Source organism: Mesorhizobium sp. B2-3-13 (assembly GCF_006442195.1).
GTDB classification, from domain to species: Bacteria; Pseudomonadota; Alphaproteobacteria; order Rhizobiales; family Rhizobiaceae; genus Mesorhizobium; species Mesorhizobium salmacidum.
In genome coordinates this window covers 173,015-272,649 of sequence record NZ_VFVQ01000005.1, presented here as the reverse complement: position 1 = coordinate 272,649, position 99,635 = coordinate 173,015, and the positions used below count along the sequence as shown (strand labels likewise).

The window sequence follows — 99,635 nt, the reverse complement described above, 5'->3', positions numbered from 1 at the left end:
ACTCCAAAACCCCTTCGGGCCAAAAGTGTTACCCATGTCTCCGGTATAAACCGTAACCTATGTGTCCGGAACGGACCGGGAGGGGATGGTGCCCAGAGGCGGATTCGAACCACCGACACGCGGATTTTCAGTCCGCTGCTCTACCAACTGAGCTATCTGGGCCTGTTCCGGCTAACGAAAACTCGTGCTCCGGATTTCATAAAGGCACCGTAGGCACCCCTTGAAAGCGCGTGGGTTATAGCATGGGAATCCGGCCTGTCCAGCGCCCAGATGTGGATTTCCTGCAGGAAAAGAAATGCCGCCCGATGGGCTGGTTTCCATGCCGTGCGCCCGCCTATCTGGCGCTTGCCAGTCCCTTGCGGAAGTCGGATGGCGTCATGCCGGCGAGCTTGCGGAAGGATTTGTTGAAGGCGCTGAGCGAGCCGAAGCCACTATCCATGGCCACGCGCAGCACATTGGCGTCCTGATGCATCAACAGCGCCTGCGCGTAGCTCAGCCGCAGAAGGTTGACATATTCGTTGAGCGTCATGCCGGTCGATTTCTTGAACAGGCTCATGGCGTATTTGGGGTGGATGTCGGCGGCCGCCGCTATGTTCACGCAATCGATGTCGTAGAGGAAATTCTCGGCGATGAAATCGCACATGCGCCCGACATTGCGCGACGACTGCTGATCGAAGGGGCTGCCCGCTTCCTGCCCGGCGGCGTTTCCCGGCACCAGCCGGTAGGGCTCGAACCGCACCCGCTCCAGCCGCAGCAGAAGTTCGTTGACGGCGTGCTCGGCCTTGGCCGGATCGCCTGAGCGGGCATAGCGGTTCCAGCGGGCGAAATTGTCGTTGTCGGATTGATCGGTGGCGCTGGTCACCAGCGTCGCGCCCGTCATCAGCCGATGGCGTATGTCCGCCGGTAGGTGCAGCCGAAAGAAATGCACCAGCGGCAGATGCGCGCCGGCATAGACGGCGTCCTCGCTCAAATCGTCCATCTGATGCGGCAGGCCGCCCCAGAACAGGCACATCTCGCCGGCCGAAAGCGATATTTCGTGCTCGTTCATGCGGTAGTGGACGGAGCCGCGGACGATGAAATTCACCTCGACCTGGGCATGCCAATGCGGCTTCAGCATCACCAGCGGGTTGGTGTGGAACATCTGCAGCGCCAGCGGAAAACCCTCAACGCTGCTGGCGCCGGGCTGGTAAAACGGCCTGTCAGGCATCTTACTTTCCGCCAATTCCATATTCCCTCTGTCAGGGACAGGCCCTTACCGGTGCCTAGTCTAGCCACGCTCACAGAGAGAGCAAATGAAATGGGAGGATTTCAATGCGCATCACACTGTCCTGCGCCGCGCTAGCGCTTGCCCTGGGCTCCGCCCCGGCCTTCGCGCAATCCGGCGAAATCACGATCTGGAGCTGGAACATTGCCGCTTCATCCCTGAAAGCAACGGTTGCCGGCTTCAACAAGCTGCATCCCGACATCAAGGTCACGGTCCAGGATCTCGGCAACCAGCCGACCTATGACAAGTCGATCGCAGGATGCGCGGCCGGCGGCGTCGGCTTGCCCGATATCGTCACCATCGAGAATGGCGAGGCCGAGAATTACTGGAGCCAGTTCCCCGACTGTTTCGTCGACCTGCATACGCTGGGCTATACGGCGGAGGACCAGAAGAAATTCCCCGATTTCAAGCGCACCGAACTCGAAGTCGGCGACAAGGCCTACGCGATGCCGTGGGATTCCGGCCCGGTCGCCGCCTTCTATCGCCGCGACTTCTATGAGAAGGCCGGCGTCGATCCGGCATCGATCAAGACCTGGGACGATTTCATCGCCGCCGGCAAGAAGATCCAGGCCGCCAATCCGGGGGTCTCGATGACCAATGCCGATTTCAACGGCGACAGTGAATTCTTCCGCATGATCTCCAACGAACAGGGCTGCGCCTATTTCGCCGAGGACGGCCAGTCGATCACGGTCAACCAGCCCAAATGCGTCGACGCCATGACCAAGGTCAAGGAGATGAAGGACGCTGGCATCGTCTCGTCCGCCGACTGGGGTACCAAGATCACCAACAACACCGCCGGAGCCGTCGCCACCCAGGTCTATGGCGGCTGGTACGAGGGCACTATCCGCACCGAATCGGCGGGCGAAAACGGCAAATGGGGCGTCTACCTGATGCCGAGCCTGACCGCGGACGGCCCGCGCGCCGCCAATCTCGGCGGCTCCTCGCTCGCCATCACTTCGGCGTCGAAGAACAAGGAAGCGGCCTACGAGTATTTGAAATACACGCTCGGCACCAATGAAGGCCAGATCACCATGCTGAAGGAGTTCGGTCTTGTCCCCTCGCTGGTCTCGGCCCTGAACGACCCCTATGTCAGCCAGGGCCTGCCCTACTGGGGTGGCCAGGCGGTGTGGAAGGATATTCTGGGCACCTTGCCCAAGGTTGTTCCGAGCCGCGGCACGCAGTTCCAGAGCGATGCCGAGATCATCGTCCGCGCGGTGCAGACCAAATATCTCGCCGGCGGCTACCCCGACGCCAAGGCGGCACTCGACGACGCCGCTAGCCAGATCGCCTCGGCGACTGGGCTGCCTGTCAAGTCCTGATCTCCCAGGACGGGGTCCGGGATGGCAAAAGTGCCGTCCTGGACCCGCCACTTGCTCGCTTGTCTTCAACACCAGGGATGAAGGAGGAAAAAAGATGCGCAACCGCAATGCCACGGCCTATCGCTTCCTCACGCCCTATCTCCTGATCTTCGCCATCTTCTGGGTGTGGCCGATCATCTCTTCGTTCCTGATCTCGTTCCAGGCGACGCGTACCGTGCCGTGGCGCTTCGCACCGGGCTTCAACTGGGGCCGGCTGATCGGCGACCCTGCCTTCTTCAACGCGCTGAAGAACACGCTGCTCATCCTCGTCATCCAGGTTCCGGTGATGATCGCCCTGGCCATGGTGATGGCGGTGTTGCTGAATTCGCCGCTGCTCAAGGCGCGCGGCCTCTATCGCTTTGCCTTCTTCGCACCGGTCGTCGTCGGCGAGGTCGCCTATTCCGCGGTGTTCCGGCTGATGTTCAGCCTCGATTTCGGCATCGTCAACAAGCTCTTGAACAGCATCGGCCTGCCGAAGGTCGACTGGTTCTCCAACGTCACGCCGGCCATGGCGCTGATCATGATCGCGGTCACCTGGCGCTGGGCCGGGTACAACGCCATTATCCTGCTGGCAGGCATGCAATCCATTCCCGATGATGTCTACGAGGCGGCGACGCTCGACCGGGTGAGCAAGCTCAAGCAATTCTTCTACATCACCCTGCCGCTGTTGAAGCCGGTCATCGTCTTCTGCGCCGTGCTGTCGATCATCGGCACCATGCAATTGTTCACCGAGCCGTTCCTGATCACCGAGCGCGGCGGGCCGGGCGGCGGCACAGAGACGCTCGGCCTGCTGCTTTACCGCCAGGGTTTCCGCTCGCTCAACTTCGGCTATGCCTCGGCCGTCGCCTACACCATGGCGGGGCTCGCCATCGCGATCACGCTGGTGCAGCTTTGGCTGACGAGGGAACCGAAATGAGTTCGCTCTCGTCGGCAAGACTGAAACGAAGCATCGCACTGCACCTCTTCCTGACGCCGCTGGCGCTGATCTGGCTGTTTCCGCTGTGGATGATGGTGGTGTTCTCGACCATGCCCGACAACGGCATCTTCAGCCCCGGCATCGAACTGTTGCCGCACGGCAACTTCATCGACAATTTCAACAATCTGCAGCGCGACACCGACTTCGTCGGCGCCATCATCATCTCCGTTTGCGTGGCGGTGACCTACACCGTCCTGTCGGTGCTTTTGACCTCGATGGCCGGATGGGCGCTGGCCCGCTACCAGTTCTTCGGCAAAAGCGTCGTCGTCGCCATCATCCTGGGCACCATCACGCTGCCCTATGCGGTGGTGCTGATCCCGCAATTCATCATGGTGGCGCGCGACTTCAAGCTCGCCAACACGTGGGTGGCGCTGATCGTGCCGCCGCTGTTCAATTCGCTTGGCGTGCTGTTCATGCGCCAGAGCTTTTCCATGATGCCGGACGATCTGTTCGATGCCGCCCGCGTCGAGGGCGTCAAGGAGTGGCGCATCTTCGTCTTCATCGCCTTGCCGTTGGCGCGGCCGATGCTGGCCGCACTCTGCATCATCCTGTTTCTCGCCTCCTGGAACAATTATCTCTGGCCGCTTTTGATCAACAGCCAGCCGGGTTCGATGACGGCACCCGTGGCGCTCGGCACGCTGATCGGCCTGACCAAAGTTTCGTGGGGCGGCATCATGGCGGGTGCGGTGATGCTGACCGTGCCGATGCTCATCGTCTTCGTGCTCCTGCAGCGTCATTTCATCGCCGGCATCGCCGCCGGCGCGGTCAAATAAGGAGCAGAATGGCAACCGTCACTCTCACCAATGTCGCCAAGCGCTTCGGCGCGTTCGAGGTCGTCCACGGCGCCAACATCGATATCGCCGATGGTGAGTTCGTCGTCTTCGTCGGCCCGTCGGGCTGCGGCAAGTCCACGCTGCTCAGAATGATCGCCGGGCTGGAGGACATCAGCGGCGGCGAGATCGCGATCGGTGGCAAGGTGGTCAATGATGTCGAGCCCGCCGACCGCGGCATCGCCATGGTGTTCCAGTCCTACGCGCTTTATCCGCATATGAGTGTCGAACAGAACCTCTCCTTCGGGTTGCGCATGACCGGCAACCCCAAGGCCGACACCGAGCGGCGGGTGAAGCGCGCGGCCGAGATCCTGCGCATCAGCGAATTGATGGAGCGCCGCCCGAAGAAACTTTCCGGTGGCCAGCGCCAGCGTGTCGCCATCGGCCGCGCCATCGTGCGCGAGCCGCAAGTGTTCCTGTTCGACGAGCCGCTTTCCAATCTCGATGCCGAACTGCGCGTCCAGATGCGGGTCGAGATCTCAAGGCTGCATAAGGAACTCGGCGCCACCATGGTCTATGTCACCCATGACCAGACCGAGGCAATGACGCTCGCCGACCGGATCGTCGTGCTGCGCGCCGGCCATATCGAGCAGATCGGCAGGCCGCTCGAACTCTATGACAATCCCGACAATATTTTCGTGGCCGGCTTTGTCGGTTCGCCGAAGATGAACTTCATCAAGGCCCACATTGTCGGCCGTGATGCAAAAGGCGTTGTGGTCGAATTGGCGGGCGAGGAGAAGGCCCGTGTCGTCCAGCCGTTGACAGGCGTCGCGCCCGAGCCGGGCAGCAAGGTCATCGTCGGCGTGCGGCCCGAACATTTCGGCGTTGCCGGTGAAGGCGACGCTGACCTTACGGTCGCCATCGACGTGGTCGAGCACCTGGGCGGCACGAGTTTTCTCTACGCCAGGACGGCCCATGGCGACGACGTGGTGATCCAGCGCGACGCGGCAAAGGTCCCCGAGACATCAAATGTCACCGTTTCCATCCGCAAATCCTACCTGTTCGACGAAAAAGGGATGCGGCTGCGCTGACCGGCCGCCCCTTTCCCAGCCCGCAAGGAGAATGACATGACTGCATCAACGCCCATTCGCTGGGGCATTCTTGGGCCGGGCGGCATCGCCAAGGCCTTTGCCGGCGGCGTCGCCGGTTCGCGCACCGGTAAACTGGTTGCCATCGGCGCGCGCAATCCCGGCAAGCCGGGACTGGCCGAGAGCTTTCCCGGCGCCCGCATCCTCGACGGTTATGACGCTCTTCTTGCCGATCCGGAGATCGACGCGATCTATATCGCGGTCCCGCATCCAGGCCATGCGCAATGGGCGATCAGGGCGGCGGAAGCCGGAAAGCATGTGCTCTGCGAAAAGCCGCTCGGGCTGACGGCCTTCGAGGCCGACGCCATGATGCATGCGGCGCGCAAGGCCGGCACCTTCCTCGGCGAAGCCTTCATGTACCGGCTGCATCCGCAGATGCTGCAACTGGTGGATCTGATCAAGTCGGGCGTCATCGGCGAGATCAGGATGATCAAGTCGAGCTTTGGCTTCGCCATGCCTGATTTCATGCCGCGGCACCGGCTCTACGCCAACGATCTCGCCGGCGGCGGCATCCTCGATGTCGGCGGTTATCCCGTTTCGATGGTGCGGCTGATTGCCGGTACCGCCATCGGAGCGCCCTTCGCCGAACCCGACAAGGTCGCCGGCACCGCCCATCTTGGTCAATCCGGTGTCGACGAATGGGCCTCCGCTGTCCTGCATTTTCCCGGCGCTATCGTTGCCGAGGTTTCCTGCAGCATCTCGCTCAACCAGGACAATGTCCTGCGCATCTTCGGCACTAAGGGGCGTGTCGAGGTGCCCGACTTCTGGTTCGCCGGCGGCGACCGCGATGTCGGCCCAGGCCGGATCGACGTGATCGGTGCCGACGGCGCGCAAGAGACCATCAGCGTCAACGAGAAGCGCCATGTCTATTCCTTCGAGGTCGATGCCGCCGGCGAGGCGATCCGCGCCGGGCGTCAGGAATTCGCCTGGCCGGGCATGGGTTGGGCCGACAGCCTCGGCACCTTGCGCGTGCTTGACAGATGGCGCGCGGCGGTCGGGCTGGAATATGAGATCGAGAAGGCCTCGCTGCGCACCAACACCATCTCCGGGCGACCCCTGCGCCCGGGCGGCACCGCGATCGGCAAGCGCACCATTCCGGGCCTGGCGAAGCCGGCCTCCGTGGTGGCGCTCGGCTTCGAGGATTTCCGCACCTTCTCCTCCGGGTCGATCCTGCTCGACGCCTTTTTCGAGGCCGGCGGCAATCTCTTCGACACTGGCTATGTCTATGGCGGCGGCTACACCGAGACGCTGCTCGGCCAATGGCTGAGGAACCGTAGCGTGCGCGAGCAATCGGTTGTTATCGCCAAGGGAGCGCATTCGCCGCTCTGCTATCCCGACGTGATCGGCAAGCAGCTTGCCCAGTCGCTCGACCGCCTGCAGACTGACCATGTCGATATCTATTTCATGCATCGCGACAATCCGGACGTGCCGGTCGGCGAATTCGTCGATGCCATGGACCGCGAGGTCAAAGCCGGGCGCATTCGCGGCCCCTTCGGCGGCTCGAACTGGACGATGCAGCGCATGGACGAGGCGATTGCTTATGCCGAGCGAACCGGCAAGCAGAAGCCCGGCGTGCTCTCCAACAATTTTTCGCTGGCCGAAATGCTGGAGCCGATCTGGGCTGGTTGTGTCACCTCTTCCACCGATGACTGGAAGGCCTGGCTGACATCCAGGCAGATGCCGAACTTTGCCTGGTCGAGCCAGGGACGCGGCTTCTTCACCGACCGCGCTGGGCGCGACAGGCTGGACAGCGAGGAACTGGTGCGGGTCTGGTACTCGGAGCGCAATTTCGGTCGTCGCGACCGCGCGATCGAGCTCGCCGCCCGGCTGCGCAAAAGCCCGATCCACATTGCGCTGGCCTATGTGCTCAACCAGCCTTTCCCATCGATCCCCTTGATCGGGCCGCGTACGCTTGGCGAACTGGACGACAGTCTGCGGGCGCTGGACATCGCGCTCTCGCCCGCCGAACTCGAGTGGCTGGACGGCGGCAGCCTGCACGCGGCCTGACAAAAAACGGCCCCAAGCGGCGTCAGGTCTCGTCGTCCGACGGTCTGACGCTGCGCCTGGCCGGGGTTCGCAAGCTGGCATACATGCCGGTCGTGCGGAATTGGCTGGGCGTCGTGCCGTAGAGTCGGCGGAAGACCTTCGAAAAATAATTCGCGTCCTCGAAACCGCACAGGATGGCGACCTCCTTTACCGGCAGGAAGTCCGCTTTCGTCAAAAGCTTCGCGGCCCGTTGCAGCCGCTGCTGCAGTACGAACTCGGCGGGCGGCAGGCCCTCGCTCTCGGCGAAACAGCGCGAGAAATGAGCCCGGCTGAGCCCGCTGATCTGGACGAGGTCCGCCACCGGCAGGGCTTTGTCGAGATTGGCGTTGATGTGATCGATGACTGGCTGCATGGCGCTCTGCTTTTCGGCAAAGGCATGCGAGCCGAACACATCGTCATAGAGCGCCATCGCCGCCTCGTAGGCGATCGCCGAAGCAGCACCTGGCGAAGCGGCCCCCTTGATGAGACGCAGGCTGCAATCGGCAAGATGGTCGATCGTCGCCGGCTGCAGCCGAAAGACCGGTCCCGACACGTCGAGGATCGACTTGTGGATGCGCAACGCCTCCTCGCCGTTCATCGAGATCCAGAAATATTCCCAGCGCTCGTCCCTGGCCAGCCAGTAGCGGTGGTTGTGCGGCACCAGCACCAGCAGCGTGTCGTTCGTCTGCAGGCGGTAATCGCGGTTCTCGTAGCGCAGCCGGCCGGTGCCGCTGATCGTATGCTGCAGTACGGTGAATGGTGTCTGGCCGCGCTTTCGCCCGTCCCAGTCATAGGTCACGTCCTCGCGCACCTCATAGCCCGTGCTTGTCGGCATGGCATGCAGGCGCTGGCGGCCGCGCGGCAGCGAGACCGTCCGCATTGACTGTCCGTTGGCGATCAAATCCCGCAGCACAAAATTACCCCTGAAAGCATAATCCTTCTCTGGCCGCGCCCGCGAATATGCGCATAATCCCGCCTCGAAGAACGCGAATAACCCGCGATCGAGGAGCAGGCGGGAGGAGAGAAAGCCGGATTCCGGCCTGAATGGCTTGCACGCCAAGGCGTGTAGCCGTCTTCCTCCCTTGCTGCTCCTTGCCTAGCATTCGAATGGATCGAGGTGAAGGTGATGAGTTTCAAAATCGCTATTATCGGCGCCGGCAGCGTCGGTTTCACCAAGAAGCTGTTCACCGATATTCTCTGCGTGCCTGAATTCAAGGACATCGAATTCGCGCTGACGGACCTCAGCGAGCACAATCTGGGGATGATCAAGGCGATCCTCGACAGGATCGTCGAGGCGAACGGATTGCCGACCAGGGTGACCGCGACAACCGACCGCCGCAAGGCAATCGAGGGCGCTCGCTATATCATCAGCTGCGTGCGGGTCGGCGGCCTCGAAGCCTATGCCGACGATATCCGCATTCCCTTGAAATACGGTATCGACCAGTGTGTCGGGGACACGATCTGCGCCGGCGGCATCCTCTACGGCCAGCGCAATATTCCGGTGATCCTCGATTTCTGCAAGGACATCCGCGAAGTCGCCGACACCAACGCCAAATTCCTCAACTACGCCAACCCGATGGCGATGAACACCTGGGCGGCGATCGAATACGGCAAGGTCGACACCGTCGGCCTCTGCCATGGTGTCCAGCACGGCGCCGAACAGATCGCCGCGGTGCTGGGCGCGAAATCGCCGCGGGAACTCGACTATGTCTGTTCCGGCATCAACCACCAGACCTGGTTCATCGATTTGCGGCTGAACGGCCGAAAGATCGACAAAGATGAGCTAGTCGCCGCCTTCGAGGCGCACCCGGTCTATTCCCAGCAGGAAAAGCTTCGCATCGATGTGCTCAAGCGTTTCGGCGTCTATTCGACTGAAAGCAACGGGCATCTTTCCGAATATCTGCCCTGGTACCGCAAGCGCCCCGACGAGATCACGCGCTGGATCGACATGTCGGACTGGATCCATGGCGAAACGGGCGGCTATCTCCGCTATTCCACGGAAACCCGCAATTGGTTCGAGACCGAATATCCGCAATTCCTCGAAGCGGCATCGAAGCCGATCGACGCCTCAAAGCGCTCCAACGAGCATGCCAGCCACATATTGGAGGCGCTGGAAACCAACCGCGTCTATCGCGGCCACTTCAACGTCAAGAATGACGGCGTGATCACCAATCTGCCACGCGACGCCATCATCGAATCGCCCGGTTTCGTCGACCGTTTCGGCATCAACATGGCCGCCGGCATCACGCTGCCGGAAGCCTGTGCCGTCACCTGCATGGCCTCTATCAACGTTCAGCGCATGTCGGTCCATGCCGCCATCTCTGGCGACATCGATCTTCTGAAGCTTGCCGTGCTGCACGACCCGCTGGTCGGCGCCGTGTCGACGCCGGAGGAGGTCTGGCAGATGGTGGACGAAATGGTCGTCGCCCAGGCGCAATGGTTGCCGCAATATGCCCACGCGGTTCCTGCGGCCAAAGAGCGGCTGTCGAAATCCACAGTCAAGACCCGGGAATGGGCGGGTGCCGCGCGGCGGAACGTGCGCTCGATCGAGGAACTGCGGGCAGAAAAGGCCGCGCTGAAACAGGCCGTCTGAAAACCGGGCGCGGCGGCGGACCCTCGGGAGGCAGGTCCACCGCAGTCAGCCGCCCGGAGAAATCACGGGAGAAGTGTGAAGCGGTTCTCCGTCCGGAATTGCATAGAGACATAGACAAGACGAGCAGCAGCAAACGTCTGAACACGAGGGAGGACACTAATGAGGAACCTACGCAGTATTGGCATTGCCGCTGGACTGGCGCTGAGCGTCTCCGTTCCAGCGCTCAACGCTTTCGCTTCCGAACCGACCGTCCCGCCGGTGCCGGCGACGTTTCCGGCGGAGGGCAAGATCAAATACGTGGCGCGCGACTCCATCCTGGAGTTCAAGGCGCTGCCCGAGTATCACGAGCCCGGCTGGGTGACGGAAAAATACGTCAAGGCCGGCAAGCTGCCGCCGGTCAAGGAAAGGCTGCCGAAGGAGCCGCTTGTCTTCAAGACGGGCAACATGCCGAACGGCGTCGGCGTCTACGGCGATACGATGCGCCATGTCATCGGCGGCCGGCCGGAAGGCTGGAACTACGGCGCCGGCCAGACCCAAGGCTGGGGCGGCATCGACATCGGCCTTTCCGAGTGCCTGACGCGCACCGCGCCGCTGTTCCAGGTCGAGGCGAAGGATACCGAGCCGCTGCCCAACCTCGCCAAAAGCTGGGATTGGTCAGCTGATGGCCACAAGCTGACCATGCATCTCGTCGAAGGTGCCAAATGGTCCGACGGCGTGCCATTCAACGCCGACGATGTCATGTTCTACTGGGACGACGAGGTCATGGATCCCAACGTCTCGCCGCTCAACGGCGCCACCCAGGAAACCTTCGGTGTCGGCACGACGCTCAAGAAGATCGACGACTACACCGTCGAGTGGACCTTCAAGGACGCCTTCCCGAAACAGCACCTCTACGCAATGGCCTATGGCACCTTCTGCCCCGGTCCCTCGCATATCTTGAAGCCGCAGCACCCGAAATATTCGAAGAACACCTACGACCAGTTCAAGAACGCCTTCCCGCCGGAGTATATGAACATGCCGGTCATGGGCGCCTGGGTGCCGGTCGAATATCGGGTCGACGACATCATCGTCATGCGCCGCAATCCCTATTATTGGAAGGTGGACGAGAAGGGCAACCAGCTGCCCTATCTCAACGAATTGCATTACAAGCTGTCGACCTGGGCCGACCGGGACGTTCAGGCGGTCGCCGGCGCAGGCGACTTCTCTAATCTCGAGCAGCCGGAAAACTTCGTTGCCTCTCTGAAGCGCGCGGCGGAAGCGAATGCGCCGGCGCGCCTTGCCTTCGGCCCGCGCCTCATCGGCTATAACCTGCGCATGAATTTTTCCGCCAATGGCTGGGGCAATCCGGACGAGCGCGGCCAGGCGATCCGCGAACTGAACCGCAACGAGGATTTCCGCAAGGCCGTCACCATGGCGCTTGACCGCAAGGCGCTGGGCGATTCCCTCGTCAAAGGGCCGTTCACCGCGATCTATCCTGGCGGCCTCTCCTCGGGCACCAGCTTCTACGACCGCAAATCCACCGTCTACTATCCTTTCGACCTCGAGGGCGCCAAAGCCGAACTCGCCAAGGCCGGCCTGAAGGACACTGACGGCGATGGTTTCGTCAACTTCCCGGCCGGTACCGCCGGCGGCAAGAATGTCGAGATCGTGATGCTGGTCAACAACGACTACACCACCGACAAAAGCCTCGCCGAAGGCGTGGTCGCGCAGATGGAGAAGCTTGGTCTGCGGATCGTGCTCAACGGGCTCAACGGTACCCAGCGCGATGCCACGCAATATTCAGGCCGTTTCGACTGGCTGATCCGGCGCAATGAGCAGGAGCTGACCTCAGTGGTGCAGAACACCGTGCAGCTCGCTCCAGTCGGCCCCAAGACCAGCTGGGATCACCGCGCGCCGGAAAGCGGGGAGGTCGATCTGATGCCTTTCGAGAAGGATCTCGTCGACATCGTCAACAAGTTCGTCTCGTCGGCGGATAATAACCAGCGCGCCAGTCTGATGCGGGACTTCCAGAAAATCTCGACCGAACACGTCTACAATATCGGCCTGACGGAATATCCCGGCGCGCTGATCATCAACAAGCGCTTCTCGAACATTCCGCAAGGCACGCCGATCTTCATGTTCAACTGGGCTGAGGATTCCATCATCCGCGAACGGGTCTTCGTCGCGGCCGACAAGCAGGCCAAATACGAATTGTTCCCGGAAGAGCTTCCCGGCAAGCCTGGAGACAAGGGTCCGATGTAAGTTTACCTCCCCTGACTGAGAGAGACCCGGCCGCGCCGCTGGCGCGGCCGGAACAAACCAACCCTCCGAGCGCCCCCAAGGAGCGTCCGGCGAGATGAGGAAGCGGACCGCCCATGCTGCGATTCCTGCTCACGCGTATAGCGTCGGCAATACCGGTTCTCGCTATTCTGAGCCTCGTCACCTTTGCCATCATCCAGGCGCCGCCTGGCGACTATGCCGATTACATCCGCTCGCAATTGATCAACCAGGGCGGAGCCTCCTTCGCCGAGGCTGATGCTCAGGCTCAGGCCTATCGCGTCGAGCACGGCCTCGATAAGCCGCTGCCCGTCCAGTATCTCAACTGGATCGGCGGCATCGTCACCCAGGGTGATTTCGGCTACAGCCTCTATTACAACAAGCCGGTGGCCGACGTCGTCGGCGAGCGCCTGCCGCGCACGCTGCTTCTGGCTTTGGTCTGCCATCTGCTCGCCTCGGTGCTGGGCATCACCTTCGGCATCTGGGCGGCGACCCGGCAATACACCTGGATCGACTCGACCCTGTCGGCGATTTCGTTCCTCGGCATGACGGTGCCGCGCTTCCTGATGGCGCTGATCATCGTCTATCTCCTGGTCTTCCAGTTCAATGTCTCGGAGATCGGCTCATTCTTCTCGCCGCAATATGGCGGCGCGCCATGGTCGTGGGCGAAGTTCGTCGACCTGGTCAAGCATGTCTGGCCGGTGGTGGCGATCGCCACCTTCGGCGGCCTTGCCTACAATATGCGCGTCATGCGCGGCAATCTGCTCGATACGCTCAACGCGCAATATGTCGAGACGGCCAAGGCCAAGGGCTTGACCGGTAGCGCCGTCGTGATGCGCCACGCCGTACCGAATGCGCTGCATCCGCTGGTCATGTATCAGGGCGTGGTGCTGCCCTATATGCTGACCGGCGAGATCGAGACGGCGATCATCTTCGCGCTGCCGACCGTCGGTCCGGCGATCGTCGGCTCGATGGCGGTCGGCGACGTCTATGTCACCGCCACCTTCATGATGGTGCTGTCGGCGACGCTGATCGTCGGCAACATCATCGCCGACATGCTGCTCGTCCTGCTCGATCCGCGCGTGCGCCAGTTCGGGGAGGGTTAGATGCTGGCACGAGATCCTTCACCACCGCCACTGCCGGCCGAGCGAGCCACAGTGGCGCCCGCACGCGGCAATGAGAGCTACATGGCGCTTGTCTGGCGCCGGCTGAAGCGCTCCTGGACCGGCATGGCCGGGCTTTGGCTGGTCGTGCTGCTCCTGGTCATGGCCGTATTCGCCGAATTCCTGGCGCCGATGGACCCGAAGGCGACCGATGTCGGCTTCGCCCCGCCGCAGCTGCCGTCCTTCCACGACAAGGATGGCAATTTCGTCGCGCGGCCGAGGGTCTATGCACTGTCCGATTCGGCCGACCTCGATCCGGTTACTTTCCAGCCCATCGTCGGCCCCGACTACGACCACCCGAGGCTGCTTGGCTTCTTCGTCGAAGGCGCACCGTACAAGCTCTTCGGACTGATACCGGCGAACCGGCATTTCTTCGCCTCGACGGATGGCCAGCCGGTGCATTTCCTCGGCACCGACAAATTCGGCCGCGACGTGCTGTCGCGCGCCATCCACGGCTCGCGCGTCTCACTGATGATCGCGCTGACGGTCGTCTTCATCATCACCGTCATCGGCACCACCGTCGGCATGGTCTCCGGCTATTTCGGCGGCCGGTTCGACGTCTGGATGCAGCGCTTCGTCGAACTGGTGCTCGCCTTCCCGCAACTGCCGCTCTACCTGGCGCTGACGACGTTGATCCCGGTCACCGCGCCGACCAATGTGTTCCTCGCCTTCGTCATCATCGTCATGTCGGCGCTGGGCTGGGCGCAGATGTCGCGCGAGGTGCGCGGCAAGACGCTGGCGCTGGCGCGCATAGAGTATGTGCGCGCCGCCATGGCGGTCGGCGCGACAGACCGGCGCATCATCCTGCAGCACATCTTTCCCAATGTGATGAGCCACGTGATTGTCGCCGTGACGCTGGCGATCCCGACGGTGGTGCTGCTCGAATCCTTCCTCGGGTTCCTCGGTTTTGCCGTCAAGCCGCCGCTGATCTCCTGGGGCCTGATGCTGCAGGACACCGCGACCTATTCGGTCATCGGAACTTATCCCTGGATCCTGTCGCCGGTGGGTTTCGTGCTCGTCACCGTCTTTGCCTTCAACGCGCTGGGCGACGGCCTGCGCGATGCCGTCGATCCGTATTGAGGGGACCGGGATGACCATTGTACTCGCCGAGCCCTTCGCACCAGCTTTCCGCCTTGACCATGATGGGCGCCAGGGAGAGCCCGTCATCGATGCCCGCAACATCGAGGTGGCCTTCAAGGTCGAACACGGTGTCGTCGAGGCGGTCAAGGACATCTCGTTTCAGCTCTATCGCGGCGAGACGATCGCGATCGTCGGCGAATCCGGTTCCGGCAAGTCGGTGACGGCGCGCACCGTCATGGGGCTGCTGTCGCGCCGCGCCACCGTGTCGCCGAAATCGAGCATCTGTTACGACGGGCGGGACATCCTGAAATTTTCCGAAAGCGCCCGGCGCAAGCTGCGCGGCAACCGCATCTCGATGATTTTCCAGGAGCCGATGAGCTCGCTCAATCCGATCTATACGGTCGGCAGCCAGATCGTCGAAGCAATCCGGGTGCATCGCAAGGTGAGCCGCAAGCAAGCCTGGGCGCGGGCGCTAGAGCTGCTGCGGCATGTGCAGATCCCCGAACCCGAAGCGCGGCTCAAACAATATCCGCACCAGCTCTCGGGCGGGCAGCGGCAGCGCGTGATGATCGCCATGGCGCTCGCCAACGATCCCGACGTGCTGATCGCCGATGAGCCGACGACCGCGCTTGATGTCACGGTCCAGGCGCAGATCCTCAACCTGATCCGCAATCTGCAGAAAGAGCTGCGGATGGCGGTGATCCTGATCACCCACGATCTCACCGTGGTGCGCAAGTTTTCGGACTACGTCTATGTGATGCAGCATGGCGAAATGTGCGAGCACAACGTCACCGAACGGCTCTTCGCCGCTCCGCGGCATCCCTACACCCAGCGGCTGCTTGCCTCCGAGCCACGCGGCCGGCCGCAACCGCTGCCCGAGGGCAGCGGCACCATCCTCGAGGCGAACGGCGTGCGCGTCTGCTTCATGCTGCGCCATGGAACGTTCCTGAAGCCGGACTGGCGCGAACTGGTTGCCGTCGACGACCTCGACCTCAAGCTTTGCCGCCACGAGACGCTGGGACTGGTCGGCGAATCCGGTTCTGGCAAGACCACATTCGGCCAGGCGCTGCTGAGGTTGGCCGACGCCAAACGCGGCGAGATCCGCTTCGATGGCCAGCCTATCCATGGCCTGTCGCGAGGCGAGATGCGCCCGCTGCGTTCGCGCATGCAGATCGTCTTCCAGGATCCGTTCTCCTCGCTCAACCCGCGCATGACGATCGGCCAGATCATCGAGGAAGGGCTGATCGTCAACAGCATCGGCGCGACACGGCGCGAGCGGGTCGAGCGGGTGCGCGAGGCACTGGTCAGTGCCGGCATGCCGGGCGATATCCTGTCGCGGTTTCCGCATGAGTTCTCCGGTGGCCAGCGCCAGCGTATCGCGATTGCGCGGGCCATCGCACTCGAACCCGAATTCATCCTGCTCGACGAGCCGACATCGGCGCTCGACCTCTCCGTCCAGGCGCAGATCATCGACCTGCTGCGCAAGCTGCAGGACGAGCGTGGTCTGAGCTATCTCTTCATCTCGCACGACCTCAAGGTGGTGCGCGCGCTGTGCCACCGCGTCATCGTCATGCAGCACGGCAAGATCGTCGAGCAGGGCCCTGTCGACGAGGTCCTCACCAATTCCAAGACCGCCTACACCGAACGGCTCGTCAGGGCCGCTTTCGACGTGGCCTGAACACATGCCGGAGGTTACATTGGCAAGACATCCCAGGATCACTTTCATCGGCGCCGGTTCGACGGTGTTCATGAAGAACATCGTCGGCGACGTGCTGCAGCGCCCGGCACTTTCGGGCGCCACGATCGCGCTGATGGACATCAATCCGCAGCGGCTGGAAGAAAGCGCCGTCGTCGTCAACAAGCTGATCGCCACACTCGGCGTCAAGGCGAAGGCCGAGACCTACACGGACCAGCGCAAGGCGCTGGCGGGCGCCGATTTCGTCGTCGTCGCCTTCCAGATCGGCGGCTATGAGCCCTGCACCGTCACGGATTTCGAGGTGCCGAAGAGATACGGGCTGCGCCAGACGATCGCCGATACGCTCGGTGTCGGCGGCATCATGCGGGGCCTGAGGACCGTGCCGCATCTGTGGAAGATCTGCGAGGACATGCTTGCAGTCTGCCCGCAGGCGATCATGCTGCAATACGTCAACCCGATGGCGATCAACACCTGGGCGATCTCAGAGAAATATCCCGAGATCAGGCAGGTCGGGCTGTGCCACTCGGTGCAAGGCACGGCGATGGAACTGGCGCACGACCTCGACCTTCCTTACGACGAGATTCGTTACCGCTCGGCTGGTATCAACCACATGGCCTTCTACCTGAAGTTCGAGCATCGCCAGCCGGACGGATCCTACCGCGACCTCTATCCCGATCTCGTGCGCGCCTATCGCGAAGGCCGCGCGCCGAAGCCCGGCTGGAACCCGCGCTGCCCCAACAAGGTGCGTTACGAGATGCTGACGCGGCTGGGCTATTTCGTCACCGAAAGCTCGGAGCATTTTGCCGAATACACGCCCTATTTCATCAAGGACGGCCGCCCCGATTTGATCGAGAAATACGGCATTCCGCTCGATGAATACCCCAAGCGCTGCATCGAGCAGATCGAGCGCTGGAAGGACCAGGCGCAGGCGTATAGCTCGGCCCAACGTATCGAGGTCGAGGAGTCCAAGGAGTATGCCTCCTCGATCATGAATTCGGTCTGGACCGGTGAGCCGTCGGTGATCTACGGCAATGTCCGCAACAATGGCTGCATCACCTCGCTGCCCCGCGATTGCGCGGCCGAAGTGCCGTGCCTGGTCGATGCGTCCGGCATCCAGCCGACCTATATAGGCGACCTGCCGCCGCAATTGACGGCGCTGATCCGTACCAACATCAACCTGCAGGAACTGACGGTGCGGGCGCTGATGACGGAAAACCGCGAACACATCTATCACGCGGCGATGATGGACCCGCACACGGCGGCCGAACTCGACCTCGACCAGATCTGGTCATTGGTCGACGATCTCCTGGCCGCCCACGGCGACTGGCTTCCGGCCTGGGCGCGTGGTGATCGCAAGAACCAGGCCGCCTGACCGGCGGCCCTGGCTTCATTTCGGCCCTGGCTTCATTTAGGCTCGTCGGCGTCCGGTTCTTCCTCGTCGTCGCGAGCGGAGATGACATAGGCGCCCTTCAGCCAGCGGTTGAGGTCGATGTCCTTGCAGCGCGTCGAGCAGAACGGATAAGTCTCGCGCGCCGACGGCTTGCCGCATTCGGGGCAAGGGCGCTTGGGCCGCAGTGGCGTGACTTTGTCGTCCGCGCTCATGGTCGCGCGGACAACCAGTTTTGATGGGTCTTGAAACCTTCGCCCGACAGCAGCGCCGCCGTCTCATAGAGCGGCAGGCCGACAATATTGGTGTAGGAGCCGACGAGCTTGACGACGAAGGAGCCGGCGAGACCCTGGACGGCATAGCCGCCGGCCTTGCCCCGCCATTCGCCCGAGGCGACATAGGCGTCGATTTCCTCGCGTGGCAGCCGCTTGAAACGCACCCGCGTCTCGACCAGCCGCTGGCGCATTTTGCCCCCCGGCGTGATCAGGCAGATGCCGGAATAAACCCGGTGCGAACGGCCGGACAACAGCCCGAGGCAGTTGGCGGCGTCATCCAGTGTCTCGGCTTTGGGCAGGATGCGTCGCCCGACGGCGACCACCGTGTCGGCCGCCAGCACAAAGCTTGGCGCATAGTCGGTCTCGGCCTTCAGCGATGCGAACGCCTTCTCGGCCTTTTCCTTCGACAGCCGTTTGGCCAGCGAGCGCGGATGCTCGGCACGCAGCGGCGTTTCGTCGATATCGGCTGGCAGGATGCGGTCCGGCTCGATGCCGGCCTGCTGCAAGAGTTCGATGCGACGCGGCGAACCCGAGGCAAGCACCAGCTTATGCAAAATGCTCATCGCGCTCGGGTCTTGATCTTATTTGAAACGGTAGGTGATGCGGCCCTTGGTCAGGTCGTATGGCGTCATCTCGACCAGAACCTTGTCGCCGGTCAGCACGCGGATGCGGTTCTTGCGCATGCGGCCGGCCGTATGGGCGATAATCTCGTGTTCGTTTTCGAGCTTTACCCTGAACATCGCGTTGGGCAACAATTCCGTGACGATACCCGGAAACTCGAGGACTTCTTCCTTCGGCATTCGATACCTTTGCTTGGATGACAGTTCCGGCGCCTAGAGCATGATGCCGAAAAGTGTGAAGCGGTTTTCCGACGACATCACGCTCTACTTCTTTGACCTAGAGTCGGATGATTTCAGGTCGGACAGACCTGAAATCATCCGACTCCAGCCGGAATTTCGGCGGAACCTATATGATAATCGTGCGCTTGTGAACACGCTTAATCCGTCGCGTTTTTTGCTTCGGGAAGCAAAAAACGTCGGCTTATGCGTAACTTCAGCCGCTCGCGCACGTCGCGATAGCTTGCCATGATCTGTTCACGCGTGCCGTCGGCACCGGTCGGGTCCGGCGTCGGCCAGTATTCCACCTCGACGGCAAGCGAGCGGGTGAGTTCGAGTGCCGCATGGTGCGCCTCCGGCGCCAGTGTCACGATCAGGTCGAAATAGTCGTCCTCGAGATCATCCAGCGTCCGTGGATGGCGTTCGCCCAGCGTCAGACCGTCTTCGGCAAGCACGGCATCGACGAACGGGTCGCGCTCGCCGGCGCGCACACCCGCCGAGGCGACGAAAATGGTAGCGGGAAGCATCCGGCGCGCCAGCTGCTCGGCCATTGGCGAGCGCACGGCATTCATGCCGCACAGGAACAGGACCGAGCGGGGCAGGGCGCCGGCGACCAGGATCAGCCCCGCCAGTGCAGCACGCAGACCAGCGTGAACAGCCGTCGCGCCGTGTCGAAGTCGATGTCGATCTTGCCGGAGAGCCGATCCATCAGCGTCTGCGAGCCCTCATTGTGCAGGCCACGGCGGCCCATGTCGATCGCCTCGATGTGGCTCGGCGTCGAGGAGCGGATGGCGTCGTAGTAGCTCTCGCAGATCATATAGTAGTCCTTGACGATGCGCCTGAGCGGCGTCAGCGACAGGATGTGGGTGACGACGGCGGCGCCGTCCTCGCGCGCCACGGCAAAGACCAGGCGGGACTCGGCCAGCGACAGCTTCAGCCGGTAAGGACCTGTACCGCTGTCGTTGACAGGCTTAAAACTGTTCTCCTCGATCAGGTCGAAGATCGCCACCGCCCGTTCATGCTCGACATCGGGCGTCGAACGGCCGATCGATTCATCGAGTTCGACATCGATCAGTTTTGCGCGGGTTTGATCGTGGCCCGTCATGCCGGCCTACATGTTCAGACGTATGGCGACAGAGCGGCCATGCGCGTCGAGCCCTTCCGCCTGAGCGAGTGCGATCGCCGCCGGTGCCAGCATGCGCAACTGCTCCGGCCCGAGCTTCAGGACCGAGGTGCGCTTGACGAAGTCGAGCACGGAAAGGCCCGACGAGAAGCGCGCCGAGCGCGCCGTCGGCAGCACATGGTTGGAGCCGCCGACATAGTCGCCGATGACCTCGGGCGTGTGGCGGCCGAGAAAAACCGCGCCGGCGTTGCGCATCCTTGCGAGGAAGCCCTCGGCATCGTCGATGGCCAGTTCGACATGTTCGGCGGCGATACGGTCGACCAGCGGCAGCGACGCCTCGATCGTTTCGACCTCGATCACCGCGCCGAAATCGCGCCAGCTCGCCGCCGCCGTTTCCGCGCGCGACAGGCTCTGCAACTGGCGTTCGACCGCTTGTTCAACCGCTTTGCCGAAAGCCGGGTTGTCGGTGATCAGGATCGACTGCGACGACACGTCATGCTCGGCCTGGGCAAGCAGGTCCGCCGCGATCCACTCCGGATCATTGCCGCCGTCGGCCACCACAAGCACCTCCGACGGCCCGGCGATCATGTCGATGCCGACAGTGCCGAACACCCGCCGCTTGGCCGCGGCGACATAGGCATTGCCGGGGCCGACGATCTTTGCCACCGGCTTGATCGTCTGCGTTCCATAGGCAAGTGCCGCGATCGCCTGCGCGCCGCCGACGCGGTAGATTTCGGAGACGCCTGATATATCCGCCGCCACCAGCACCAGCGGGTTGACGATGCCGTGCGGTGCCGGCACGACCATGACGATGCGCTCGACGCCGGCTACCTTGGCCGGCACGGCGTTCATAAGCACCGAGCTCGGATAGCTTGCCGTGCCGCCCGGCACATAGAGCCCGACCGCCTCGATCGCGGTCCAGCGCGAGCCGAGCTCGACGCCGGCGGCATCCGTGTAGCGTTCGTCCTGCGGCTTTTGCCGCTGGTGGTGGGACCGGATGCGGTCACGCGCGAATTTCAGCGCCTCGACCGTGGCCGGATCGGCCTCGGCATAGGCGCCGGCGATGTGTTCCGCCGAGACGGCAACGCCGAGTTCGGCGAGGTCGCCTCCGCCGAATTTCTTCGTGTAGTCGATCAGTGCCGCGTCGCCCTCGGCACGCACGCGCGCGATGATGTCGCGCACCACGGCGTCGACATCGGCCGATACCTCGCGCTTGGTCAGGAGAAACGCGGCGAAACGCTGCTCGAAATCGGCGTCGGACTGGCGAAGCGTGATGGCCATCGTATGCTCAAGCCCTGTGTATGGGGCGCGACGTGGCTTCCCACGCGCCGCCAATATCGGCAAGGCGGGCCTCGATGCATTCGACATCGAGCATGATCGTGCCGCCGCCCGAAAAGATCAGTTCGACGATGCCCGCGGGCTTGCTGATCTCGATGAAGCTGATCGCCAGCAGGGAGAGGATTTCGGCCGGCTTGTCGCGCGCGATGCCGTTGGTCTTGGCGCCCAGCACCCGGTCGAAATGCAGCACGGCCTGCCGTCGCTCATTATGTTGGCGAAACAGGCCGGATTTGGCTTCCCACACGAAACGGTTCATGGTCAGCACGAAACGCTTGGCTTTGGGCAGGAATTCGAGGTCCGAGACCTTCATCACGGCGTCCTGGAGATGGGCCGAGACGATGCTCAGATCCTGGTCGTCGAGCGCGATGAGTTTTAAGACCATGCGGATTTCATACCTAGAGGTTGGCAACCAGCCTTTCTGTTAGGCGGTCTTTCCGATCGGTGCAACCGCGCCAAGAATGCTGCCAGAGGCAATTGCCTCAGGTTTTGCACCCCTCATCGGCCCTGCCGGCACTTCTCCCCCGCATAGTGGCGGGAGAAGGACGCTTCGCAGATGATTTCGCCAAGCGACCGTGGATCGTTAAGCCGAAATACGCTCGATCACCGCGCCGCAATTGGAAAGCTTTTCCTCCAGCCGCTCGAAACCGCGGTCGAGGTGATAGACGCGATTGACCGTGGTCTCGCCTTCGGCCGCCAGGCCAGCGATGACCAGCGAGACGGATGCGCGAAGATCGGTCGCCATGACCGGCGCGCCTTTCAGCTTCGCCACGCCGTCGACGATCGCCGTCTGGCCCGAAAGCGTGATGTGGGCGCCGAGCCGAGCCAGTTCCTGGACGTGCATGAAGCGGTTTTCGAAGATCGTCTCGGTGATGCGCGACTTGCCCTTGGCCATGGTCATAAGACCCATGAACTGCGCCTGCAGGTCGGTCGGGAAGGCCGGGAAGGGCGCCGTCGTCACATCGACCGGCGAAATGCCGGCGCCATTGCGCCTCACGCGGATGCCGGAATTGGTCTGCGTGATCTCCGCGCCCGTCTGGGAAATCACGTCGAGCGCCGTCTGCAGCAGCTCCGGCCGCGCGCCTTCGAGCACAACGTCGCCGCCGGTCATCGCCACAGCCATGGCATAGGTGCCGGTCTCGATGCGGTCGGGGATGACGCGCACGCGCGCGCCCGACAGCGCTTCAACGCCGTCGATGGTGATGGTCGGCGTGCCGGCGCCGGAAATCCTGGCGCCCATGGCGTTGAGGCATTCGGCGAGGTTGACGATCTCGGGCTCGCAGGCGGCGTTTTCGAGCACCGTCTCGCCCTTGGCGAGCGATGCCGCCATCATCAGCACATGGGTGGCGCCGACCGAGACCTTGGGGAAGGCGTAACGGTTGCCGACGAGGCGGCCATTCCGGGTCTTGGCGATGACATAGCCGGTATCGACATCGATATCGGCGCCCAGCGCCTGCAGGCCTTCGAGGAACAGATCGACCGGACGCGTGCCGATGGCGCAGCCGCCGGGCAGCGAGACCTTGGCCTCGCCCATCCGGGCCAGCAGCGGCCCGATCACCCAGAACGAGGCGCGCATCTTGGACACCAGCTCGTAAGGGGCGGTGGTATCGACGATGTTGCGGGCGGAGAAGTTGATGGTGCGCGAATAGCCCTCATTCTGCTTCTCGCGGCGGCCATTGACCGAATAGTCGACGCCGTGATTGCCGAGGATGCGGATCAGTTGCTCGACATCGGCCAGATGCGGCACGTTTTCGAGTGTCAGCGTATCGTCGGTCAGAAGCGAGGCGATCATCAGCGGCAGAGCGGCGTTTTTGGCGCCCGAGATCGGAATGCTTCCGGCAAGCTTGTTGCCGCCGACAATTCTGATGCGATCCATTAGAGAATGTCCCTCTCAGCCAGAAAAGGCCGGTTCAATCGTTTGAGTGTATCGGCCCGTCTAGACCATTGACCAATGTGGTTCAAGAAATAGGATTCGCCCACCCCGGCCCAAGAGTGGCCGATTTGAGTTAATCTTTCTTCATTTCCTTGGCCGCGCCGAGCCCGTCGGGCCGTTGGTCGGCCTCACCTGTGCGGCGCGAGCGCGACTGCGCCTTGCGCTTCTGCAGATTGGCGCGCAACTGCTCGGCGAGCCGGCTCTTGCGGGTTGTTTCGCTGCTTTTCGGTGGATTTGTCTTGTCGTTCATCATCCCGCCCCGGTTGGCGACCAGCCAACCCGCCATTCAGGGATAGCCAACATTGTGGCGCCGCCATGTCATGGAAAGCTATCCGGCAAAGGCTTTCACAGAAGCGTTGTTCTTGGCCTTGCGCTTGCCGGTTCGATATGGCAGAAGCCCCGCCATCAGCGGCTGCGGTAGCTCAGTGGTAGAGCACTCCCTTGGTAAGGGAGAGGTCGAGAGTTCAATCCTCTCTCGCAGCACCAGATTTTCCCGAATCGACCACTCGTTGCGCTGGCGCTTCGAGGCTATTCGTCGCTAGCAGGCGAATGAAGGCATGCGCCGGAATCCGTGGATTGCCCATGGCGTTTGTTCTTTTGCCTTACCGGGATGATCAGCCTACGCCACCGACCAGCCGCCATCGTGAATTCCGGCATGCCCTGCCGGCCGAGTTGACGCCGGCATGTCCTGCGCTCGGCAGGTTTCATTGGCAAGGAGGGACCGTTCCCTGCTATTGCCCCAGGAATTCCGGGGCAACCGTCTGCCCCCCATGGAGCGTCAGATGGCCGTACTCACACGCCGCTCACTTCTGAAAACGGCAGCGTTTGCTGGCGCGAGCGGGCTCGGGCTTGCCGCCATGGGCAGGATTGGCGGCCGGGCGGCGTCCGCGCCTGAGCCGATGGTGCTGCGGACGGCGAAAACCCAGGCGAAGCTGATGGATGTCGGCCAGACCAACAACGTGCTGACTTACGGCAACGCCGGAATGCCGCCGGTGCTCAGGATGAAGAAAGGCGAACCCTTCGCCGCGCGCCTCGTCAACGCCATCGACGATCCGACGACCATCCACTGGCACGGCATTCGCCTGCCGAACAAGATGGATGGCGTGCCCTTCCTGGTGCAGCCTTACGTCTACACCGGCGATCATTTTGACTATGCCTTCACGCCGCCCGACGCCGGCACCTTCTGGTATCATCCGCATTGCAACACGCTGGAGCAGATGGGGCACGGCCTGACCGGTGTGATCGTGGTCGAAAACCCGAACGATCCGAAATTCGACGCCGAATTTGTCCTCAACCTGCGCGACTGGCGCCTTGGCGACGACGCTCAGTTTATCGACCAGTTCCGACCGCGCGATGCGGCCAGGACCGGCACTTACGGCACGGTGCGCACGGCGAACTGGCTCGACCAGCCACAATATGACGCGCCGGCCGGCGGGTTGGTGCGGCTGCGCGTTGCAATCACCGATGTCACCCGAATCTACGCCTTTCGCGTCGACGGCGCCGAAGCTGATGTCATCGCGCTGGACGGCAACCCGGTGCCGCGGCGTTTTGCACCCGACGCCCTATTGATCGGACCCGGTCAGCGTCTGGAACTCGCTGTCCGCATGCCCGACAACGAGGGCGCGCTTGTGACCTTGCGGGACGTCAGGGGCACCAAGCCGAAAGCCTTGGCGACGCTGCGCGCGGTTGGAGCTTCCCTCAAACGCGACAGCCGCGATCTCGCACCGCTGGAGGCCAATCCGGTGGCCGAGGTCGATCTCACCACTGCCCAGCATATTTCGCTGACGCTCAGCGCAACGGCGGAGAACGTTCCGAGCGACAGCATCTGCGGCTCGCTCGGCTACAGTTTCTGGGCCATCAACAAAGTGCCGTGGCCGGGCGATACGCCCGATCCGACCGCGCCCTTGGCCGAACTGAAGCTCGGCAAAAGCTACATCATCGACATGGAAAACCTGACGCCGCAATCGCATCCGATGCATTTGCATGGCATGAGCTTCAAAGTGTTGTCATCCTCGCCGCGTCCGGTGCAGCCGCTGATTTCGGACACTTATCTCATCCAACCCAATGAGAAGGTGAGCCTGGGCTTCGTCGCCGACAATCCCGGCGACTGGCTGCTGCACTGCCATATCATCGAGCATCAGAAATCAGGCATGACGAGCTACGTCAGGGTGGTTTGAAGCCGTCACGACAATGTCAATTCGCAACCCTGGGCCAATAATTCGCGGCGAAAGCGGATTTTCCCGGCGATTCCCTTGGAAATCGCCGGTCGCGAGTGGTTTCGTTGGCACAGGGGACCAGCCCCTGCTAATTCGGCCCCAAATCAAGAAGCTGTGGACATTCCCTGCATGACCAATGTCGCTTTGACGGGACTTGCCCGCGATCTCGCCAGACGCGCCGCCGAGGGCCGCCCCGTGCGCATCGGCGTCATCGGCTCGGGCGAAATGGGCACCGACCTGGTCACGCAAGGCATGCTGATGCCGGGCATTTCGGTCTGTGCCGTCTCGACCCGGCGCCCGCACACCGCGCGTGACGCCATCCGCATCGCCTATGGCGACGAGGCGATGGCGGTCGAAGCCGACACCGCATCGAAAGTCACAGACGCCATCGAAAGCGGCAGGATCGCCATCACCTCGAACGAGATGCTGGTGACCAATCCACTGATCGACGTGGTCATCGACGCCACGGGAAAACCCGGCGTTGCCGCCGATTTCGACCTGATGGCGATGGAGCATGGCAAGCATCTGGTGATGATGAATGTCGAGGCCGACGTCACCATCGGCTGCTATCTCAAGCAGCAGGCCGACCGGCTTGGCGTCGTCTATTCGGTCGGCGCCGGCGACGAGCCGTCAAGCTGCATGGAACTGATCGAGTTCGCGTCCGCACTCGGCCTGACCATCGTCTCGGCCGGCAAGGGCAAGAACAACCCGCTCAACCATGATGCCGTGCCCGACGATTATCGCGACGAGGCGGCCCGCCGCAACATGAACCCGCGCATGCTGGTCGAATTCGTCGATGGCTCCAAGACCATGGTCGAGATGTGCGCCATCGCCAATGCGACCGGACTGGTGCCCGACGTGCCTGGCATGCACGGCCCCAAGGCCGACCGCGACGACCTCGTCAAGGTGCTGATCCCGCGCGAGGACGGTGGCCTCCTGCTGAAAAAGGGCGTTGTCGATTACACGATCGGCAAGGGTGTGGCGCCTGGTGTCTTCGTCATCGTCGAGGCGACGCATCCGCGCATCATCGAGCGCATGGATGACCTGCATATCGGCCATGGCCCCTATTACAGCCTGTTTCGACCATATCACCTGACCTCGTTGGAAGTGCCTCTGACAGCGGCCCGCATCGTGCTGTTCGGCAAGCCCGACATGGTGCCGCTGCCGAGGCCGGTCGCCGAGGTCTGCGCCGTCGCCAAGCGCGATCTCGCCGCTGGCGAGACCTTCGATGCGATCGGCGAAACCTGCTATCGCTCCTGGACCATGACCGTCGGCGAAGCCCGCGCCCAACACGCCGTCCCGGTCGGCCTGCTCGAGGGCGGCAAGGTGCTGAAACCGGTCAGGAAAGGCGAGTTGCTGACCGCCGACAATGCAGCGCCCGACCAGACGACCAGGTTGTTTGCGCTGCGCCGGCTGCAAGATGAGATGCTGTGGGGACATCCCTGATGTTCGTCGACACCTCCGTAATCGTCGCAATTCTTTCGGGAGAAGGGGATGCCGGCGAGTGGAGCGATCGGATCGCGGCTGCACCTCACAAGATTACGTCCGCGCTGGTTGTGCTCGAAGCGTCGATGCGGCCTTCTACGATGCTTGCTGTCGAACCGGTGGTCGCGGAAATGGCGATTGAGGCGCTTCTGCGCGAGGCCGAAATCGAAATTGTGCCGATCGACGCCGGCGATGCCAAATTGGCGATCCGGACGTTTTCGGACTATGGAAAGGGACGTGGGCATCCCGCGCAGCTCAATCTTGCCGATTGCCTATCCTACGCCTGCGCAAAGAGCCACCGCTCGGCGTTGCTCTACAAGGGCAACGACTTTTCGCACACGGATCTCGCCTAGCGAGATGTTCGCTCTACTTGCCCAGTTCGATCGACCTTAGTCGCGCCGCTTCCACCGCTTGCGTGAGCAGATTGGTCAGCCGGTCCTCGCCCATCAGCACGCCAAGCGCGGCCGCCGTCGTGCCGTTGGGGCTGGTCACCTGCTGGCGCAGCACACCCGGATCCTCGCGGCTTTCGGCGGCGAGCGATGCGGCGCCGTAGACGGTCTGCATGGCAAGCAGCTTGGCGGTTGCCGTCGGGAGCCCGGCCTTCTCGGCGGCAACGGTCAGTGCTTCGATGAAATGGAAGATGTAGGCCGGACCCGATCCGGACACGGCGGTCACCGCATCCATCAGACTCTCGTCATCGATGGTGGTCACTTTGCCGCTGGCCGACAAGAGGTCGGCGACGAAACGCTTGATGTCTCCGGAAACCAGGGGATTGGAAAACACCACCATCATGCCCTTGCCGATGGCAGCCGGCGTGTTGGGCATGCAGCGCGCGATCGGCGCACGGTTGCCCAGGACCTGCTCGAAGGTAGCGACGGGCGTGCCGGCGGCGATGCTTACAAAAGTGGTGCGGCCGTCGCCGAAGCGCTTGTAGGCGGCGGTGACGTCACGGATCACCTGCGGCTTCACGGCGATGACGACGAGTTCAGGCACGGCATCCGCCGGAATACCTCCGGCTTCCGCCGCCGTGCCGCAGCCCAGAGTCGCCGCGCGCTGGCGCAGGTCTCCATTGGGCTCGACCACGAAAACCGCCGAGGGTGCAAGCTTGCCGGACTTCAGCCAGCCCGAGAGCATGGCATAACCCATATTGCCGCAGCCGGCGAGAACAAGCTTGATCGTCATCGAGAGCCCTCCTAGGAAAGGCCATGACATAGACGCTCGCGGATCGGTGGGGAAGCCCTCTCAGGACCGCTGGACGGGCATGCGCACCTCGATCGGCGTTGAGTGCGGTGAACAGCACCACCATCATGAAGCAATCGCCGAGATAGATGTTCTCCTTGCGCAGCGGAATGCGCATGTAGTCGCGCAACTGTGCGATGAGATAGGTCCGCCACGCAAAGGGCAGGGATGCCCATCAGCACGATTCTGAAGCTTTCAGATGTGTTGAAAGTCACCGCAACCATGGCGTGAATTCCTGCCATCATCCTCCGCAAATTAACCTTTTGTTTCCCATGCTTGTTTAGCGTGGCTTAATGAATGGCCGACCGCCGCCGCCAAGCGACTAAAGAGTAAAGCTCCACGACAATGGTCGACAGGAAAAACCGTGAGGACTGGAAGCGCGAGCGCTCCTTGCTGGCGCTTGGCGAGGCCTTGCGTGGCGAGGACGACGCGTCGCTGGTGTCGATAGGAGACCGCGCGGACCCCTCATGGCGCGAGGATGCCGCCACCCGACATCGCCTGGCCCGTTCCCGGCGCGAGACGAAGGCGAGCCCGCCGCAGTCTGTCGCCGGTGAGGCTTCGCGGTTCCCCCCTGACGAGGAGCAGCCGTTTGAAGCCGACGACGCCTGGCGTTCGCGGGGACAGATCGGCACCAGCGATCTGCCACCCGATTTGCCGCGCGCAAGGCTGGCGCCGGAAGAACCTCCAGCGGCGGGTCGCGCTCATGATGCAACCGGATCCCGCGCAACGGGCAGAGCCGGCCCGTCCTCCAATGGCGGTACGGACGAAAGCCCCGGGAGGATCGGCGCACTCATATCGAGATTGCGCAAGGCCATGTCCCGCAAGCCGTGGGCCGAAGCCGACGACCTGTCCAGCGAGTTCGGCCTACCCGCCTTCGCCGACAACGGACGGCCGCCCAACGTTCCGATATTCCCTACGTATCCGAAGCCTGGTTTCGGACCTCGGCAGGCGGCCGGCCTGGATTATTCGCAGTCGCCTTTCCAGCCAGGCCCCGAGGCCGGGTATGGGCGGCAAATGGCGTCGCCCTCGCGCTCGCCCCTGATGCCGCAATGGGGACTGCATCCAGCTCCGCCCTTGCCATCCTCCCCCTATGCGCAGCCGATGGGCTATCCTCCGGCGCAGCCCTGGTCGCAGGCGGGTCATACGCAAGCCACGGCGGGACCCTATGCGGCGCAGATGCCGTACCCGCCGTCGCCCGCTCCGACGCAGCCACCAGCCGCCCCGCATGCGAGGCCGATCCCGGTCAAGGAGGGTGGCGAACAACCATCGGTCGAAGAGATTCGCGCCAGCCTGCGCGAATTCCACGAAGCGGTCCGCGAACTCACGGAAAGCCGCACCCGTCGCCGCTACTTCTGAGCCACCAGATAGGTAGCGGAGGCCGAACAAAACCGTGCCGGTTTCGCGTAAACGGCATGGGAAGGCGCTTTGACGGGATTGCGAGCTTGTATTTTCGTGACAATGCCGCGCTGCAGATTGCCTGCGCCGCTGCATTATGTTCTCGAAAGCGGCGTTGGGCGGAACGACATTGAGGGTGGTCCATGGCCGAAGTGATTGACGGAAAGAGCGTTGCCGAAGACGTGGTGCGATCGGTCAAGGCGCTGACCGCCGAGCTGGTTGTCAAGGGCAAGGCAAAGCCAGGTCTGGCCGTGGTCATCGTCGGCGAGGATCCGGCGAGCCAGGTCTATGTCGCTTCCAAATCCCGCACCGCCAAGGAATGCGGCTTTCACTCGCTTCAGCACACGCTGCCGGCCGAGACGTCAGAGGCGGCACTGCTCAAGCTCATCGCCGAGCTCAACGCCGACCCGGCCATCAACGGTATCCTGGTCCAGCTTCCGCTGCCCGCCCATGTCGATGCCGGCAAGATCATCCAGGCCATCGCGCCGCAGAAAGATGTCGACGGCTTCCATTTCATCAATGTCGGCAAGCTCGGCACCGGCGAACTCGACACGGCGTTCGTTCCCTGCACGCCCGCCGGCTCTATGCTCCTGATCGAGCGCGTGCGCGGCAAGGACCTGTCCGGCCTCAACGCGGTCGTCGTCGGCCGCTCCAACATCGTCGGCAAGCCAATGGCCAATCTGCTGCTTGCCGCCAACTGCACCGTCACCATCGCCCACAGCCGCACCAAGGACCTGCCGGAGCTTGCCCGCACGGCCGACATCCTTGTCGCCGCCGTTGGCCGGCCGGAAATGATCAGGGGTGATTGGGTCAAGCCTGGCGCCACCGTCATTGATGTCGGCATCAACCGCATTCCCGCGCCCGAGAAGGGCAAAGGTAAGTCGCGTCTCGTCGGCGATGTCGCCTATGCCGAAGCGGCCAAGGCGGCGGGCGCGATTACCCCGGTGCCCGGCGGTGTCGGGCCGATGACCATTGCCATGCTGATGGCCAATACGTTAGCTTCGGCCTACCTTGCGGCCGGATTGAAGCGGCCTTCCTTCTGAGCCCGGGTTGACCCTGAAAGCCGCAGCTTTGCCGAATCCCACTATTTCCCCGGAACGGCCGGTCACGAATGATCCCGTTCAAGGAGGCCGGCAGTTCGCTTTCCTGCTGGTCGACAAGTTCTCTATGTTCTCACTGGCCGCCGCGATCGACACGTTCCGGTCGGCAAACCGCCTGCTCGGTCGCGATTTCTACGGTTGGACGACGGTGTCCGCCGATGGCGATCCGGTGATGGCCTCCAACGGCCTGCCGCTCAAGATCGACTACGCCGTCGCCGATCTGCCGCCGGTCGACATACTCTTCGTCTCGGTCGGCCTGACAACGGAATTTCCGGGCAAGAGCAAGGTTCTGGCGGCCTTGCGCAGCTGGGGCCGGCGCGGCAACGCGCTGGGTGCTTTGTCGGTCGGATCCTACCTGCTGGCCGAGGCCGGCCAGCTCGAAGGCTATCGCTGCACCATCCATTGGGAAAACCGCGCCGGCTTCGTCGAGCGCTTTCCCGACATCAACTGCACGGGCAATGTCTTCGAGATCGACCGCAAGCGCTACACCTGCGCCGGCGGCACCACCTCGATCGATCTGATGCTGGAGATCGTGCGCGGCGATTTCGGCTCCAACCTCGCCAATGGCGTCGCCAACCAGTTTCAGCACGAGCGCATCCGCTCCGCCGGAGACCGCCAGCGCGTCGGGCCGGAGCGTGACCTGACGGGCAAGTCGGAGAAGCTCAGGCGCATCGTCGAACTGATGGCCGACCATCTCGACGAGCCGCTGTCGGCGGTACAGCTCGCCAAGTCGGCGGGCCTTTCGGTGCGCCAGGTGGAGCGGCTGTTCCTGCGCCATCTCAACGTCACGCCCGGGCGCTACTATATGCGGCTTCGGCTGGAGCGGGCCCGCGAATTGCTGCGTCAGACCAACATGCCGATCCTCGACGTGGCGATCGCGACCGGCTTCACCTCGCATTCCTATTTTGCCCAGAGCTATCGGCTGCAATTTGGCCGCCCGCCCTCGGAAGAGCGCCGCACCACATACTGAATTAAGTACGCAGAGCCCATGCAAGCTTCGTTACAGCGGTGGCTTGTGTCCCGGCACGCGCTCAAATAGCTTCAGCCGGCGGACGGGTGGCTATTCAGGAGATTTCGATGGCGATACTTGCGCGGAGCTTCGCTGCGGCGATCCTCCTTTTGTCGACGACGACATTCGGCTTTGCCGCCAACAAGATCATCATCATCCTCGACGCGTCGGGATCGATGTGGGCGCAGATCGATGGCAAGCCCAAGCTCGAAATCGCCCGCGAATCGCTGAGGACCGTGCTTCAATCGGTTCCCGCCGCCGACGAGATCGGCTTCATGGCCTATGGCCATCGTGAGAAAGGCAGCTGCGACGACATCCAGCTTATCGTGCCGCCTCAGGCGGGCTCGGCAAGCGCCATCTCGGCGGCCGCCGACAGTATGAAGTTCCTCGGCAAGACGCCGCTGACGGCAGCCGTCAAGAAGGCGGCCGAAGCGCTGAGATACACCGAGGACAAGGCGACCGTCGTCCTCATTACCGATGGGCTCGAAACCTGCGGCGGCGATCCTTGTGCGCTTGGCAAGGAACTCGAAGCCTCCGGCGTCGATTTCACCGCCGATGTCGTCGGCTTCGGCCTGACCGCCGACGAAGGCAAGCAGATCGCCTGCCTCGCCGACAACACCGGCGGCAAATACATCCAGGCATCCGACGAGAAGGCGCTGCAGGAAGCGCTGGTCGAGACTGTGGCGGCCCCGGCACCAGCGCTCGAGCCAGCACCGGCACCAGCCCCTGAGCCGGCGAAGTCCGAGTTCAATTTCATGCCGACCGTTGTGCTGGCCGAGGGCGGCGATCCCGTCACCGACGGCAATGCCTGGGAAGTCTATAAGGCCAAATCGGACGGCACGCGCGGCGACAACATCACCACCGAATACGGCGACTACAAAGCCAATCTGGAACCGGGCGACTACATCATCGTCGCGCGCGACGGCGAAGCCAAGGTCGAGCGGAAGGTCAGGATCGAGGCAGGCCAAGTCTACAAGCCGCTGTTCACCTTGAATGCCGGCACGCTTATCCTGCATCCGCGTCCCAGCCAAGGTGCGGATGTCGTGAGCGGGGCGGCTGTCGTGATCGCCTATCCGGGCGTCGGCAACCCCCCGACCTATTATGGAGACACGAAAGTCGTGTTGCCGGCCGGCGACGAGAAAGTGACCGTCACGATCGGACAGGGCGTGGTCACGGAAACGATTCCGCTCGCTGCCGGCACGGTGATCGACAAGGACATTATCGTCGGCGTCGGCCATGTCCTTGCCAACGCATATTATGCGGCCGGAGGCGACAAGGCCGATGGTTCAGGCATCGGCTTCAAGGTGCTCAAGGCCAAGAAGAAGATCGATGGCACCCGCGACGAGGTCACGTATGCCTATGGCCCCGACAGCAAGTTCGACCTGCCGCCGGATGACTATGTGTTGATCGCGACGGTTGACCTCGCGGTCGTGGAACAGCCTTTCAGCGTCAAGGCCGGCGAGTTCCAGGACCTCAAGGTCGCCATGGATGCCGGCGTGCTGGCTATTACGGCCCCCGGCACCTCCAAGATCGAGATTTTCGAGACGAAGAAGGACATCAATGGCAATCGCAAGTCGATCGGCTACGCCTATGACGAGAAGTATCAGGCCGCGATAGCGGCGGGCGACTACGCGGTGGTCTCGGAGAAGCCGGACAACAGCAAGAAGGAAGGCACCGTGACCGTGAAGGCTGGCGAGCGGGTTGAATTGACGGTGCAATAAGGGTCGCGATTTCGACCAGCAAAAAGGGGCGGCCACGAGCCGCCCCTTTTTCATGCCGTACAGAATGCGTCAGGCGGTTCCGAACGCACCGGCGCCGTGGTCGGCACGCCCTACCAATTGGCGGAAACCGGCGAACAGCTCGCGGCCGAAGCCGAACTCGTTGCCGATCAGGTCGGCTTCGGCCGTGCGGCGCAGCGCGAGCTCGGTCCCTGGCACCAGCACCTCCAGCGTGCCGGCATCGGCGTCGAGGCGGATGACGTCGCCGTCATGGATCCGCGCGATCGGTCCCTCCTCGACCGCTTCCGGCGTCACATGGATCGCCGCCGGCACCTTGCCGGAGGCGCCCGACATGCGTCCGTCCGTGACCAGCGCGACACGCTGGCCGCGATCCTGCAGGATGCCAAGCACGGTGGTCAATTTGTGCAGTTCCGGCATGCCGTTGGCCTTCGGCCCCTGGAAGCGGATGACGGCGATGAAATCACCGGTGAGCGTGCCGGCCTTGAAGGCGTCGTTCAGCCCCTGCTGGCTGTCGAACACCTTGGCCGGCGCCTCGATGACGCGCCGCTCCGGCTTGACGGCCGAAGTCTTGATGACGGCATGGCCAAGGTTGCCTGAAAGCACCTTGAGGCCGCCGGTCGGCTGGAATGCCTTTTTGAACGGCGCCAGCACCTTTTCGTCGCCGCTTATGCGCGGCGAAGCCTCGCGCACCACGCCGCCGTCGGCGCCGAGCTTTGCCTCGACGGCATAAGGCCGCAGGCCTTCGCCCCACACCGTCTGCACATCCTCGTGCAGGACACCTTCGTCGAGCAGTTCGCGGATCAGGAAGCCGAGCCCGCCCGCCGCGTGGAAATGGTTCACGTCGGCAAGGCCGTTCGGATAGACGCGCGCGAGCAGCGGCACAGCTTCCGAGAGATCGGAAATGTCCTGCCAGGTCAGCGCGATGCCGGCGGCCGCCGCCATGGCGATCAGGTGGATGGTGTGGTTGGTCGAGCCGCCGGTGGCGTGCAGGCCGACGACGCCGTTGACGAACGAGCGTTCGTCGATCATCCGGCCGACAGGCGTATAGGCGTTGCCGAGTGCGGTGATCGCCAGCGCCCGCTTCGTCGCTTCGCGGGTCAAGGCGTCACGCAGCGGCGTGCCTGGATTGACGAAGGACGCGCCCGGCGTGTGCAGGCCCATGATCTCCATCAGCATCTGGTTGGAGTTCGCCGTGCCGTAGAAGGTGCAGGTGCCCGGCCCATGGTAAGACTTGGACTCGGCTTCCAAGAGTTCGGCGCGACCTGCCTTGCCCTCGGCATAGAGCTGGCGAACCTTGGCCTTCTCGTCATTGGGCAGGCCTGTCGTCATCGGCCCGGCCGGGATGAACACCGCCGGCAGATGGCCGAAGGTGAGTGCGGCGATCACCAGTCCCGGCACGATCTTGTCGCAGACGCCCAGATAGACGGCGGCGTCGAACATGTTGTGCGACAGGCCGATCGCGGCTGCCATGGCGATCACGTCGCGCGAAAACAGCGACAGCTCCATGCCGGGCTGGCCTTGTGTCACGCCATCGCACATCGCCGGCACGCCGCCTGCGACCTGGGCGATGCCTCCGGCCTCGTGCGCGGCCTGCTTGATCAGGGCGGGGAAGGTCTCGAAGGGCTGATGCGCCGACAGCATGTCGTTATAGGAGGTGATGATGCCGAGATTGGGCACCTTGTCGGCGCCGAGCGCCAGCTTTTCCGAGGGGCTGCACACCGCGAAGCCGTGGGCAAGATTGCCGCAGGACAGCACCGACCGGTTGGCGGTCTGGTTCGACGCTTCGGCGATACGGCTCAGGTAGCGCTCTCGGCCCGGTTTGGAGCGCTGGCGTATCCGCTCGGTGATGGCTTCGATATCGCGTCTTGCGGTCATGGCATCAGGTCCTTTCAGCCGAGGTCCCGGAAACATCCTCCCGCCGTTGCCGGGACCATTTGTAAACTTGAAATCAGGGCGCCCAGAAAACCTCCACGGGTTTGGGCGATGCGTCGAGCACGGCGCGGATCGGCTTGCGCGGTCCGGGCGCGACAGCGTTGTCGAAGGCGACGCGCTTGTCCTCGCCCTCTATGTGCAAGGCGAGGAAATCCGCATCGATGATGCGGGCGAGCGTCAGGGTCAGCCGCGGCTCTCCGGCGCTTTTGGCGTGGACCGGCAGGATCATCCTGTCGGAGGCCGGGTCGAGCAGCTTCGGCAGATCGTCGGCGTCAGGAAAGAACGAGGCGGTGTGGCCGTCTGGTCCCATGCCGAGCACCACGACGTCGAGCGGCCAGGGCAGGGATCGCAGTGCCGCATCGTCGGATGTCGCGGCATCCTCGATGCCGGCCGCCTCGTGATAGAGCGGAACGAAACGGGCGGCCTTGGCCGCGTTCTGCAGCAGGATCGCGGCAACCAGCCCGGCATTGGATCGCGGCGAGGAGGCCGGCACAAAGCGTTCGTCGACCAGCGTCACGATCACCTTGTCCCAGGCGATCGGCGCCGCGGAGAGATCGGCAAAGAACTTTGCCGGCGTCGTGCCGCCGGAGACAGCCAGCAACGCCGTGCCGCGCCGGTCGATCGCCCTCGTTAAGCGATCGGCCACCTTTGCAGCCAGCGCCGAGGCCAGCTGCGGACGGTCGGCAAAGGCATTCCAGTTATAGCTGGCGCTGTTCAATTGCTCTCGTGCCATGTCCGCCCGTCGCGTTCGATAAGCGCTATCGAGGCCGACGGCCCCCATGTGCCTGCCGTATAGCCCTGTGCTTCCTGCTTGGCGCCTTCCCAGGCATTCTGGATCGGGTCGATCCACTTCCAGGCGGCTTCCACCTCGTCGCGACGCATGAACAGGGTCTGGTTGCCACGGATGACATCCATGATCAGCCGTTCATAGGCGTCGGGCGCGCGGCCGTCGAAAGACTGCGCGAAACTCATGTCGAGCGAGATCTGGCGCAGCCGCATGCCGCCCGGGCCTGGATCCTTGATCATGATGAACTGCTTGACGCCTTCGTCCGGCTGCAGCCGGATGACCAACTGGTTGGCGAAGATCGGCCCCGCGCCGCTGTCGCCGAAGATCGAATGCGGGATCGGCTTGAACTCGATGACGATTTCCGAAACCCGGGTCGCCAGCCGCTTTCCAGTCCTGAGATAAAACGGAACACCTGCCCAGCGCCAGGTACCAATCTCGGCCTTGATGGCAACGAAGGTCTCGGTGTTGCTGTCCTTGCCGAGTTCCTCGACATAACCTTTCACCGGGCCGCCGGCCGACGCGCCGGCGCGATACTGGCCACGCACGGTATGCTTCGGCGCTTCGTTGCCGTTGATGCGCTTCAGCGCCCGCAGCACCTTCAGCTTCTCGTCGCGCACGGCGTCGGCGTCCATCGACGAAGGCGCCTCCATGGCGACCAGGCAAAGCAGCTGCAGCATGTGGTTCTGCACCATGTCGCGCAGCGCGCCGGCCTTGTCGTAATAGGTGACGCGATCTTCCAGGCCGACGGTCTCGGCGACGGTGATCTGCACGTGGTCAATATGGGCGGAGTTCCACAGCGGCTCGTAGAGCGCATTGGCAAAGCGCAGCGCCATCAGGTTCTGCACCGTCTCCTTGCCGAGATAATGGTCGATGCGGAAAATCTGGCTCTCGTGGAAGTCGTCGCCGACCAGATCGTTGAGCGCCTGCGCCGAGGCGAGGTCGCGGCCGATCGGCTTCTCCAGCACGATGCGCGAATTCGGCGTGATCAGATTGTGCTCTTTGAGCTTGTGCGAGATATCGCCGAACAGCGCCGGCGCCACGGCCAGGTAGAAGGCGCGGATGTGGTCGCTTTCGCCAATTGCCTTCTTCAACTTGTCGAAGCCGGCGCCGCTCGTCGCATCGGCCGGGACGTGGGAAAGCCGCGCCAGGAAGGTCTTCAACTCCTTGGCATCGATGTCGGCCGGTTTGACATGGTCCGAAATCGCCTGCCTGGCGAAGGCCTGGAACTCCTCGTCGCTCATTTTCGAGCGCGACGTGCCGATGATGCGCGTCGGCTCGGAGAATTGATGGTCGCGCTGGCGATAGTAGAGCGACGGCAGCAGCTTGCGCTCCGACAAGTCGCCGGTGCCGCCGAAGATGATGAAGTCGAAAGGGTCGACGGGGATGATCTGGCTGGTCATGGTCTGTCCGCTTTGACGCCGGTCGCGAGTACGCGGCTGATATATTCTAATCGATTTAAATTTTCCAGTGCCATGCTGTCACATCGAGGACCAATCGCTGGATATTGATTGGGTCCACCTGTGCGCTTGACACTGGCGCTACCTGGAGGCTTGTCGGTGAACGAAGACTCCAGAAGCTTTCGCAGTTGCAGCATAGAACGTGAATGTGACGAAAGCTAATGCGTGTCGCCCGGAAGTGTCCTCGGTTGCGGGATAACGACACGCATAAAATCAGAAGCTTACAGCAGGTCGGCGAATCCTATTCGGCGCGACATGCTGTAAGGAGAAATCGGCGCTGTATCCGTCGCGGCACCGGCCGGACTGTCAGCCCTCTCGTGCAGCTGCGCGATGAACCCAAGGAGCGGTAAACGCATGCGTCTGGAAAACAAGGTCGCCATTATCACCGGTGCGGCATCAGGCTTCGGCGAAGGCATGGCCAAGCGCTTCGCGCAAGAGGGCGCCAGGGTCGTTGTCGCCGATCTCAACGCCAAGGGGGCGGAACGCGTCGCAGGCGAGATCGGCGACGCGGCGATCTGGACGCAGACCGATGTTTCGCTGCGCTCCGAGTTCGACGAGATGGTCTATGCGGCCAAAAGCGCCTTCGGCCGCATCGACATCATGGTCAACAATGCCGGGTTCACCCATCGTAATGGCGACATGCTCAAGGTCGACGAGGAAACCTTCGACCTGATCACATCAGTCAACATGAAGGCGATCTATCACGCTGCGCTTGCCGTCGTGCCGATCATGGAGCGGCAGGGCGGCGGCGTCATCCTGACCACGGCGTCCACCGCTGGCCTGCGGCCTCGGCCCGGCCTCACCTGGTACAATGCCTCGAAGGGCTGGGCGATCACCGCCACCAAGTCGATGGCGGTGGAACTCGCGCCCAGGAACATCCGCGTCAACTGCCTCTGCCCGGTCGCCGGCGAGACCGGCATGCTGGAGAAATTCATGGGCGCCGACACGCCCGAGATCCGCGAGACATTCCGCGCCTCGGTCCCGCTCGGGCGGCTGTCGACCCCGCTCGATATCGCCAATGCGGCGCTATGGCTGGCTTCGGACGAGGCCGCATTCATCACCGGCGTGGCGCTGGAGGTCGATGGCGGCCGCTGCATCTGAATGCGGCGATGTTCGGATATTACGCGCCGGGCTTGACGTAGCTCTTGTACACCCAGCCGTGCTTGCCGTTGTAGACGATCTCGCACCACTTCTTGCAGCCTATCAGTTGCACTGAAGTCCGGGCAGGAACCGAGCCGATGGGGGTTGCGCCCTTCTTTGGGGCACTGCGCATGGTCACAGTCCTGAGAATACGGCCGCTGCCCGCTGCCGCCACCTTGCGCGGCTTCGCTTTGGCTGTGTTGTCCTCGTCTTGTGCATTTGCGGGTTTTTGGTCCGCCACTTGCGGCTGCGTCTCCGGAATGGCGGCGGTCTGCGCGCCATCGGGATTGCTGCTGTTCGCAGGTGGGCTCGGCGCGGCAACTTTGGCAAGCTCGTCGGTGGCATCGGTATCAGTAGACGATTGGGCGAATGCTGCCGCTGTTTTGTCAGGCGTCGGCTCAGGCTGCTTGGCTACCTGGCTGGGGGCAGCCTGATCGGGATCTGCTGCCGCGGCAGCAGCCTTCTGCTGTGCCCCGGTCCAGCGAGGATCGTTGGCCGCAAGCGCTTGTATGTTGCCCGCCGCCGCTACCATGGTCGGTGGGACCTGGCTGGACTTGCGCTCTACCCGCGGTGTCACGGCAGCCGCTGTCACCGTAGTTCCCGAAGGGGAAACTTTCGTCGTCTTCACCGGAATGCTCGGAATGCTCTGCTCGGGGCTGGCGACCGCTTGCCTCTCGCTGGTCGGCAATGCCAGCCAGAGTGCCACCGCGGCAACGCCAAGCAGAGCGGCGGTACCGACCGCGGCAATGACCAGGTGCGAGTTCGAACGGACTCCCTGCCAGAATGACGGGCGCATGTCATAGCCGAACTGCATGGCAAAGCGCCGACGTTCCGGAGCACCGAAACTGAAGGGCTCTCTCACTCTCGCCACCTCCATAAGCGGGCCGGTGTTCTTTCGATCAGATATCGCAAATCATGCGTTCGATCAGCATCGGTCCCAAAACGCGGGCAGGCCCGCAACAATCCCCGAACAATCGCCCAGACGCGGACCTTTCGCCCGCGATTGTGGCATCAGTACGCCATTATCAAGGATTCTGCGCCTTCGCCGGCAATTCCGCAATGTGTCGCCCGGGCAACAAATGTTACATGGATATTACAATATTACATGAGATCGTGATCGCATGGGATAAGGACCATCCAATCCTGCCTAAAGCACGTCGCGTGGAAACGGACTTATACAACGCGTTTTTAGATCTTGTTTTGATGCGCGTCGTTCTTCCCAGGCAAATCACTTTTGCACGACGCATTAGATCCTGTCCCGCAGCGCAAACCAGTTGAGCGCGAGGAAAAGCAGCGGCGCCCGAAACCGGCGACCGCCAGGAAATGGCGAAATTTTCAATTCCTCGATCAGCTTCAGCCGGTCGCGGTTGCCGGTGACGGTTTCGGCATAGAGTTTGCCGAAGAAGTTGGACAGCATGACGCCGTGACCCGAATAGCCGCCGGCCGAGATCACATTCGGCATCACTTCACGCACGAACGGCTTTCTTGGCACCGTGATCCCAACATAACCGCCCCAGCCGTGGGTGATCTCGACATCGCTCAGCGCCGGATAGAGTTCCGCGATCTGCCGGCGAATATGGATGTGGATATCCTTCGGATCGTTGACGCCATAGATCTCGCGTCCGCCGAACAACAGCCGGCCATCCCTGGATTTGCGGAAATAGCGCACGACGAAACGGGAATCATCGACCGATTCGCCCCCCGGCAACACTTTCGATTCCGACCCCAGCGGCATTGTCGCGCCGATGAAGGATCCGATCGGCATGATGTGCGCGGCACTCACCGGCTCGAGCGTTCCGCCATAGGCATTGACCGCGATCAGGCATTTCTGAGCCGAGATCGTCCCTCTCGGCGTGGAAACCCTGACCTTGCCCCCCGCGGATATGATGCCGGTCGATGGCGTTCCTTCGAACAGGTGCGCGCCGGCTTGTGCCGCCACCCGCGCGGTGCCGATCACCAGCTTCATCGGATGGATATGGCCGGTGCCGGTGTCGCGCGTGCCGCCGAAATAAGCGCTCGAGCCCAGCCGCTCCGCCGTCTCCTTCGCATCCATGAAGGAGATATGCGGGTAGGAGAAACGGCCGGCCATGATCTCGGCATGGGCCTTGTAGTCGTCGACATAGCGCGGCTTGTGCGCAACCGAAAGCTGGCCCGGCATGTAGTCGATATCGATCTGGTGGATGGCCGCGAAGTCAAGCAGGTGGGCTTTGGCCTCTTCGGCAAGGTCGAACAGCGCCTTGGCGCGGGAAAGGCCATATTCGGCCTCCAGATCCTCGGCCCAGGCGCGCTGGCCGGTGCCAAGCTGGCCGCCATTGCGTCCCGAAGCGCCATCGCCGAAGCGATGCGCCTCGATCAGCACCACGTCCGCTCCAGCCTTGGCCAGATAAACCGCTGCAGACAGGCCAGTGAACCCGCCGCCGATGATGACGACATCGCAGATCCGGTCGCCGTCGAGCGCCGGATATTCAGGCCGTTGCCCAGCCGTGTCCTCATACCAGGATCGGCCAGGGGAGATTGGGGATTGATAAGGCATGATGTGGCGAAGACTCGAGGGAGTTTGGAAGGAATAGAAGAGAAGTAGCGAATAAGAAAAAAACCGATATTGTTTCTATTCGCTATTCGCCTCTTCAGACGTTGAGCAGCAGATATTCCCGCTCCCACGGACTGATCACTTCCATGAACGTCTCGAATTCCGCGCGCTTGATCGCGGCATAGGTGGCGGCGAAGGACTTGCCCAGCAACGCGCAGAGTTCCTCGTCGCCTTCGAACAGGTCCACGGCTTCGAGCAGGCTGCGCGGCAGGTCTATCTCGTCCGCGTTGGCGGTTGTCAGCACGGGCGGCTCGGCCTTGACCTTCCTGGTGATGCCGATCAGCCCGCAGGCGAGCGAGGCTGCCAGCGCCAGGTAGGGATTGGCGTCGGAGGACGGAATGCGGTTCTCGACGCGCCGCGCCGCAGGGTCGGAGCGCGGCACCCGGAACGCCGTGGTGCGGTTGTCGTAGCCCCATTTGTTGTTGACGGGAGCCGACGCCGCCTGCGTCAGCCGCCGGTAGGAGTTGACGTAGGGCGCGAACATCACCAACGCGTTCGGCACGTGCTTCTGCATGCCGCCGATGAAATGGAAGAAATCCTCGGTTTCGGAACCATCCTCGGCCGAAAAGATGTTCCTGCCCGTCTTCTTGTCGACGATCGACTGATGGATGTGCATGGCGGAGCCCGGTTGGCCCTGGATCGGCTTGGCCATGAAGGTCGCGTAGATCTCGTGCTTGAGTGCCGCCTCACGGATGGTGCGCTTGAACATGAACACCTGGTCGGCAAGTTCGATCGGGTCGCCATGGCGCAGATTGATCTCGAGCTGGCCGGCGCCCTCTTCGTGGATGAGCGTGTCGATCTCCAGCCCCTGGCTTTCGGAGAAATGGTAGATGTCGTCGATCAGTTCGTCGAACTCGTTGACGCCGGCGATAGAATAGCCGGCGCCGCCGCCGATCGCGCGGCCCGAGCGGCCGACGGGCGGGGTCAACGGATAGTCCGGGTCCGGATTCTTGCGCACGAGGTAGAACTCGATCTCGGGCGCCACGACCGGCTTCAGCCCAAGCCTGTCATAGGCTGCAAGGACGCGCTTCAGCACATTGCGCGGCGTGAACTCGACCGAGCGGCCGTCCTGGTGGACGAGGTCGCAGATCACGGCGGCCGTCGGGTCTTCTTCCCAAGGCACCACGGTCAATGTCGATAGGTCCGGCATCAGCTTGAGGTCGCCGTCGTCTTCAGGGTAGTGGAAGCCGTTGCCGTCCTCTGGATAGCCACCGGAAATCGTCGTCATGAAGACGGCCGAAGGCAGCGCCAGCGAAGTGTTGGAGGTGAATTTCTTCGACGGCATCATCTTGCCGCGCGCCACGCCGGCCTGATCGGGTGTGATGCATTCGATATCCTCGATGCCGCGCCATTCCAGCCAATCGCTGACTTCCTTCCAGTTCTTCACACCACGCAGGTTTTTCACAAAGGCAGGCGTGCGCGCCCGTCCTCCGCGGCTCGACGGACGGACTTCCTTTTTTGCAGGCGGCATCATTCACCAGATTGAGTTGCGGATTTCGGAGTATAGCCGTGCCGCGCGATGGAAGGGAAGGGAGCCACCGCCGGCATTTTCCGTTGCAGGTTGAAAACCGCCCGCCGCTCGGCTTAGGTTTGGTGTCTTCCCGCATTCGAGAAGCCGGTGATGCGAACCAGCAGCGAACTGACCACGATCGGCTTCGATGCCGACGACACGCTTTGGCAAAACGAACAATTCTTCCGCATGACGGAGAAGCGCTTTGCCGCCATGCTGGCCGATCATGGCGAGGAGAAGCAGATCTCGGCGCGACTGCTGGAGGCCGAGAGGCGCAATCTTGCGATCTATGGTTTCGGCATTAAGGGATTTACGCTCTCGATGATCGAAACGGCGATCGAGGTCACCGACGGGCGCGTGCCGGCCTCGGTCATATCGGAGATTCTCGACGCCGGTCGCGAGATGCTGGGCCATCCGATCGAGCCCTTGCCCTATGCGCGCGAGACGGTCGAGAAACTCGCCGGCACCTTCCGCCTGGTGCTGATCACCAAGGGCGATTTGTTCGATCAGGAGCGCAAGCTGGCCGGCTCCGGGCTGGGCGATCTGTTCGATGCCGTCGAGATCGTCAGCGACAAGACGGCCGCGACCTATGCGCGCCTCTTCAACCGCCATGGCGACGGCCCGGCGAGGAGCATGATGGTCGGCAATTCGCTGAAGTCGGACGTGGTGCCCGCCATCGAGGCCGGCGGCTGGGGTGTCCATGTCCCGCACGAACTGACCTGGGTGCTCGAACATGTCGAGGCGCCAGTCGCAGAGCCGCGTTTCCGCCAGATATCGGATCTTGGTCAATTGCCGGAACTGATAGAAAGCATCGCGAAGCCAAGCTGATCGCGACTGCGATTATTTGGTTTTTGAATAAATCCGGGCGGAAAACCGCGGCACCACTGTCCCGGAATTGTCTCAGCGGTTGATCAGGCGATCGATCACCGGTTGCAGCCGTTCGGGCGTGATCGGCTTTGCCACCACCACGTCGACGACTTTCGCCAGGCCAAGGCTCTCCGGCGTGCCATTCTTGGTTGAAAGCAGGATCACGGGAGGAAGCGATTTGCCCGAAGTCCGGCGCAACATTTCGATGCCGGGCATCAGATTGTCGCAGTCCTTGTTGTCGGGGCCACCATCGAGGACGATCGCTCCCGGCACCAGCGTCCGCAAGGTTTTCGCTGCGATATCAGGCGGTTCCGAGATTGGTCTGAGCCCGGACCGTTCGACGATTTTCGATACGACGACCCGGTTGATCGGCGATTTCCCGACAACAAGCACCCGCGAGAGATCGCGGATCGTGTTGGTGCTTGAATCCCGGGTCCCCAGATTCACATGTTTTGCGGTCTCGCTCTCGCGGTTCACTGGGCACCCAAGTCGGCCAAGAAGTTCGCCCCCATTTCAATGCAGAGTTGAAATCTGGGCGACAATTGGCGTGAGATCGCACCCTTGTCAAGTTGAAATAAAAGAACCTGGAGGCGTCCTCCACAACAGTGGATTCAAAGCAACAGTACTGTACTGCTCTGTCCATGGCTTGGTTGCGTAAAAATAAAATTCACCTGCGCATTCATTGCGCAGGTGAAAGGCCGCCTAGACGATTTCGGATCAGCCATGGCTCTGTTGCGTGACGATGACCGGGATCAAAAGGTCACCCCAATTGCCGTCACCGCCATGATGCCTTGCGGAGCGCACGAGCTCCACCGAGACGCCCGCCTCCACCGCCTTCATCACCGACTGGTTGAGCCTGTGCAGATCGTTGGCCAGCATGCGGATCGTCGCCTGCTGGTCGACGCTCATCGTGGTCGATTGCTCTTCTGCCCGTTCCTTGACGCGGCTTATCGATGCCATTGGTCGTCTCCTATGTCCTTGCCCTCTCGGGCGTTTCCTCTGTTGGTCGTCTTTTTTGGCGAACTCACTCCGCCGCCGGCTTGAACTGCGCGTGCTCGGTCGACTCATGCATGGCGGTGGTCGATGACCGGCCCCCGGTGATCGCCATCGAGACGGCATCGAAATAGCCGGTGCCGACCTCACGCTGGTGCTTGGTCGCGGTATAGCCATTGGCCTCCGCCGCGAATTCCGCTTCCTGCAACTCGGAATAGGCCGACATCTGCCGCGCCTTGTAGCCGCGGGCGAGTTCGAACATGCCGTAGTTGAGCTGGTGGAAGCCGGCCAGCGTAATGAACTGGAACTTGTAACCCATGGCACCCAGTTCCCGCTGGAACTTGGCGATCGTCGCGTCATCGAGGTTCTTCTTCCAGTTGAACGACGGCGAGCAATTATAGGCGAGCAGCTTGCCTGGATGGTGCCTGCGCACCCCCTCCGCGAATTTCTTGGCCTGCGCCAGGTCGGGCTTCGAGGTCTCGCACCAGATCAGGTCGGCGTGGGGCGCATAGGCAACGGCCCGTGCGATACAAGGCTCGATGCCGTTCCTGACCTGGTAGAAGCCTTCCACCGTACGGCCGGCATCATAGTCGACAAAGGGCTGGTCGCGCTCATCGATATCGGAGGTGAGCAGCTTTGCCGCTTCGGCGTCGGTGCGCGCCACGACCAGGGTGGGCGTGGCCATCACGTCGGCCGCGAGTCGCGCGGCGTTGAGGTTGCGGATATGCGCCGCGGTCGGGATCAGCACCTTGCCGCCGAGATGGCCGCACTTCTTCTCCGACGCCAGTTGGTCCTCATAGTGGACGCCGGCGGCACCCGCCTCGATGAACGCCTTCATGATCTCGAAGGCGTTGAGCGGGCCGCCGAAGCCGGCTTCCGCGTCGGCGACGATCGGGGCGAACCAGGTCTCGACCGAAAGCCCGTTGCCTTCGGAGGTCTCGATCTGGTCGGCGCGCTGCAGCGTGCGGTTGATGCGCTTGACCAGTTCGGGCGCCGCATTGGCCGGATAGAGCGACTGGTCCGGATACATCGCCGAGGCGGTGTTCGCGTCGGCGGCAACCTGCCAGCCCGACAGATAGATCGCCTTCAGCCCGGCGCGCACCTGCTGCATCGCCTGGTTGCCGGACATGGCGCCCAATGCGTTGACGAAGTCCTCCTCGTGGATGAGCTTCCACAGCCGGTTGGCACCCATTTCGGCAAGGCTCTGCCTGATCTGCACCGAACCTCGCAGCCGCTTCACATCCTCCGGCGAATAGGGACGTTCAATGCCGTTGAAGCGGCCTTCAGGCGCCGAGGGGACGAGGTTGTAAAAATCAGTCATTGGTCGCTCCGAAGGGTTTCTGCACGACGTCCGCGCGCCAGTTGTCGGGGGCACTTCTATGTGACTGAATTTACATTGCGATGCAAAATGAGCCACAAAAATCAGGAAACCCCGCCGGACATAAGGGAAAATCTGTGTTGTGTTTGACAGGAAGGCACTGTAAATTTGTCAATCCTGTAAAGACAAGCAGGCTGGGATCGCGGGCTGATGTCATGTAAATCCTGTCAAGGATAGTCGATGGCTGATCAGAAGATTTTCGCCGGGCCGCGCATTCGCCGCATCCGCAACTCCAAGGGCCTGACCCAGACGGCAATGGCCGAGGGGCTCGGCATCTCGCCGTCCTATCTCAACCTGATCGAGCGCAACCAGCGGCCGCTGACTGTGCAGCTGATCCTGAAGCTGGCCTCCGTCTACAAGGTCGATCCGCACGACCTTCAGGGCGAGGCAAGGGGATCGGTCGCTGCCCTGAAGGAGGTGTTCACCGATCCGCTGCTGGTTGGCGAACTGCCGGGAGATCAGGAACTGATCGAGCTTGCCGAGGCGGCACCCAATGCCTCCGCCGGGGTGATAAAACTGTTCCGCGCCTATCGCGAGCAGGCCGAGCGGCTGTCCGACATCAACGAGCTTCTGGCGCGCGAGGGTCGGACGACAGCGCTCTCCGGCGCCCGCCTGCCGATCGACGAGGTGCGCGAGATTTTCGAGCGGCGGCCGAACCATTTTTCCTCGCTCGAAGAAGAGGCCGAGGCGTTCACGTCGGTGCTTGATCCCGGCGACGACCTCTTTGGCGCATTGAAGGCATGGCTGAAGCGCGAATATGGCATTGTGGTCAAGGTTCTGCCGGTCGCCACCATGCCGAACTGGCGCCGCCGCTACGACCGCCACTCGCAGCGCCTATTCCTGTCCGAGCGCCTGTCACCATTCGACCAGTTGCGTGAAGTCGCGATGGAGGCCTGCCTGATCCGCATGACCGTCGCGATCGCCGGCGAGATCCAGGCGCTGAGGCTGGCCACGGACGAGGCGCGCCGCCTTGCCCGCTTCGAACTCGGCCGCTATGCCGCCCACGCTCTGATGATGCCCTATCAGCCTTTTCACGCGGCGGCCGTTCGCTCACGCTACGACATCGAAGTCCTGCGCTCGCGCTTTGGCGTCTCTTTCGAGCAGGCGGCAAACCGGCTGATCATGCTGCAGCGGCCAGGTGTTTCTGGCGTGCCCTTCTTCATGCTCGAGGTCGACAATGCAGGAAACCGCTTTCGCAAGGCCGGCAGCCAGGGCTTTCCGCAAAGCCGCTTTGGCGGCGGCTGTCCGAAGCTTCCCGTGCATGTCGCCTTCACCCAGCCCGGTCAGGTCTTCGTCGAGGCGGTGGAAATGCCTGATGGCGCCGAGTTCCTGTGCATCGCTCGCACGCTGGAGGGGCCGCAAGGCGCATTCTCCGAACGCCCGCGCCGCACGGCACTGCTACTCGGCTGCGACATCGGCTTTCGCGACGACATCGTCTATGGCGCGGTGCTGCCTGGCGCGGCAGTCGGCGCGAAGGTGGGGGCAGGCACCATCGCGGCGACGCCTGTCGGCCCGGCCTGCCGGCTTTGCGAGCGCGTCGGCTGCCTGGCGCGCGCCGAGCCGCCGGTGACGCGACCCCTCGGCCTCGACGAGATGGTGACCGGCCTGAGTGCGTTCGATTTTCAGTAACGCTGCGGCAAAGGTGCCACAATCGTCGCCGGTCTCTGGATCACCCGCGGCTTAAGTCTTTGCGTTACGTGAACAGAGTAGTTTTTTGTCGTCCCTTGCGCATCGTCCCGTCCACAAAAGCTCGACAGTCGCGCCATGACAGACACAGCATCATCTCCGACCCTTGTTGCATCGACCGGCCTTGCTACCTCGACAGTCTCGCCGCGCGACGAACGCGTCGGCATGCTTCTGGTCTTCCTGTCGGCGCTGATGTGGAGTTTCGGCGGCACCATCGCTCGCTTCATCAGCGCCGGTGACAGCTGGACGGTTATTTTCTGGCGTTCCGTTTGGGCCGCCGCCTTCCTGCTCTGCTTCATGGTCTGGCGTGACGGCTGGCGCGGCATGGTGAAGTCATTCCGGGACATGGGCTTGCCAGGCATTGCTGTGGGATTCTGCTTCGCCATTGCCTCGACCTCGTTCGTCGTGGCGCTTGCCTATACCACCGTCGCCAACATCCTCTTGATGCAGGCCGGCGTGCCGCTCCTGGCGGCCTTGTTTGCCTGGGCACTGTTTCGCGAAAGAGTAACCGTCGCGACCTGGATGGCCATTGCCGCCGTTATCGCCGGCGTAGCCATCATGGTGTCGGAATCACTGGATGGTGCCGTCTCGCCCATAGGCGATGGACTTGCGTTGCTGATCGCGTTCATGTTCTCGATCGCCACCGTCATCACCCGGCGCTTCTCCAGCGTGCGCATGACGCCGGCGACCTGTCTCGGCACGATCCTGGCGGCGGGCTTGGCTGCCTCGCAAGCCTCGACCTTCATGGTGTCGGCCGGTGACATGTGCTTTCTCTTCGTCTTCGGCATGGTCAATCTCGGCCTTGGCCTTGCTTTCTTCGCCACCGGCGCGCGCCTGATCCCGGCGGCGATCGCGGCACTGCTCGGCACGTTCGAGCCGATCCTGGGGCCGATATGGGTCTGGCTCATCCATTCCGAGGTGCCGTCCGGGCGCACCATGATCGGCGGCGCGGTGGTGGTCACGGCGCTGCTTGTCCATATTGGGCTGGAATTCAAGCGCCAGGCGCGGCCGCAGCGGGCTGGGGTCACCGGAGTGCCTTCGCCTAATTGATGCCGGCCGAAGCTTTGCCCATTGACAATGTCGCTGCCGCCCGGGCAGGCTGGGACTACGGCAACAACAAGACAGGCTTATCTTGCCAAGTCTCCCCGGCGGCTCGATCGAGACCGGACCACATTCTTGTATCTCTCTCCGCGCGGCGGCGAAAGCTTCTGACGGCACCGCAATTCCTTCCCGCCCCGAACGACCGGGTTGCCGCAGGCGGCGTGCCGGATGGCGCTTGTCGGCCTCTGGAAAGCTCAATAGTCTGAAGCAAAATGCCCGGCAGCGCGGCATGTCGCGACGCGCCGGCAATGGAACACTCACCAAAGGAGAATAGCATGATCCGCAAAGCGCTCTGGCTTTCGGCAACCTCGGCATTTCTGGCGCTTTTGACGCCCGCCGGTCACGCCGCGGACCGCGTCGTCAACGTCTTCAACTGGTCGGATTATATCGACAGTTCGATCATCGACGATTTCACCAAGAAGACCGGTATCAAGGTCGTTTACGATACCTTCGATTCCAACGAAATCCTCGAAACCAAACTGCTCGCCGGCGGCAGCGGCTACGACGTCGTCGTGCCGAGCGGCAATTTCCTGGCTCGCCAGATCCAGGCCGGTGTGTTTCAGAAGCTCGACAAGTCGAAGCTGCCGAACCTCGCCAACATGTGGGATACAGTTACGGAGCGCACCGCCAAATACGACCCCGGTAACGAATACTCGGTCAATTACATGTGGGGCACGGTCGGCATCGGTTACAACACCAAGAAAGTGCAGGCAGCGCTCGGCACCGACAAGATCGACAGCTGGGATGCTTTCTTCAATCCGGACAGCCTGGCCAAATTGAAGGATTGCGGCGTCTATGTGCTGGATTCTCCCTCCGACATCCTGCCGGCGGCGCTGAAATATCTCGGTCTGGACCCCAACAGCACCTCGCCTGACGACATTGCCAAGGCCGAGGAAGCTCTTCTCAAGATCCGTCCCTATATCAGGAAGTTCCACTCGTCCGAATACATCAACGCACTTGCCAATGGCGACATCTGCCTGGCGGTGGGCTGGTCGGGTGACGTGTTCCAGGCTCGCAACCGCGCGGTTGAAGCCAAGCAAGGCGTGGAAATCGGCTATTCCGTGCCGAAGGAAGGCGCCCAGATGTGGTTCGATCAGATGGCGATCCCCGCCGATGCGCCGCATGTCGCCGAGGCGCTTGAATTCATCAACTACATGATGACGCCGGAAGTGATCGCGAAATCGTCGAACTATGTCCTTTATGCCAACGGCAACAAGGCATCGCAGCAGTTCGTCGACAAGGCGCTGCTCGACGATCCCTCGGTCTATCCGGACGCCGCGACCTTGCAGAAGCTCTATACCGTCCAGCCTTACGATCCCAAGACGCAGCGCATCATCACGCGTAGCTGGACCAAGATCGTCACCGGCCAGTAGGCAATCCGACGCGACCCCGGCAGCCAACTGCCGGGGTCGATTTCTTTTGAGGAATAAAAAGTACGGAGTGGGGATATGAAATCGCTTGGCAGCATCCGCAGGGACTTCGCGCCATGGAACGACCCGAAGGCCAAGCCATATATTCAGTTCGACGGCGTCACCAAGAGGTTCGGTGACTTCACCGCTGTCAACAATCTGTCGCTGACCATTTTCGAGCGTGAATTCTTCGCGCTGCTCGGCGCCTCGGGTTGCGGAAAGTCGACGCTGCTCAGGATGCTTGCCGGCTTCGAGGAACCGACAGCCGGTCGCATCCTGCTCGATGGTCAGGATCTGCGCGGCATTCCGCCCTATCGCCGGCCGGTCAACATGATGTTCCAGTCCTATGCCCTGTTCCCGCATATGACGGTCGAGAACAACATCGCCTTCGGCCTCAAGCAGGAAGGCATGCCGAAGCCCGATATCGAAAAGCGCGTCGCCGACATGCTGAAGCTGGTCAAGCTCGAGCAGTTCGCCAAGCGCAAGCCGCACCAGCTCTCCGGCGGCCAGCGCCAGCGCGTCGCGCTTGCCCGCTCGGTCGCCAAGCGACCGAAGGTGCTGCTGCTCGACGAGCCGCTCGGCGCGCTCGACAAGAAACTGCGCGAGGAAACCCAGTTCGAACTGATGGATCTGCAGCAGGAGCTTGGTCTCACCTTCGTCGTCGTCACCCATGACCAGGAAGAGGCGATGACGATGGCCGATCGCATCGCCATCATGGACAAGGGCGAGGTCATGCAGGTTGCGACACCGGCGGAGGTTTACGAGGCTCCGACGTCGCGCTTCGTCGCTCATTTCGTCGGCAACGTGAATATGTTCGAGGGCAAGGTTGCCGATCGCACCGACAAGACAACACGCATCACCGGCGCGACCGGAGCCCAGATCGTCGTCGAGAATGGCGCCGCCGCAACAGGCGCCGACATCATCTTCGCCATCAGGCCGGAAAAGATCAGGGTTTCGTCGAAGAAGCCGGCCGATGCCGTCAACGCGCTGGAGGGCGAGGTTTACGACATCGCCTATCTCGGCGACATGACCGTCTACCACGTCAGGCTGGATGACGGGCAGATCGTGCGGGCAAGCGCCCTGAACGCGGCTCGTGTGACCGAGGATCCGCTGACCTGGAACGACCGTGCCTGGGTGTCCTTCCGGCCCGACGCCGGCGTCGTGCTGGCACGGTAGGGGCGGGCATGTCCAATACCGCCGTCGCCGATGCCGCTGCGCCATCGACTGCCGCCAATCCGTTCCTGACGCGTTTGGGTGCCGGCTTCGTCAGCCGGCTCGTCATCATCGTTCCCTATCTCTGGCTGCTGTTCTTTTTTCTCGTCCCCTTCGTCATCGTCTTCAAGATCTCGCTGTCGCAGACGGCTATCGCCATGCCGCCCTATACGCCGGTGCTCGATTTCAGGGACGGCGTTTCCGGTTTCTTCGCCGGCTTTCGCGACCTCAACTTCGACAATTATGTCTGGCTGACGCAGGACGCACTCTATTTCAAGGCCTACCTCACCAGCGTCGTCATCGCCGCCATCTCCACGGGGTTGACCTTGCTGGTTGGCTATCCCATCGCCTATGGCATGGCGCGCGCTCCGGCCACGATCCGCCCGACATTGCTGATGCTGGTCATCCTGCCGTTCTGGACGTCGTTCCTGATCCGCGTCTATGCCTGGATCGGTATTCTGAAGCCCGAGGGCCTGCTCAACCAGTTGCTCTTGTCGCTGCACGTCATCAATCAGCCGCTGGTGATCCTCAACACCTACACGGCCATCTTCATCGGCATCGTCTATTCCTACCTGCCGTTCATGGTGCTACCGCTTTATTCGTCGCTGGAAAAGATGGACTACTCCCTGATCGAGGCGGCCAAGGATCTCGGCTGTCCGCCGACCGCTGCCTTCTGGAAGATCACCTTTCCGCTGTCGCTGCCCGGCGTCATTGCCGGCTGCCTGCTGGTGTTCATCCCGGCCGTCGGCGAATTCGTCATCCCCGACCTGCTCGGCGGCTCGCAGACGCTGATGATCGGCAAGACGCTGTGGAACGAGTTCTTCGCCAATCGTGACTGGCCGGTGTCGTCGGCCGTTGCCGTCATCCTGCTGTTGCTGCTGATCGTACCGATCGTCTTGTTCCAGCATGCCCAGGCCCGCGCGCAGGAGCACGACAAATGAACACCACCTGGAGCCGCTTCAACATCACTTCGATCACGCTCGGTTTTGCCTTTCTCTATCTGCCGATCGTGCTGCTCGTCGTCTTCTCCTTCAACGAGTCCAAGCTCGTCACAGTCTGGGGCGGCTTTTCCACCAAATGGTACGTATCGCTGTTCCACAATCAGGGCCTGATGGACGCCGCGTGGGTGACCATCCGCGTCGGTCTGATTTCAGCGACGGTAGCCACGGTTCTCGGCACCATGGGGGCCCTGGCGCTGACCCGCTACACACGCTTCCGGGGCAGGGTCCTGTTCTCCGGCATGATCTTCGCACCATTGGTCATGCCTGATGTCATTACCGGCCTGTCGCTGCTCCTGCTGTTTGTCGCCATCGGCATGGATCGCGGCATGACGACCGTGATCCTCGCGCATATCACCTTCACAATGTGCTTTGTCGCGGTGGTCGTGCAGTCGCGGCTTGTCAGCTTCGATCGCTCGCTGGAAGAAGCCGCCATGGATCTTGGCGCACCGCCTGTGAAGACCTTCTTCCAGATCACGCTGCCAGTCATTCTGCCGGCGATCGTGTCCGGCTGGATGCTGGCCTTCACGCTGTCACTGGACGACCTGGTCATCGCCAGCTTTGCTTCGGGCCCTGGCGCCACCACGCTGCCGATGAAGATCTACAGCCAGGTCCGCCTCGGCGTGACGCCGGAGATCAATGCCGCCTGCACCCTCCTGATCGCGATCGTCACGGTTGGCGTGATCATCGCTTCGGTCGCCAACAAGCGGCGCGAGGTGCAGCGGCAGCTTGATGAGCGGGCCGCGCAACGCAGTTAGGAGCGGCGCTTCGGGCGCAAGGCGTTATTCGCCCGAAACGCCACGGCTGATGGGTGAAATGAACGGCGTGCTCCACGTTCCGCCGACGAAAAACGACGACTGGTTGGGCCCCTGCTGGCCGTTCTTTTGCGTTGGCTGATCCGGCTGGATGACGCCGCCCGACAGCGCCAGCCCGCGTCCTGCGTAGGATGCGATGCCGGAAACCCAGATCTTGTATTTCGCCGAATTGGCCTCCGCCTTGTCGAGTCTCGCCACGCCTCTCGAAATGGTTGCCTTCACTTCGGCGCCATCAATGGGCAGCGTCCCGTCCGAGACATCGTCGAGCGCGAAGAAGCCGCCTTGTTCGGTATGCTTGAGAAAGGCCGGCAGGTTGAACTTGCTGAGCGCGCCAGGGCCGAAGGTCGCCGAGACCGAGCCGTCGGCGTTTTCAAAGATCGAATCCCAGGTCCTTCCCGGTCCCTTGAGGATGACCGAAACGGTGCCGGTGCCGACCGGCACCAGCCGGGTCATCCCGGCCGCGGTACCGAACGCGCCACCATCGACGTCGGAGGCCAGCAGCCGGATTTCGACCTGGGTGCCCTCGGGTTTACGGTCGAAACGAAGGCTGGTCTGGATGTTGCCGCCAAAAGCCGAGGCGTCGGAGATGTCGAAGACGGAAAGACCGTCCTTGACCTGGGCGGTGGCCGCGACATCGGCAAGCTGGATACTCCCCGCCGTGGCACGGGCCGCCGACAGCCTGAGATCTAGATTGACCCGATCGGCGAAACTCGTGTCGACCTGACCCGGCTCGCCGCTGCTCGCCGGTCCCAGCGACGTGAAGGCGGACAGAAACGACCTGAGGTCGAGCGTGTCGAAGGCAAGTGTGCCCGAGATCACCGGTTGCGTCTCGCCAAGCGACAGGTCCAGCGCGCCCATGCCCGGGTTGTTGTCCAGCGCCAGCGCCGTGTTTTCAAATTTGACGCGGCCGGCCGACCCCGTGACCTTGCTCGAAATGCTGACCGAGCCGATCGCCGCGCTCGGCGCGATGCCGGCCTGCGACCATTCCAGCACGCGGCGCAGCGAGGGCGCCGCGAATTTCACCTGGCCATCGAAATAGGCTTTTTCGGACATGTTGGCCGTGCCGTCGAAGGAGAAGGTGGCGGGCGCTGCCTTGAAGGACAAAGTGAGGGGTGCCATGCCCCCGGCAAACAGCACCAGGGGTCTCGGCGAGGCGGCATCCACGGTCACGCTTTCGCCGCGCCAGATCCCGGTCGCGGACAATGTCGCATTGCTGTTCATCGCCGCCCAAGTAGCCTGGCCGCTAAGACTGCTCAGGATCTCCACATCCTTGCCTTTGACGGACGCCACCATGCGGCCATCCCTGAACTCCACGGTTCCGAAAGTGTCGTCCGGCAGCTTGTCCAGGTCGGGCTTGGCGGGGTCCGCGTTGACCAGGCCACGGGCCGCGTCGATGGAGCGCGCGATGCGCCCGCCGGTCGGCGCCGTGGGCAGGAATAGCCCGCCCGCCGTGCGCTGCACCCGGATCGTCGGCCGCACCAGCCGTGCCGTGGAAAACACCACATCGCCCTGCAACGCCGCCATGGCCGAGAGGTCGACCTCGACCCGTTCGGCTTCGACGACGGGCGGCGCATCGGCATCCGTCCACTTCGACAGCGTCACATCGGTCAGGATCGCGCGGAATTTCGGCCAGACCTCGATGCGCGGCGACCCCTCGATGGCAACCCGAAAGCCGCTCCAGGCGCTCAATTCCCAGGCGATGCGGTCACGCACGATCCGCGTCGAGGCAATCAGCGGCAGGGCCGCGACCACCAGAGCGATGACGATCGCGGCAGCGCCGATCGCCCATACTCCGCGGCGGATCAAGGATGATGGCATATAGCCCCGTATGCTTCCATTCCGACAAAAACGATCGTCCGACGGGTGTAACCCCTGTCGTCACTACGACTTAGGGCTGACGCATTTCAAGTCTTAATGGCCCGGCGATGGCATTTGCGCACACCTGACCGCGTCAGCCCAACAAAATCTTGCTCTGCTGCGCTGCGATATGCATAAGCGATGACGACCTTGGGAGGATCGATCATGGCTGGCGAAGTACCGCTCTGGACCCCGACGCAAGACCGGATTGATGCCTCGCCCTTGACCGTCTTCATGAAGGTTGCGGCAGCGAATACCGGCAGTCCATTTTCATCCTACGCCGACCTTCACCGCTGGTCGGTCGAGAACCGGGAATCTTTCTGGGATCTTGTCTGGGATTTCTGCGGTCTTGAAGGCGACAAGGGCGAACGACTGCTGCTCGATGGCGAGAAGATGCCCGGCGCTTCTTTCTTCCCCGACGCGTCGCTGAATTTCGCCGAAAACCTTCTGAAAAAAACCGGTGCCGGCGAGGCAATCGTCTTCCGCGGCGAGGACAAGGTCGAGAGGCGGCTGTCGTGGAACGAACTGCACGGCCTGGTCTCGCGCCTGCAGCAGCTCTTCCTGTCGCTCAAGGTAAGGAAGGGTGACCGTATCGCTGCGATGATACCCAACATGCCCGAAGCCGTCGCCGCCATGCTGGCCGCCGCCTCGATCGGTGCGGTGTGGTCATCCTGTTCTCCCGATTTCGGCGAGCAGGGCGTGCTCGACCGGTTCGGCCAGATCGAACCTGTCATCTTCATCGCGCCGGACGGCTATTGGTACAATGGCAAGGCGATCGAGGTCGCCGACAAGGTCAAGGCGGTCGCGGCCAAGCTCGGCAGCGTCCGCAAGGTCCTGCTCGTCGACTATCTCGGCACCTCCGCCGATGTTGCTGATACCATCGACAAGGCGGTGGCGATGGGGGAGGCGCTGTCGCCCTTCGCCGTCAAACCCGTCATCTTCGAGCGGCTGCCATTTTCGCATCCGCTCTACATCCTGTTTTCGTCCGGCACCACCGGCATTCCCAAATGCATCGTCCATTCGGCCGGCGGCACGCTGATCCAGCATGTCAAGGAACACCGGCTGCATGCCGGCCTCGGCGACGGCGACCGCTTCTTCTATTTCACCACCTGCGGCTGGATGATGTGGAACTGGCTGGTATCGGGTCTGGCCTCCGGCGCCACGCTGCTGCTTTATGACGGCTCTCCCTTCCACCCCGACGGCAACGTGCTGTTCGATTTCGCCGATGCCGAGAAGATGACCTTCTTCGGCACGTCGGCCAAGTTCATCGATTCCGTGCGCAAGGCCGGCCTCAAGCCGATCCGCAGCCATGATCTGTCGACGGTGCGCGCCATCTCCTCCACCGGGTCGCCGCTTTCGCCCGAGGATTTCCGCTTCGTCTATGACGGCATCAAGAAGGACGTGCATCTGGCCTCGGTTTCCGGAGGCACGGACATCGTCTCCTGCTTCGTCCTCGGCGTGCCGATCGAGCCGGTCTGGACCGGGGAGATACAGGGGCCGGGCCTCGGCCTCGCCGTCGATGTCTGGGACGATGACGGCAAGCCGGTCAGGCAGGAGAAGGGAGAACTGGTTTGCACCAGGGCTTTCCCGTCCATGCCGATCGGCTTCTGGAACGATCCCGACGGCAAGAAATACCAGGCGGCCTATTTCGAGCGTTTCGACAATGTCTGGTGTCATGGCGATTTCGCCGAATGGACCGATCATGGTGGCATGGTCATCCACGGCCGCTCGGACGCGACGCTCAATCCAGGTGGCGTGCGCATCGGCACGGCGGAAATCTACAATCAGGTCGAACAGATGCCGGAAATCCTGGAAGCGCTGTGCATCGGCCAGGATTTCGACAATGACGTGCGCGTCGTGCTGTTCGTGCGGCTGGCCGCGGGTGTCCAATTGGACGAAGACCTGGAAAAACGCATCCGCGCCAAGATACGCAGCGGCGCCAGCCCTCGCCACGTTCCGGCCAGGATCGTCGCCGTATCGGATATCCCCCGCACCAAGTCGGGCAAAATCACCGAACTCGCCGTGCGCGACGTCGTGCACGGCCGTGCCATCAAAAATAGGGAAGCGCTCGCCAACCCGGAAGCGCTGGAACTGTTCAGGAACCTGCCGCAACTCGCCGAGTGACCGGCATGGTTAACGAAATATGTCGCGCGAATTTACCTAGATTTCACGAGTGGTACACATTCGTAAATTTTTTGGCGACCCGGTAAGGACTTGTTAAGGCCCGGCGTCGATAGTCGGATGTAACTTGAGGGAGAAATCCCGTTCCTCAGCCCCCGAGGATCTGAATTCAGCTCAAGCCCCCGTTGTGACAGCAATCTCATCTCTTAAGGCGTCCTTTGGACGCCTTTTCTTTTGGGCTTGTTATTCCGCCAGCACCCGGGTCGAGGGGAACGCAACCTCCACCAGCGTGCCTTCGCCGGGCGTCGAATTGATGGTGAAGCGGGCACGGTTGGCTTCCACCATCGCCTTGGTCAGCGGCAGGCCAAGGCCGGTGCCGTCGCCGCGCCCGCGCTTCAGGGCGTTGATTTGCTTGAACGGCTTCAGCGCCTGCTCGATCTCGGACTGGCTCATGCCGATGCCGGTGTCACGCACCCGCATGACGACATCACCCGAGGTCTCGTAGGCGGTCGAGACGATCACCTGGCCGCCGGCCTGGGTATAGCGGACGGCGTTGGACAGGATGTTGAGCGCGATCTGGCGCACGCTGCGCAGGTCGGCCACCACTTCCGGCAGCCGCGAGGCGAAGCTGGAGCGGATGATGACCCGTTCGCGGTTGGCCTGCGGCTGCATCATCGCCACGGTTTCGGCCAGCGTATCGTTGAGCGACACCGCCTCATAAGCCATTTCCTGCTGGCCGGCCTCGATCTTCGAGATGTCCAGGAGGTCATTGACCAGATCGAGCACGTGGTTGCCCGAGCGGTTGATGTCGCGCAGATAGTCGCGGTAGCGGTCATTGGCGACCGGCCCGAACTTCTCGTCGACCATCAGTTCGGAAAAACCGATGATGGCGTTGAGCGGCGTGCGAATCTCGTGGCTGATGCGGGCGAGGAAATCGGTCTTCTGCGAGGAAGCGCGTTCGGCCACTGCACGCGCCTGGGTGAGGTCCTCCTCGGCTCGCTTCCACTGCGTGATGTCGCGCACCACGGCGCAGAAGCCGCTGTCGTTGGGCAGCCGGCCGATGGTCATGAACAGCGGGATGAAGCGCCCCTGTGCTTCGCGGCCGATCACCTCGCGGCCATCATTCAAGACGCTCGCCACGCCAGGCTCCAACAGGCCGGTGAGATAGTCGCGCGCCGCGCGCTGGCTCTCGATCGCAAACAGCGAGGCGAACGGCTTGCCGGTCACCTCGTCGCTGTCGAAACCGAACAGCGCTTCGGCCGGGCGGCTGATCGAACGGATGGTGCCGTCGCTGCCGATCAGCACGACCCCGTCTGTGGCGGTGTCGATGATGGTGCGCATCTCGGCGATGCGTGCCTTGAGCTCTGAAATATCGGGCTGCGTTGGCTCCTCGCCGATCACGTGCAGGGCCGCAGGCGCATCATCCTCGCCGGAGCGGCGCACGACCAGCATCAGGGCCTTGCCGTCGCGCCAGGGCACGGAGCGCAGGATGGCGTCGATAGGGAATTCCTGTCCATCGCGCGTCTTCAGCCGCAGCGCCCGGTCGCTGCCGTCGGAGGCGTCGTCATCGGCATAAGGGTCGGCGAACAGAGCGCCGAGGCCGCCCGCATCCTCCAGGTCCTCCAGTGTAGCGTACCCGGTCAGGTCGAGGAATTCCTCGTTTGCATAGTGCAATTGGTCGCCCGAATGGATGATGAGCGGCACCGGCAGCTTGCCGAGCAGCGATGTATCCGGCGTCTTGTTTTCGGTGCCGGCGGAAAAAGCCGACGGCATGAACCCTTCGGTTTTGAGCGGCGGCACCTGCAGGCGCGGCCGCTCGGCAAATGTCTCGGTCGCCTCATGCCTGCCGCCGGTTCCGCCGGTGGTCGCAATCGTTTCCTCGCCGGATGCAGTCGCTTGCTCGCCGGCCCAGTCCTCATCGTCCTCGGCGTCGCGAAAATCGTCTGACGTCATGCTGTCGTCATCGGCCGGCGGTGCCTTGGCAGGTCCTGCCTGCGCTGCCGCCTCGCCATCCCCGATTATCTCCTGTGCCTCGGGCGCTGACGCCTCGTCGCTGCCGTCGGCGGTATGGGCAGGCTCGTCCTCCTTATCGGCATAGTCGAGCAGGGAGCCCGAAGCCCTCGGCGGCGGGGATTCGGAGCTCGGCGCCTGTTGTTCGACCTGGTCCGGCTGCGCACCGTCGAGCCGCGCCAGATCCCTCTGATCCTCGGCATCGCCCGGGGAAGGTTCGCCCGCACCCAGCTCGTCTTCAGTATCGGGCGCTGCCATCTCATGCGCCGGGCCGGTCACCGGTTCCTGGGTCGAATTTGTTGGCTCGGCATCCGGGGTGGCGATGTCCACCGGCGGTTTCGTATCGGTCGCGGGTTTGGTCGCGTCGTGCGGCTCCGGCAAAGAGCCTGTTCCGGCACCTGGTTCCGCTTGCCTTGCCGGCTCGGCTGGTTTGGCCGCCGGCGGCTCTGCCGTGGAACTTTCTTTCTTCAGACGCTCGCCGATCTCGCGGAACGCGCTGCGCTCCAGCGTTGACAGCCCCTTGTCGTTGGCCGGCTGCCGGTGTTCGGCCAGCCGGATGACCTTGTCGGCGAAGCGCCGCTCCGGTTTGGGTACTATCGTCAGCGCCGGCACTTCGCCCTTGAACGGATCCGATGCCTTTGGCTCTTCAGCCTTCGGCTCCTCAGGCAGTGTCTCCACGGCCTCCGGTTTCTGTGCCCCCGGCATCTCGCCATTGGGCACCAATGCCATGCCGATCGCTTCCGGATCGACGACCGCATCCCCGGTTCGCGCGACGCCGAAGCCGCGGAAGCCTTCGAAGGCGCGGCTGCGGCCATAGACGGGCAATGCCGCCAGGTCGACCGGGACCTTCAGGTCGGTGCCGACGACGGGCCACAGCACCGAGCGGCCGGACCAGGTGTCGCGCCGCTCCAGCAGGCCGGCGATCTCGCCGGACGCATCAAGGCCGAAAGCCGCCGCGACATCCCTGAAGCGTCGGCCGATCACGTCGGCGGCCGGATGACCGACGACATCGGCGAATTCCGGTGACAGCGCGCTGAACTTGCCCTCGGCGTCGGTACGCCAGACAAAACGTATCGGTGCCGCCGAGCGGTCTATCGTCCGGGTGGCCGAAGCTGTAATCGGAGCTGCCGGGGAGGCGACCTCGTCCTGCTTCACGCTGTCCGCCGAAGCCTCGGTGCCGGCCGCCTCGGCCACGCTTTTCGGTTCCGCGTCGTCTTCTCCGGCATTGAAATACCAATGATCGTGCTGTGCCGGCGTGCCCGCCGGTTGGTCATTGTCGGCGGCGACCGGTGCCGGCGCGGCCGGCTCCTCGATCTCCCGCTTTGCCCGTTTCGGCATATCGCCAGCGACGGGCTCGGAAGGGGCGGGCTCCTGTTCCATTTTGGCCGCCGTCGGCTGTTCGACCGCCTCTGTCCGCGAAACATCGGCTGTCGGCTGTTTGTCCTGCCGAGACCCGGATTCTACAGCGGCGGTTTCCGCCGCCTCCATTGTGCCGCCAATCTCCTTGGCAGGGTTTTCCGTTGCCGCGGGCAAGCCGTCCGCCGAAGCCGCCGCGCCAGATGCGCTGTCCTCCAGTTGATCCTCGTCGATCACCACCAATAGATGCCGCTCCGGCGTCAGCCGGGCGAGGCCCGCCGGGTAGGAGGTCCTGCCGCCCGGAACGAGGCGCTTGACGATGCGCTCGCCCTCTGCCGCAACGTCGGCCACCAGGGCCGCCAGTGTCGCGGGCTGGATGCCGAGCGCCGAAAATCCCTCCGAGGCGGACTCGATATTGCCCTTGGCATCGATGAAGGCAATGAAATGGCCGTCTTCGGTCAAGCCACTGATCGCCCGGCTGGCGATCTCGGCCGCACTGCGCGAGCCGGTCTGCGCCGCCGGCACGGCCAGCATGATGGCATTCTCGCCATCGGGCAGCGTCACGGCACTGGCAAGAAAGCCGACGGCGCGGCTGGTCACGCCGGTCGCCAGGCGCACCGTGATCGAGCGATCGCTGCCGATCTGCGGGAAGCTGCTGGTCGCCATGATCTGACGGCGCGCGATCAGCGGCAGCCGCGCCGAGGCGCCGATGATCGCTTCGATATCGGGATAACCGAAGATGGCGGCGCCCGGCCCATTGGCCCAGATCACCTGCTCGAGGTCCACCGACAGGATCGCGATCGCGTCGCCGGCGGCAAACCGCTGGCGGACCGCGTCGAGTACGGCGACGTCAAGGAAGGAATATTCGGACGGCATGCGCTTGGCGAACCCTCACGGAGCGGCGAATTTGCAGTTAACGCTTTGTTAATAAAAGCCGCAGCCACGAAGGTCCACAAGCCAGAACGTGCAAAGGCTGAATTTTGGCTGTTTGGTTAACGGCCGAAAATATTTTTTTGTGCACTGCAACAATGATATTGCAATGCACAAAAATTGCCTTTATATTGCCGTCATACACGAACGAGACGGCTTTCTGTCAAAGCCGCTGCCGCTGAAAAGGATGGAAAATGTCCAGGACCAAGACTTCCGAGACCATCGAAAACGTTGAATTCCCGAGCTTCGACGCTTCCAAGGCCACCGACCAGATGCGCGCTTTCGCCGAAAAGGGCGTTGAGCAGTCGAAAGAGGCCTACGCCAAGCTCAAGACCGGCGCCGAGGAGACCCAGAAGGCTCTGGAGTCGAGCTATGAAACCGCCAAGACTGTTTCCAGCGATCTGTCGCTCAAGACCATCGCGGCGCTGCGCGCCAACGCCGAGGCCGGCTTCTCGCATCTCGAAGCCCTGATCGGCGCCAAGTCGCTGTCGGAAGTCGTCGAGCTGCAGACCGCCTTCCTGCGCAAGCGCGTCGAGCTGACCGTCGAGCAGGCCAAGGACTTCCAGGCTGTTGCCTCCAAGGCGGCCGAGGATGTCTCGAAGCCGATCAAGACCGCCTTCGAGAAGGCGATCAAGGAAATCAAGGCCGCCTAATAATTGCGCATCGTCCGCGGATGCAACAAAAGGTCGCATTTTGTCGGACAAATAGATGTGAGATAGTGACGGTCAAGCGAATACCCGGCGGGTGGAACCTCCTCCCTTCACCTCCGGGGTGACCAGCCAGCACCTCCTCCCGCTGGCTCGTAACAGGAAAAGGCCGGCACCTCCTCCCGCCGGCCTTTTTCTTTGCCCGGCGAAAGGTGCACCGCTGTGGGGAAGTGGCCTTTGCTTTGCAAAAGCCTTGAATTAGAATTCATAAGCCCGTAAGGACGCATCGCCGAACGACAGAGCGGATCGCGGAGAATGAACCTTCCACCTCGATCCCGCTACCAACGTTAAGACGTGCCGTTGTAGCTCAGATGGTTAGAGCGCCGGATTGTGGATCCGGAGGTCGCTGGTTCGATCCCAGCCAACGGTACCATCGGATTTCCGTTAATTAATTGAATTTACTGTCTAATCCGGCCGCGCATGTCGAAATCCCACGCGATCGCGCATTTTGTGCTGTCTATTGTGCTGCAAATGACGCCTGGGAAGACATCGCGAAGCGCAAGACCCTGACGGCTTCCTGCGGCCGAGGCATCGTGCTGGCCTTACCGGATCGGCGTCTTGCCGCGAAACAGCGGCTGGTGCGCCCGCATCAAGGCGGTAATCCGGTCGGCGACTTTTCGTATCGGCGGGGAGTGACGTTCCTCGTGATGGGTAACGATCCATTGGTCGGTTTCGAGTTCGGCGATAGGCTGAGCGACGCGAACCAGCCGCGGATCGCTGTCACCCACGAAGCACGGAAAAATCGAAAGGCCGGCGCCGGCGGCCACCAGTTCGCGTACCGAATGGCTGTTGTTGCCGCGCACGGCGATGCGGTCGCCATGATGGGCTTGCAGCCAGCGCGCCGAAGCAATGTTTGCTCCTTCGCCGGTGACGCCGACAAACAAGCCGGCGGCGATGCCGTTGATCAGCTGGCGTCCGGAATAAATGGCGTGGGCGACCTTGCCGCTCTGACGGCCGGCCAACCACTGTTCGGTCGGGCGCTCGCTGCGGATGCCGATGTCGGCGGCACGGCGTCCGATGTCGACCCTGTCGGTGGTGGTGACGAACTCCACCCTTATGCCGTCATCGACCGTCCAGATATCGCCGATATGGGCGCAAACGAAGGCCGAGGTCCATGGCCCGGCCGAGACGCGGACAATGCGGTCAGGCAGGCTTCCCTCCCGCCAGCGGGTCAGCGACTGCATCGCTGCCTCGACATCTTCGGCGCGCCGCAGCAGTTCTTCACCGACCGGGGTCAGCCGGTAGCCGGTCTGCTGACGCACGAACAGCGGTTCGCCGATCTGCTTTTCGAGCGCGGTGACGCGTCGTCCAAGGGTGGCCGCGCTGAGGCGCGTGGTTGCCGTCGCCGCGCTCAAGCCACCAAGCCGCGCAACGTCTAGAAATAACCTCAGATCGTCCCAGCCGATATCCATTTTGCAGAAATGAAAAACTCCTTGCGACCGTGGCTGTAGCGCGAAGCGGGCGTCGCACGCAAGTATGTGGGCATTGGAAGTGTTGGACAATCCTGCCTGGCGGAACAGTGAGAAGCGCCTCGGCTGGCCAAGAAGCCAGCGCAACCCTTTCGATCGCGCAGGCGCTTGGCGCGGATGCTTTGCGCTTTCGATCAACCACGCGCGAGGGATATTCCGCGCGCCAAAGGAGACGATCATGTTGCATGAATTTCGACACCGCTTCGCCCGCTGGCTTGCCTATCGCCAGACGCTTGCGAGCTTGCGGCATGTCCCTGACAGCACGCTGGCGGATGCCGGCATTTCTCGCGAAGAAATCCCCGAGCGTGCCCGCTACGCCGGCCTGCGTCGTTGAGCCAATGGAGGCGGGCATGCAGATGATGAAGCTTTGGGATGGCGTACCGCGCATCGGCATCGGCACCTGGGCGGCGGGTGGCGCGGCGCGCTGGCATGACACGGCGACCATCTATGGCGAGGTCGACGACGTCAGGTCGCAAGCCGCGTTGGCGATGGCCTATGACATCGGCGCGCGGGTGTTCGACACGGCTGCCGCCTACGGCGCCGGCAATGCCGAGCTGATCCTTGGGCGGGCGTTGAAGGGCAAGGACGAAGCGGTCATCGTCACCAAGGTCGGCTATTTCGGCGATCCCGAAACGCGCAAGATCGCTCCCGAGGATGCCTCTGCCGCGGCGATCCGGACTTCGATCGACAATTCGCGGCAGCGGGTGAAGCGCGATTGTATCGACGTCGCGCTGCTGCACATCAACGAGTACCCGATCGAGCGCGCCGGCGAGGTGTTCGATACGCTCGGCCTGCTGCACCAGGAGGGCAAGATCGGCGGCTTCGGCTGGAGCACCGATCACCACGAACGGCTTGCCGCCTACGCGCCGCGCGAGGGTTTCGTGGCTGTGGAGAATGACTTCAATGTATTTACCCCGGCAAACGAGCTGATGGCCGTTGCGGCGCGCGAGGACCTCGTCTCGTTCAGCCGGCTGCCCCTGGCAATGGGGCTGCTCACCGGCAAATACACGCCGGCCATGAAGCTGCCCGCCGATGACGTGCGCGGCGGGAATGCCGAATGGATGGTGTTTTTCAGGGATGGCGCCGCCAACCCGCACTATCTGTCAAGGCTCGCGGCAATCCGCGACTTGCTCACCTCGGGCGGACGCACGCTTGCCCAGGGCGCGCTCGGCTGGATCCTCGCCAAGTCGGCAATTGCCTTGCCGGTTCCCGGTTTCACGCGGCCCGAGCAGGTCGAGGACAATCTCGGTGCGCTGGAAAAAGGGCCACTGCCGGCAGCAGTGATGGCCGAGATCGACGCCGTGCTGAATATTGCCGAGACCGGCTGACATTGCAGTCCGAAATTCGCGTCACCTCGGAGCAGAACTGCACACCGAGCTGATGCCGATTGAAAATCGGCGAATGTCATCTGCAAAGAGCTTCTGGGCGAAGACAACCAGGCACGGTTAAACCGCCAGAACGGGCTCGGTTCGAATTGATTCGCCAAGTTCAGTCCGAAGGCGTACAAAAAGGGGGTCGTCAGCAGCACAGTATGGGCATTGACGCTTGGGAGCGACCATCGCGCTCCTGCCCAGGGTGAGGCTAGGATGTCATGGCGAAAGACCCTGAGCGCCCCGGTCTAGCGGCCGAAGCCGTGCGTACACTTGCCCGGGAATCGGGCGCTACCGAACAGCAGATACGTGACATAGTATCGTTGATAGGGTTCGACCGCTCCTCGATCCTCAGGGAAGCTCGCCTTCTGGCGAAGGATCGATAGCCGACGAAACCTGCGATTTGTCCACAGCAGCTACTGTCGGTTTCATACCGACACGCCCGCCCGCCTAGTGCTGGCCGGGTGGGACAGTCTATGTTTTGCCACCGTCGTTCGAGGGGCGCGGCCGGCCGAGAGATCCTAGTGCTCTTGCCCAAGTGGAGAGCATCTCGTGGATCACAAGGTTCTGCAGGCCAGGAGCGAGTTGTTGCGCCGGATGAGCGCGGACGATTTCGAGCGGCTGCGGCCACATCTCAAGAGTGTTTTCCTGGAGTTGCGCTCACCGTTGGAGAACGAAGGCCAAAAGATCGAGGCGGTCTATTTCTTGGAGAGTGGCATCGCATCGGTTGTGGCCAAGGCTTCGGCGACGGCGGAAGCAGAAGTGGGAATAATCGGCTTTGAGGGCATGACCGGTTCGGCGCTGATCATGGGCGACGAGCTGGCAAGCTTCGATTGTTACGTCCAGTCGACGAGCGAAGCGCTGCGGATGAGCGCCGCGCCATTCGTCGAAGCCTTGGAAGACAGCCCTACCTTACGGCCGTTCCTGTTGCGCTACGTCCAGTATCTCCACATCCAGACGAGCTACACCGCGTCGATCAACGCGCGGCACAGTCTTGAGGTCCGGCTGGCGAGATGGCTTCTGATGTGCAGCGACCGGACCGTCGGTGACAGGCTTATGATAACCCACGAGTTCCTTTCCGTCATGCTGGGCGTCAGGCGCCCGGGGGTCACCGTGGGGCTTCAGACAATCGAGAGCCATGGCTACATCCGAGCCCGCCGCGGCGAAATCACGATCCGGGATCGGAAAGGTCTCATGACGCTGGCACGGGACTCTTACGGCCCTCCCGAACTGCAATACCGTCGGCTGGTCGGAGATCTCGGTTCAAAGAACCCTTCTAGGCAGGATCGTCCGCCCACCTGACCGCCACCATTGCCGGGGTTGGTAGGCCGGATTGTGGTGCGGGAATGGCCGACGCGATAATGCCCGTTTGACGGCACATTGCCTAAGCTCGCGTCGGCCATTGCGGCATGGGGATGCCGCCTAGCCAATCTAGTGATCAAGGGATGGTCGACAACAAAGGTCAAATTGTTGGTAAGAAACGTACGAAGCTGAACTTTGTCTGCGCCGATGGGGTGCCACGCAAGCCTGGCGCATCGCACTCTCGGGATAGAACATAACTTCCCGCCGCTGGCCGAGCGCCGTTACCCCGTCACGTTGCCGACGTTAGCCGTAGTCCCTTCGCATGCCGGCACCTCGCCGGCGCTGCTCATAGCCGACACCGGTCAGGCAATCACAAGTCCTTGAACGCAAACTGTTCCCGGAACATCTCAACTCCAGGTTTGTTTGGAGCCCCAGATGCTATCTGGAGCAGGGCGGAGAAATCCATGGTCAATTCCCGATCGATGCCGGTGGTCACCAGGCGCCCGATCTATCGGGCGCCAATGGCGATCGCCAATGCCTGTTTCATCGGCACGCTGCTGACCGACCTCGCCTATTGGCGGACCGCGGAGATGATGTGGACCGATTTTTCCGCATGGCTGTTGTTAGCCGGTCTGGTGATGGGAGCGCTTGCGGTAATTGCGGCCCTTGTTGATCTCTTCACCGGTCGAATGTTCCCAGTGCGCTGGGTCTATCTGCTCGGCAGCCTGGTAGTTCTTGTCCTTTCGTTCTTCAACGCGCTGGTGCACAGCCGTGATGCCTGGACGTCGGTTGTGCCGACGGGGCTCATCCTCTCCGCAGCGGCCGTGATCGTCTTGCTTCTCGTGTGGCTGCTGCGATGGAGCACGGGCCGCGCTCCCGGGGAGGTGGTCGAATGAGCGCCATGCAGGTTTCCGACAGACACATCCGGCGTGCCGTGGGGTTAGGTCTGCTGTGCGGATCGCTTCTGGCATTGCCTGCCTGTAGCGACGACGACCCAGACCCAAGCGGCCAGGTCGGGCCGAACCCGACACTGCCTGAACCGACGCAATATCTTGTTCCGCCGATGCATGTCGCTTCGATCATTGGCTGGAAACAGGACGAGAAACCAACGGTTGCGAAGGGTTTGCAGATCCAGGCATTCGCCAAGGGATTGAAGCATCCGCGCTCGCTCTACACCTTGCCGAACGGTGACGTTCTGGTGGTCGAGTCCGTGGCGCCGCCCGGCGCCGCTATCAAACGTCCGAAGGACCTGATCATGGGCTGGATCGAGTCCATGGCGACGTCAGGCGGCGGCACCGAGGGAAGCAACCGCATAACCTTGCTGCGCGATACGAACGGCGATGGTGTGCCCGATCTCCAGAACGTCTTCCTCGACCATCTCAATTCGCCCTTCGGCGTGGCTCTGGTCGGCAACGACCTCTATGTGGCCAACACGGATGCCATCGTGCGCTATCCCTACACGCCAGGCGATACCAAGATCACCGCCCCTGGCACCGTGCTTACGCCGCTGCCCGGCGGTCCGATCGATCACCACTGGACCAAGTCTCTCGTCGCCAGCCCGGACGGATCGCTGCTTTATGTCGGGGTCGGCTCCAACAGCAACATCACGGAGAACGGCATCCAGGCGGAGAAGGACCGCGCCGCCATCTGGGAGGTCGACAGGGCGACAGGCCGTTCGCGCATTTTCGCAAGCGGGCTGCGCAATCCCAACGGTTTGAGCTGGGAGCCGCAGAGCGGAGCCCTTTGGGCCGTTATCAACGAGCGCGACGAACTCGGTCCCAATCTGGTTCCCGACTACATGACTTCGGTCAAGGACGGCGCGTTTTATGGCTGGCCATACAGCTACTATGGTCAGCATGTCGATCCGCGGGTGATGCCGCGGCGGCCGGACCTGGTCGCCAAGGCGATCCCCCCAGACTATGCACTGAGTTCTCATGTCGCGCCCCTGGGCCTGGCATTTTACACCGGCACCAATCTGCCCGAATCCTATCGCAACGGCGCGTTTGTCGGCGAACATGGCAGCTGGAACCGAAAGCGCTTCAACGGCTACAAGGTCGTTTTCATACCGTTCAATGGAGGTCATCCCGACGGCAAGCCTCAGGACGTCGTCACCGGTTTCCTTGACAATGACAACAAGGCACATGGGCGGCCCGTGGGCGTTGCTGTCGACAAGGCCGGTGCTTTGTTGATTGCGGACGATGTTGGAAACACCGTCTGGCGCGTGACTGCCGCACCTCGGTAGCCGTTTTCGGATTATGTGCGCAGGCAAGGCGCGTGATGATCTTGGCACGACTTGGTAAAAATCGTACAGTGAAAAGCCATCAAATCAAGCGCTTCTAAATACCTGCCACGCCGATATGGGCGGCGAGTCGGACGGACGAACGGCCATGTCGACAAATCCCGAACCGACCAATGTCGCCACGTCGGTGGACGCCATTCTCGATGAGTTGCAGGACAGCCCTTTCCCGTCGATGCAAGCCGCCATAGCGATCCTGCGGAAGCGGACCGGCACAGAGCGATCGGATGCCGATCTGAAAGGCTTGATCACCAAGAAAGCTGCTGTGCGGGGCATTCAGCTTTTTGACGAGGGCAGTACCGCAAATTGAGCCCAAGGCTGCTCATCTAGGTTTGTTATTGATGGATGTCGCTCGCGACGAAATGCCGGATCGCGATCTGGTCAAAATCAAAGGTGTGCAATGACGCGGGCGCCCAGGTGTTCGGGCATCGCTTATCCTGACTGCCGAACGAAGCGCGTGACCTTGATCGGTCAGCGTAGGAGCCGCTGTGGAATTTCCACCACATTCTCCGATCCGGGCAGCTCAAAGGCCATGGCCAACCGACGCAAGGAGGCCATTTCCACGATCAGCTCTTCGATCGAACGATCCGGCAAACCCGTCTTCACTTTCTGCCTTACCCTTGCTGTGAGTTCATGAACCCGGACAGGCACGAAAAGCGCGCTGTCGTCCAGCAATCTGCTGATTTCGATCACCACATCGGCGTCAATGTCTTTCGGCAATTCCCGCATGGGCGTCACCTTGGTCTCGAAGCGTCCCGAAGGCGATCAGGCATTGCGCCAGAAGGCATGCCGGACGCGGATCGATCTCCAGATTCATAAAACCACCCGCCCGGCGTGTCACGATAAAACATCTGTACGAAAATAACCGAACCGGCTGGCTCGCGTAATCCACACGTCTTGCCCGAAATCGCGGGCTACGGCATCGGCGCATACCGCACACCATGGCTCAATTGCCGTCAGCATCCGGGCGCCTGTCACCTGGTGAACTCGTCATCAAGAATGCGCAACGCCTCTTCGTATTTGGCCGTGGGTGCTCCGATCTGCCGCGATTGCCAGATATTGTCGGTCAGATCAGCCCGTTTTACCGGCAGCGCCAATGGGTTCGATGCAGCCCGCCGCACGAATGTAAAATAGTCCTCGCCGTCTCTGCGCGTCATGGCGTCGACCGCGGCGGCGATCGTCGGTCCAAAGCCCGCCTCTTCAAGCCTGGTCCGGCTCCAGCCTTCGCCTTTTTCCAGAACGTCGTGCAGATAGGCGACGACTTTCTGGTCCATCGTCTCGACAGCGTCGACCACCCGACGGCAATGATCGATATAGGGGCCTCCTGTCTTGTCGTGCTGCGATGCATGGGCCTGCTCCGCAATCTTGGCCGCCCGATAGAAAATACTCATCGCATCCATCTCCGCCTTGCCCCCGCGAGCCGCAGCCTTCAGGCACTAATACCGCTCCCTGGTTTCGCGGTGCGGCAAGTCCATGCGGCAGCAAAACGCCGGCCGCCGGCGTCGGTTCCTGTCCTTTTGCAGGAGCGAGTTCCCGCACGGGACGCTCGTCGGTTCCGAGCGCCATGGCATCGAGGCCGCTTCCGTTGACGGAGCCGGCGGAAATAGAGGGTATCGATCGCGCTTCGGTTTCGACGAAGCAATGGGCAGAAAAAGACTTCTTTTTGCGATCCGGCCCGAATGCTCTCTTGCGGACCTTAAAACACGCAAGGCTCGCTTGGGAGGCGACGCCCAAACAAGAGCGGCTGCCAAAACAAGAGCCGGCATTCGCCGCTAGAATGAGGCCGATGCCGGCAACAGCCATAGGGGAACCACGACAATGAAGACATTTCGAAACTGCCTGGTGAGCGCGGTCGGCGCAGGCTTGCTGGGCCTGGGGCTCGCCGCTCCTGCCAACGCCGGCGCCATCCGTCTTGGCATGACGACCTGGGTGGGCTACGGGCCGCTGTTTCTTGCCCGCGACCTTGGTTACTTCAAGGAGGCCGGCGTCGATGTCGACCTGAAGGTCATAGAAGAATCAGCGCTTTACATGGCGGCGGTCGCCGGTGGTGATCTCGATGGCGCCGCCTCCACGGTCGACGAGCTGATGAAGTACCGCTCGGACGATCTCTGTTTCAAATACGTCCTGGCGCTCGACGACAGCCACGGCGGTGATGGTGTCGTCACGCAGCCCGACGTCAAGTCGCTCAAGGATCTGAGGGGCCAGCAGGTGGCCTTGAACGAGGGCTCCGTTTCCGAATTCTGGTTCAATGTGCTCTTGAAAAAGGAAGGCATGACCGAGGACGACGTCACCATCACCAACATGACCGCCGATGACGCGGCGACCGCCTTCATCGCCGGCCAGGTTCCCGCCGCCGTGACGTGGGAGCCGCACCTCACCGAAGTCCGTAAGGGCGGCAAGGGAAAGGTGCTGATCGATTCGACGACCACCCCTGGCCTGATCGTGGATGTGATCGCCCTCAAATGCGATCTCATCGAAAAGCATCCCGAGGACGTAAAGGCCCTCGTCAAGGGCTATTACAAGGCGGTCGAGTACATAAAGACCAATCCGGAAAAAGCCTATGAGATCATGGCCAAGGGCATTGGCGGCTATCTTGAAAAGCCCGAGGATTTCGCGGCCGGCGCCAAGGGCGTGCGCTATTATGACCGCGACCGTAACCTGGAATTCTTCGGCACGCCGCAGAAGAGCGAGGCGTCCGAACTGGTGAACTTCGCGCAGGACATCTGGGGCAAGGCCGGCAAGCTCAAGATGACGATCGACGCGAAAACCATCCTCGACACCGATTTCATCAGGGAACAGTGAGCCTTCGAGAAACCGGGGTCGGTCCGCCTGGACCGCCCCCGATTTCCCGGCAGGCCCGAGCTTCGCGCTTCAGAACATCAACGGAGGCCATCCCATGGCACAAAGGCGGACGGCGTGGACACGCCTGACGACCCCATTCGCCAACATTCCAGCCAGCACGGCAACAACACTCGCGCTGGTGATGTGGGTGGTCGTGATCGGCGGCTGGGCCCTGCTGTCCTATGGCCGCGTCGTGCCGAACATGTTCCTGCCGACGCCTGGAACCGTGCTGCAGACGACCTATCGCATGTCTCTGGACGGCAGCCTTTTTTACCACACTTTGACCAGTGCCAAGGTGGTGATCCTGGGCTTCATCGTCTCCTCGCTGATCTCGGTGCCGCTGGGATTGTGGATGGGGACATACCGGGTGGTGCAGGCGCCGCTGGAGCCGTTGGTCAATTTCATCCGCTACCTGCCCGTGACCTCCTTCGTGCCCCTGTTCATCCTTTGGATCGGCATCGGGATCGAACAGCGCATAGCGGTCATATTCTTCGGCACCTTTTTCCAGCAGCTGGTGATGATTTCCGACTGTGCGCGCAGTGTGTCCAGGGACCTGGTCAACGCATCCTACACTCTGGGCACCAAGCGCAGCGAAGCCGTGTGGCACGTCATTTTCCCGGCCGCGCTTCCAGCCATCCTCGACACGCTTCGCGTCACCATGGGCTGGGCCTGGACCTATCTGGTCGTGGCCGAGCTCGTCGCCGCGTCCAGCGGTCTCGGTTATATCAGCCTGAAGGCGATGCGAGGCTTCCAGGTCGATGTGATTTTCATGGCGATCGCCGCGATTGGGCTTCTGGGCCTTGTCACCGACACGGCGTTCCGCATTATCCGGGCGAGGGTCGCGCCATGGGCATCCTGATGTTGAACGCAACCTCGCAAACCGCGGTCGGATCAAGGGTAGCAATGAGCGAGACCATCAAGGCGAATGATCTGGCCGGCTCGGCCGCGACGACCGGCGATCCGCGCTCGACCGGCACGACGATGTCAATCGAGGACGTGACATTGCGTTACGGCGACGCCAACGGCGTGCTGGCACTGGACGATGTGTCGCTGAAGGTGGCCAAGAACGAATTCTGTGTGATCGTCGGCCCTTCGGGATGCGGCAAATCCAGCCTGCTCTACCTTGCGGCCGGCCTCAATGACGCGACTTCGGGCAGCATCAAGGTCGATGGCCGCGAAGTGATCGAACCCGGTCCCGACAGAGGCATGGTGTTCCAGAGCTACACCTTGTTTCCCTGGCTCACGGTGCGTGCCAACATCGAATATGGGCCCAAGCGCAAGGGCCTGCCGGCGGGGCGGCGCAAGCAGATCGTCGACCAGTATCTAGACGAAGTCGGCCTCGCGCCCTTTGCCGACCACTACCCCGCCCAGCTTTCCGGCGGCATGAAGCAACGCGTCGCGATCGCACGCGCCCTTGCCAACGATCCGGCCGTTCTGTTGATGGACGAGCCCTTCGGCGCTCTCGACAGCCAGACGCGCGGCACCATGCAGAAACTGCTTTTGCGCGTCTGGGAGCGGCAGCAAAAGACGGTGCTGTTCGTTACCCACGATATTGACGAGGCGCTCGTCCTGGGCGATCGCGTCTTGGTGATGACGGCCAGGCCCGGCAAGATCAAGGCCGAGATCAAGGTCGACATCCCCAGGCCGCGCTCTATGGACGTGATCCTCGAACCCGAGTTCATCGCGCTCAAGCGGCGCATCCTTGGCCTTTTGCACGACGAGATCGACGAGGATCATTGATGCACGTCGCCCAAACGCATGCCCACGGGCTCGACCCGAGGGTCTGCGGCGGTTTTTGGGAAAACAGCGTGCTACCAAACGTCGAGCGGACCCATTCGAAAGGCGGGGCGGATCCCTACCTTTCGCCGTGATGCGCCGAGCCCAGGATCATCTCCGAGGCCTTCTGTCCGATCATCATGCTTGGCGCATTCGTGTTGCCGCCGATCAGCTTCGGCATGACTGACGCATCCGCGACCCGGAGCCCAGCCACGCCTCGCACTTTCAGCGTCGCCGGATCGACGACCGCCATCGCGTCCGTCCCCATCTTGCAGGTCCCGACGGGGTGGTAGACGGTCAACGCTTCGGCGCGCAGATAAGCGAGGATCTCGTCGTCGCTGCGGATATTCTTGCCCGGAAGCATTTCCTTTCCACGCACCGGATCGAACTCGGATGCGGCGAGGATCTTGCGCGCGATCTTGATGCCTTCGACAAGCACCATGGCGTCGTGTTCATCGGCGAAGAAGCGGTGGTCGATGAGAACATCGCGGCGAGAACTGTCCCGTGACAATCTGATCTCACCCACGCTTTTCGGTCTGAGCACGCAGGTATGAATGGCGTAGCCGTGGCCATATTCGATGAGCCTGCCGCGATGGCTGCGATAGCCCGGCACGAAGTGGAACTGAATGTCGGGCAGGCCGTTCGCATGCCTGGTTCTCGCAAAGCCACCAGCCTCAACATAATTGGTGGTGAGCATCCCCTTTCGCCGCGCGAAATACTGGAAGGGCGCTGCCATGATGCGGGGCAGGTTGGCAAGCGACAGGCCGAGCGTCCTGGTGCTCCTGGAGCGCACGGTGATCATGCCGTCGACATGGTCCTGCAGGTTCTTGCCGACACCCGGCAGGTTGAGAACCGGCGTGATGCCGATTTGCCGCAGCTCGTACGCGGGGCCGATGCCGGACGCCATCAGGATCTTGGGCGAGTTGATGGCCCCGGCGCAGAGTACGATCTCGCGGCTGGCCGCGAATATTTTTTGCTGGCCATCATGGCGCACGCGCAGTCCAGTCGCGCGCCCTTCGGCGATGACAAGGTCGATCACCTCGCATGCGCTGAGCAGCGTCAGGTTCCTGCGATCGAGGACCGGACGCATGAAAGCGGTGAAGCTGCTGAAGCGCTCGCCCCGATTCTGCGTGACGTTGTAGATCCCGACGCCGAACTGGCTCTCTGCATTGAAGTCTTCGTTGGCGGGCAGGCCGGCACGTTCGCCAGCCCTGACGAACACCCCGGAGAGCACGTTCGGATCACGCGGATTGTCGACCATAAGCTCGCCGTCCGTGCCGTGATAGCGCGGGTCCTGGGCGATTAGGTTGCGCTCCAGCTTCCTGAACACAGGCAGCACGTCGCTGTAGGCCCAGCCGGCGCAGCCGAGCGCTGCCCATTCGTCATAGTCCTCCGCGGCGCCGCGAATATAGACCATCGAGTTGATCGAACTCGATCCGCCCAGCGTCTTGCCCCGGTTGACCGGAATGCTGCGGTTGTTGAGATGGGGCTGTGGCACGCCGACGAAACAATAGTCGTAATTCGGGTTGCCATAGAGCGACAGAATGCCTGCCGGCACCCTTACCCGCGGGCTGTTATCACTGCCGCCGGCCTCTATCAGGCACACCCTGACCGACGGATCGGCGCTCAGCCGATTGGCCACCACGCAGCCCGCCGACCCCGCGCCGACGACGATGTAATCATAGCTCTCGGTCTTCATGCCAGCCCCTCGAGGATGCCGGCGCTCGAGGCATTGCGGAACGGGCCGCTGCGGTAGCGCATCCTGTTCCGCAACCAGTTCCGTGCCGACACATGCCCGGCTTCGCCCGCCACATCGTGCGGCGCTGCGGGTCCGACCGCTGAAACTGTAGATGCGTCTATCGGCGTGAGAAATTCGGAAATGGTTACGCGTGACTTCGGAGATTCGTTATGGGCGCCCACCGGCACGTGCTGCTACTTGTGAGCGCCAATAACGAGACGACCGGATGACGCGCGGCCTGTCTGGAATACGGTGAAATGGATCACCCGGGGCTGCATCCGCCAGCCGCCGGAAATCGGTTTCATCCGTGCGGCGGGAGCTGTCGAATGGTCAGAAGAGGACTGGGCATGTCGGTTGAGACGATAGACACGCTTGTCGTTGGCGGCGGCCAGGCGGGGGTGGCCATGAGCGAGCACCTGAGCAAGTGCGGAGTGCCTCATCTCGTCCTCGAACGTGGTCGCATCGCCGAGCGCTGGCGCACGCAGCGATGGGACTCCCTGGTTGCCAACGGCCCGGCCTGGCACGATCGCTTCCCAGGCATGGAGTTTCCGCGGACGGCCCCCGACGGCTTTCCCTCCAAGGACGAGGTCGCCGACTATTTTGTCGCTTACGCCAAGCAGATCGATGCGCCGATCCGCAGCGGCGTGGAAGTCAAACTCGTGCAAAGAAATGTCGGTCGGCCCGGCTTCCGCGTCGAGACGTCCGATGGCGTGATCGACGCCAACAGCGTCGTTGCCGCCACCGGACCGTTCCAGATCCCCGTCATTCCGCCTGTTGTCCCTGAGGAGGCTGGCATCCTGCAAATCCATTCCAGCGCGTACCGCAATCCCGCGAAATTGCCAAAGGGCGGTGTGCTGGTGGTCGGAGCGGGATCATCGGGCGTGCAGATCGCGGACGAGCTCCAGCGCGCGGGAAGGCGCGTCTATCTTTCGGTCGGCCCGCATGACCGCCCGCCGCGGGCCTATCGCGGGCGCGACTTCTGTTGGTGGCTGGGCGTTCTCGGCAAATGGGACCTCGAAACCCCAGGACCCGGCACGGAACATGTCACGATCGCGGTGAGCGGCGCGCGCGGCGGTGAAACGATCGATTTCCGCCGGCTGGCGGCGCAGGGGCTTACCTTGGTCGGCATGACTAGGACCTACCAGGACGGGCTGATGAGCTTCGCGCCTGATCTTGCGAAAAACATCGCTCGCGGCGACGCCAGCCTGATGTCACTGCTGGATGAAGCCGACGCCTATGTCGCGCGCAACGGTCTGGACCTTCCGGAAGAGCCCGCTGCCCGCCGGATCGAACCGGATCCGGAATGCATGACCAATCCGATCGGCGAACTGCACTTGGCCAAGGCTGGGATAGCGGCGATCATCTGGGCGACGGGCTTTGCCGCCGACTATAGCTGGCTGAAGGTCGACGCCTTTGACGAGAAGGGCCGGCCCAGGCACCACCGCGGCGTCTCGATCGAGCCAGGAATCTATTTCCTGGGGCTGCCCTGGCAGTCGCGAAGAGGTTCCAGCTTCATCTGGGGCGTATGGCACGACGCCAAGCACGTGGCTGACCGCATTTCGACGCAGCGCAAATATCTGGCCTACCATGCCGCCGCGAAGCGCGAGGCCGTGGACGCCTGACCAAAGCCGACGACAGCTGCGAGCCCGACCTGATGGAGACCAACATGGCGCATACGCGAATTCGCACCTTCAATACCAAGGATACCTATCCCGAGCAGAAGCTCGACAACGATCTGTGCCAGGCGGTCATCACGCGGGGCGGCCGCACGATCTATCTGCGCGGCCAGTGTCCGCAGGATCTCGACACCGCCAACACCATCGAGAGCCACGATCCGGTCGATCAGACCCACAAGGTCATGCAGAACATCAAGCAGCTCATCGAGGAATGCGGCGGGACGATGGAGCATCTGGTGAAGGTGGTGATCTACCTGACTGATGTGCGCCATCGCGAAGCCGTCTACCGGACGATGGGCGAATACATCAAAGGCGTGCATCCGGTTTCGACCGGCCTCGTCGTGTCGGCCCTGGCGCGGCCGGAATGGCTGGTCGAGATCGACGGCACGGCCGTAATTCCGGACTGAGCGCCATGACCTTCTCCATCGTCGCACGGTGCCGGCGCACCGGTATGTTCGGAGTGGCGGTATCCTCGTCATCCCCCGCGGTCGCGGCCCGCTGCGCCTATGCGCAGGGGGGCGTCGGCGCCGTTGCCAGCCAGAATGTCACGGACCCGACGCTCGGGCCACGGGCGCTGGAGCTGATGGCGCGGGGCGCCTCCGCCACTGAGGCCGTCGCGATCCTGAAGCGTACGGCCGCTTTCAGCGAATACCGGCAGGTTCTGGCGGTCGACAAGGCCGGCGGCAGCGCACTCCATTCAGGACCGAAAGCGCTTGGCATCTGGGGCGAGGCACGCGGCGAGGACGTCGCCTGCGGCGGCAACCTGCTTGCCAGCGATAGGGTTCCGCAAGCCATGGTGGACGCCTTTCTCGCCTCCGAAGGCGATCTCGGCGACCGGCTGATCGCCACCATGCGAGCGGCGCTCGAGGCCGGCGGCGAGGCGGGGCCTGTCCGCTCCGCCGGCATGAAGCTGGTACGCGATGTGTCATGGCCCGTCGCCGACCTGCGTTGCGACTGGACCGAAGGGTGTCCGATCGAGCAGCTGGCAAGGCTGTGGGACATCTATAAGCCCCAGCTCGATGCTTATGTCACGCGCGCCCTCAACCCGTCCGGTGCGCCAAGCTACGGCGTTCCCGGTGACGAGTAGTTCGACAATCTGGAGCCGGCATGAGCGAACTCAGTCATAAGGATTGGATCGGCAAAGCCTCGGCTATCCGTTTTCGCGACAGGGCCTTCATCGACGGCAAGGCAATGCCCGCGCGCTCCGGCCGAACCTTCGCCAGCGTCAATCCGGCCACGGGAGCAACGCTCGCCGAGGTGGCTTCCTGCGGCGAAGAGGACATCGACCTTGCCGTCGCTGCGGCGCGCCGCAGCTTCGAAGCCGGCGTCTGGTCGCGAGCGAGCCCCCAGCATCGCAAGCAAGTGCTGCTGCGGCTGGCGGAATTGCTGCGCGAGCACCTGCAGGAACTGGCGCTGCTGGAATCGCTGGATATGGGCAAGCTTGTCAAGGACGCCGCGACCATCGACGTGCCGGGATCGGCGGCGATCTTCCAGTGGTATGCAGAAGCGATAGACAAGATCTATGACGAGGTGGCGCCGACGGGCCGGGGTGACCTCGCTTTGGTACGGCGGGAGTCGCTTGGGGTCGTGGGCGCCGTCGTGCCATGGAACTTTCCGCTCGACATGGCGACCTGGAAATGCGCGCCCGCGCTGGCCGCGGGCAATTCGGTGGTGCTGAAACCCGCCGAGCAGTCGCCTTTCTCGGCACTCAGGCTGGCCGAGCTCGCCATGGAGGCGGGCTTGCCGGCGGGCGTCTTGAATGTGGTGCCCGGCCTCGGCGAGACGGCCGGCCAGGCACTTGGCCGCCATACGGACGTGGATTGCCTTGCCTTCACCGGATCGACCGCTGTCGGCAAGATGTTCCTGCAATATTCCGGCCAGTCGAACATGAAGCAGGTCTGGCTGGAGACCGGTGGCAAGAGCCCCAATCTGGTGTTCGCCGATTGCGGCGATCTGGATGCGGCCGCCGACATGGCCGCCTTCGGCATCTTCTTCAACCAGGGGCAGGTATGCTCGGCCAATTCCCGGCTTCTGGTGGAGCGCGGCATCAAGGATGCGCTGGTCGAGAAACTGGTGCGGCGGGCAGCGGCGACCCAGCCCGGCGATCCGCTCGACCCAGCATCCAGGATGGGTGCGATGGTGGACGCGCGCCACGCCGCGACCGTCATGCGTTTCATCGATGGCGGCAAGAAATCGGCACGGCTGGTGACTGGTGGCGACCGGGTCGCCTTCGACGGGCGCGGCAGTTTTGTGCAGCCCACGATCTTCGATGACGTCTCGCCCGACGACCCGCTTGCCCGCGACGACATATTCGGTCCGGTCCTGTCGGTGATCGCCTTCGACACCGAAGACGAAGCGCTTCGCATCGCCAACGACAGCGTCTACGGCCTGGCCGCATCGCTGTGGACCGACAGCCTGTCGCGGGCGCATCGCCTCGCGGAAAGACTGCGCGTGGGCACGGTTTCCGTGAATACGGTCGACGCGCTGAGCCCGATGAATCCCTTTGGCGGTTTCAAGCAGTCCGGCTTCGGACGCGACCTGTCGCGGCATGCGCTCGACAAATACACCGCGCTGAAGACCACCTGGATCAAGTATAGAGAAGCGGCCGCGACTTGATCACCGGCTGCAAACCGGCAACATAGCCACCATGCCGCTCCGCTTCACGCTCAGACAACTTGAATATTTCGTCGCCGTTGGCGAAGCGGGTTCGATCGCCAAGGCGGCCGAGCAGGTGAATGTCTCGCCGCCGTCGATCTCGGCGTCAATCGCTCAGCTCGAAGCCGAGTTCGGCGTCCAGCTTTTCGTGCGCAAGCATTCGCATGCGCTGGCGCTGACCGCAGGCGGGCGCCTGTTCCTCAAGGAAGCCGCGCGCCTGCTCAACGACGCGGACGCGCTGCACGACATTGCCGGCGATATCGCCGAAAAGGTGCGCGGACCGCTGGCGATCGGCTGCCTGCTCACTTTCGCGCAGATCGTGCTGCCGGCGCTGCGCAAGAAATTCGAGGATGCCTATCCCGATGTGCGCGTCCGGCAATTCGAGCGCAACCAGGGGCAACTGTTCGAGATGCTGCAGCGTGGCGAGATAGATGCCGCGCTGACCTACGATCTGGAACTGTCGCAGGACATGACCTTCGAGCCGCTGATGCAGTTGCCGGCCTATGTGATGTTACCGGCCGCGCATCGCCTGGCGGCGAGGGCAGGCATCACGCCCGAGGAGCTGGTCGATGAGCCGATGGTGCTGCTTGATCTGCCCTACAGCAGGGAATATTTCCTGTCGGCTTTCCAGCCCAGGGGCCTGCGGCCCAAGATCGTCGAGCGCACCGGCGACATCGCCGTGATGCGCTCGATGGTCGCTAACGGCTTCGGCTACGGCATCGCCAATATGCGGCCGCTCAACACCATGTCGCCGGACGGCAAATTGCTTGTCTTCGTGCCTCTGCTGGGGGACCTCAGGCCGCTCACGATAGGAATTGCCTTGCCGAACGCAGATCATCGCACGCTGACGGTACAGGCGTTCATCGACCACTGTCGTCGGTTCGTCGTCGAGCAGGGCGTCTTCGGAACCGAACGCATCGTGAAGTGAGGGCTGCCGTGCGGATCACGACAGCCAGCCGTCCGTGAGCCGTTCGAGCAATCTGTCCAGCATCCCGTCGCAACGCCGCAGCTGTTCGACGCTGACAAATTCATCCGGCTTGTGTCCCTGCGCCATCGAGCCAGGTCCGCAGACCACGGCAGGCGTGCCGAGATCGCGGCTGAACAATCCGCCTTCCGTGCCGAACGCGACTTTCATCGTGTCATTGGCGCCGGTCAACGATTTGACGAAGGCCACCGCCTCCGATGCGGCCGGCGTGTCGAGGCCCGGATAGGTGTTGGTGATCTCGATTTCGATTGCGGCCTCGGCCGCGATCGAAACGGCGTCCTCAGCAATGCGTGCCGCGGCGTCGCGCAGCCTGTCCAGAATGCCGGCGGCATCGTCGGCGGCAATGTTGCGGATCTCGAAATCGACCTGGCAGAGGTTGGGCACGATGTTGAGCGCGACGCCGGCATCGATCTTGCCGACATGAACCGTCGTGTAGGGGATGTCGTAGTCCCCGTCGCGGGCGCCGTCGCGGGCCAATCGTTCCTGTTCGTCACGCAAGGAACGCACGAAATCGCAGCCGAGGTGGATGGCATTGAGCGCCAGTGGGGCGAGCGCCGAATGGCCTTCGCGTCCCCTGCAGACGGCGCGAGCGGCAAGCTTGCCCTTGTGCCCGGTCGCCACCTGCATGTTGGTCGGCTCGCCGACGATGCACAGCCGCGGGCGTTGCGGCGCCGCGCTCAGCATTTCGATCAGGTCGCGCACGCCCAGGCAGCCGACCTCCTCGTCATAGGAGAGCGCCAGATGCAACGGCGTCCGAAGCGCCATCTTGGAAGCCCTGATGCAGGCGGCGAGCGCGGAGGCCACAAAACCCTTCATGTCCGCCGCGCCGCGTCCGTAAAGCTTGCCGTCGCGCTCGGTCATTTCGAAAGGCGGCAGCGTCCAGTTCTGGCCGTCGATGGGGACGACATCGGTGTGGCCGGACAGCATGACACCGGGCCTGCCGGCCGGGCCGATGGTGGCAAAGAGGTTGGCCTTGTGCCCGTCCGCGCTGTGGACGATCTGGCAGGCAACGCCGCTCGCCTCGAGCAAGTCGGCCGCATAGCCGATCAGGTCGAGGTTGGAGTCGCGGCTCACCGTCGGGAAAGCGATCAGCCGTTCGAAGATCCTGATAGTGTCCATTTCCTGTCTCCCGGTAGGGTCCTGGCTGTCTAGCATCATGCCGCCGATGCTCTGAAGTCGCATTTCGCTCAGCCCCGGTTCAACACAGACTAATCCGCCCCAGTGCCGCGATTAGGCGCGTCCTAATCGGCACAGAAGAAATCCGTAGTTTTCCCGCGCCGGCTCCAATTTATGAGTAGTTTCGGCAGCACCGGGAGTGCCGAGCCGGCCCGGAGGAAACACCATGCGCGACCCACGCTACGACATCCTGTTCGAGCCGATGAAGATAGGCCCGGTGACGGCCAAGAACCGCTTCTATCAGGTTCCGCACTGCAATGGCGGCGGCTATCGCGATCCGTCCGCCGCGGCAGAGATGCGCCGCGTCAAGTCCGAAGGGGGCTGGGGTGTCATCTTCACCGAGCAGACGGAAATGCACCACACTTCCGAGATCACGCCCTTCATCGAACTGCGGCTATGGGATGACGCCGACATCCCGGCTTTGGCCAAGATGGCCCGGGCCATGCACGAGCACGGCGCGTTGGCTGGCATCCAGCTCGCCTATTCCGGGATCAACGGTCCCAACCTCTACAGCAAGGAGGTGCCGCGCGGCCCATCGGCGTTGCCGATCCGCACCTTCACCAACGATCCGGTTCAGGCGCGCGCCATGGACAAGCAGGATATTCGCGATTTGCGCCGCTGGCACCGCAATGCCTTCAAACGTGCGAAGCAGGCGGGTTTCGACCTGGTATGCCTCTATGGCGCGCACGGCTTCGGCATCATCCAGCAGTTCCTGTCAACCGCCACCAACCAGCGCGTCGACGAATATGGCGGCTCGCTGGAAAACCGTTCGCGGCTGATGCGCGAGCTGATCGAAGAAGGGCGCGACGCGATCGGCGACACGTGCGGCCTGACGCTCAGGCTGTCGCTGGACGAGATGATCGGCGAACTCGGCTTCGCCAATTCGGAAGTCCGCGACATGATCGAGATGCATGCCGAACTGCCCGACCTGTGGGATCTCGCGCACGGCGCCTGGGAGGATTGCTCGGGCCCGTCGCGTTTCAAGGACGAGGCGGCGCAGGAAAGCCTGGTGTCGGGCATCAAGAAGCTCACCTCGAAGCCGGTCGTCGGCGTCGGCCGCTTCACTTCGCCTGACGTGATGGTCAGGATGATCAGGTCGGGAACGCTCGACTTCATCGGCTGCGCCCGTCCGTCGATCGCCGATCCCTTCCTGCCGAAGAAGGTCGAGGAGGGCCGCATCGAGGACATCCGCGAATGTATCGGCTGCAACATCTGCATCACCGGCGACATGACCATGTCGATCTCGCGCTGCACGCAGAACCCGACCTTCATGGAGGAATGGCGCAAGGGCTGGCATCCGGAGCGCATGCAGGCCAAGGGCGACAGCGACAGCGTGCTAATCGTCGGCGCCGGGCCTGCCGGACTGGAGGCTGCCCGTGCGCTTGGCCTGCGCGGCTATAAAGTGGCCATCGCGGAAGCCGGCACCGAACTCGGCGGGCGTGTGGCGCGCGAAAGCAAACTTCCAGGCCTGTCGGCCTGGGGCAGGGTGCGCGACTATCGGCAGTATCAGCTCGGCCAGATGCCTGATGTCGACATCTATTTCGAAAGCCGGCTGGCGGCGGATGACATCCTGTCCTTCGGCTTCCAGAACATCGCCATCGCCACCGGATCGACCTGGCGCCGTGATGGCGTCGCGCGTGCCCATGTCGTGCCGATGCCGATCGACGCCGCGATGCCGGTCCTTACGCCCGACGATCTGATGGCCGGCAAGGTTCCAGATGGCAACGTCGTGCTGTTCGATGACGACCACTATTACATGGGCGGCGTTCTCGCCGAGCTGATGGCGCGTCGGGGAACGAAGGTGATCTTGGTGACGCCATCGGCCTATGTCTCGGACTGGACCCGCAACACGCTGGAGCAAGGGGCCATTCACCGCCGCCTGGCTGAACTCGGGGTCGATATCGTGCTCAACAGGACCGTCACGAGTATCGCTTCGGGCGGTGTCGTGACGGCTTGCGTCTACACCGGCGCGAAACAGGATCTGACGGCCGATGCCGTCGTACTTGTCACGTCGCGCAATCAGGACGACGCCGTTTGGCGCAACCTCAAGGCCCGGGAAAGCGAGTGGGCCGACGCCGGCATCCGTTCGGTCAAAGTCATCGGCGATGCCGAAGCACCGGGACCCATCGCCTGGGCAACTTATGCCGGCCATCGCTTCGCTCGCGAGCTGGACGAACCCGACATCGGCGACGCCTTGCCGTTTCGGCGGGAAGTCGCCGCACTGGCGGCGGAATAGAACGCCAGGGGCGCGGCAGATCAGACCGCCCGCCCTTCCTGGTCGAAGAAATGCGAGGTTCGGCCCGCAGGCCGACCTCGGCGCCGGTTTCGAGCGCCGATCCTTGATTGGGGACGACGAGGCAGGTCTGGCCCCCTTCCAACTCGACATGGAGGAGCGTGACGGGGCCGGGTATTCGGCGAGCCTTACCTATGGCCGCCGCGATCCTGTTCCTGTGCTCCGACGCCGCGAGCTTCGTCTATGGCGCGGCGCTCGACGTCGATGGCGGTTCGATGTTCGCTGACCGGCAGGGCAGCGGCTCCGGCGATGCTCGCTGACCCTTCTCGCCATTATAGTGTCAATCGACCGGACGGTCCGCGGCCGAACGCCGTCTATCAATCCACAAGGCAAGCAAGGTGCAGGCCGCGCCCGAGAGCAGGTAGGCGCCCGCCGCGATGAGGCCGAAATTGCCGGCCAGCAGCAGAGCTGCGAGCGGCGCGAAGCCGGCGCCGAACATCCACGCGAGATCCGAGGTTATCGCCGAGCCGGTATAGCGATGGTGTCGCGAAAAGCTCGATGCGACGACGCCTGACGACTGCCCGAAGCTCAACCCCAGCAGGATGAAGCCCAGCACCATGAACAGGATCTCGCCAACGGTACCGCCATCCAGAAGCTGCGGGGCAAAGCCGCTGAACGTCGCGATGGCGATCGCCGAACCGCCGAGCAGCGCACGGCGTCCGACACGATCGGCAAGTGGGCCAGACGCGACGATGGCGGCGATGCCGAACAGCGCGCTCACCGCCTCGATCGCCAGGAAGCGTGCCGGTCCCTCATTGGTGAACAGGAATACCCAGGAGAGCGGAAACACCGTCACCATGTGAAACAGGGCGAAGCTCGCCAGCGGCGCGAATGCGCCGACGATGACGTTGCGGCCTTCGGCCCTGATCGTGTCCCTTATGCGCGTCGGCTGCAGGTCGCCGCTCTCGTACAGTTTCGAGAATTCGGGCGTCACCACAATGCGCAGCCTGGCGAACAGGGCCACGACATTGATGGCGAAGGCGACGAAGAAGGGATAGCGCCAGCCCCAGGCAAGGAAGTCGTCGGCCGACAGATTGGCCACGAAGAAGGCGAAGAGGGCGCTGGCCACGATGAGGCCGATCGGCGCGCCCAGTTGCGGGATCATGGCGTAGAAGCCGCGCCGGTTCCGCGGCGCGTTCAGCGCCAGCAGCGAGGGCAGGCCGTCCCACGTCCCGCCAAGCGCCACGCCCTGCCCGATGCGGGCCAGCGCCAGAAGCCAGATCGCAAGCACGCCGATATCGCCATAGGCGGGAAGGAACGCGATGGCGACGGTCGAGGTGCCGAGCAGGAACAGCGCGATCGTCAGTTTCGCACCGCGACCGTAGGCGCGGTCGACGGCCATGAACAGAACGGAACCGAATGGACGGGCGATGAAGGCCAGCGCGAAGATGGCGAAGGAGTACAGCGTTCCGACGAGCGGATCATGCGTTGGAAACACCAGCTTGGGGAACACGATGACGGACGCGATCGCATAGACGAAAAAGTCGAAGAATTCCGACGTCCTGCCGACGATCACGCCGACCGCGATATCGCCCGCGCTGACCTGGCCGTGGTCCGAGCCGATCAGCCCGCTGTCTGTTTCGCCAGTCGAAGTATGAGCCATCTTGTCCGTCGTCACCGCGTGGAATGAAATATTTGGGGCCCAACTGCGGCAATCCCATTGTGCGCTGCACACTGTGCCAGACCCACCCCGGCTGGGCATTGGACAAATTGTCCAATGTCACCACGCCGCCGCCGGCAGTAGCCCTTGATCGATACCGCACTGCAACATCCCAACGCGTTGCGGCGGTGCATCGAGGGCAGCGTCTGATGAAACGATTTGGAGCCTTGCTTCTGCTTCTCCTGGCCGGGCTGTTGAGCGGCTGCGATATGGTCGTGCTCGCGCCGGCGGGCGATGTCGCGGCCCAGCAGCGCGACCTGCTGGTGGTCTCGACCCTGCTGATGCTGATCATAATCGTGCCGGTCATGGCGCTGACTGTCTTTTTCGCCTGGCGCTACCGGCAATCCAACGCCTCGGCGACCTATGCGCCGGACTGGGATCATTCGACGAAACTGGAACTGGTGATCTGGGCAGCCCCTCTGCTGATCATCATATGCCTTGGCGCGCTGACCTGGCTCGGCGCCCACCTGCTCGACCCATACCGCCGGATCGACCGGATCGAAGCCGGCCAGCCCGTTACCCAGCTTCACAAGCCGCTCAGGGTCGAGGTCGTGGCGCTCGACTGGAAATGGCTGTTCATCTATCCGGATTACGGCATCGCCGCCGTCAACGAGCTGGCGGCGCCGGTCAACCAGCCGATCGATTTCCGCATCACCTCGTCGGCGGTGATGAATTCCTTCTACATTCCAGCCCTTGCCGGCCAGATCTATGCCATGCCGGGCATGGAGACGAAGCTGCACGCCGTCATCAACCGGCAGGGCACCTATAGCGGTTTTTCCGCCAACTACAGCGGCGCCGGCTTTTCGGGCATGCGCTTCGCTTTCCACGGCCTGTCCGACCAGGCCTTCGACCAGTGGGTGGCACAGACCAGGACCGCGTCGGCGGCGCTTAACCGCGACAGTTACCTCGAACTCGAAAAGCCGAGCGAGAACGAACCGGTCCGGCACTACGCGTCCGTCGATCCCGCCCTTTATGGCGCCATCCTCAATCTGTGCGTCGAGCGCGGCAAGATGTGCATGAACGAGATGATGTCGATCGACGCCAAGGGTGGTCTCGGTCTTGGGGGTGTGCGCAACACCTTGCCGCTGCAATACGACAAGCTCGCCCGGCGCGGCGCGGTGTTCGGAAACGATCCCTCTTATGTCGCCAGCATCTGCACGGCGGAAGAGGCCGCTGCCGTCTCGCGCGCCTCCCGCGATGCCTGGCCGACCTATTGGCCGGCGAAGAACCTGTCCCCGCTTCGCGGGGCGGGACTGCTCCGGCCAGGGACAGACAGCCGTAGCGCCGAGGCGGGTACGCCGACTGTCGGCCTGCTGCGGCGTGAATTGTGAGAGACCGCCGATGCCCGATACGCTGACCAAATTCATCTTCGGCCGCCTCACCTGGGACTCGCTGCCGCTGCACGAACCCATCGTCGTCGCCACCTTCGTCGCGGTGGCGCTCGGCGGAATCGCGCTTCTCGGCGTGATCACCTATTTCAAGCTATGGGGCTACCTCTGGCGCGAATGGTTCACCAGCGTCGACCACAAGAAGATCGGCATCATGTACATGGTGCTGGGCCTGATCATGCTGCTGCGCGGCTTCTCGGACGCAATCATGATGCGCCTCCAGCAGGCCATCGCCTTCAATGGCTCCGAGGGCTACCTGAACTCACATCACTACGACCAGATCTTCACCGCCCACGGCGTCATCATGATCTTCTTCGTGGCGATGCCCTTCGTCACCGGACTGATGAACTTCGTCGTGCCGCTGCAGATCGGCGCGCGCGACGTCTCCTTTCCGTTCCTCAACAATTTCTCGTTCTGGATGACAGTCGGCGGCGCCATTCTGGTCATGGCCTCGCTGTTCGTCGGCGAATTCGCCCGCACCGGCTGGCTTGCCTATCCGCCGCTCTCCGGCATCGGCTACAGTCCCGATGTCGGCGTCGACTACTATATCTGGGCGCTGCAGGTGGCCGGCGTCGGCACGACGCTGTCAGGCATCAACCTGATCTGCACGATCATCAAGATGCGCGCGCCCGGCATGACGATGATGCGCATGCCGGTCTTCACCTGGACGTCGCTCTGCACCAACGTGCTGATCGTCGCCTCCTTCCCGGTACTGACGGCGGTGCTCTCGCTGCTGGCGCTCGACCGCTATGTCGGCACCAACTTCTTCACCAACGACTTCGGCGGCAACCCGATGATGTATGTGAACCTCATCTGGATATGGGGTCATCCGGAAGTCTACATCCTCATCCTGCCGCTGTTCGGCGTCTTTTCCGAGGTCACCTCGACCTTCTCCGGCAAACGCCTGTTCGGCTACACCTCGATGGTCTACGCCACGGTGGTCATCACCATCCTGTCGTACCTCGTGTGGCTGCACCACTTCTTCACAATGGGCTCCGGCGCTAGCGTCAATTCCTTCTTCGGCATCACGACGATGATCATCTCGATCCCGACCGGAGCGAAGATCTTCAACTGGCTGTTCACAATGTACCGGGGCCGTATCCGCTTCGAACTGCCGATGATGTGGACGGTGGCCTTCATGCTCACCTTCACCGTCGGCGGCATGACCGGCGTGCTGCTTGCCGTGCCGCCGGCGGATTTCGTCCTGCACAACAGCCTGTTCCTGATCGCCCACTTCCACAATGTCATCATCGGTGGCGTGCTGTTCGGCCTGTTCGCCGGCATTGCCTACTGGTGGCCCAAGGCCTTCGGGTTCAAGCTCGATCCGTTCTGGGGCAAGGTCTCGTTCTGGTGCTGGGTGGTCGGCTTCTGGTTCGCCTTCATGCCGCTCTACATCCTCGGCCTGATGGGCGTGACGCGCCGCATGCGGGTGTTCGACGATCCCTCGCTGCAGATATGGTTCGTCATCGCCGCGTTCGGCGCGGTGCTGATCGCCTGCGGCATCGCCGCCTTCCTGATCCAGATCTTCGTCTCCATCCGCAGGCGCGAGGCGCTTGCCGATACGACCGGCGATCCCTGGGACGGCCGCACGCTCGAATGGTCGACCTCCTCGCCGCCGCCTGCCTACAATTTCGCTTTCATGCCGGTCATTCGCGACAACGATGCCTGGTATGACATGAAGCAGGCCGGCTACATCAGGCCGCTTGCCGGCTTCAAGCCGATCCACATGCCAAGCAATACCGGCACCGGCATCATCCTGGCCGCCTTCAGTGTCGCGCTCGGCTTCGGCCTGATCTGGTACATCTGGTGGCTGGCGGCGCTGAGCTTCGTCTGCCTCATCGCCACCGCGATCGGCCACACCTTCAACTATCACCGCGACTTCCACATTCCGGCGTCCGAAGTCACGCAGACGGAGGAGGCGAGGACGACGCTCCTCGCCGCTCAAGGCTAAGGGTTTGAGCATGACATTGACGGCAATCACGGCCGGCACCGAACCGGTCTTCCATCTGGAAGAAGAGCATGCGCACGCCGAAGGCGGCTCCACCATGCTCGGCTTCTGGCTCTATCTTATGAGCGACTGCCTGATCTTCGCGATGCTGTTCGCCGCCTATGGCTTGCTTGGCGGCAATTACGCGGCGGGGCCGGCGCCCAAGGACCTGTTCGACCTCGATCTGGTGGCGGTCAACACCGCCATACTGCTCTTGTCCTCGATCACCTATGGCTTCGCCATGCTGACCATGGACAAGGGCCGTGTCGCGGCGACGCAAGCCTGGCTTGCGGTGACCGGCCTGTTCGGCCTGGCGTTCCTGTCGATCGAGCTCTACGAATTCGCGCACATGATCCATGAAGGCGCCACGCCGCAGCGCAGCGCCTTCCTGTCGTCCTTTTTCACGCTGGTCGGCACCCACGGTCTGCATGTCACCTTCGGAACCGTCTGGCTGGTGACGCTGATGGTTCAGGTCGCGAGATTTGGCCTCATCGAGGCGAACCGCCGCCGGTTGATGTGCCTCAGCATGTTCTGGCACTTCCTCGACGTCGTCTGGATCGGCGTCTTCACTTTCGTCTATCTGATGGGGATGTTGCGATGAGCGCTCATGATCATGCCGAGGGCCACGGCCACGCCCATGGTGGAGCAGCACACGGATCGTTCCGGGGCTATCTGACCGGCTTCGTCCTGTCGGCGATCCTGACCGCCATTCCATTCTGGCTGGTCATGACCGGCGCCATCGACAACAAGCAGGCCACGGCCATCGTCATCATGGCCTTCGCGGTCGTGCAGATCGTGGTCCATATGATCTTCTTCCTGCATATGAACACCGGCTCGGAAGGCGGATGGTCGATGCTGGCGCTGATCTTCACACTGATCCTGGTCGTCATCGTGCTGACCGGCTCGCTCTGGGTGATGTACCATCTCAACGCCAACATGATGCCGGGGCTACACGACATGCGTGAGATGCCATGAGCCTGGCGGCGGGCCCTGGGAGGACAACTATCGAGGCGATCGGACGACCCGTCCCGCTAGAGGGCGCCGGCGGATCGTCCGCGTCGCGCCTTGGCCTTGTGCTGCTCGGACTTCTCGGCGTTCTGGTGTTTGTCGGGCTCGGCATATGGCAGCTGGAAAGGCGGATCTGGAAGCTCGACCTGATTGCCCGTGTCGACCAACGCATTCATGCCCCGATTGTCGATGCGCCTGGCCCGGAGAACTGGAACGGCATCACCGCTGCCGGTTTCGAGTATGGTCATGTGCGATTGGCGGGACGTTATCTGGGCGACGCCAACACACTGGTGCAGGCGGTGACGGAGCTTGGCGGCGGTTATTGGGTCCTGACGCCGATGCGAACCGACCGTGGCTTCGTGGTGCTGGTCAACCGCGGCTTCATTCCCCAGGAGCGCAAGGCTGAGTTCGAGCGGGAGAGGGGCCGCCTAACCGCGCCGGTCGTCATTGACGGGCTGTTGCGCATGAGCGAACCCGGCGGCGGCTTTCTGCGCAAGAACGACGCCACAGGCAATCGCTGGTATTCGCGAGACGTCGCAGCCATCGCAACCGCGCGCAGCCTGACGACCAATGTCGCTCCCTATTTCGTCGATGCGGAAGCATCCGGCATAGAGGGCCGGCCGCGCGGCGGGCTGACGGTCGTGACTTTCCGCAACAGCCACCTGGTCTATGCTTTGACCTGGTTCACGCTCGCTGCGATGCTCGCCATTGCCCTGGCCAGGCCGATGATCGGCCGCCGCCGGCGGCAAGGACCCGCGAGATGAGCGTCCCCACGCAAGCGCATCGCCATGACAAATCCCTGGTGGCGGCATCCCTTGCCGGCAAGAACGGGGCAGTATCGCATACCGATGCGACAAACAGGAAGAACCTGTTCCTGCTTATCCAGCTGCGTTGGCTGGCGGTGGCGGGTCAGGTGCTCACCATTCTGGCGACGGAATACTGGTTCGATATCCCACTGCCGCTGGCGGAGATGGCCGGCGTGGTGCTTTTCCTGGTGGGCCTCAACATCTTCAGCCTGCTGGTCCTGCGCGGTATCAGGCCCATCAGCAACACCCAACTCTTCGTCGCGCTCATCTTCGATATGGCGGCACTGACGACGCAGCTTTACCTGAGCGGCGGCGCGTCCAATCCGTTCGTATCGCTCTACCTCTTGCAGATCACGCTCGGCGCCGCATTGCTGACGCCAAGGTTTACCTGGATCCTCGTGGCGGCTGCCTCGGCCTGCTTCGTCTTCCTCATCTTCCTCTTCCAGCCGATCGCGATCCCGCATCATGGCGGCAGCGATCTCCTGTCCCTGCATATCAGGGGCATGTTCATCTGCTTCGTGCTGGCGGCCGGACTGATCGTGATCTTCATGACGCGCATCGACCGCAATCTGCGCGAGCGCGACGCCTATCTCGCCGATCTGCGCCAGCGCTCGGCCGAGGAGGACCACATCGTGCGCATGGGCCTGCTGGCCTCGGGCGCCGCGCACGAACTCGGCACGCCGCTTGCCACGATATCCGTCATCCTGTCCGACTGGCGCCAGATGCGCACCCTTGCGCGCAACCGCGAACTGGCGGCCGATGTGGCCGAAATGCAGGCGCAGATCGAGCGCTGCAAGCGCATCGTGTCCGGGATCCTGATGTCTTCCGGCCAGGCGAGGGGCGAGGGAACGATACGCACGACGATTCGCGGTTTCCTCGACGATCTGGTCGAGGAATGGCGCACCAGTCGCCAGCCATCCAAGCTGGAATACAAGAACGATTTCGACCCGGACGAGCAGATCGTGTCCGACACGGCGCTGAAGCAGGTCATCTTCAACCTGTTCGACAATGCTCAGGAAGCATCGCAGGATTGGGTTGGCGTCACTGCCGAGCGGCAGGGCGACAAGCTGGTGATTTCCGTGCGCGATCGCGGGCCGGGCTTCGACGAGGGTATTCTGGCAGCACTTGGTCAACCTTATATGTCGAGCAAGGGACGGCCAGGCGGCGGTCTTGGTCTTTTCCTCGTCATGAACGTGGTCCGGAAACTGGGCGGCGATTTTTCGGCGCGCAACATGGAGCAGGGCGCCTGTGTTATCCTTTCGCTGCCACTGGCGGCGCTGACCGATGGAGATGATCGTGAGGCCTGATCGATCGCTGTTTATCGTCGAGGACGACGCGACCTTCGCGAAAACGCTGAAGCGCTCCTTCGAAAAGCGCGACTACGACGTGGTCGTCTGCCACGACCGGGATGCATTGCTCAGCGCCCTCGAAACAGCTGTTCCGGCTTACGCCGTCGTCGATCTCAAGCTTGGGGCTGGCGGCTCCGGGCTGGAGTGCGTCAAGCTGCTCAGCGCCCGCGATGCTTCGACCAGGATCGTCGTGCTGACGGGCTTTGCCAGCATCGCCACCGCTGTCGAGGCAATCAAGCTCGGCGCGAGCCATTACCTGGCGAAACCCGCCAACACCGATGACATCGAAGCCGCCTTCGGCCGTGCCGAGGGCGACGTTTTCGTACCGCTTTCCAGCCGGCCCACCTCGATCAAGAACCTGGAATGGGAGCGCATCCACGAAACGCTGGTCGAAACCGGCTTCAACATCTCCGAAACGGCTCGCCGGCTTGGCCTGCACCGGCGCACTCTTGCCCGCAAGCTCGAGAAGCGCGTGGTGAGATAGCAGAGCGCCGTTGCTCTCGTGACCGGACCGAGCCGGGTCTGGCTCATCGGCCATCCGGGTGCGAGCATTCAGTGCTTCCTTGCCCGGTCCAGGATACCTATTTGTTTGAGATTCGCGGACATAGGAGCAGGCAAACGTGGCGCAACGATCGGGCAGTGCTGATCTTCCCCTTCACGGCGGGCGTGTGCCGAAATGGCTGGGCGATCGCATGACACGTCTCGGCGCCGTCATGTGCGAGGCGATCATCCATCATTATGGCCGCAATGAATTGCTGCGACGCCTTGCGCATCCGTTCTGGTTCCAGTCCTTCGGCGCCGTTATGGGCATGGACTGGCATTCTTCCGGCATCACGACCAGCGTCGTCGGCGCCTTGAAACGCGGTCTCACCCCGCTGTCGGGCGAACTCGGCATTCATGTCTGCGGCGGCCGTGGCGCGCATTCGCGCAAAACTCCGCATGAACTTGTCGCAATCGGCGAGCGTATCGGCTTCGACGGTGCGCGCCTGGCAACCGCCAGCCGGCTTGTCGCCAAGGTGGACAGCGCCGCCGTTCAGGATGGTTTCGACCTCTATTTGCACGGCTTCATCGTCACCAACGATGGCGACTGGGTGGTGGTGCAGCAAGGCATGAACGGCGACAGCAAGGTGGCGCGGCGCTATCATTGGCTGTCTGAAGGTTTGAAGAGTTTCGTAGACCAGCCGCATGCCGCCATCGAAGGCGCCAACCAGGGCGAGATCGTCAATTTGACCGACCGGCGCGCCGAGGCCTCGCGCCAGGGACAGCTTGACCTGCTCCAGGATCTTGGGCCGGACCGCATCCTTCGAGAACTCGCCGCCCTGGAACCCTGCACCGCACCGGCTCCGGCGCAGCCATTGTTGCCGCATCTGGTCATGCCGGCTCACCACGATGTCCGCGAAAGCGATGTCGTGATGCATCGCCTTCACGGCAACATGGCCGCGGCCGCCGAGCGAGGTCCCGCCGATTTCGCCGAGCTTCTCCTTGTTCCTGGTGTGGGCGCCCGCACGGTGCGGGCGCTGGCCCTCGTTGCCGAAGTGGTGCATGGCGCGCCTTGCCGGTTTTCGGATCCGGGCCGTTTTTCGCTGGCGCATGGCGGCAAGGACAGGCATCCGTTCCCTGTTCCGCTCAAGGTCTATGACGAGACGATCGGCGTGCTGAAGTCCGCCGTGCAAAAGGCCAGGCTTGGTCGCGAAGAGGAAATCGGTGCATTGAGGCGGCTCGACGATCAGTCGCGGCAGGTCGAGCGATACGTCACCGGTCCCAGCCTTAAGGAAATTGTCGCCGGAGAATTCGATCAGTCGCATCTGCTTGGGGGCCGCAGTGTCTTTGGTTGGGAGCCGGCGCCGGATCAGATGCCCGCCGAGCAGAACAACAAGGCATGACGGGCCGCTGGCGCCGCATCACGCCACGCGACGGTATCTGTAACGGTCCCGAATGAATTCATTGAAGAAGCGGCCTTTCGAGGAAGTCTTCATGAACGCGGCGTAGGTTGCCGGTGCGACGTCCTCATAGTCATAGCGGTTGCCGCTCGGCACGAACCAGACGGAGAGCGTCCTGGTCGCGGGATCGTATTGCGTGTTTCGGATCGCGGTCGACGGCATGCTGGCACCTGACGGCTCAGCCACATAAACCCGCCAGGCATGGTGCGGTTCCATTCCGCCACCCGACCTCGCTACCTGTCGCGGGGATTGCCGAACTTCCTGTCGCGCTTCCTCGAATATCGATCGATACGCGGCAGCTTGTCGGCAAAGTCGACCCACGGCAGTCTGAGGTTCCAATAGGCATGGGCCTGTGGCCGCAGCCCTTCGGGTCTGTCGAAGAACCCGATTGTCAGGTAGAGCTCGTCCGGCAGGCCTTCGTCGCTATAGCCTATCGAGCTCCCGCATTCGGGACAGAAAGTGCGGACAACGCCCGTCGTCCTGGAGAAAGCCTTTGGCGTTCCCTTCAAAAGGCGGAACTGGCTCGGCCGATATCCGACCCAGATGGTGAGCGGGCTGCCGATCGCCCGTCGGCAATCGTCATCGTGATCGTAGCATATCCAGAAGGGCTCACCGTCCATGACGGCGGCAATCGCCCCGCAAAAGCAGGCCCCGGTTTCAACGCGCGGCATCCGGCACTCCAAGGCTGGAACATGTCCGGCGGCCCCCGACGGAACCGCCCTTGCCTAAACTTTCACGCCGTCCCAGCGTTCCATTGCGCCGGTGTTGAGATGTGTCCGAAGCAAGCAAGCGCGGTTCCCTGTATTGCCTTGCGGTCTGGCCTTCACCATCTAGGCACAATGTCGCCGCTCAAACCGAAAACAGCCGGCCGTGTGGCCCAGTACGATCTCTTCGGTGCCGTTCAGGATGATCTACCGGAGGGTTTCGCCTACCAGCCCGGACTGATCACACCGCAAGAGGAAATCGACCTCGTCCGGCATCTTGAAGGACTGCCCTTCAGACCCTTCGACTTCCACGGCTATCTGGCAAACCGGCGTGTCGTCGGTTTTGGCCTTCGCTACGATTATGACCGGCGCGAGGTCGTCGACGCACCGCCTATACCTGATTTTCTGTTGCCCTTGCGCGAGCAGGTCGCGGCCTTTGCGCGCCGGCCCACCGAAGCCTTCGCGCAGGTCTTGATCAATGAATACCGGCCCGGCGCCGGCATCGGCTGGCACCGCGACAAGCCTTATTTCGAAGACGTCGCGGGCGTTTCGCTGCTGGCGCCCTGCGATTTTCGCCTTCGACGCAAGAATGGGTCTGGATGGGACCGCCGGACCATCACGGTCGAGCCGAGATCGGCCTATCTCATGACGGGCCCTTCGCGGTCGCAATGGGAGCACAGCATCCCGCCGCTTGCCGAGCATCGCTACTCGATTACTTTGCGGACATTGCGGCCTCGGAATCCCTGAGCATGCGCCGAGGCCTGCACGAGGAAGCTTTCCGCATCGTCTCGCCCATAGCGCTCAACCCGACCCGCGTACGGCGGGCGGGTTGAATGATCTCGTACTCTACCTCTTTGCTTTTACGCAATTCCCTAGGGAAAGCGCTACGTGCTTTTCCCGGGAAAGCCGCTACGCACTTTCCGGGAATTGCTCTAGGTCAGTATCAGCACGATCTTGTACGTATCCGGATCGACGATGACGATCCGGCCGTCGGCGAGGACGAAATACTCGTAGCTCTCGTACGCCGGGACGAGCTTGACGATGCGGGCCGGCAAACGATGCAGCCTGATCTTGTGCCGCGGAACTTCGACGCCGACCGAGACGTCGAAGTCGACGCTGGCTACCGGCTCGACCTTGGTTTCCCGGATTACCTGAGTGATCTGGGTCTTCTGTTCAACCGTCACATTGTTAATGGAAGCGGTCGAAGTCTTGTCCTGCGTGGACGCTTTGCCCTGGGCCTGCTGGTCCGTCGTAGTGCCGGCCTTGCCCTGGGCTTGCTGATCGGTCTGGACCTTGGTCTTGTCCTGGGCCTGCTGGTCGGTCGTGGTGCCGGCCTTGCCCTGGGCCTGCTGATTGGTCTGGACCTTGGTCTTATCCTGGGCCTGCTGGTCCGTCTTGGTACCGGCCTTGCCCTGGGCCTGCTGATCGGTCTGGATCTTGGCCTTGCCCTGTGCCTGCTGGTCCGTGGTGGCGCCGGCCTTGCCCTGGGCCTGCTCGTCGGTCTTGACCTTGGCCTTGCCCTGAGCCTGCTGATCAGTCTGGGACTTGGTACCCTGTGCCTGCTCTTTCATCTTCGAGCCCTTCTGGCAGTTGGTCGTGCCGGAAGCGCAATTTGTGTCCGCTCCTGATTGGCTGTCGGCGGGCTGCTGCGACTGGGCCATCGCCGTCCCGCAGCCGAGCCCGATCGCAAGCATGCTGGTAATGAGAACATGTTTCATAGGAAATCTCCTTCGGAGAGTTCGTCCCTTCAAGGGGTAAAACTTCGGCCAAAAAAGATTGTTCCGAACTGAATGCGTTAATGCCACCACCCCAGATAGAGCCCAAGTCCGGCCTTCATGGCGCTACTTCACGCCGATGCCGGCGGTGAGGCCGCCGTCGATCTTATAGTCCGCGCCGGTGCAGAAGCCGGCCTTCGACGAACACAGGAACGCTATGAACTCCGCCACCTCCTCCGGCTCGCCGATACGGCCGAGCGGATGGGCCGCGCCGAACCGCCTGTAGGCTTCTTCGACATCTGCGTCGCTGCCGCCGTCGCCACGCGCGGCTTTTTCGAGAATCGGTGTGCGGATCGAGCCTGGGCTGACCGAATTGACCCTTATGCCCGATGCGGCATAGTCGAGCGCCAGCGAACGTGTCAGTGTATGGATGGCGCCCTTGGTCGTGGCATAGGCGGCGACGTTTTGCTGGCAGGCGAAGCCCTGCACCGAAGCGACGTTGACGATGGCGCCGCCGCCCCGCTTGATCATTTCCGGGATGCCGAAATGGGCGGTCAGATAGATCGAGCCGACATTGACCGTCATCGCCCGGTTCCAGGTTTCCCAGTCGGTCGTCGTCGCCGTTCCATAGGGATGCACCGCCGCCGAATTGACGATGACATCGATGCCGCCGAATTTCGCCACGCCGGCCGCGACCGCCTCGCGCACCTGGTCGGAAACCGAGACGTCCACCGTCCGCACCAGAACGCTCGCTCCGGCCTTGGCGAGGCTCTCCTGCATGGCGGCGTTGGCTTCCCGATCGACGCCGCAGGCGACGATCGCGGCACCCCCCGCCGCAAGGCGTTTGGCAGTTGCCAGGCCGATACCGGTCGTCCCTGTCACCAATGCCACCTTGCCGTCAAAATCCTTCATCGCGGAAGCTCCTTCATTCGTTATCGAAACCGGCTCTTAGTTTGACACTCATCATGGTCAAACAATAGGTTGCCGGTCTCTCGCAAAAAGGAAGTGGCAATGGAACAGTGTTGGCGCTGGTACGGTCCCGATGATCCGGTGACGCTTGAACATGTCAAACAAGCCGGCGCCACCGGCGTGGTTTCAGCGCTTCACCAGATTTATGACGGCAGGGCCTGGCCCGAGGCCGATGTGCTTGAGCGCAAGCGCATCATCGAGGCGGCTGGGCTGACCTGGTCGGTTGTCGAGAGCATTCCGGTCCACAATTCCTTCAAGATAGGCACGCCGGAGCGCGAGCGCTATGCCGGCTGTTATCGCGACAGTATCCGCGTGCTCGCCAGGGCCGGCATCCGGACGATCTGCTACAATTTCATGCCGGTGGTCGACTGGACCCGCACCGACCTGGCCTACCGGCTGCCGACGACCGGCTATGCCTTGCGTTTCGACGCTATCGACTTTGCCGCCTATGATCTCTTTGTCCTGCAGCGCAAGAATGGAGCGCGGAGCTACACCCCGGCGCGTATCGCCGAAGCCGAGAAGCGGCTGAAGGTGCTGACGCCGGAGCAGATCGACCAGATCGAGCGCAACCTGATCGCCGGCCTGCCGGCGACGGAGCGCAGCTATAATAGGGACAGTTTCCGCGAGGCCCTGGCGGAATACGATGCGATCGGGCCAAAGGAACTGCGCGACAACCTGGCCTGGTTCCTGCGCGAGATCATCCCGGCGGCCGAAGAGGAGGGTGTGCGCATGTGCATCCATCCCGACGATCCGCCGTTCTCGCTCTATGGCCTGCCGCGCATCGTTTCCACGACAGAGGATGCGCGCTTCATCCTCACGACGGTCGACAGCCCGGCCAATGGCTTGACGTTCTGCACCGGCTCCTACGGCACGCGCGCCGACAACGACATCGTCGCCATGGTCAAGGAATTCGCCGACCGCATCCATTTCGTTCATCTGCGCAACATCACCATCGAGGAAGACGGCTCGTTCTATGAGGCTGAGCATCTGGAGGGTGGCACCGACATGGCGCATGTCATCCTCGCTTTGATGCAGGAAGAGAAGCGCCGTCGCGGGGAAGGCAGGGCCGACTGGCAAATCCCGATGCGGCCGGATCATGGGCATCTGCTCGCCGACGACATCGGCAAGAAGAAGATCAACCCCGGCTATTCGCTTATCGGCCGGCTGAAAGGTCTCGCCGAATTGCGCGGCATCATGCGTGCCGTAGAGCGGTTCGGGCTCGCCTGAAATCTTAGGGCGATAAGCCATCGTTTGCGATCTTCAGCATGAATGTCGCGACAGGTCACACCGAGGCTGACCCTGTCCGGCATCCCCGGGCCTAATTCCCGATTGTCGATGAGGCCAGGGGCTGGCTGCGGCGACGAGAAGCGGCCTCGACGGGTGGTCAACAATTTCATTGAGCTGGCACGCAAATTTTCGAGACCGGTCGTGTAGTGCTCGTCGATGCACTTCACGCCTGGTCAGTTTCCCATAGAAGCGCGCGACCTCGCGCCAGCCGAACCAGCCATCGGCGCGCGGCCATGCCTGTGAAAAAGGACAATCCTTTGACGATCTTCCCTTTCACTGAAGCCAGTCCGATCCAGTTTCAGGCGCCGCTGCCGAAGACGTCGGATGTGGTCATCATCGGCGGTGGCATCATCGGCGTGACCGCGGCCTTGTTCCTGGCGCGGCGCAATATACCGGTGACCTTGCTGGAGAAGGGACGTGTCGCCGCGGAGCAGTCCTCGCGCAATTGGGGTTGGATCCGCCAGCAGGGCCGCGACGCGGACGAACTGCCCATCGTCATCGAAGCGCAGCGTCTCTGGCGCCAACTGGCCCAGGAGTGCGGCGAGGACATAGGCTTGACGCAGACCGGCGTGACCTATCTTGCGCGGACCGACAAGGAGATGGCCGATTTCGCCAAGTTCCTGAAGATCGCTGAGGCCCATGGCCTCGACACGCGTCTCCTGGATCGGGGTGAGACCGCCCGGCTGATCCCAGCCATGTCGCGCCCCTTCAAGGGCGCCATGACCACTCCATCGGACATGCGTGCCGAGCCCTGGGTCGCGGTGCCGGCGTTTGCCCGCCTGGCCGCCCGCCAGGGCGTCACCATCATCGAGAACTGTGCGGCACGCATGCTCGATATCTCCGCAGGGCGCATCAGCGGTGTCTGGACCGAACAAGGCCGCATCGCCACATCGAACGTGCTTGTCGCCGGCGGCGCCTGGACGTCGCTGTTCCTGCGCGCGCACGGCGTCTCGATCCCGCAGCTCAGTGTCCGCACGACCGTCGCGGC

87 protein-coding genes, 3 tRNA genes and 2 pseudogenes (1 of these 92 cut by a window edge) are annotated in these 99,635 nt (G+C 62.7%); 57 read left to right on the top strand and 35 right to left on the bottom strand.

The features are described from left to right. Positions 1–86: 86 nt before the first annotated feature. Together FJ941_RS08700 and FJ941_RS08695 are read right to left on the bottom strand one after the other, a co-directional pair. Positions 87–162, bottom strand: a tRNA-Phe gene (locus FJ941_RS08700). A 172-nt stretch (positions 163–334) separates the two neighbouring features. Next, a complete protein-coding gene (locus FJ941_RS08695; protein ID WP_140504759.1) occupies positions 335–1,207 on the bottom strand; it encodes a helix-turn-helix domain-containing protein in 873 nt (290 codons plus the stop codon). A gap of 104 nt (positions 1,208–1,311) precedes the next feature. Here FJ941_RS08695 and FJ941_RS08690 point away from each other — a divergent pair, with 104 nt between their 5' ends. From FJ941_RS08690 to FJ941_RS08670, 5 genes are all read left to right on the top strand, one after another. Further along, entirely contained in the window at positions 1,312–2,583 is a 1,272-nt protein-coding gene (locus FJ941_RS08690; RefSeq protein WP_140504757.1) for an ABC transporter substrate-binding protein, read from the top strand. A 94-nt stretch (positions 2,584–2,677) separates the two neighbouring features. Next, on the top strand, positions 2,678–3,538 hold the full coding sequence (locus tag FJ941_RS08685) for a sugar ABC transporter permease (protein WP_027146570.1): 861 nt from the start codon (positions 2,678–2,680) through the stop codon (positions 3,536–3,538). Continuing rightward, the gene (locus tag FJ941_RS08680; protein ID WP_027146569.1) at positions 3,535–4,371 is read left to right on the top strand and encodes a carbohydrate ABC transporter permease; all 837 of its coding nucleotides are present in this window, start codon (positions 3,535–3,537) and stop codon (positions 4,369–4,371) included. The genes FJ941_RS08685 and FJ941_RS08680 overlap by 4 nt, the downstream gene beginning before the upstream one ends. An 8-nt stretch (positions 4,372–4,379) precedes the next feature. Continuing rightward, positions 4,380–5,459 (top strand): sn-glycerol-3-phosphate ABC transporter ATP-binding protein UgpC, encoded by a 1,080-nt coding sequence (ugpC, locus tag FJ941_RS08675; RefSeq protein WP_140504755.1) that lies wholly within the window; start codon positions 4,380–4,382, stop codon positions 5,457–5,459. A gap of 36 nt (positions 5,460–5,495) precedes the next feature. After that, positions 5,496–7,523 (top strand): aldo/keto reductase, encoded by a 2,028-nt coding sequence (locus tag FJ941_RS08670; protein ID WP_140504753.1) that lies wholly within the window; start codon positions 5,496–5,498, stop codon positions 7,521–7,523. Between the two features lie 22 nt (positions 7,524–7,545). Here FJ941_RS08670 and FJ941_RS08665 read toward each other — a convergent pair whose 3' ends face one another. Continuing rightward, positions 7,546–8,601, bottom strand: a complete 1,056-nt coding sequence (locus FJ941_RS08665) for an AraC family transcriptional regulator (protein ID WP_348640740.1) — start codon at positions 8,599–8,601, stop codon at positions 7,546–7,548. Positions 8,602–8,667: 66 nt separating this feature from the next. Between FJ941_RS08665 and FJ941_RS08660 the strand changes: the two genes are divergently transcribed. From FJ941_RS08660 to FJ941_RS08635, 6 genes are all read left to right on the top strand, one after another. Next, positions 8,668–10,134, top strand: coding sequence for an alpha-glucosidase/alpha-galactosidase (locus FJ941_RS08660; protein ID WP_140504749.1), 1,467 nt, complete (start codon positions 8,668–8,670; stop codon positions 10,132–10,134). A gap of 159 nt (positions 10,135–10,293) precedes the next feature. Further along, entirely contained in the window at positions 10,294–12,375 is a 2,082-nt protein-coding gene (locus FJ941_RS08655; RefSeq protein ID WP_140504747.1) for an ABC transporter substrate-binding protein, read from the top strand. 113 nt (positions 12,376–12,488) lie between these two features. Continuing rightward, a complete protein-coding gene (locus FJ941_RS08650) occupies positions 12,489–13,496 on the top strand; it encodes an ABC transporter permease (protein ID WP_140504745.1) in 1,008 nt (335 codons plus the stop codon). Continuing rightward, the gene (locus tag FJ941_RS08645) at positions 13,497–14,633 is read left to right on the top strand and encodes an ABC transporter permease (RefSeq protein ID WP_027146562.1); all 1,137 of its coding nucleotides are present in this window, start codon (positions 13,497–13,499) and stop codon (positions 14,631–14,633) included. A gap of 10 nt (positions 14,634–14,643) precedes the next feature. Further along, complete coding sequence (locus tag FJ941_RS08640; RefSeq protein WP_140504743.1) at positions 14,644–16,311, top strand: ABC transporter ATP-binding protein; 1,668 nt, start codon at positions 14,644–14,646, stop codon at positions 16,309–16,311. Between the two features lie 19 nt (positions 16,312–16,330). After that, positions 16,331–17,701: an alpha-glucosidase/alpha-galactosidase gene (locus tag FJ941_RS08635; protein ID WP_140504741.1), complete on the top strand. Its 1,371-nt coding sequence runs from the start codon at positions 16,331–16,333 to the stop codon at positions 17,699–17,701. Positions 17,702–17,733: 32 nt separating this feature from the next. Here FJ941_RS08635 and yacG read toward each other — a convergent pair whose 3' ends face one another. The 9 genes from yacG to FJ941_RS08585 all read right to left on the bottom strand — a co-directional run bounded on the left by yacG (position 17,734) and on the right by FJ941_RS08585 (position 23,468). Continuing rightward, positions 17,734–17,931: a DNA gyrase inhibitor YacG gene (gene yacG, locus FJ941_RS08630; protein WP_140504739.1), complete on the bottom strand. Its 198-nt coding sequence runs from the start codon at positions 17,929–17,931 to the stop codon at positions 17,734–17,736. After that, on the bottom strand, positions 17,928–18,554 hold the full coding sequence (locus FJ941_RS08625; protein ID WP_140504737.1) for a Maf-like protein: 627 nt from the start codon (positions 18,552–18,554) through the stop codon (positions 17,928–17,930). Before FJ941_RS08625 ends, yacG begins: the two co-directional genes overlap by 4 nt. Before the next feature lie 18 nt (positions 18,555–18,572). Next, complete coding sequence (gene infA / locus FJ941_RS08620) at positions 18,573–18,791, bottom strand: translation initiation factor IF-1 (protein ID WP_006329283.1); 219 nt, start codon at positions 18,789–18,791, stop codon at positions 18,573–18,575. A gap of 197 nt (positions 18,792–18,988) precedes the next feature. Next, positions 18,989–19,459, bottom strand: coding sequence for a low molecular weight phosphatase family protein (locus FJ941_RS08610; protein ID WP_140504733.1), 471 nt, complete (start codon positions 19,457–19,459; stop codon positions 18,989–18,991). After that, positions 19,447–19,932 carry a UPF0262 family protein gene (locus FJ941_RS08605; protein ID WP_140504731.1) on the bottom strand — a complete coding sequence of 162 codons (486 nt, stop codon included), beginning with the start codon at positions 19,930–19,932 and terminating at the stop codon, positions 19,447–19,449. The genes FJ941_RS08610 and FJ941_RS08605 overlap by 13 nt, the downstream gene beginning before the upstream one ends. A gap of 6 nt (positions 19,933–19,938) precedes the next feature. Then, entirely contained in the window at positions 19,939–21,231 is a 1,293-nt protein-coding gene (gene hisD / locus FJ941_RS08600) for a histidinol dehydrogenase (protein ID WP_140504729.1), read from the bottom strand. A gap of 7 nt (positions 21,232–21,238) precedes the next feature. Next, positions 21,239–21,670: a DUF2948 family protein gene (locus FJ941_RS08595; RefSeq protein WP_140504728.1), complete on the bottom strand. Its 432-nt coding sequence runs from the start codon at positions 21,668–21,670 to the stop codon at positions 21,239–21,241. Positions 21,671–21,868: 198 nt separating this feature from the next. Then, a complete protein-coding gene (gene murA, locus FJ941_RS08590) occupies positions 21,869–23,161 on the bottom strand; it encodes a UDP-N-acetylglucosamine 1-carboxyvinyltransferase (protein WP_027146553.1) in 1,293 nt (430 codons plus the stop codon). Positions 23,162–23,291: 130 nt separating this feature from the next. Beyond that, positions 23,292–23,468: a hypothetical protein gene (locus FJ941_RS08585; protein WP_140504726.1), complete on the bottom strand. Its 177-nt coding sequence runs from the start codon at positions 23,466–23,468 to the stop codon at positions 23,292–23,294. 161 nt (positions 23,469–23,629) lie between these two features. Here FJ941_RS08585 and FJ941_RS08580 point away from each other — a divergent pair. The 4 genes from FJ941_RS08580 to FJ941_RS08565 all read left to right on the top strand — a co-directional run bounded on the left by FJ941_RS08580 (position 23,630) and on the right by FJ941_RS08565 (position 27,272). Further along, positions 23,630–23,704: transfer RNA gene (locus FJ941_RS08580), tRNA-Thr, on the top strand. 296 nt (positions 23,705–24,000) lie between these two features. Further along, positions 24,001–25,395, top strand: coding sequence for a multicopper oxidase family protein (locus tag FJ941_RS08575; protein WP_140504724.1), 1,395 nt, complete (start codon positions 24,001–24,003; stop codon positions 25,393–25,395). A 168-nt stretch (positions 25,396–25,563) separates the two neighbouring features. Next, positions 25,564–26,880 carry an NAD(P)H-dependent oxidoreductase gene (locus FJ941_RS08570; RefSeq protein ID WP_140504722.1) on the top strand — a complete coding sequence of 439 codons (1,317 nt, stop codon included), beginning with the start codon at positions 25,564–25,566 and terminating at the stop codon, positions 26,878–26,880. Beyond that, the gene (locus tag FJ941_RS08565; RefSeq protein ID WP_140504721.1) at positions 26,880–27,272 is read left to right on the top strand and encodes a type II toxin-antitoxin system VapC family toxin; all 393 of its coding nucleotides are present in this window, start codon (positions 26,880–26,882) and stop codon (positions 27,270–27,272) included. The genes FJ941_RS08570 and FJ941_RS08565 overlap by 1 nt, the downstream gene beginning before the upstream one ends. A 13-nt stretch (positions 27,273–27,285) precedes the next feature. On the opposite strand, the gene proC is transcribed toward FJ941_RS08565, so the two are convergent. Both proC and FJ941_RS29395 read right to left on the bottom strand, forming a co-directional pair. Beyond that, the gene (gene proC / locus FJ941_RS08560) at positions 27,286–28,101 is read right to left on the bottom strand and encodes a pyrroline-5-carboxylate reductase (RefSeq protein ID WP_140504719.1); all 816 of its coding nucleotides are present in this window, start codon (positions 28,099–28,101) and stop codon (positions 27,286–27,288) included. 94 nt (positions 28,102–28,195) lie between these two features. Then, positions 28,196–28,340, bottom strand: a pseudogene (locus FJ941_RS29395) (O-antigen ligase family protein); the annotation flags it as partial. Between the two features lie 163 nt (positions 28,341–28,503). On the opposite strand from FJ941_RS29395, the gene FJ941_RS08550 reads away from it, so the two are divergent. From FJ941_RS08550 to FJ941_RS08535, 4 genes are all read left to right on the top strand, one after another. After that, on the top strand, positions 28,504–29,514 hold the full coding sequence (locus FJ941_RS08550) for a hypothetical protein (protein WP_140504717.1): 1,011 nt from the start codon (positions 28,504–28,506) through the stop codon (positions 29,512–29,514). Between the two features lie 182 nt (positions 29,515–29,696). Further along, positions 29,697–30,596, top strand: a complete 900-nt coding sequence (folD, locus tag FJ941_RS08545) for a bifunctional methylenetetrahydrofolate dehydrogenase/methenyltetrahydrofolate cyclohydrolase FolD (protein ID WP_140504715.1) — start codon at positions 29,697–29,699, stop codon at positions 30,594–30,596. Between the two features lie 28 nt (positions 30,597–30,624). Then, complete coding sequence (locus FJ941_RS08540; RefSeq protein ID WP_032922464.1) at positions 30,625–31,623, top strand: GlxA family transcriptional regulator; 999 nt, start codon at positions 30,625–30,627, stop codon at positions 31,621–31,623. A 107-nt stretch (positions 31,624–31,730) separates the two neighbouring features. Further along, entirely contained in the window at positions 31,731–33,383 is a 1,653-nt protein-coding gene (locus FJ941_RS08535; RefSeq protein WP_140504713.1) for a VWA domain-containing protein, read from the top strand. 69 nt (positions 33,384–33,452) lie between these two features. On the opposite strand, the gene edd is transcribed toward FJ941_RS08535, so the two are convergent. From edd to zwf, 3 genes are all read right to left on the bottom strand, one after another. Further along, on the bottom strand, positions 33,453–35,276 hold the full coding sequence (edd, locus tag FJ941_RS08530) for a phosphogluconate dehydratase (protein WP_140504711.1): 1,824 nt from the start codon (positions 35,274–35,276) through the stop codon (positions 33,453–33,455). Positions 35,277–35,349: 73 nt separating this feature from the next. Next, positions 35,350–36,066: a 6-phosphogluconolactonase gene (pgl, locus tag FJ941_RS08525; protein ID WP_140504709.1), complete on the bottom strand. Its 717-nt coding sequence runs from the start codon at positions 36,064–36,066 to the stop codon at positions 35,350–35,352. After that, positions 36,048–37,520 (bottom strand): glucose-6-phosphate dehydrogenase, encoded by a 1,473-nt coding sequence (gene zwf / locus FJ941_RS08520; RefSeq protein ID WP_140504708.1) that lies wholly within the window; start codon positions 37,518–37,520, stop codon positions 36,048–36,050. The genes pgl and zwf overlap by 19 nt, the downstream gene beginning before the upstream one ends. A 411-nt stretch (positions 37,521–37,931) precedes the next feature. Between zwf and FJ941_RS08515 the strand changes: the two genes are divergently transcribed. After that, complete coding sequence (locus FJ941_RS08515; RefSeq protein WP_140504706.1) at positions 37,932–38,678, top strand: SDR family oxidoreductase; 747 nt, start codon at positions 37,932–37,934, stop codon at positions 38,676–38,678. A gap of 19 nt (positions 38,679–38,697) precedes the next feature. Here the strand turns inward: FJ941_RS08515 and FJ941_RS08510 are convergent, their stop codons facing one another. The 3 genes from FJ941_RS08510 to FJ941_RS08500 form a co-directional block, all read right to left on the bottom strand. Then, positions 38,698–39,579, bottom strand: coding sequence for an SH3 domain-containing protein (locus FJ941_RS08510; RefSeq protein WP_140504705.1), 882 nt, complete (start codon positions 39,577–39,579; stop codon positions 38,698–38,700). Between the two features lie 384 nt (positions 39,580–39,963). Next, a complete protein-coding gene (locus FJ941_RS08505; protein WP_140504703.1) occupies positions 39,964–41,250 on the bottom strand; it encodes an FAD-binding oxidoreductase in 1,287 nt (428 codons plus the stop codon). Positions 41,251–41,344: 94 nt separating this feature from the next. After that, the gene (locus FJ941_RS08500) at positions 41,345–42,781 is read right to left on the bottom strand and encodes a glutamine synthetase family protein (RefSeq protein ID WP_181166661.1); all 1,437 of its coding nucleotides are present in this window, start codon (positions 42,779–42,781) and stop codon (positions 41,345–41,347) included. Positions 42,782–42,928: 147 nt separating this feature from the next. On the opposite strand from FJ941_RS08500, the gene FJ941_RS08495 reads away from it, so the two are divergent. Continuing rightward, positions 42,929–43,645, top strand: coding sequence for an HAD family hydrolase (locus FJ941_RS08495; RefSeq protein WP_140504700.1), 717 nt, complete (start codon positions 42,929–42,931; stop codon positions 43,643–43,645). A 72-nt stretch (positions 43,646–43,717) separates the two neighbouring features. On the opposite strand, the gene FJ941_RS08490 is transcribed toward FJ941_RS08495, so the two are convergent. From FJ941_RS08490 to aceA, 3 genes are all read right to left on the bottom strand, one after another. Continuing rightward, positions 43,718–44,131 (bottom strand): response regulator, encoded by a 414-nt coding sequence (locus FJ941_RS08490; RefSeq protein WP_246672679.1) that lies wholly within the window; start codon positions 44,129–44,131, stop codon positions 43,718–43,720. A gap of 270 nt (positions 44,132–44,401) precedes the next feature. Beyond that, positions 44,402–44,644, bottom strand: a complete 243-nt coding sequence (locus tag FJ941_RS08485) for a hypothetical protein (protein ID WP_006202762.1) — start codon at positions 44,642–44,644, stop codon at positions 44,402–44,404. Between the two features lie 64 nt (positions 44,645–44,708). Then, positions 44,709–45,998, bottom strand: coding sequence for an isocitrate lyase (aceA, locus tag FJ941_RS08480; RefSeq protein WP_140504696.1), 1,290 nt, complete (start codon positions 45,996–45,998; stop codon positions 44,709–44,711). 237 nt (positions 45,999–46,235) lie between these two features. Between aceA and FJ941_RS08475 the strand changes: the two genes are divergently transcribed. The 6 genes from FJ941_RS08475 to FJ941_RS08450 all read left to right on the top strand — a co-directional run bounded on the left by FJ941_RS08475 (position 46,236) and on the right by FJ941_RS08450 (position 53,219). Then, positions 46,236–47,684: an XRE family transcriptional regulator gene (locus FJ941_RS08475; protein WP_140504695.1), complete on the top strand. Its 1,449-nt coding sequence runs from the start codon at positions 46,236–46,238 to the stop codon at positions 47,682–47,684. Between the two features lie 135 nt (positions 47,685–47,819). Next, positions 47,820–48,791, top strand: a complete 972-nt coding sequence (locus FJ941_RS08470) for a DMT family transporter (RefSeq protein WP_140504693.1) — start codon at positions 47,820–47,822, stop codon at positions 48,789–48,791. Positions 48,792–49,117: 326 nt separating this feature from the next. Further along, positions 49,118–50,215: a polyamine ABC transporter substrate-binding protein gene (locus FJ941_RS08465; RefSeq protein WP_140504691.1), complete on the top strand. Its 1,098-nt coding sequence runs from the start codon at positions 49,118–49,120 to the stop codon at positions 50,213–50,215. A 75-nt stretch (positions 50,216–50,290) separates the two neighbouring features. Continuing rightward, positions 50,291–51,427, top strand: a complete 1,137-nt coding sequence (locus FJ941_RS08460; RefSeq protein WP_140504690.1) for an ABC transporter ATP-binding protein — start codon at positions 50,291–50,293, stop codon at positions 51,425–51,427. Positions 51,428–51,435: 8 nt separating this feature from the next. Further along, entirely contained in the window at positions 51,436–52,404 is a 969-nt protein-coding gene (locus FJ941_RS08455) for an ABC transporter permease subunit (RefSeq protein ID WP_140504688.1), read from the top strand. Then, positions 52,401–53,219: an ABC transporter permease subunit gene (locus tag FJ941_RS08450; RefSeq protein WP_140504686.1), complete on the top strand. Its 819-nt coding sequence runs from the start codon at positions 52,401–52,403 to the stop codon at positions 53,217–53,219. The genes FJ941_RS08455 and FJ941_RS08450 overlap by 4 nt, the downstream gene beginning before the upstream one ends. A 24-nt stretch (positions 53,220–53,243) precedes the next feature. Here the strand turns inward: FJ941_RS08450 and FJ941_RS08445 are convergent, their stop codons facing one another. Beyond that, the gene (locus FJ941_RS08445; RefSeq protein ID WP_140504684.1) at positions 53,244–55,094 is read right to left on the bottom strand and encodes an AsmA family protein; all 1,851 of its coding nucleotides are present in this window, start codon (positions 55,092–55,094) and stop codon (positions 53,244–53,246) included. 204 nt (positions 55,095–55,298) lie between these two features. Between FJ941_RS08445 and FJ941_RS08440 the strand changes: the two genes are divergently transcribed. After that, the gene (locus tag FJ941_RS08440) at positions 55,299–57,257 is read left to right on the top strand and encodes an acetoacetate--CoA ligase (protein ID WP_140504682.1); all 1,959 of its coding nucleotides are present in this window, start codon (positions 55,299–55,301) and stop codon (positions 57,255–57,257) included. Between the two features lie 240 nt (positions 57,258–57,497). On the opposite strand, the gene FJ941_RS08435 is transcribed toward FJ941_RS08440, so the two are convergent. Next, complete coding sequence (locus FJ941_RS08435) at positions 57,498–61,496, bottom strand: PAS domain S-box protein (RefSeq protein WP_140504680.1); 3,999 nt, start codon at positions 61,494–61,496, stop codon at positions 57,498–57,500. 248 nt (positions 61,497–61,744) lie between these two features. Between FJ941_RS08435 and FJ941_RS08430 the strand changes: the two genes are divergently transcribed. Together FJ941_RS08430 and FJ941_RS08425 are read left to right on the top strand one after the other, a co-directional pair. Next, positions 61,745–62,203 carry a phasin gene (locus FJ941_RS08430; protein ID WP_140504678.1) on the top strand — a complete coding sequence of 153 codons (459 nt, stop codon included), beginning with the start codon at positions 61,745–61,747 and terminating at the stop codon, positions 62,201–62,203. A gap of 350 nt (positions 62,204–62,553) precedes the next feature. Beyond that, positions 62,554–62,630: transfer RNA gene (locus FJ941_RS08425), tRNA-His, on the top strand. 169 nt (positions 62,631–62,799) lie between these two features. Here FJ941_RS08425 and FJ941_RS08420 read toward each other — a convergent pair. Continuing rightward, positions 62,800–63,669 carry a LysR family transcriptional regulator gene (locus FJ941_RS08420; RefSeq protein ID WP_181169748.1) on the bottom strand — a complete coding sequence of 290 codons (870 nt, stop codon included), beginning with the start codon at positions 63,667–63,669 and terminating at the stop codon, positions 62,800–62,802. 235 nt (positions 63,670–63,904) lie between these two features. Between FJ941_RS08420 and FJ941_RS08415 the strand changes: the two genes are divergently transcribed. From FJ941_RS08415 to FJ941_RS08390, 6 genes are all read left to right on the top strand, one after another. After that, positions 63,905–64,060 carry a DUF1127 domain-containing protein gene (locus FJ941_RS08415; protein ID WP_140504675.1) on the top strand — a complete coding sequence of 52 codons (156 nt, stop codon included), beginning with the start codon at positions 63,905–63,907 and terminating at the stop codon, positions 64,058–64,060. 16 nt (positions 64,061–64,076) lie between these two features. Next, positions 64,077–65,054 carry an aldo/keto reductase gene (locus FJ941_RS08410; RefSeq protein WP_246673746.1) on the top strand — a complete coding sequence of 326 codons (978 nt, stop codon included), beginning with the start codon at positions 64,077–64,079 and terminating at the stop codon, positions 65,052–65,054. Between the two features lie 639 nt (positions 65,055–65,693). Further along, positions 65,694–66,398 carry a Crp/Fnr family transcriptional regulator gene (locus FJ941_RS08405; RefSeq protein ID WP_246672683.1) on the top strand — a complete coding sequence of 235 codons (705 nt, stop codon included), beginning with the start codon at positions 65,694–65,696 and terminating at the stop codon, positions 66,396–66,398. 464 nt (positions 66,399–66,862) lie between these two features. Next, the gene (locus FJ941_RS08400) at positions 66,863–67,294 is read left to right on the top strand and encodes a DUF2231 domain-containing protein (RefSeq protein WP_051442742.1); all 432 of its coding nucleotides are present in this window, start codon (positions 66,863–66,865) and stop codon (positions 67,292–67,294) included. Continuing rightward, positions 67,291–68,640: a sorbosone dehydrogenase family protein gene (locus tag FJ941_RS08395; protein ID WP_181169747.1), complete on the top strand. Its 1,350-nt coding sequence runs from the start codon at positions 67,291–67,293 to the stop codon at positions 68,638–68,640. Before FJ941_RS08400 ends, FJ941_RS08395 begins: the two co-directional genes overlap by 4 nt. A gap of 145 nt (positions 68,641–68,785) precedes the next feature. Further along, positions 68,786–69,004 (top strand): hypothetical protein, encoded by a 219-nt coding sequence (locus FJ941_RS08390; RefSeq protein ID WP_140504671.1) that lies wholly within the window; start codon positions 68,786–68,788, stop codon positions 69,002–69,004. Positions 69,005–69,165: 161 nt separating this feature from the next. Here FJ941_RS08390 and FJ941_RS08385 read toward each other — a convergent pair whose 3' ends face one another. Together FJ941_RS08385 and FJ941_RS08380 are read right to left on the bottom strand one after the other, a co-directional pair. Further along, positions 69,166–69,423: a hypothetical protein gene (locus FJ941_RS08385; protein ID WP_140504669.1), complete on the bottom strand. Its 258-nt coding sequence runs from the start codon at positions 69,421–69,423 to the stop codon at positions 69,166–69,168. 245 nt (positions 69,424–69,668) lie between these two features. Continuing rightward, on the bottom strand, positions 69,669–70,085 hold the full coding sequence (locus FJ941_RS08380; protein ID WP_140504667.1) for an HD domain-containing protein: 417 nt from the start codon (positions 70,083–70,085) through the stop codon (positions 69,669–69,671). A 427-nt stretch (positions 70,086–70,512) separates the two neighbouring features. On the opposite strand from FJ941_RS08380, the gene FJ941_RS08375 reads away from it, so the two are divergent. The 3 genes from FJ941_RS08375 to FJ941_RS08365 all read left to right on the top strand — a co-directional run bounded on the left by FJ941_RS08375 (position 70,513) and on the right by FJ941_RS08365 (position 73,275). Then, positions 70,513–71,496 carry an ABC transporter substrate-binding protein gene (locus FJ941_RS08375; RefSeq protein ID WP_140504666.1) on the top strand — a complete coding sequence of 328 codons (984 nt, stop codon included), beginning with the start codon at positions 70,513–70,515 and terminating at the stop codon, positions 71,494–71,496. A gap of 94 nt (positions 71,497–71,590) precedes the next feature. Further along, positions 71,591–72,394 (top strand): ABC transporter permease, encoded by an 804-nt coding sequence (locus FJ941_RS08370; RefSeq protein ID WP_140504664.1) that lies wholly within the window; start codon positions 71,591–71,593, stop codon positions 72,392–72,394. A 122-nt stretch (positions 72,395–72,516) separates the two neighbouring features. Continuing rightward, positions 72,517–73,275 (top strand): ABC transporter ATP-binding protein, encoded by a 759-nt coding sequence (locus FJ941_RS08365; RefSeq protein ID WP_210241538.1) that lies wholly within the window; start codon positions 72,517–72,519, stop codon positions 73,273–73,275. 115 nt (positions 73,276–73,390) lie between these two features. On the opposite strand, the gene FJ941_RS08360 is transcribed toward FJ941_RS08365, so the two are convergent. Then, the gene (locus FJ941_RS08360; protein ID WP_140504661.1) at positions 73,391–75,010 is read right to left on the bottom strand and encodes a GMC family oxidoreductase N-terminal domain-containing protein; all 1,620 of its coding nucleotides are present in this window, start codon (positions 75,008–75,010) and stop codon (positions 73,391–73,393) included. Between the two features lie 386 nt (positions 75,011–75,396). Between FJ941_RS08360 and FJ941_RS08355 the strand changes: the two genes are divergently transcribed. Genes FJ941_RS08355 through FJ941_RS08335 form a run of 5 tightly spaced genes read left to right on the top strand, consistent with a single transcriptional unit; the run spans position 75,397 to position 80,308 of the window. Continuing rightward, entirely contained in the window at positions 75,397–76,671 is a 1,275-nt protein-coding gene (locus FJ941_RS08355) for an NAD(P)/FAD-dependent oxidoreductase (RefSeq protein ID WP_140504781.1), read from the top strand. A 44-nt stretch (positions 76,672–76,715) separates the two neighbouring features. Further along, positions 76,716–77,132, top strand: a complete 417-nt coding sequence (locus tag FJ941_RS08350) for a RidA family protein (protein WP_140504659.1) — start codon at positions 76,716–76,718, stop codon at positions 77,130–77,132. Positions 77,133–77,137: 5 nt separating this feature from the next. Further along, entirely contained in the window at positions 77,138–77,812 is a 675-nt protein-coding gene (locus tag FJ941_RS08345) for a DUF1028 domain-containing protein (protein ID WP_140504657.1), read from the top strand. Between the two features lie 20 nt (positions 77,813–77,832). Next, positions 77,833–79,341: an aldehyde dehydrogenase gene (locus tag FJ941_RS08340; RefSeq protein ID WP_140504655.1), complete on the top strand. Its 1,509-nt coding sequence runs from the start codon at positions 77,833–77,835 to the stop codon at positions 79,339–79,341. Between the two features lie 31 nt (positions 79,342–79,372). Then, the gene (locus FJ941_RS08335; RefSeq protein ID WP_140504654.1) at positions 79,373–80,308 is read left to right on the top strand and encodes a LysR family transcriptional regulator; all 936 of its coding nucleotides are present in this window, start codon (positions 79,373–79,375) and stop codon (positions 80,306–80,308) included. A 15-nt stretch (positions 80,309–80,323) separates the two neighbouring features. Here FJ941_RS08335 and argE read toward each other — a convergent pair whose 3' ends face one another. After that, positions 80,324–81,484: an acetylornithine deacetylase gene (gene argE / locus FJ941_RS08330; RefSeq protein ID WP_140504652.1), complete on the bottom strand. Its 1,161-nt coding sequence runs from the start codon at positions 81,482–81,484 to the stop codon at positions 80,324–80,326. 223 nt (positions 81,485–81,707) lie between these two features. On the opposite strand from argE, the gene FJ941_RS08325 reads away from it, so the two are divergent. Next, positions 81,708–83,777, top strand: a complete 2,070-nt coding sequence (locus FJ941_RS08325; protein ID WP_140504650.1) for an NAD(P)-binding protein — start codon at positions 81,708–81,710, stop codon at positions 83,775–83,777. Between the two features lie 191 nt (positions 83,778–83,968). Then, a pseudogene (locus FJ941_RS29655) lies at positions 83,969–84,094 on the top strand (hypothetical protein); the annotation flags it as partial. 20 nt (positions 84,095–84,114) lie between these two features. Here FJ941_RS29655 and FJ941_RS08315 read toward each other — a convergent pair. Then, entirely contained in the window at positions 84,115–85,437 is a 1,323-nt protein-coding gene (locus FJ941_RS08315; protein ID WP_140504649.1) for an MFS transporter, read from the bottom strand. Positions 85,438–85,643: 206 nt separating this feature from the next. Between FJ941_RS08315 and cyoA the strand changes: the two genes are divergently transcribed. From cyoA to FJ941_RS08275, 8 genes are all read left to right on the top strand, one after another. Further along, positions 85,644–86,825 carry a ubiquinol oxidase subunit II gene (gene cyoA / locus FJ941_RS08310; RefSeq protein ID WP_140504647.1) on the top strand — a complete coding sequence of 394 codons (1,182 nt, stop codon included), beginning with the start codon at positions 85,644–85,646 and terminating at the stop codon, positions 86,823–86,825. A 10-nt stretch (positions 86,826–86,835) separates the two neighbouring features. Beyond that, positions 86,836–88,833 carry a cytochrome o ubiquinol oxidase subunit I gene (gene cyoB / locus FJ941_RS08305; protein WP_140504645.1) on the top strand — a complete coding sequence of 666 codons (1,998 nt, stop codon included), beginning with the start codon at positions 86,836–86,838 and terminating at the stop codon, positions 88,831–88,833. A gap of 10 nt (positions 88,834–88,843) precedes the next feature. Further along, positions 88,844–89,470: a cytochrome o ubiquinol oxidase subunit III gene (gene cyoC, locus FJ941_RS08300; RefSeq protein WP_140504644.1), complete on the top strand. Its 627-nt coding sequence runs from the start codon at positions 88,844–88,846 to the stop codon at positions 89,468–89,470. Then, the gene (gene cyoD, locus FJ941_RS08295) at positions 89,467–89,844 is read left to right on the top strand and encodes a cytochrome o ubiquinol oxidase subunit IV (protein ID WP_140504642.1); all 378 of its coding nucleotides are present in this window, start codon (positions 89,467–89,469) and stop codon (positions 89,842–89,844) included. The genes cyoC and cyoD overlap by 4 nt, the downstream gene beginning before the upstream one ends. Next, entirely contained in the window at positions 89,841–90,641 is an 801-nt protein-coding gene (locus FJ941_RS08290; RefSeq protein WP_140504641.1) for an SURF1 family protein, read from the top strand. The genes cyoD and FJ941_RS08290 overlap by 4 nt, the downstream gene beginning before the upstream one ends. After that, positions 90,638–91,990: an ATP-binding protein gene (locus tag FJ941_RS08285; protein WP_140504639.1), complete on the top strand. Its 1,353-nt coding sequence runs from the start codon at positions 90,638–90,640 to the stop codon at positions 91,988–91,990. Before FJ941_RS08290 ends, FJ941_RS08285 begins: the two co-directional genes overlap by 4 nt. Beyond that, entirely contained in the window at positions 91,980–92,516 is a 537-nt protein-coding gene (locus FJ941_RS08280; RefSeq protein ID WP_210241537.1) for a response regulator transcription factor, read from the top strand. Before FJ941_RS08285 ends, FJ941_RS08280 begins: the two co-directional genes overlap by 11 nt. 136 nt (positions 92,517–92,652) lie before the next feature. After that, a complete protein-coding gene (locus FJ941_RS08275; protein ID WP_140504635.1) occupies positions 92,653–93,915 on the top strand; it encodes a DUF763 domain-containing protein in 1,263 nt (420 codons plus the stop codon). An 18-nt stretch (positions 93,916–93,933) separates the two neighbouring features. On the opposite strand, the gene FJ941_RS08270 is transcribed toward FJ941_RS08275, so the two are convergent. Next, positions 93,934–94,134 carry a KTSC domain-containing protein gene (locus FJ941_RS08270; RefSeq protein WP_140504779.1) on the bottom strand — a complete coding sequence of 67 codons (201 nt, stop codon included), beginning with the start codon at positions 94,132–94,134 and terminating at the stop codon, positions 93,934–93,936. Between the two features lie 71 nt (positions 94,135–94,205). Then, entirely contained in the window at positions 94,206–94,643 is a 438-nt protein-coding gene (locus FJ941_RS08265; protein WP_140504633.1) for a GFA family protein, read from the bottom strand. 168 nt (positions 94,644–94,811) lie between these two features. Between FJ941_RS08265 and FJ941_RS08260 the strand changes: the two genes are divergently transcribed. Beyond that, the gene (locus FJ941_RS08260; RefSeq protein ID WP_140504631.1) at positions 94,812–95,423 is read left to right on the top strand and encodes an alpha-ketoglutarate-dependent dioxygenase AlkB; all 612 of its coding nucleotides are present in this window, start codon (positions 94,812–94,814) and stop codon (positions 95,421–95,423) included. Positions 95,424–95,608: 185 nt separating this feature from the next. Here the strand turns inward: FJ941_RS08260 and FJ941_RS08255 are convergent, their stop codons facing one another. Together FJ941_RS08255 and FJ941_RS08250 are read right to left on the bottom strand one after the other, a co-directional pair. Further along, positions 95,609–96,394, bottom strand: a complete 786-nt coding sequence (locus tag FJ941_RS08255) for a DUF1236 domain-containing protein (RefSeq protein ID WP_140504630.1) — start codon at positions 96,392–96,394, stop codon at positions 95,609–95,611. Positions 96,395–96,517: 123 nt separating this feature from the next. After that, a complete protein-coding gene (locus FJ941_RS08250; protein WP_140504628.1) occupies positions 96,518–97,303 on the bottom strand; it encodes an SDR family oxidoreductase in 786 nt (261 codons plus the stop codon). A gap of 99 nt (positions 97,304–97,402) precedes the next feature. Between FJ941_RS08250 and uxuA the strand changes: the two genes are divergently transcribed. After that, entirely contained in the window at positions 97,403–98,587 is a 1,185-nt protein-coding gene (uxuA, locus tag FJ941_RS08245; protein ID WP_140504626.1) for a mannonate dehydratase, read from the top strand. A gap of 317 nt (positions 98,588–98,904) precedes the next feature. Beyond that, on the top strand, positions 98,905–99,635 hold the 5' portion of the coding sequence (locus tag FJ941_RS08240) for an FAD-binding oxidoreductase (RefSeq protein ID WP_140504777.1). Its footprint extends 616 nt past the window's final position; only the first 731 of its 1,347 coding nucleotides appear in the window; the start codon lies at positions 98,905–98,907; its stop codon lies off the right edge, out of view.

Coding starts and splice junctions, on each gene's coding strand:
- FJ941_RS08695 (WP_140504759.1), bottom strand. CDS start 1,207: ATGCCTGACAGGCCGTTTTACCAGCCCGGCGCCAGCAGCGTTGAGGGT.
- FJ941_RS08690 (WP_140504757.1), top strand. CDS start 1,312: ATGCGCATCACACTGTCCTGCGCCGCGCTAGCGCTTGCCCTGGGCTCC.
- FJ941_RS08685 (WP_027146570.1), top strand. CDS start 2,678: ATGCGCAACCGCAATGCCACGGCCTATCGCTTCCTCACGCCCTATCTC.
- FJ941_RS08680 (WP_027146569.1), top strand. CDS start 3,535: ATGAGTTCGCTCTCGTCGGCAAGACTGAAACGAAGCATCGCACTGCAC.
- ugpC (WP_140504755.1), top strand. CDS start 4,380: ATGGCAACCGTCACTCTCACCAATGTCGCCAAGCGCTTCGGCGCGTTC.
- FJ941_RS08670 (WP_140504753.1), top strand. CDS start 5,496: ATGACTGCATCAACGCCCATTCGCTGGGGCATTCTTGGGCCGGGCGGC.
- FJ941_RS08660 (WP_140504749.1), top strand. CDS start 8,668: ATGAGTTTCAAAATCGCTATTATCGGCGCCGGCAGCGTCGGTTTCACC.
- FJ941_RS08655 (WP_140504747.1), top strand. CDS start 10,294: ATGAGGAACCTACGCAGTATTGGCATTGCCGCTGGACTGGCGCTGAGC.
- FJ941_RS08650 (WP_140504745.1), top strand. CDS start 12,489: ATGCTGCGATTCCTGCTCACGCGTATAGCGTCGGCAATACCGGTTCTC.
- FJ941_RS08645 (WP_027146562.1), top strand. CDS start 13,497: ATGCTGGCACGAGATCCTTCACCACCGCCACTGCCGGCCGAGCGAGCC.
- FJ941_RS08640 (WP_140504743.1), top strand. CDS start 14,644: ATGACCATTGTACTCGCCGAGCCCTTCGCACCAGCTTTCCGCCTTGAC.
- yacG (WP_140504739.1), bottom strand. CDS start 17,931: ATGAGCGCGGACGACAAAGTCACGCCACTGCGGCCCAAGCGCCCTTGC.
- FJ941_RS08625 (WP_140504737.1), bottom strand. CDS start 18,554: ATGAGCATTTTGCATAAGCTGGTGCTTGCCTCGGGTTCGCCGCGTCGC.
- infA (WP_006329283.1), bottom strand. CDS start 18,791: ATGCCGAAGGAAGAAGTCCTCGAGTTTCCGGGTATCGTCACGGAATTG.
- FJ941_RS08605 (WP_140504731.1), bottom strand. CDS start 19,932: ATGACGGGCCACGATCAAACCCGCGCAAAACTGATCGATGTCGAACTC.
- hisD (WP_140504729.1), bottom strand. CDS start 21,231: ATGGCCATCACGCTTCGCCAGTCCGACGCCGATTTCGAGCAGCGTTTC.
- FJ941_RS08595 (WP_140504728.1), bottom strand. CDS start 21,670: ATGGTCTTAAAACTCATCGCGCTCGACGACCAGGATCTGAGCATCGTC.
- murA (WP_027146553.1), bottom strand. CDS start 23,161: ATGGATCGCATCAGAATTGTCGGCGGCAACAAGCTTGCCGGAAGCATT.
- FJ941_RS08585 (WP_140504726.1), bottom strand. CDS start 23,468: ATGAACGACAAGACAAATCCACCGAAAAGCAGCGAAACAACCCGCAAG.
- FJ941_RS08575 (WP_140504724.1), top strand. CDS start 24,001: ATGGCCGTACTCACACGCCGCTCACTTCTGAAAACGGCAGCGTTTGCT.
- FJ941_RS08570 (WP_140504722.1), top strand. CDS start 25,564: ATGACCAATGTCGCTTTGACGGGACTTGCCCGCGATCTCGCCAGACGC.
- FJ941_RS08565 (WP_140504721.1), top strand. CDS start 26,880: ATGTTCGTCGACACCTCCGTAATCGTCGCAATTCTTTCGGGAGAAGGG.
- proC (WP_140504719.1), bottom strand. CDS start 28,101: ATGACGATCAAGCTTGTTCTCGCCGGCTGCGGCAATATGGGTTATGCC.
- FJ941_RS08550 (WP_140504717.1), top strand. CDS start 28,504: ATGGTCGACAGGAAAAACCGTGAGGACTGGAAGCGCGAGCGCTCCTTG.
- folD (WP_140504715.1), top strand. CDS start 29,697: ATGGCCGAAGTGATTGACGGAAAGAGCGTTGCCGAAGACGTGGTGCGA.
- FJ941_RS08535 (WP_140504713.1), top strand. CDS start 31,731: ATGGCGATACTTGCGCGGAGCTTCGCTGCGGCGATCCTCCTTTTGTCG.
- edd (WP_140504711.1), bottom strand. CDS start 35,276: ATGACCGCAAGACGCGATATCGAAGCCATCACCGAGCGGATACGCCAG.
- pgl (WP_140504709.1), bottom strand. CDS start 36,066: ATGGCACGAGAGCAATTGAACAGCGCCAGCTATAACTGGAATGCCTTT.
- zwf (WP_140504708.1), bottom strand. CDS start 37,520: ATGACCAGCCAGATCATCCCCGTCGACCCTTTCGACTTCATCATCTTC.
- FJ941_RS08515 (WP_140504706.1), top strand. CDS start 37,932: ATGCGTCTGGAAAACAAGGTCGCCATTATCACCGGTGCGGCATCAGGC.
- FJ941_RS08505 (WP_140504703.1), bottom strand. CDS start 41,250: ATGCCTTATCAATCCCCAATCTCCCCTGGCCGATCCTGGTATGAGGAC.
- FJ941_RS08500 (WP_181166661.1), bottom strand. CDS start 42,781: ATGATGCCGCCTGCAAAAAAGGAAGTCCGTCCGTCGAGCCGCGGAGGA.
- FJ941_RS08495 (WP_140504700.1), top strand. CDS start 42,929: ATGCGAACCAGCAGCGAACTGACCACGATCGGCTTCGATGCCGACGAC.
- FJ941_RS08485 (WP_006202762.1), bottom strand. CDS start 44,644: ATGGCATCGATAAGCCGCGTCAAGGAACGGGCAGAAGAGCAATCGACC.
- aceA (WP_140504696.1), bottom strand. CDS start 45,998: ATGACTGATTTTTACAACCTCGTCCCCTCGGCGCCTGAAGGCCGCTTC.
- FJ941_RS08475 (WP_140504695.1), top strand. CDS start 46,236: ATGGCTGATCAGAAGATTTTCGCCGGGCCGCGCATTCGCCGCATCCGC.
- FJ941_RS08470 (WP_140504693.1), top strand. CDS start 47,820: ATGACAGACACAGCATCATCTCCGACCCTTGTTGCATCGACCGGCCTT.
- FJ941_RS08465 (WP_140504691.1), top strand. CDS start 49,118: ATGATCCGCAAAGCGCTCTGGCTTTCGGCAACCTCGGCATTTCTGGCG.
- FJ941_RS08460 (WP_140504690.1), top strand. CDS start 50,291: ATGAAATCGCTTGGCAGCATCCGCAGGGACTTCGCGCCATGGAACGAC.
- FJ941_RS08455 (WP_140504688.1), top strand. CDS start 51,436: ATGTCCAATACCGCCGTCGCCGATGCCGCTGCGCCATCGACTGCCGCC.
- FJ941_RS08450 (WP_140504686.1), top strand. CDS start 52,401: ATGAACACCACCTGGAGCCGCTTCAACATCACTTCGATCACGCTCGGT.
- FJ941_RS08445 (WP_140504684.1), bottom strand. CDS start 55,094: ATGCCATCATCCTTGATCCGCCGCGGAGTATGGGCGATCGGCGCTGCC.
- FJ941_RS08440 (WP_140504682.1), top strand. CDS start 55,299: ATGGCTGGCGAAGTACCGCTCTGGACCCCGACGCAAGACCGGATTGAT.
- FJ941_RS08435 (WP_140504680.1), bottom strand. CDS start 61,496: ATGCCGTCCGAATATTCCTTCCTTGACGTCGCCGTACTCGACGCGGTC.
- FJ941_RS08430 (WP_140504678.1), top strand. CDS start 61,745: ATGTCCAGGACCAAGACTTCCGAGACCATCGAAAACGTTGAATTCCCG.
- FJ941_RS08420 (WP_181169748.1), bottom strand. CDS start 63,669: ATGGATATCGGCTGGGACGATCTGAGGTTATTTCTAGACGTTGCGCGG.
- FJ941_RS08415 (WP_140504675.1), top strand. CDS start 63,905: ATGTTGCATGAATTTCGACACCGCTTCGCCCGCTGGCTTGCCTATCGC.
- FJ941_RS08410 (WP_246673746.1), top strand. CDS start 64,077: ATGCAGATGATGAAGCTTTGGGATGGCGTACCGCGCATCGGCATCGGC.
- FJ941_RS08405 (WP_246672683.1), top strand. CDS start 65,694: ATGAGCGCGGACGATTTCGAGCGGCTGCGGCCACATCTCAAGAGTGTT.
- FJ941_RS08400 (WP_051442742.1), top strand. CDS start 66,863: ATGGTCAATTCCCGATCGATGCCGGTGGTCACCAGGCGCCCGATCTAT.
- FJ941_RS08395 (WP_181169747.1), top strand. CDS start 67,291: ATGAGCGCCATGCAGGTTTCCGACAGACACATCCGGCGTGCCGTGGGG.
- FJ941_RS08390 (WP_140504671.1), top strand. CDS start 68,786: ATGTCGACAAATCCCGAACCGACCAATGTCGCCACGTCGGTGGACGCC.
- FJ941_RS08385 (WP_140504669.1), bottom strand. CDS start 69,423: ATGCGGGAATTGCCGAAAGACATTGACGCCGATGTGGTGATCGAAATC.
- FJ941_RS08380 (WP_140504667.1), bottom strand. CDS start 70,085: ATGAGTATTTTCTATCGGGCGGCCAAGATTGCGGAGCAGGCCCATGCA.
- FJ941_RS08375 (WP_140504666.1), top strand. CDS start 70,513: ATGAAGACATTTCGAAACTGCCTGGTGAGCGCGGTCGGCGCAGGCTTG.
- FJ941_RS08370 (WP_140504664.1), top strand. CDS start 71,591: ATGGCACAAAGGCGGACGGCGTGGACACGCCTGACGACCCCATTCGCC.
- FJ941_RS08365 (WP_210241538.1), top strand. CDS start 72,517: ATGTCAATCGAGGACGTGACATTGCGTTACGGCGACGCCAACGGCGTG.
- FJ941_RS08360 (WP_140504661.1), bottom strand. CDS start 75,010: ATGAAGACCGAGAGCTATGATTACATCGTCGTCGGCGCGGGGTCGGCG.
- FJ941_RS08355 (WP_140504781.1), top strand. CDS start 75,397: ATGTCGGTTGAGACGATAGACACGCTTGTCGTTGGCGGCGGCCAGGCG.
- FJ941_RS08350 (WP_140504659.1), top strand. CDS start 76,716: ATGGCGCATACGCGAATTCGCACCTTCAATACCAAGGATACCTATCCC.
- FJ941_RS08345 (WP_140504657.1), top strand. CDS start 77,138: ATGACCTTCTCCATCGTCGCACGGTGCCGGCGCACCGGTATGTTCGGA.
- FJ941_RS08340 (WP_140504655.1), top strand. CDS start 77,833: ATGAGCGAACTCAGTCATAAGGATTGGATCGGCAAAGCCTCGGCTATC.
- FJ941_RS08335 (WP_140504654.1), top strand. CDS start 79,373: ATGCCGCTCCGCTTCACGCTCAGACAACTTGAATATTTCGTCGCCGTT.
- argE (WP_140504652.1), bottom strand. CDS start 81,484: ATGGACACTATCAGGATCTTCGAACGGCTGATCGCTTTCCCGACGGTG.
- FJ941_RS08325 (WP_140504650.1), top strand. CDS start 81,708: ATGCGCGACCCACGCTACGACATCCTGTTCGAGCCGATGAAGATAGGC.
- FJ941_RS08315 (WP_140504649.1), bottom strand. CDS start 85,437: ATGGCTCATACTTCGACTGGCGAAACAGACAGCGGGCTGATCGGCTCG.
- cyoA (WP_140504647.1), top strand. CDS start 85,644: ATGAAACGATTTGGAGCCTTGCTTCTGCTTCTCCTGGCCGGGCTGTTG.
- cyoB (WP_140504645.1), top strand. CDS start 86,836: ATGCCCGATACGCTGACCAAATTCATCTTCGGCCGCCTCACCTGGGAC.
- cyoC (WP_140504644.1), top strand. CDS start 88,844: ATGACATTGACGGCAATCACGGCCGGCACCGAACCGGTCTTCCATCTG.
- cyoD (WP_140504642.1), top strand. CDS start 89,467: ATGAGCGCTCATGATCATGCCGAGGGCCACGGCCACGCCCATGGTGGA.
- FJ941_RS08290 (WP_140504641.1), top strand. CDS start 89,841: ATGAGCCTGGCGGCGGGCCCTGGGAGGACAACTATCGAGGCGATCGGA.
- FJ941_RS08285 (WP_140504639.1), top strand. CDS start 90,638: ATGAGCGTCCCCACGCAAGCGCATCGCCATGACAAATCCCTGGTGGCG.
- FJ941_RS08270 (WP_140504779.1), bottom strand. CDS start 94,134: ATGCCGTCGACCGCGATCCGAAACACGCAATACGATCCCGCGACCAGG.
- FJ941_RS08265 (WP_140504633.1), bottom strand. CDS start 94,643: ATGCCGCGCGTTGAAACCGGGGCCTGCTTTTGCGGGGCGATTGCCGCC.
- FJ941_RS08260 (WP_140504631.1), top strand. CDS start 94,812: ATGTCGCCGCTCAAACCGAAAACAGCCGGCCGTGTGGCCCAGTACGAT.
- FJ941_RS08255 (WP_140504630.1), bottom strand. CDS start 96,394: ATGAAACATGTTCTCATTACCAGCATGCTTGCGATCGGGCTCGGCTGC.
- FJ941_RS08250 (WP_140504628.1), bottom strand. CDS start 97,303: ATGAAGGATTTTGACGGCAAGGTGGCATTGGTGACAGGGACGACCGGT.
- uxuA (WP_140504626.1), top strand. CDS start 97,403: ATGGAACAGTGTTGGCGCTGGTACGGTCCCGATGATCCGGTGACGCTT.